Origin of the sequence: Caulobacter sp. S45, from assembly GCF_009765965.1 — a bacterium.
Taxonomy (GTDB): Bacteria; Pseudomonadota; Alphaproteobacteria; order Caulobacterales; family Caulobacteraceae; genus CAHJWH01.
Genome location: NZ_LMUL01000011.1, coordinates 30,542 through 143,172, shown reverse-complemented (window position 1 = coordinate 143,172; position 112,631 = coordinate 30,542). Strand labels below are relative to the sequence as shown.

The 112,631-nt window shown below is 62.1% G+C and carries 85 protein-coding genes and 4 pseudogenes; 68 read left to right on the top strand and 21 right to left on the bottom strand.

The features are described from left to right. Positions 1–321, bottom strand: a pseudogene (locus GSQ87_RS06915) (hypothetical protein); the annotation flags it as partial. Positions 322–648: 327 nt separating this feature from the next. Between GSQ87_RS06915 and GSQ87_RS06910 the strand changes: the two are divergent. Then, the gene (locus GSQ87_RS06910) at positions 649–978 is read left to right on the top strand and encodes a hypothetical protein (RefSeq protein WP_158914648.1); all 330 of its coding nucleotides are present in this window, start codon (positions 649–651) and stop codon (positions 976–978) included. 232 nt (positions 979–1,210) lie between these two features. Here GSQ87_RS06910 and GSQ87_RS06905 read toward each other — a convergent pair whose 3' ends face one another. Beyond that, the gene (locus GSQ87_RS06905) at positions 1,211–1,963 is read right to left on the bottom strand and encodes a metallophosphoesterase family protein (RefSeq protein ID WP_158914646.1); all 753 of its coding nucleotides are present in this window, start codon (positions 1,961–1,963) and stop codon (positions 1,211–1,213) included. A gap of 821 nt (positions 1,964–2,784) precedes the next feature. Continuing rightward, entirely contained in the window at positions 2,785–3,948 is a 1,164-nt protein-coding gene (locus GSQ87_RS06900; RefSeq protein ID WP_158914644.1) for a glycosyltransferase family A protein, read from the bottom strand. Between the two features lie 379 nt (positions 3,949–4,327). Here GSQ87_RS06900 and GSQ87_RS06895 point away from each other — a divergent pair, with 379 nt between their 5' ends. Further along, entirely contained in the window at positions 4,328–5,356 is a 1,029-nt protein-coding gene (locus GSQ87_RS06895; protein WP_158914641.1) for an acyltransferase, read from the top strand. 12 nt (positions 5,357–5,368) lie between these two features. Here GSQ87_RS06895 and GSQ87_RS06890 read toward each other — a convergent pair. Continuing rightward, positions 5,369–6,311 (bottom strand): IS630 family transposase gene (locus tag GSQ87_RS06890; RefSeq protein ID WP_174241409.1). Its coding sequence is split into 2 segments (ribosomal slippage): positions 5,369–5,974 and positions 5,976–6,311, totalling 942 coding nucleotides; the frame shifts between segments, so codons are not numbered across the junction. Positions 6,312–7,677: 1,366 nt separating this feature from the next. On the opposite strand from GSQ87_RS06890, the gene GSQ87_RS06885 reads away from it, so the two are divergent. Next, complete coding sequence (locus tag GSQ87_RS06885) at positions 7,678–9,723, top strand: acyltransferase family protein (RefSeq protein ID WP_158914637.1); 2,046 nt, start codon at positions 7,678–7,680, stop codon at positions 9,721–9,723. Positions 9,724–10,004: 281 nt separating this feature from the next. Here GSQ87_RS06885 and GSQ87_RS06880 read toward each other — a convergent pair whose 3' ends face one another. Further along, a complete protein-coding gene (locus GSQ87_RS06880; RefSeq protein ID WP_158914635.1) occupies positions 10,005–11,081 on the bottom strand; it encodes a glycosyltransferase in 1,077 nt (358 codons plus the stop codon). A 548-nt stretch (positions 11,082–11,629) separates the two neighbouring features. On the opposite strand from GSQ87_RS06880, the gene GSQ87_RS06875 reads away from it, so the two are divergent. Further along, a complete protein-coding gene (locus tag GSQ87_RS06875; RefSeq protein WP_158914633.1) occupies positions 11,630–13,147 on the top strand; it encodes an oligosaccharide flippase family protein in 1,518 nt (505 codons plus the stop codon). Positions 13,148–13,293: 146 nt separating this feature from the next. Here GSQ87_RS06875 and GSQ87_RS06870 read toward each other — a convergent pair whose 3' ends face one another. Further along, on the bottom strand, positions 13,294–14,598 hold the full coding sequence (locus GSQ87_RS06870; RefSeq protein WP_158914631.1) for a UDP-glucose/GDP-mannose dehydrogenase family protein: 1,305 nt from the start codon (positions 14,596–14,598) through the stop codon (positions 13,294–13,296). 183 nt (positions 14,599–14,781) lie between these two features. Beyond that, positions 14,782–15,774 carry a glycosyltransferase family 2 protein gene (locus GSQ87_RS06865; protein ID WP_158914629.1) on the bottom strand — a complete coding sequence of 331 codons (993 nt, stop codon included), beginning with the start codon at positions 15,772–15,774 and terminating at the stop codon, positions 14,782–14,784. 203 nt (positions 15,775–15,977) lie between these two features. Here GSQ87_RS06865 and GSQ87_RS06860 point away from each other — a divergent pair, with 203 nt between their 5' ends. The 6 genes from GSQ87_RS06860 to GSQ87_RS06835 all read left to right on the top strand — a co-directional run bounded on the left by GSQ87_RS06860 (position 15,978) and on the right by GSQ87_RS06835 (position 22,645). Beyond that, a complete protein-coding gene (locus GSQ87_RS06860; RefSeq protein WP_158914627.1) occupies positions 15,978–16,946 on the top strand; it encodes a glycosyltransferase family 2 protein in 969 nt (322 codons plus the stop codon). Positions 16,947–16,960: 14 nt separating this feature from the next. Then, positions 16,961–17,890 carry a glycoside hydrolase family 16 protein gene (locus GSQ87_RS06855; protein ID WP_158914625.1) on the top strand — a complete coding sequence of 310 codons (930 nt, stop codon included), beginning with the start codon at positions 16,961–16,963 and terminating at the stop codon, positions 17,888–17,890. A gap of 96 nt (positions 17,891–17,986) precedes the next feature. Continuing rightward, on the top strand, positions 17,987–18,685 hold the full coding sequence (locus GSQ87_RS06850; RefSeq protein ID WP_254062788.1) for a sugar transferase: 699 nt from the start codon (positions 17,987–17,989) through the stop codon (positions 18,683–18,685). Positions 18,686–19,907: 1,222 nt separating this feature from the next. After that, positions 19,908–20,240: a VanZ family protein gene (locus tag GSQ87_RS06845; RefSeq protein ID WP_158914623.1), complete on the top strand. Its 333-nt coding sequence runs from the start codon at positions 19,908–19,910 to the stop codon at positions 20,238–20,240. Positions 20,241–20,744: 504 nt separating this feature from the next. Further along, positions 20,745–21,593, top strand: coding sequence for a glycosyl transferase family 1 (locus tag GSQ87_RS06840; RefSeq protein WP_158914621.1), 849 nt, complete (start codon positions 20,745–20,747; stop codon positions 21,591–21,593). Then, positions 21,590–22,645: a glycosyltransferase family 2 protein gene (locus GSQ87_RS06835; protein WP_174241408.1), complete on the top strand. Its 1,056-nt coding sequence runs from the start codon at positions 21,590–21,592 to the stop codon at positions 22,643–22,645. Before GSQ87_RS06840 ends, GSQ87_RS06835 begins: the two co-directional genes overlap by 4 nt. Positions 22,646–23,332: 687 nt before the next feature. On the opposite strand, the gene GSQ87_RS06830 is transcribed toward GSQ87_RS06835, so the two are convergent. Next, complete coding sequence (locus tag GSQ87_RS06830; RefSeq protein WP_158914619.1) at positions 23,333–23,899, bottom strand: hypothetical protein; 567 nt, start codon at positions 23,897–23,899, stop codon at positions 23,333–23,335. A gap of 343 nt (positions 23,900–24,242) precedes the next feature. On the opposite strand from GSQ87_RS06830, the gene GSQ87_RS06825 reads away from it, so the two are divergent. Both GSQ87_RS06825 and GSQ87_RS06820 read left to right on the top strand, forming a co-directional pair. Continuing rightward, positions 24,243–25,109 carry a 2OG-Fe(II) oxygenase gene (locus GSQ87_RS06825; RefSeq protein WP_158914617.1) on the top strand — a complete coding sequence of 289 codons (867 nt, stop codon included), beginning with the start codon at positions 24,243–24,245 and terminating at the stop codon, positions 25,107–25,109. Between the two features lie 941 nt (positions 25,110–26,050). Further along, positions 26,051–27,280 (top strand): glycosyltransferase, encoded by a 1,230-nt coding sequence (locus GSQ87_RS06820; protein ID WP_158914615.1) that lies wholly within the window; start codon positions 26,051–26,053, stop codon positions 27,278–27,280. A 46-nt stretch (positions 27,281–27,326) separates the two neighbouring features. Here the strand turns inward: GSQ87_RS06820 and GSQ87_RS06815 are convergent, their stop codons facing one another. Beyond that, on the bottom strand, positions 27,327–28,190 hold the full coding sequence (locus GSQ87_RS06815; RefSeq protein ID WP_158914613.1) for an SPOR domain-containing protein: 864 nt from the start codon (positions 28,188–28,190) through the stop codon (positions 27,327–27,329). A gap of 642 nt (positions 28,191–28,832) precedes the next feature. Between GSQ87_RS06815 and GSQ87_RS06810 the strand changes: the two genes are divergently transcribed. The 7 genes from GSQ87_RS06810 to GSQ87_RS06780 all read left to right on the top strand — a co-directional run bounded on the left by GSQ87_RS06810 (position 28,833) and on the right by GSQ87_RS06780 (position 39,080). Continuing rightward, positions 28,833–29,639 carry a metallophosphoesterase family protein gene (locus GSQ87_RS06810; RefSeq protein ID WP_158914611.1) on the top strand — a complete coding sequence of 269 codons (807 nt, stop codon included), beginning with the start codon at positions 28,833–28,835 and terminating at the stop codon, positions 29,637–29,639. 445 nt (positions 29,640–30,084) lie between these two features. Then, on the top strand, positions 30,085–31,662 hold the full coding sequence (locus tag GSQ87_RS06805; protein WP_158914609.1) for a TolC family outer membrane protein: 1,578 nt from the start codon (positions 30,085–30,087) through the stop codon (positions 31,660–31,662). A 648-nt stretch (positions 31,663–32,310) separates the two neighbouring features. Further along, a complete protein-coding gene (locus tag GSQ87_RS06800) occupies positions 32,311–33,570 on the top strand; it encodes an O-antigen ligase (RefSeq protein WP_158914607.1) in 1,260 nt (419 codons plus the stop codon). Between the two features lie 181 nt (positions 33,571–33,751). Then, positions 33,752–34,324: a polysaccharide biosynthesis/export family protein gene (locus GSQ87_RS06795; RefSeq protein ID WP_158914605.1), complete on the top strand. Its 573-nt coding sequence runs from the start codon at positions 33,752–33,754 to the stop codon at positions 34,322–34,324. A gap of 245 nt (positions 34,325–34,569) precedes the next feature. Then, the gene (locus tag GSQ87_RS06790) at positions 34,570–35,811 is read left to right on the top strand and encodes an outer membrane beta-barrel protein (RefSeq protein ID WP_158914603.1); all 1,242 of its coding nucleotides are present in this window, start codon (positions 34,570–34,572) and stop codon (positions 35,809–35,811) included. A 39-nt stretch (positions 35,812–35,850) separates the two neighbouring features. After that, positions 35,851–38,079 carry a polysaccharide biosynthesis tyrosine autokinase gene (locus tag GSQ87_RS06785; RefSeq protein WP_158914601.1) on the top strand — a complete coding sequence of 743 codons (2,229 nt, stop codon included), beginning with the start codon at positions 35,851–35,853 and terminating at the stop codon, positions 38,077–38,079. A 149-nt stretch (positions 38,080–38,228) separates the two neighbouring features. Further along, positions 38,229–39,080: a glycosyltransferase family 2 protein gene (locus GSQ87_RS06780; RefSeq protein ID WP_158914599.1), complete on the top strand. Its 852-nt coding sequence runs from the start codon at positions 38,229–38,231 to the stop codon at positions 39,078–39,080. Positions 39,081–39,153: 73 nt separating this feature from the next. Here GSQ87_RS06780 and GSQ87_RS06775 read toward each other — a convergent pair whose 3' ends face one another. Next, positions 39,154–41,037 carry an ABC transporter ATP-binding protein gene (locus GSQ87_RS06775; protein WP_158914597.1) on the bottom strand — a complete coding sequence of 628 codons (1,884 nt, stop codon included), beginning with the start codon at positions 41,035–41,037 and terminating at the stop codon, positions 39,154–39,156. A gap of 354 nt (positions 41,038–41,391) precedes the next feature. Here GSQ87_RS06775 and GSQ87_RS06770 point away from each other — a divergent pair, with 354 nt between their 5' ends. The 8 genes from GSQ87_RS06770 (at position 41,392) to GSQ87_RS06735 (ending at position 47,773) form a co-directional block, all read left to right on the top strand. Next, the gene (locus tag GSQ87_RS06770) at positions 41,392–41,553 is read left to right on the top strand and encodes a lasso RiPP family leader peptide-containing protein (protein WP_158914595.1); all 162 of its coding nucleotides are present in this window, start codon (positions 41,392–41,394) and stop codon (positions 41,551–41,553) included. Positions 41,554–41,647: 94 nt separating this feature from the next. Then, complete coding sequence (locus GSQ87_RS06765) at positions 41,648–41,962, top strand: PqqD family protein (RefSeq protein ID WP_158914593.1); 315 nt, start codon at positions 41,648–41,650, stop codon at positions 41,960–41,962. After that, on the top strand, positions 41,946–42,377 hold the full coding sequence (locus GSQ87_RS06760; RefSeq protein WP_256375874.1) for a lasso peptide biosynthesis B2 protein: 432 nt from the start codon (positions 41,946–41,948) through the stop codon (positions 42,375–42,377). The genes GSQ87_RS06765 and GSQ87_RS06760 overlap by 17 nt, the downstream gene beginning before the upstream one ends. Further along, a complete protein-coding gene (asnB, locus tag GSQ87_RS06755; protein ID WP_158914581.1) occupies positions 42,374–44,308 on the top strand; it encodes an asparagine synthase (glutamine-hydrolyzing) in 1,935 nt (644 codons plus the stop codon). The genes GSQ87_RS06760 and asnB overlap by 4 nt, the downstream gene beginning before the upstream one ends. Before the next feature lie 59 nt (positions 44,309–44,367). Beyond that, positions 44,368–45,288 carry a serine kinase gene (locus tag GSQ87_RS06750; RefSeq protein ID WP_158914579.1) on the top strand — a complete coding sequence of 307 codons (921 nt, stop codon included), beginning with the start codon at positions 44,368–44,370 and terminating at the stop codon, positions 45,286–45,288. A 453-nt stretch (positions 45,289–45,741) separates the two neighbouring features. Next, a complete protein-coding gene (locus GSQ87_RS06745) occupies positions 45,742–46,734 on the top strand; it encodes a nucleotidyltransferase family protein (RefSeq protein ID WP_254062796.1) in 993 nt (330 codons plus the stop codon). Between the two features lie 102 nt (positions 46,735–46,836). Continuing rightward, positions 46,837–47,097 carry a PilZ domain-containing protein gene (locus tag GSQ87_RS23070; protein ID WP_158914575.1) on the top strand — a complete coding sequence of 87 codons (261 nt, stop codon included), beginning with the start codon at positions 46,837–46,839 and terminating at the stop codon, positions 47,095–47,097. A 202-nt stretch (positions 47,098–47,299) separates the two neighbouring features. After that, positions 47,300–47,773: a hypothetical protein gene (locus tag GSQ87_RS06735; RefSeq protein WP_158914572.1), complete on the top strand. Its 474-nt coding sequence runs from the start codon at positions 47,300–47,302 to the stop codon at positions 47,771–47,773. Here the strand turns inward: GSQ87_RS06735 and GSQ87_RS06730 are convergent. After that, entirely contained in the window at positions 47,770–48,723 is a 954-nt protein-coding gene (locus tag GSQ87_RS06730) for a glycosyltransferase family 2 protein (RefSeq protein ID WP_158914570.1), read from the bottom strand. The two genes, GSQ87_RS06735 and GSQ87_RS06730, sit on opposite strands and share 4 nt — an antisense overlap. Positions 48,724–48,816: 93 nt before the next feature. On the opposite strand from GSQ87_RS06730, the gene GSQ87_RS06725 reads away from it, so the two are divergent. From GSQ87_RS06725 to GSQ87_RS06665, 13 genes and pseudogenes are all read left to right on the top strand, one after another. Beyond that, positions 48,817–49,716 (top strand): glycosyltransferase, encoded by a 900-nt coding sequence (locus GSQ87_RS06725; protein WP_254062795.1) that lies wholly within the window; start codon positions 48,817–48,819, stop codon positions 49,714–49,716. Positions 49,717–49,925: 209 nt separating this feature from the next. After that, a complete protein-coding gene (locus GSQ87_RS06720; protein WP_158914668.1) occupies positions 49,926–51,686 on the top strand; it encodes a type I secretion system permease/ATPase in 1,761 nt (586 codons plus the stop codon). A gap of 12 nt (positions 51,687–51,698) precedes the next feature. After that, positions 51,699–53,060: an HlyD family type I secretion periplasmic adaptor subunit gene (locus GSQ87_RS06715; protein ID WP_158914566.1), complete on the top strand. Its 1,362-nt coding sequence runs from the start codon at positions 51,699–51,701 to the stop codon at positions 53,058–53,060. A gap of 71 nt (positions 53,061–53,131) precedes the next feature. Then, positions 53,132–54,601, top strand: a complete 1,470-nt coding sequence (locus GSQ87_RS06710) for an MBOAT family protein (RefSeq protein WP_158914564.1) — start codon at positions 53,132–53,134, stop codon at positions 54,599–54,601. A 14-nt stretch (positions 54,602–54,615) separates the two neighbouring features. Next, positions 54,616–55,692 carry a hypothetical protein gene (locus GSQ87_RS06705; protein WP_158914562.1) on the top strand — a complete coding sequence of 359 codons (1,077 nt, stop codon included), beginning with the start codon at positions 54,616–54,618 and terminating at the stop codon, positions 55,690–55,692. A 375-nt stretch (positions 55,693–56,067) separates the two neighbouring features. Then, positions 56,068–56,301, top strand: a complete 234-nt coding sequence (locus tag GSQ87_RS06700; protein WP_158914560.1) for a hypothetical protein — start codon at positions 56,068–56,070, stop codon at positions 56,299–56,301. Positions 56,302–56,457: 156 nt separating this feature from the next. Then, positions 56,458–59,253 (top strand): family 16 glycosylhydrolase, encoded by a 2,796-nt coding sequence (locus GSQ87_RS22990; RefSeq protein ID WP_158914558.1) that lies wholly within the window; start codon positions 56,458–56,460, stop codon positions 59,251–59,253. A 438-nt stretch (positions 59,254–59,691) separates the two neighbouring features. Beyond that, on the top strand, positions 59,692–60,294 hold the full coding sequence (locus tag GSQ87_RS06690; protein WP_158914556.1) for a recombinase family protein: 603 nt from the start codon (positions 59,692–59,694) through the stop codon (positions 60,292–60,294). A gap of 561 nt (positions 60,295–60,855) precedes the next feature. Beyond that, the gene (locus tag GSQ87_RS06685) at positions 60,856–61,590 is read left to right on the top strand and encodes a metallophosphoesterase family protein (RefSeq protein WP_158914554.1); all 735 of its coding nucleotides are present in this window, start codon (positions 60,856–60,858) and stop codon (positions 61,588–61,590) included. Beyond that, complete coding sequence (locus tag GSQ87_RS23065; protein WP_158914552.1) at positions 61,547–61,927, top strand: RICIN domain-containing protein; 381 nt, start codon at positions 61,547–61,549, stop codon at positions 61,925–61,927. Before GSQ87_RS06685 ends, GSQ87_RS23065 begins: the two co-directional genes overlap by 44 nt. A gap of 364 nt (positions 61,928–62,291) precedes the next feature. After that, positions 62,292–62,627 carry a helix-turn-helix domain-containing protein gene (locus GSQ87_RS06675; protein WP_371416655.1) on the top strand — a complete coding sequence of 112 codons (336 nt, stop codon included), beginning with the start codon at positions 62,292–62,294 and terminating at the stop codon, positions 62,625–62,627. 1,528 nt (positions 62,628–64,155) lie between these two features. Beyond that, positions 64,156–65,271 (top strand): acyltransferase, encoded by a 1,116-nt coding sequence (locus tag GSQ87_RS06670; RefSeq protein ID WP_158914548.1) that lies wholly within the window; start codon positions 64,156–64,158, stop codon positions 65,269–65,271. Positions 65,272–65,687: 416 nt separating this feature from the next. Next, positions 65,688–66,872: pseudogene (locus tag GSQ87_RS06665) on the top strand (transposase); the annotation flags it as partial. Between the two features lie 249 nt (positions 66,873–67,121). Here the strand turns inward: GSQ87_RS06665 and GSQ87_RS06660 are convergent. The 7 genes and pseudogenes from GSQ87_RS06660 to GSQ87_RS06630 all read right to left on the bottom strand — a co-directional run bounded on the left by GSQ87_RS06660 (position 67,122) and on the right by GSQ87_RS06630 (position 77,328). After that, positions 67,122–68,561: an IS1182 family transposase gene (locus tag GSQ87_RS06660; protein ID WP_158914533.1), complete on the bottom strand. Its 1,440-nt coding sequence runs from the start codon at positions 68,559–68,561 to the stop codon at positions 67,122–67,124. Between the two features lie 200 nt (positions 68,562–68,761). Continuing rightward, positions 68,762–69,763 carry a HEPN domain-containing protein gene (locus tag GSQ87_RS06655; RefSeq protein ID WP_216839090.1) on the bottom strand — a complete coding sequence of 334 codons (1,002 nt, stop codon included), beginning with the start codon at positions 69,761–69,763 and terminating at the stop codon, positions 68,762–68,764. Between the two features lie 590 nt (positions 69,764–70,353). Next, positions 70,354–70,776, bottom strand: coding sequence for a Rid family hydrolase (locus tag GSQ87_RS06650; protein ID WP_216839088.1), 423 nt, complete (start codon positions 70,774–70,776; stop codon positions 70,354–70,356). A gap of 526 nt (positions 70,777–71,302) precedes the next feature. Further along, complete coding sequence (locus GSQ87_RS06645) at positions 71,303–71,776, bottom strand: GNAT family N-acetyltransferase (protein ID WP_254062786.1); 474 nt, start codon at positions 71,774–71,776, stop codon at positions 71,303–71,305. Positions 71,777–72,035: 259 nt separating this feature from the next. After that, positions 72,036–72,344 (bottom strand): annotated as a pseudogene (locus GSQ87_RS22440) (GNAT family N-acetyltransferase); the annotation flags it as partial. Positions 72,345–72,725: 381 nt separating this feature from the next. After that, positions 72,726–74,717, bottom strand: coding sequence for a tetratricopeptide repeat-containing sulfotransferase family protein (locus tag GSQ87_RS06635; protein ID WP_158914531.1), 1,992 nt, complete (start codon positions 74,715–74,717; stop codon positions 72,726–72,728). A 73-nt stretch (positions 74,718–74,790) separates the two neighbouring features. Then, positions 74,791–77,328: a TonB-dependent siderophore receptor gene (locus tag GSQ87_RS06630; protein WP_158914529.1), complete on the bottom strand. Its 2,538-nt coding sequence runs from the start codon at positions 77,326–77,328 to the stop codon at positions 74,791–74,793. Between the two features lie 886 nt (positions 77,329–78,214). Here GSQ87_RS06630 and GSQ87_RS06625 point away from each other — a divergent pair. From GSQ87_RS06625 to GSQ87_RS06600, 6 genes are all read left to right on the top strand, one after another. Next, positions 78,215–79,813: a flavin monoamine oxidase family protein gene (locus GSQ87_RS06625; RefSeq protein WP_254062783.1), complete on the top strand. Its 1,599-nt coding sequence runs from the start codon at positions 78,215–78,217 to the stop codon at positions 79,811–79,813. A gap of 29 nt (positions 79,814–79,842) precedes the next feature. After that, a complete protein-coding gene (locus GSQ87_RS06620) occupies positions 79,843–80,259 on the top strand; it encodes a cytochrome c (RefSeq protein ID WP_254062781.1) in 417 nt (138 codons plus the stop codon). A gap of 13 nt (positions 80,260–80,272) precedes the next feature. Further along, complete coding sequence (locus GSQ87_RS06615; RefSeq protein WP_158914527.1) at positions 80,273–80,743, top strand: hypothetical protein; 471 nt, start codon at positions 80,273–80,275, stop codon at positions 80,741–80,743. A gap of 55 nt (positions 80,744–80,798) precedes the next feature. Next, positions 80,799–82,904: a penicillin acylase family protein gene (locus tag GSQ87_RS06610; RefSeq protein WP_158914525.1), complete on the top strand. Its 2,106-nt coding sequence runs from the start codon at positions 80,799–80,801 to the stop codon at positions 82,902–82,904. A gap of 35 nt (positions 82,905–82,939) precedes the next feature. After that, positions 82,940–84,532, top strand: coding sequence for a flavin monoamine oxidase family protein (locus GSQ87_RS06605; protein ID WP_158914523.1), 1,593 nt, complete (start codon positions 82,940–82,942; stop codon positions 84,530–84,532). A gap of 125 nt (positions 84,533–84,657) precedes the next feature. Further along, on the top strand, positions 84,658–84,954 hold the full coding sequence (locus tag GSQ87_RS06600; RefSeq protein WP_254062779.1) for a cytochrome c: 297 nt from the start codon (positions 84,658–84,660) through the stop codon (positions 84,952–84,954). Positions 84,955–85,370: 416 nt separating this feature from the next. On the opposite strand, the gene GSQ87_RS06595 is transcribed toward GSQ87_RS06600, so the two are convergent. Continuing rightward, on the bottom strand, positions 85,371–85,538 hold the full coding sequence (locus GSQ87_RS06595; protein WP_158914521.1) for a hypothetical protein: 168 nt from the start codon (positions 85,536–85,538) through the stop codon (positions 85,371–85,373). A 1,271-nt stretch (positions 85,539–86,809) separates the two neighbouring features. Between GSQ87_RS06595 and GSQ87_RS06590 the strand changes: the two genes are divergently transcribed. Then, the gene (locus GSQ87_RS06590; protein WP_158914519.1) at positions 86,810–87,472 is read left to right on the top strand and encodes an HAD family hydrolase; all 663 of its coding nucleotides are present in this window, start codon (positions 86,810–86,812) and stop codon (positions 87,470–87,472) included. Positions 87,473–87,528: 56 nt separating this feature from the next. Here the strand turns inward: GSQ87_RS06590 and GSQ87_RS22320 are convergent, their stop codons facing one another. Beyond that, positions 87,529–87,768, bottom strand: a complete 240-nt coding sequence (locus tag GSQ87_RS22320) for a hypothetical protein (protein ID WP_174241406.1) — start codon at positions 87,766–87,768, stop codon at positions 87,529–87,531. Here GSQ87_RS22320 and GSQ87_RS23060 point away from each other — a divergent pair. From GSQ87_RS23060 to GSQ87_RS06485, 21 genes and pseudogenes are all read left to right on the top strand, one after another. Then, a complete protein-coding gene (locus tag GSQ87_RS23060) occupies positions 87,679–87,918 on the top strand; it encodes a DUF2934 domain-containing protein (protein ID WP_158914517.1) in 240 nt (79 codons plus the stop codon). The genes GSQ87_RS22320 and GSQ87_RS23060 overlap by 90 nt on opposite strands. A gap of 333 nt (positions 87,919–88,251) precedes the next feature. Next, the gene (locus GSQ87_RS06580) at positions 88,252–88,545 is read left to right on the top strand and encodes a hypothetical protein (RefSeq protein ID WP_158914515.1); all 294 of its coding nucleotides are present in this window, start codon (positions 88,252–88,254) and stop codon (positions 88,543–88,545) included. A 131-nt stretch (positions 88,546–88,676) separates the two neighbouring features. Continuing rightward, entirely contained in the window at positions 88,677–88,928 is a 252-nt protein-coding gene (locus GSQ87_RS06575) for a hypothetical protein (RefSeq protein ID WP_158914513.1), read from the top strand. Positions 88,929–89,241: 313 nt separating this feature from the next. Beyond that, a complete protein-coding gene (locus tag GSQ87_RS06570) occupies positions 89,242–89,694 on the top strand; it encodes a MucR family transcriptional regulator (RefSeq protein ID WP_254062789.1) in 453 nt (150 codons plus the stop codon). Between the two features lie 1,210 nt (positions 89,695–90,904). Continuing rightward, a pseudogene (locus GSQ87_RS06565) lies at positions 90,905–91,902 on the top strand (peroxidase family protein); the annotation flags it as partial. Positions 91,903–92,168: 266 nt separating this feature from the next. Beyond that, the gene (locus tag GSQ87_RS06560) at positions 92,169–92,825 is read left to right on the top strand and encodes a cytochrome c3 family protein (RefSeq protein WP_158914509.1); all 657 of its coding nucleotides are present in this window, start codon (positions 92,169–92,171) and stop codon (positions 92,823–92,825) included. Continuing rightward, positions 92,822–95,704, top strand: a complete 2,883-nt coding sequence (locus GSQ87_RS06555) for a 4Fe-4S dicluster domain-containing protein (RefSeq protein ID WP_158914507.1) — start codon at positions 92,822–92,824, stop codon at positions 95,702–95,704. Before GSQ87_RS06560 ends, GSQ87_RS06555 begins: the two co-directional genes overlap by 4 nt. After that, entirely contained in the window at positions 95,701–97,077 is a 1,377-nt protein-coding gene (nrfD, locus tag GSQ87_RS06550) for an NrfD/PsrC family molybdoenzyme membrane anchor subunit (RefSeq protein WP_158914506.1), read from the top strand. Before GSQ87_RS06555 ends, nrfD begins: the two co-directional genes overlap by 4 nt. Then, positions 97,074–97,598, top strand: a complete 525-nt coding sequence (locus GSQ87_RS06545; protein WP_158914504.1) for a DUF3341 domain-containing protein — start codon at positions 97,074–97,076, stop codon at positions 97,596–97,598. The genes nrfD and GSQ87_RS06545 overlap by 4 nt, the downstream gene beginning before the upstream one ends. Next, positions 97,595–98,140, top strand: a complete 546-nt coding sequence (locus GSQ87_RS06540) for a cytochrome c (protein WP_216839084.1) — start codon at positions 97,595–97,597, stop codon at positions 98,138–98,140. Before GSQ87_RS06545 ends, GSQ87_RS06540 begins: the two co-directional genes overlap by 4 nt. Then, a complete protein-coding gene (locus GSQ87_RS06535) occupies positions 98,137–99,165 on the top strand; it encodes a hypothetical protein (protein WP_158914500.1) in 1,029 nt (342 codons plus the stop codon). Before GSQ87_RS06540 ends, GSQ87_RS06535 begins: the two co-directional genes overlap by 4 nt. After that, positions 99,155–99,535, top strand: coding sequence for a hypothetical protein (locus tag GSQ87_RS06530; RefSeq protein ID WP_158914498.1), 381 nt, complete (start codon positions 99,155–99,157; stop codon positions 99,533–99,535). Before GSQ87_RS06535 ends, GSQ87_RS06530 begins: the two co-directional genes overlap by 11 nt. Beyond that, positions 99,532–100,314, top strand: coding sequence for an SCO family protein (locus GSQ87_RS06525; RefSeq protein WP_158914496.1), 783 nt, complete (start codon positions 99,532–99,534; stop codon positions 100,312–100,314). The genes GSQ87_RS06530 and GSQ87_RS06525 overlap by 4 nt, the downstream gene beginning before the upstream one ends. Then, positions 100,311–101,264: a cytochrome c oxidase subunit II gene (coxB, locus tag GSQ87_RS06520; RefSeq protein WP_158914494.1), complete on the top strand. Its 954-nt coding sequence runs from the start codon at positions 100,311–100,313 to the stop codon at positions 101,262–101,264. The genes GSQ87_RS06525 and coxB overlap by 4 nt, the downstream gene beginning before the upstream one ends. Further along, complete coding sequence (ctaD, locus tag GSQ87_RS06515) at positions 101,261–102,997, top strand: cytochrome c oxidase subunit I (RefSeq protein ID WP_216839082.1); 1,737 nt, start codon at positions 101,261–101,263, stop codon at positions 102,995–102,997. The genes coxB and ctaD overlap by 4 nt, the downstream gene beginning before the upstream one ends. Continuing rightward, on the top strand, positions 102,994–103,623 hold the full coding sequence (locus GSQ87_RS06510; protein WP_158914492.1) for a cytochrome c oxidase subunit 3: 630 nt from the start codon (positions 102,994–102,996) through the stop codon (positions 103,621–103,623). Before ctaD ends, GSQ87_RS06510 begins: the two co-directional genes overlap by 4 nt. Next, positions 103,620–103,913: an oxidase gene (locus GSQ87_RS06505; RefSeq protein ID WP_158914490.1), complete on the top strand. Its 294-nt coding sequence runs from the start codon at positions 103,620–103,622 to the stop codon at positions 103,911–103,913. The genes GSQ87_RS06510 and GSQ87_RS06505 overlap by 4 nt, the downstream gene beginning before the upstream one ends. 340 nt (positions 103,914–104,253) lie before the next feature. Further along, positions 104,254–105,084 carry a transglutaminase family protein gene (locus GSQ87_RS06500; protein WP_158914488.1) on the top strand — a complete coding sequence of 277 codons (831 nt, stop codon included), beginning with the start codon at positions 104,254–104,256 and terminating at the stop codon, positions 105,082–105,084. A gap of 89 nt (positions 105,085–105,173) precedes the next feature. Beyond that, positions 105,174–108,467 (top strand): DUF2126 domain-containing protein, encoded by a 3,294-nt coding sequence (locus GSQ87_RS06495; protein WP_158914486.1) that lies wholly within the window; start codon positions 105,174–105,176, stop codon positions 108,465–108,467. Beyond that, positions 108,457–110,988, top strand: coding sequence for a circularly permuted type 2 ATP-grasp protein (locus GSQ87_RS06490; RefSeq protein ID WP_158914484.1), 2,532 nt, complete (start codon positions 108,457–108,459; stop codon positions 110,986–110,988). The genes GSQ87_RS06495 and GSQ87_RS06490 overlap by 11 nt, the downstream gene beginning before the upstream one ends. Continuing rightward, entirely contained in the window at positions 110,985–111,914 is a 930-nt protein-coding gene (locus tag GSQ87_RS06485; RefSeq protein ID WP_158914482.1) for a transglutaminase family protein, read from the top strand. The genes GSQ87_RS06490 and GSQ87_RS06485 overlap by 4 nt, the downstream gene beginning before the upstream one ends. Before the next feature lie 392 nt (positions 111,915–112,306). On the opposite strand, the gene GSQ87_RS22315 is transcribed toward GSQ87_RS06485, so the two are convergent. Beyond that, on the bottom strand, positions 112,307–112,631 hold a 325-nt coding region (locus GSQ87_RS22315), incomplete at its 5' end, for a L,D-transpeptidase (RefSeq protein WP_174241410.1).

Sequence of the window (112,631 nt, the reverse complement as noted above, 5' to 3'; positions counted from 1 at the left end):
GGGAGCGATCACCGCAAAGGCGCCGACCGCGTCTGCAATGATATCGACCAGATGCCACTGCCGCCCCAGTCCCCGGCTGACGATCTGGAAGAGGATGCCGCACAGCAAGGTCGACTCAACAATATCCATACGGCGTGACCTTGGAAACGCAAGAAATAGGCCCATTGTGATGACGTAAAACATCACAGCATGAACCACATGCTCCCAAGGAATGGTCGCGGCGACAACCTCTTGCTTGGAAAGTAAGGCCGCTATCGCGAGCGCGAGAACGCCCGGAAACAGCATCATTCTAACCATAGTCTTGAGATGTGCGGCGCCCATTGTCATCTCTCATTGCTACATTCCCCGTCATAGGGCCCACTGCTTCACAGCAGGTGAAAATTCGTGGTTTCCAACCTCCTAAGCTTTGGCCCATCCGTTGAAGACGCGATAATTGTTATCGCTTTGTTATCCATAGCCGCCTCGGCCTTTGCGCCCCACGCCCTCGGGGATTCACCAGAACGCCTCTCCTATAGTGTACAGACACAGCTTTGGCCCCCACATCTCAGCTATACGAACGACCTCCCGGGTTCACGCTCAGCAGCACGGATGTGGACTCTTGCTCGAAAACAGCCCAAGCTATTTTGATGGAGCTAAAGAGTAGGTTTTTTGGAACAGACCGACCGCCACCAACAGGCTTTTGAGCCGCCCGTTTCGGCGGCGAATGCGATCTGGTCGCAGCGCCTCTTCAACGCAAGGCGGTTTGTTGTGCGCGCCATCATCGTTGTGGCGATCGCGCTTGGCGGCGTCGCGGCCGCCCAGTTCATGACTTCGTTTGTCCAGAAGCCCATGACCCAGTCTTGGCTTTCCCCGGCGAACGATCGCCCGGATGCAGATGATGAGGAGCCAGCCGGACCCCCGCTGCGGCGCATAGCGCCTCGTCGCTTGTCAACCGATGGGGATGAAACGAACGGAGCGGCCAATGCAATGGCGCGTTGACCCCCGGCTGGACCTCAAGCCGCCCCCCGCCTAGCTGATCGGCCTCAACGCCAGATCGCCGTTGGCGTGTCTGTAAAGCGGCTCGTCGGTTGATGCCCATTTTGGAAGTGATAGGCACTAAGCTTGCCCAACGGAGCGCTCAGCGGTCTTTATCGACGAGCCGCAGACCGTAACCGCCAGGCTCGCGCCTTCCTAAGCGGTCCAGTGGGTTCGTGCGCCGGCCGTTTGCCGACTAATCGATCAAGGTTGCAGGCGATGTCGGATCTAGGTGCGTGGCTTGGATCCGCGCGACCAGAAGCTCGGTCGGGCCGCCAGGTCGCTCGAAATCGAAGACGCCAACGGTAAGGGCGCCCGTCGCATATGCGCCCGTGTCGAGGTTGGTCCGATGATCGAGCAGTTCGGGCTGATCGGCGTCGGGCTTTCCTTTCCACTGAGGTGTGTGGCCGTGCACGATGTGCTTCCCATCCGGAAACGCTTTGAGATTTTTAGCCCGAAGAAAGCGCTCACGAATCCAAAGCTTGATTTCGTCATCCTGGTCGATAGCGGGCACCCGTGGCATCAGGCCAGCATGAACATAGATCCGGTTATGATCAGAGATCAGCGTCGGCAAGCTCTCGAACCAGGCTGCGTGCTCTTCCGGAAGGACATCCAAATCGCTTAGGTCGCCCAGTCCGCGTCCACCGTAAGACCTGACCGTCTCGTCCCCTCCACTGTTTATCCAACGATTCAGATCACGGGGGTCACGACCACGGATCGCCACCAGCATCATCTCCTCGTGATTTCCGAGCAGGCAATGAACGTTGGGAGACTGTTCTAGTTCTTTCAGCACGCTGACTACAGCGCGGCTCTCTTCACCGCGGTCGATATAGTCGCCAAGAAAAATTAGCCGAGCAACTTCGCCCCGCGCATGAGCCTCGATCTTTTCGAGAGCCAACATCAGCAGGTCGAGGCGGCCGTGAATGTCGCCAACAGCATAGGTTTTCATCTCGGCACCCTCACCCCAAACGCGATGTCATTGAGGTTAAGGCGGGCGCGCGCCGCGCCCAGTGAACCATAAAGTAAGAAGCCGAGGTATCGCCACTTTGCATCATGATAAACGCTGTGGCCGAGGCATTTCGATCCGATGAGCACCGTTTGACAGAGCACCATACCATACCTTCCGCTTATGGAGAATCCCGGCCGCTGCGGTGCGTGGCGCCGGCGTTGCCGAGGCCATGATCGCAAAGGGGGCATCTATGATATGCACACGTGAAATCGCACGCTTTTCCTTGACTGGGAGGGTGTCGCTCCGCAACTAGGCCGCGCCCGCCGAATTGGGAATTCCGATTGCCAAAACCCCGTGCGGATTTGACCCATCTACGCTTTGAGCGGTTGGTCGCGATCTGCTGCGATGGCCACACGCCTAGTGGCAAGCTGACCTGGCTTTGCATTTGCGACTGCGGCGGCTCGGTTCGCGCGACGGTCAATGAGCTTCGCCGTGGCAGTGTGGGAAGCTGCGGCTGCATGCGTCGGGAGCGCATGGTCGAGATCGGCAAGGCGAATTGGGCGCGCAACCATCCCTACATCGGCCAGCCCCCTCCCTCGGGCCCTGGAGGGGACGTCTGATCGGGTGCCAAAAGCTTAGCTGGCGGCCTCAAGCGGCCTAGGAAGACAGCGAGAGTTAGCGCCGCCCGACCCGTCGCCTTCCCAGGATCCCATCGGGCAAGCCAGCTACCCCCGCCTTTCCAGGCCTGGGACGCCTTTGCCGGCAAGGTTTACCTGTGAGAGCCGGGGTTGTTCTCGGACGACAGCCTAGCGATCTCGCCGTTACAGAGGCTCACCCGATAGACCGACCCAAATCGGGGCGGCCGGCTTCCTTCCCAGCGCGGGGAAGATCTTTTTGATCCCGACGCCCAGCGCGTACTGAGCGACGCGGGGATAGGCGTTTATCGGTGATAGCGCATAGGCCGACGCGAAATCCTTCTTCAGGATCAATCTCAACATCGCAAGCAGGCGTTGATGATAGAGTTGCCGACGATTCAAAGATGGCAGTCTAGCGGCACTATCTTTGATCGCCTTATTGATAAACTGGCAATCAGACAGTTGCAGTTCATAAGGTCGGTAACTGGTAAGTTCTAGCATTTTGCCGGCGACATCGACCATCAATCGCCTCACCTCCTCTGCGTCAAGCTCGCCCGAAACCAGCTCGATCATGCGGCGTAGGTCAGTGGCCGCGTCCATAACGGCCTTTGCGCAGACGTCGAAGGAAAGATCGTTTCGCCCCGCCCGCCGCCGCAGTGCGGAAATTCCAGACAACTGCGATGAGACAGCTGAGACCCGTCCATTTAGGATCGACTTACTCATAATGCTATCTGGATGTATCCGATAGTCGCCAAGTATGTCAGACATATTATGTAAAACGCCGATCTCACTTAGACGCCAGTAAAGATCTGCGTCTTCCGCGTGGCAAACGTACCTGTATCCGCCAACCGCCTCCATCGCCGCCCGGCGGACCATCAAGAAGGGGTGCATAAGATAGGGCTCTCGCACGGGCGCCCAGTTTGGGTCGGCGCGGCTCGGACAACCCATGACGGCTATGGTGCCCAAGGCGTGTCCGTTTTGATCGATGTGGCGGGCCGAGCCGGAGACAGCTAGGCAATCCGGATAAAGGTCGAGATAGGCGAGCTGGAGCGCGAAGCGCTCAGGCCTTGCGATGTCATCTGCATCATGTCGCGCAATGATGGCCGACTCGCAAAACGTCAAACCGATATTCAGCGCCTCCACGATGCCGCCATTCGGCTTGGAGATGACCTGCACGCGCGGGTCGGTCGCGGCAATTTCCGCCAGGATCTGAGGCGTCGAGTCGGTGGAGCCGTCATCCACAACGATGATTTTAATATCTCGCACCGTTTGCTGCTGAATGGAAAGCAGCGATTGCCTGACCGTCGATGCGGCGTTGAAGGCCGGAATTAGAACGTCTGCGACCGGCATCTGTTTACCCCAGAGAGCCGAGGCTCGAATGTATCATCATTGCAATATATTGCTACATTGTGAAATGTTATCGCCCTGCGGTTGAGTCTGTCGCAGACGCACATCCCCGCGCGTCCAAACGAACCGTCCGGGTCGCGCCAGGCGCGTAGGCGGTCATCCAGCAATTGGGTCGGAACCGGGTCGCAGGCGTTCCAGGCCGTCCGAGATTGCTCACGGTCACAAGAACCTGACGAGCTGCCTCCCGGCGCGTTGGTCCCGCCTTCTGGCGTCCCAAACAGGAATCGTCGGCCACCGGGACGTTGATGTTGGGGAGACCCTTGCCGTCGTTAACGACCGATGATCTTTACCGCCTCTCGCAGGTGCGAAATGAACGGTGACGATGACGAAGGCGCTGGGTCATGAACGAAATCCGACCATTGACGCGTTCCGGGGCATCGCGATCTGCAGCGTGCTCGCCTATCATTATACCAGCGAAACTGCCTGGACGGGCTTAACTCATACGCCTGCCGTGGCGCAGGTAGGCCGATTCGGGGTCGAACTATTCTTTATAATATCCGGCATTGCGATTAGCATGACGGCTCGTTCATCCGGAAATGCTATTGAATTTTTTGTTAAACGGGTGGCGCGATTATACCCAGCCTATTTATTTTGGATGAGCTCAACGTGGTTGTTTCTAAACTGGGTGGGCTCTCCAATTTTCCCCCATCGAATTCTTGATTACATCAAAAACATAACGCTGTACAGCGGGCATCACCGTTTAGTGGATCCAAGTTACTGGTCACTAACACCCGAATTGCTGTTTTACGGGTTTACGGCTGTGTCTCTGGCGGTTTTTCGGCGCCATTACTGGCTTGGCTTGGTCGCCGTTACGCTCATAGGAGCAGGAATCGCCGCGGCTGGGCGCACGGCATTTGCAGATGCAGCCGTGGCGGCGAAGTGGATGCCTTTGTTTCTCCTCGGAATGTCGGCTTGGTTACTGATCTACGAGAAAAGGAGGGTGGGGTGGGTTTGCGCCGGCGTGGCGCTTATCACGCTCCCCTTTGGGGCCTTACGCTATGACCCGGCCTTTCACCCCCATTGGGCGATGGTGGCCTATATCGGGGCGCTTGGCGGCGCATTGCTGATGATGCTCGCCTTGCGGATCAAAGTGGTGATGGGACCGCTCGGTTGGATCGGCCTTCGATCCTACTCGCTCTATCTGTTGCACCAAGCGCTGGGTGTCTCGACCCTGAAGATGCTGACGCGATTGGGCGCGCCCGATTGGTTCAGCCTTACCGTCGTCGTGTTGGCGTCCCTTGGACTCGCGCACCTATCGTTCACCTATATTGAAGGTCCTGCTGGAATGGCCATCAATCGGTTTTATAAACAACTGACAACCGCGAGACGTTACCCGGCCGCGTCGCTCTAGAGCGTGACCGTATCAGCTTGGAGCATATCCTGAGTTGACGAGGTAATTTGCGCACTCGGTCGCTGAGAAGTGTTCGAGGAGTTGGCCGATGCGCCGCCAGGTGTTTTCGACGGTTCGCTCAGCGGCTTTGCGCAGGAGGGCCTTGAGCTTGGCGAAGACCTGCTCGATGGGGTTCAGGTCGGGGCTGTAGGGCGGTAGGAAGATCAGGTGGGCGCCGGCCTTTCGGATAGCCTGCCTGACCGCCGCGGCCTTGTGGCTGCCCAGATTGTCCATGACCACGACATCGCCGGGGGGCAGGGTTGGGACCAGCACCTGTTCGACATAAGCCTTGAACCAGTCGCCGTTGATCGGCCCGTCCAGGACGAAGGGGGCGGTGATCCGGTCGCAGCGCAGGGCGGCCAGGAAGGTCAGGGTCTTCCAGTGGCCGTGGGGGACCTTGGCCAGGAGCCGCTGTCCGCGAGCGCAGCGGCCGTGGATGCGGGTCATGTTGGTTTTGGCCCAGGTCTCGTCGATGAACACCAGGCGGCGCGGATCAAGACGCTTCTGGTGGCGTCTCCAGCGGTCCCGCTTCCTGGCCACGTCCGGCCGATCCTGCTCGGCGGCGTGCAGGCTTTTTTTTGAAGGTCATTCCCTCGCGTAGATAGAAGCGCCACACCGCGTCATAGCTGACCACGACGGATCGCGCCGCCAACTCCGCCTGGATCGCCCGCAGCGTCAGATCCGGCTTCTCGGCGATCCGGGCCAGCAGCCACTCCCGCTCGCTGGCCAGCGCGCGCCGCCGGGCTCCGCCCATCGGCTTGGCCGCTGCGCTGCCGGTCGTGCGAAGCCGCTGGGACCAGCGAACCGCCGTCGCCACGCCAACCCCAAATCGCGCCGCCGCCTCACGACACGTGGCGCCAGACACCACCAACGCCGCCACTCGATCTCGCAAATCCTTGGAGTACGGACGCGCCATGCAAGCTGGCCTCCTGCCCAGCCTGCATCTTGAATCACGATCCGCTCAAAAGCGGAATCCAGATTCAATCAGACACGGTCACGCTCTAAAGCGCGCATCAAGGCTACACCACGCCTTGCCCAAGGGTCGGCGCTTGCTCATCGGCGGTCTAGTTAGTGCGGCTTGATAGCTTAAGCAGACAAAGCCCAGGCCTACCCCGACTGCGATGGAAGCCGGTTACCCGCAAGGGCCATACTCCCCGTTGGCTCAAATCTGCTCGTTCCACCACTCGTCGTCGGTTCGCGGTTGGGGGCGATAGGTCAGCGACGCCAACGCCCATCGCGCGAGCCCGGATAGGGTGACGGGCCGAGGCAACCTGGGCCGATTCCGCCTCCAGACGGCAAGCTCGATCTCGTGGCGTGCGTCCATGAATCATCAGGACACACTTGCGGAGACCGGTCTACCCCCGCAAACTCCTCCGCCCCCGCAACGAAGCGGCCGACCGCCGGCCCGAAATTTCGTCGGCGCTGCTAAGCAGGGCGCCAATGCAGCCCATCTCGGCGACGTCGCCTGTGCTCGCGAACCTGTGGCTACCCCACGACCCGCGGCTAAAGATTGGCTGGCCGGCCACACAACTCGGACGATCTCCAATCAGCTTCATGAGCTCCGATAGACCGAACCGGCATGTCGCTTGCTTGACGCTGCGCATGAGGAGCCACCATGCCCCGAATATATGCAGAGTGCCCCGAAACGGGTCAGGTCTCCGTCACCCGAGCCACAATGTCTCAAAAGCGATTCGCGCGATTTGAAGGTCAAATCGTCTATTACTGTCGGCTATGCCGCTCGATCCACGGTCCCAGCAAACCGGACCTGGGGCTCGAAGGGGTTGTCGAAGCGACCAATCTCCTCAGTCGGAAAAATCAAGATCGGACCTCCCCTAAGGCACGCCGGATTAAGGTTGGTTCACGAATGACTAGCCGGTCCATTTCCGATCGGAAGACGATGGCGGCCTCCCTTGGGGTGGTGGTGAGGCGCGCTCCCGGTCGCAGATTGGCGGACGGCGCCGCTGAAATCGAACATCACGGGCGATGGCTTTGGCGTGACACCCGCTCCTGCGAGGAGCCAGAGGCGCGCCTCCGGGGTCGTTCGGCACCCTCCCATTTCGAGCCGTCGAGCTCGTCAGCTATAGCGTGCCAGCCGAAGGGCTATGTCCGCGACGGCAACTGGCGATTCGGACGCTCCAATTTGCAAACCATACGCGATATAGGATGGGAGCGGGGAACGATTTGCAGTTCGCGACGAAGTGTGGGAGCCAACTGGCGCGTTGGCGCTTTCGCCGGGGGTGGAACCCCCGGCGCAGTACCCGACAGGTGACGAGGGTTAAGTGATGGACCAAGCGCTCGATGATGCGCGATCCGTGGACGTAGTCGAACGCGAGGCCTCCCCCCGTTATCGCGCCGACATCGACGGCCTCAGGGCCGTCGCCGTCATTTCAGTCGTTCTCTTTCACGCAGGCCTGCAACCCTTCCATTCCGGCTTTGTCGGTGTCGATATCTTCTTTGTTATTTCTGGATACCTGATCGGTGGGATCGTCTACCGAGAGACCTGGGCACAGACTTTTCGGTTCGTTACATTCTATGCTCGGCGAGCCAGGCGCATACTGCCGGCGTTGATCGCGGTCAGCGTAGTCACCTGCGCGTTGGGATGCGCGCTTCTAAGCCCCGATGAGCTACGCCGCTCCAGCGGAAGCGTGGCTTATGCGTTGCTGGGCGTTTCAAATATTCATTTCTGGCTGCGTACGGATTACTTTTCTCCCGACGCCCATCTCGATACATTTTTGATGACTTGGTCACTCGGAATCGAAGAGCAATTCTACCTTTTTTTTCCGGTTCTTCTGCTACTCATGAGGCGCTTCGTTCCAAAGGCGACACTGCCGGTAATGGCGGGCCTCACCGTCGTCTCCTTCGGGCTTTCGGAGATAATGCTTCTCAAAGCACCCGTCGCTGCATTTTATTTGTTGCCAAGCCGGGCGTGGGAGCTCGGGATCGGAGCCTTGCTGGCCATCTGGCAAATTGACGGTGGACCGCGTTTCAGCGGCGCGCGCGCCGAGGTGATCGGGACGTGCAGCCTGGCGTGCCTGCTGCTGTCTGTGATCATTTTCAACGAACAAACGCCCTTTCCGGGCGTGGCCGCCGCCTTGCCCGCGCTTGGCGCGGCCGGCCTAATCGCGTCGGAGCGTAGCTTCGTCAACCGTCGCGTCTTGTCGGCGCGACCGTTGGTTGGCGTCGGTCTAGTCTCCTACTCGTGGTATCTTTGGCATTGGCCGCTTATGGCTTACGCCTGGATCTGCTCGGCCGGAGCCCCCTCTAGCCTGACGCTGGGTCTTATCGCCCTCCTCTCGTTTGTCCTGGCCTATCTATCCTGGCGGTTCATTGAGCGGCCGTTCCGCATCGCCGCCATGCCTAACCGCAAGGCGCTGGTGCGATATGCATTCGCCCTTGCGGTCAGCCTGCTTGTCCCCTTTGGTTTGAAGCTCACCCACGGCTTACCACACCGCATGACCCCGCAGGTGGCCGCCGTGGAGGATCTGGTCGCCAGAGGCCGCGGAAACTGTCTTGCCGGCTACGGCGACGCTCGGCTGGACCGGTCCGCCGCTTGCGCTTCCGTCGACGCTCGCCCTCGTGTGGCGTTGATCGGCGACAGCCACGCCGCCGCGCTGGGCTCCGGGTTGCGCCAGGCTGCCCAGCACGCAGGTCTTGGCTTCATTGAGTTCACCAAATCATCGTGTCCGCCCCTGCTTGGAGCGACACGCGCGATGCCCAATCATCCTGGCCACGCGCAGCAATGCGCCTCATACAATCGTCAAGCCATCGCCGCTGTCCTCGCCGACCCGTGGATCAAGACCGTTTTCCTTACGGGCTACTGGGCCGCAGCGTCCGAAACGCCAAGCGACGCCTACATCGATGTGGATCCAAACGTACCCCGCCTCGCCAGTGGCGTGGTCCTGACCAACACCCTCGAAACGACCGAACGCGCCTTCCTAAAAGCGGGGAAGTCTGTGGTCGTCTTTGGAGATGTTCCCCGCTTCAAGTTCGACCCGGTGCGACAGACCATTACCGACCTCATGCCACTCCGACAGCAGCTGCAGCACATCATGTCCCCGTCCTTCGCAACGCAAGGTGGGTCTGCGGCTAGCGTTTGGGTCACGCCGGCCACGGCCCCGATGGACCAGATTGTCGAACGCTCCGCGCGGGCGGTGCCTGGAGTAAGATATGTTTCTCTTTCTGAAAAGCTTTGCAACCAGTCGGGTTGCCGCTTTAGCGACGGGAGATTGCCTTTCTATTTTGATCAGCAACATCTCTCTCAGAATGGCGCCCAGTACGTACTTCGAGGAGTCTTGCCGCCGGACCACCAACACCTGGTTCTCAAATGAACGTTTTTCAGCAAGTCTAGTTGCTAACACTGGACGGTACACTGCTGTGCGCTCACGCGCCCACCAGGCGCGAGAAAGCCCTGGTTGCTCGGCTGGGTCATCTGGGGCGCGCGCCCTGCAGCCGACGAGGGGGGAAGAGTGAGGGGTCGATGGAAGTCCCGAGGGGTTCACCGCTACGTTAGGGCTTTCGCCGTCCCAATCGATCAGATACCCCACGGGCGCGCCCGGATCGACCGCGCCGAGGGTGGGATCGACGAGCAGGCGTCAGTCGTCCTTGATCGCTAGTTCAAGCCCGCCCGAGCGACGACCGCCTCTTCGAGCACCCCCAGCACGCCATTGACCTGCTTGTCGCGGTCGATCTCATCTCTGAGCGAGTACTGGATTGCGGCCGCAGAAGCCCTCTTATAGGCTTGAGGGTCATCCCAAAGCCGGCGCAACTCGTTCACCCACGCCTCTATGGGTGCATCCCTTTCAATGAGGACCCCTCCCAATCCCACCGATTCTGGCAATCCGCCTATCCGAGTCGCCAGGGTTGGGATGCCGCTGAAATGCGCCTCCGAGACCACCCTTCCCCACGCCTCCTCCCACTGGCTCGGGGCAAGCAGGATTTTGGTCTCTGCATAGATCTCCGCCATTCGCGGCGTCCGCGGCTTGACCGAGACATTGGGGACTTCTTTGAGCCGCTGCCTAAGCCACCGATCATCAGCCTCAGGCAGTTTCCAACCCTCTACGAAACAAAATGGAATATCGGGACAGCGTTCGGCGAGCTGTAGCGCGATTTCGACCCCTTTATTACGATGGGGATTTACGAACGTGACATAGCGGCCCGAAGTCGACGTCTTATAAAGATCGGCTTTAAAGAAAGGGGGAACAACGGTGGCGTTCACGCCATACTGCTCTCGGTAGCGGCGAGCTGTGAACCCAGAATTGGCTAAGAAGCGCACTCCTCGCAGGTCCGCGAGTTCGCCCCCAAGTTCGTGGAATTCGACGTCTCTCAGATAGATCACGACCGGAACGCCGGCTTCCAGCAACGCGGCTGCCAGCGGTACGCCCTTGAAGGTCGGGACAACAGCGACATCGGGCTGAACCCGCCGGACGACCTCTTTCGCTGCAGTTGACGCGGCCCAGGCTCGGTAAGCCGGATAGCCCATTATGTCGTCGCGCACCGCGCGCCTCCCCCCAATCTTCAGCAGCACCCGGTCTCTTACCCCGAGCCATCCATTTCCCGCGAGGCTGGATATGACAGCCACCTCGTGTCCCCGCTGGATGAGCTCCACCGATAACTCGTGTGTGCTGGACTGCGCACCCCCTGAGGCCTGGGGAAGATAGGCTTGGGCGCTCGCCATCAAGATCTTCAATGGACGTGATCCTCGGAGGCCGAAATTGATTTTGACCAGCTTTTGTCAAACCGGCAAACGGTTGACAAGGCGCTCGCGGTTTGCCCGGTGAGGAAAGCGCCGCAAGATGCCGACGTTAAACGTCAATATGACATATCCTTCCGCGAAAAGAATCAACGCGCTTACGATCACTCCCGTCAACGTCAGAAAAGCGGCCACACCCTGACCTTCGATCAGGGGCCCTAAGGCGCACAGCGGCGCCTGCGGAGGCGTTCGCTTTTGTTCCAGATGACATGTGACAAGCTCAATCCGCTCTCGTCTCGGGTGATGGCCCCAGACTTGCACGCGGTTCATTTGTCTTTTTCGGTCCGCCGAGATCTGCTGTAGAGCTCAGCGTTGGCGCATCGCTTAGGCGCGCGGGCGTGTAAACGTCACTCTGCCTCGGGGTTGGGCCAAAAGACGGGTTTGCACCTTGAACAGGAAAGGCTAAACGGCTCGCGAATCCGGCTCTCATCCTTCCAACTTGGCGACCGCCAGGGCCTGCAACTCGAAAGCCATTTGCGAGTCCCATGGACCTGAACACAAAACGCCCGCCAAACGCTCAACACGGAAACCTCGGCCGCCGCGCGCTTCACGGATTGATCTACGCCCTGGCTCAGAACGGGGTTGCGCGTGCGTTGAGCGTAGTGAGCCAGTTTGCCCTCGCGCTGCTTTTGCAGCCGGCGGATTTCGGCCTTATCGGTTTGGCTAACACCGTGACGGCCCTGACCGCGACACTTGTGAGCTTCGGGGTCGACAACGTCGTCCTGCAGCGCCACGAACGAATGCGCTTTTGGATGGGGGCTGCCTTTGGAATAAGCTTGACCTTATCGCTCATCACCGCGAGCTTGGTGCTCGCGATATCGCCCGCGGCCGCAATCTTATACCGGGCGCCCCAGTTGGTGAGTCTGCTCGCGCTTGTGGCCGTCGCGATGCCGCTTGGGGCGTTGTCCAGCGTCCCCGGGATTATCTTGAGGTCGCGAATGCGCTTCGGCTTTATCGCCGGATACGGTTCCGCAGAGTTGACCTTCCAAACCGCCTTAACGATCTTTCTTGCCTGGCGGGGATATGGCGCATACAGCTTTGTCCTTCCCCCTCCCATAATCGCTATTATCCGAGCCATCGTCTACTGGCGAGTCGCCGGCAGAGGACTTAATCTTAATCCGCGAATAAAGAAGTGGAAGTTTCTCTTCGGGAGGAGCGTGTCGACTTCCCTCACCACGATATTAATTGGATTTATTAACCAGGGCGATTATTTTGTCTTAGGTCTAGTTGTCACCCGAGTGGCGCTCGGTCAGTACTATTTCGCTTTTCGCCTGGCGGCGCAGCCTGTTTGGATTTTGGCGGGCAACTTTAATCAGGTTATCTTTCCTGCTCTCACCCAGTTGAGATCGGACCCCCGGCGGCAGGGAGAAGCCGCGTTGAAGGCGGCCAAGCTTTTATCTTACTGCATTTTTCCGATCGCGCTGCTTGAAGCAGCTACCGCGGATCCGATCCTAAGAGGCATGTTTCACACCAAGTGGCTGCCCGCCATCCCTTTAATCCAAATTTTGAGCATCGGCATCGCACTTGACGGCATGTCATGGATCGCGGGATCGCTGCTTGCTGCTCAGGGGAAGTTTCACCTAACCTTGAAGTACTGCGCCATCCAGGTGCCAATATTCTTTTGCTTAGTAATACCTGCCGCTATTTTCTTTGGTGGATACGGCGTTGCGATTGCGGTCGCGACGTTCTATGGAGTTACACAGCCAGTATTCGTTTATACTGTTTTCTCCAAATCGGGGGTCTCGTTAGCGAAAGTTATGATGCTGTATTTGAAACCGCTCGGTCTGTCTTGCCTAAGCGTGGGAGTCGGCATAATTGCTGCGAAGCTCCCGTTTTTCTCCGGAAATTGGTTTCTGACGGTCGCCGTTATTGGCTTGGTCAGTCCCCCAACCTATGCCGCCTTTGTGCTTTTGGCTGCGCCTGAGGTTGGACAGGAATTCCAGGCCCGATTTGCGGGCGCGCTCCCCGCACCGATACGGCGTTGGTTGCCCAAGAAGACCTGAATCACTCGGCCGTCCTATAAGGGGGCCCCTACTCCGCCCGCGAAACGCAGCCCTCAGGCGCGCTGGCCGTCGTTCGAGGCGAGGCGCGCAGCGAGCGCTCGCCCACAAGCGACGCCTTTGGCGCTGTCGGGGCGACGGAGCCGCTATCAGCTCCGGCCTATGCTCGAATAGGTGAAACCAAGCGAGCGCATGTCCTCCGGACGGTAGATGTTGCGCAAATCCACCATAACTGGCGAGCGCATCACCCCTTTCAGGCGAGTGAAATCCAAGGCTCTGAACTGATCCCACTCGGTGGCGATAACGATCGCGTCCGTGGCTTCCGCAGCATCATAAGCGCCTGACGCAAACCTGACCCCGGTCAAAACTCGCTGCGCCTCCTCGATCCCCTCCGGGTCGAACGCGGAAATCTCTGCGCCCGCGGCCTGGAGCGCGGGAATGATAGTTAGGGACGGGGCATCTCTCATATCATCGGTGTTGGGCTTGAAGGTGAGCCCGAGCACGCAGATACGCTTGCCGCTCACCTCCCCGCCCAGCGCTTGGGTGACCTTCTCCGCCATCGCGGTCTTGCGCCTATCGTTGACGTCGATGGTTGTCTCAATCAGTTTGAACGGCACGCCAGCATCCACCGCCGTCCGGGCCAGCGCCTTGGTGTCTTTGGGAAAGCATGACCCTCCATAGCCAGGGCCGGCATGCAGGAATTTGGACCCTATCCGTCCGTCGAGGCCGATACCTTTCGCAACATGCTGAACATCTGCGCCTACTGCTTCGCAGAGATCTGCGATTTCATTAATAAAAGTAATCTTCATCGCCAAGAAACCGTTGGCCGCATACTTTATCAGCTCTGACGTCCGTCGTGATGTGAAGACAATCGGCGTTTCGTTCAGATAAAGAGGGCGATATAACTCTCTCATGATCGCCTTGGCCTTGTCGTTGTCAGTTCCGACAACGACACGATCCGGCCGCTTGAAGTCGTTGATGGCCGCCCCTTCGCGCAGGAACTCCGGGTTCGACACGACAGCGAACGTTTCTGCAGAGTGGCGTTGGCCGAAAATTGCTTCGACTTCATCGCCTGTGCCTACTGGAACAGTCGACTTCATGACGATGACTGTGAATCCGGAAATAGACTTCGCAATTTCTTCGGCTGCGGCGTAAACATAAGTCAGATCGGCGTGCCCATCTCCTCGGCGCGAGGGGGTCCCGACGGCGACAAAGACTGCATCTGCACTGCTCACCGCCTCGCCGAGGTTAGTGCCAAACACCAGTCGCTGTTCGCGAACATTTGTGGCCACAAGCTGGTCTAACCCCGGTTCGAAAATCGGCATTTGCCCCGCTTTTAGGCGATCAATTTTATGAGGGTCGTTGTCGATGCATGTGACCTCATGGCCAAAATCTGCAAAGCATGCACTAGATACAAGGCCGACATACCCTGCTCCGACGACAGTCACCCGCATCGCTTCACTCGTCCTCAATGGCCGGCCGTGCTCTACATGAGCCGGGCTCGAATTAACAGGTGCATTGTGTCTGTAAGCGGTCCGCGAGCGCAAACCGACATTTTCATGAGCGTTCGCTTGGCTTGGCGCGCTTAAGGTTGTGGCCTAGAGCCGCCCCTCTCTGGGGGCGGGTCAAGCGTCGGCTCAAGGCCGTTTTTCGGCCTCTTCAGTGGGAACGTCGGAACCCGGACGGACCTGGCGCGAACTACGCCACTTTCGCACCGCACTGCGGGTCTTCGTCAGGGCCCGCTTGGAAAGGGGCCGCCACATGTTGGCGTTTAGGAAAGCGCGCGCGAGCTGCCCGGGCTCCCCGCCGCTCACGATGTCGTCCAAGCGCCTTTCGACCGCAAGGCGCCTGACTGCGGAAATCCGCCGTCTTAGCAAGCGCTGCATTCGCGCGTCGCCTCTCACCTCGGCAAGGGAAAGCAATGCGACGCTCTGGTCGACCTGGGCCTGGTAATTCAGTCGCGTGCGGCTCATGCCAGACGTTCGGATCGTGTATAAATATCCAGGGTTACGGAAAAATTGGTAACGCGCGCCCAGGAGCAGCGCCGACACGATAAAGAGAAAATCTTCTCCGTGTCGAGACTCCACCGGGTATCGCAAATTGTGCGTGTTAAGGAACTCTCGGCGAAATATTGGCTTTAATAAGCCCCAGTCGGGTTGGGGGTTATAGGGTCGGGCATGGTCTACAAAGTTGTAGCGATCAATCAAAAAGGTTTCTCGCTCGTCGACTAAGGCAGGACCGCTCGTCCAATCGGAGGCGGGGTCAAAAAAACGGAAATTATCGGCGACGATATCGACGTCCGTGGCCCCCATGTTGCGATTTAGAGTCTCCAGCCGGTTGGCGACAAAGGCGTCGTCCGCATCTAGAATGGCGACCCAGTCGCCCAGCGCGACATCCAATCCGGCGTTGCGCGCCTTTGCGGGGCCGCCATTTTCGCTAAGGGCGACGATGCGTACGCAGGCGTGACGCTGGGCGAGCAGGCGAGCGGTCTCGAGCGTGGCGTCCGTGGAGGCGTCGTCGACGATGATCACCTCTAGCGGAGGATGCGTTTGGCCCACAGCCGACTCCACGGCCCGGTGCAAAAACCCCTCTGCGTTATACGCCGCGATAAGGACGCTGATCGTAGGCAAGTCTGGATCCTTCTGCCTTGGATATGGATTTCACGCTAGCGCGGGAAATCGTGCGCCGGCCGCTAGGTGACTACTCAGCGCAAATGCCTTATGCCACAGCCGGCGTAGAACGGCGAAAGTCAGGATGCATCACGTGATCGATCTCACCGCAAGCTCCAAATGCGCAGCCCTCAGAGCAGCGTCTTATTGTTAGGAGCGTCGCTATGAGCTCTCCGGCTTCGTCCAATCCCGTCTGTGTCATTATTGCGGCTAAAGACGCCAGGGATACTATACAGCGGGCCGTTAGCTCTGCGTTGGCTCAACCGGAAGCCGCAGAGGTCGTCGTGGTTGATGACGGGTCCCAAGACGCCACTGCCCGTCTCGCGCTCGATGTCGCCGACGTCGGTGGTCGTTTGAGCGTTCATCGGTTTGAGCAGAATCAAGGGCCAGCGGCCGCTCGCAACTTTGCCATGTCGAAGAGTCGCTCGCCGGTCGTCTGCGTTCTGGACGCCGACGATTACATGCGAGAGGGCCGTCTCGCAAAAATGCTCGAGCATTGGCATGATTGCGATTTACTGGGTGACGATCTGGCCTTCTCGCTAGCGTCCTCGCCCGACAAAGTTTTCGGCCATCTTTTTGACAATGAAAATCTAGATGTTGCCCTCAGCTTTTCGCATTTTGTAGTCGGCAATATCTCTAAGCCTGGTCGAGAACGTCGCGAATTGGGATTTTTGAAGCCGCTGATGAGCCGATCCTTTTTGGAGGGGCATGGCCTTCGATACGACCCCTCGCTCCGACTTGGGGAAGATTATATCTTATACGCCTCGGCCCTCGCAGCTGGAGCGAGAATGAAGTTGGTCACCGCCTGCGGATATGTCGCTGTGGAGCGCCCCTCCTCGTTGAGCGGACGGCACGGCATAGACGATCTAAAGGCGCTGCTGCAGGCTGATCTTAACCTGGCGAATTTGTCTGGCTTGACGCGGGACGACCGGATTGCTGTGCGCGCGCATGCCGCCAGCATCCGCCAGCGAATCGATCTTCGCGAGGTGCTTTCCACTCGCCAACGGCAAGGGATGACCCGGGCGGTGCTTCACATGCTAAACCGACCCCGCTCCATCTCCTATATCCTCGCTCAGACCGTTCGCGATCGGATGTCGCGACGTGTCGCCCGTTCATCTCACGTCTCCGCATAGCAAGAAGGCCTCCGATGCGCCCATCGACGTCCTTGGTTCGCCCAGCTTGCGCCTTGATTCTGGCCTGCATCGCGGTAATGGTCGCCCGCCCAGCCGCTAGCGCCAAGGACGGCGTCGCTTCGAATTCCCAAGAGCGCACGATCCATCTTCCGTCCGAGCCTGAGTCGCTAACGCTCTCTTTCTCCAGTGATTTTCAGGGATTTGACGCACGCCCCTTTAACCCAGGAAAGTGGCAGACGAACTTCGGGTACGGCGACGCAAATGCGCGAGCAAGCCGCACTCTCCCCTCCAATGGGGAGCAGCAGGTCTACGTCGACCCCAACTTTACCGGAGGTGGAACGACTCCTCTCGGTATAAGCCCATTTTCGGTGCACGGTGGTCAGCTTGACATCACCGCCGACCGAACACCGGAACAGGCTAAGCCTTCGGTATGGGGCCTTCCCTACACCTCTGGCCTCATCACCACCCGTCAGTCATTTCACCAGCTCTATGGCTACTTCGAAATGAAAGCCAAGCTCCCTGCCGGCCGAGGTCTTTGGCCGGCGTTCTGGCTGTTGCCAAGCGGCGGCGGCTGGCCGCCAGAACTCGACGTTATGGAAATGTTGGGAAACGACCCGGGGACGATCTACGCGACGCCGCATTATCGCGAGAATGGCGTTCCCAAGTTCCATAGCTTTCCCGTCAAGGTTCAAGGCGCTGCGAGCGGTTTCCACCTTTATGGGGTGGCCTGGAACCACCAAACCATTCGCTGGTATGTCGACCGGCAGCCAGTCGCGGAATTTCCGACACCGTCGGACATGAATGTGCCGATGTATATGCTCGCCAACCTCGCTGTCGGCGGCTACTGGCCGAAGAATCCCGACGCCACCACGCCATTCCCCTCTGTCATGACAATCGCCTATATCCGCGCCTATAGGTATTCCGATCAGGCCTCTGGGCGATAGCTCGTCCTTAGCGCACGGCTATTTCTTTGTTCGCACATGCGATGTTGCGCTGCAAAAAAGCGTGGTCCGCGCCTCTCCGCCATGCTAGGATTTGGGGTGAGCAAGGGGCAAATCATGGTGGATGCGCTCGATACGGTCGCCCGCTTTACTGTGAATTCGGTTAGCGTCCCAACCGCAAATCCCGGCGGCATCTCGGCGGCGCGCGTAGCGGATTTGATCTTAGCGACCATAGCGCTGCTTTTCCTTGCGCCGCTAATGGTGGCAATCGCGGTGGGGATATGGGTTGAGGATGGAGGGCCGGCCCTCTATTTCCAGGCGCGTATCGGCCGCGGGGGTCGAATGTTCCGCTGCCTCAAGTTTCGCAGCATGGCGATCCATGCAGAGGCTCGACTCAAGATCCTTCTCGCAACGGATCCCGCCGCTCGATGTGAATGGGATCGAGATCATAAGCTGAAGTGCGATCCCAGAATCACACGGCTTGGGTCCTTCCTGAGGAAATCCAGCCTGGATGAGATTCCTCAGCTGATAAATGTTCTTCGCGGCGAAATGACCCTTGTCGGGCCCCGCCCAATCGTCGTCAGCGAGGTATGGCGTTATCGACGCTATTTCAAAGAATATTGCTCCGTACGGCCTGGCATAACTGGGCTCTGGCAGGTCAATGGCCGAAACGACGTATCCTATCGACGCCGCGTTGCTTTGGACGTCGCCTTCTCAAGATCATATAGTTTCAAGGTATATATCGCTATCTTAATAGCAACCGTTCCCGCAGTCTTGCTGCGAAAGGGTTCATATTGATTTTCCCTTCGGGCATGCTGTAGAAATCCTAGACTTCGCTATAGTTTATCTCACGAAATTGGATCGATTCGGGCGGGTCAGCCGCGGGCTGGCCAGCTGGACGATCGGACGAGGCCCTCGCCGGCGGCGCGCTATGACATCGATCCGCTCGCCATTTTTTGGATAAAAATCCGCGTTAACGGCACGATAGCGGTTTGGGCCATAGCCTAAGGTGTAAATGCGACGTTCGCGTTGCTAGCGCACCGTTTTCGGTCGCATCAGCCCGAGGCAGCGCGCGGGCGGCCTGTGGAGTTGAAATACCAAGGTATGTTCTCGATTTTGGCGATCTTTCCCCAGAGCACGTTCAAGCGATTCGCTTATATCGCGTGGCTGGGTGTAGGCGCTTTCATATCTCGATCTGCTGGTGCGCCGGTCAGAACGTTTTTATGCTTCGTCGCGCTTGCTGTTGCCGCTCGAGGATTTGATCTTTATCTGAACTCTGGTGCTGGCCGCCCCCTCCGTAAGCTTCTCCGCCGCGCCCACCTCCTACCTCCAAGGCGGCGCGCCATCTATGACCCGGACAGTGGGATATGTTGGGGAAGTTATTACGAGGAAATACGATCCGATGAGAAGGACGGCGGGCAGGCGAAGTGAAGCGTGGGGTTGTTCTAATCTCTAAGCCCGAACCTCAATGCTGAGGCGAACTCACCACAGGGCTGGACGCGCTGGCGCTGCGCCCTCGACTGGGACGATCGGTGTGCTGCGATGGTCTGGGCACAGCGGGGTGGTCACGGCGATCTATCCCCGAAGTTTTTACGACCAGGCGTGATTGGAATGGGGTCAGGAATGGAGCCGGCGCCGATCCCTCGGGTGCCTCCAGACGTGTCCAACGAAGCAGGCGCGGTCGGACCGCCGCTAACCCCCCGACGCCAGGTGTTGGATCGGGGGCGCTCGTTTGCGCGAAAACCGCCTTCGCCGACGCCGCCATGTTTTCCCCCGAGACCGGTCGAACGGCGGAGACTCGGGCGTTTTGGATTTGCCAACATCTGGCGCTCATCGCAACGCGCGGCGCGTGGCTCTCCCGAGGCGACGTGGTCGATGGATTTAGTGGGCCTGGTCAGCCGTGCGACGACGGACATCGCTAGCAAGCAAACGACGCTGTGAGCTTGACCATCGCCAAGCTTCCAGTCCACAGGGAGTGATGCGGGGTTGGGCTTTGCTCATCGGAGGGATCCTCACGGCCTTGATCGGCTTCGCGACGCTTGGACCTTTGCACTATCGCCCTCACACGGGGCGCCCTGATCTGGAACGATTCGGCGCTTTTTTTCTAGCGGGGGTCTGTTTCGCCATCGGGTTCGCCAAGTCGCCCTACCGCACCGCCGTCGCCATGGTTTTCGCCGCGATCATGCTTGAGGCGGCGCAGGTTTTAGCGCCCGGGCGAGATGCGCATTGGCATGACGCGGTCGTGAAGAGCCTAGGGGCCCTCAGTGGACTATCCGCCACGTACGCCATGCGGCGCGCCTTACCGCCGAAACCCCATCCCAACGATCTTCCAGATGTTTTGAGTGGCGACTAAGGCCGCATGATGCGCTTGCGAAATCCTTCCGGTCTGCGAGACACAGTCCTACGGGCGGGAGACACCGAAAATGCACCGATTTGGCCATAGCTCTCCTACCGGCGCGTACGAACCTTTGATCCGACCGAGGAGCCTGGAAAGCGGTCCATCGCGATGATGGAGTCCGTCGATGGGCGAAGTGCCGACCCGCGGCCAGAAAGCCAGCCCCTGGCCCCGACCAAGCCGGCGCCGATCGCTTATTTCGTTCACGATTTAGCCGATCCTGCGGTGCTCCGGCGCGTGCGAATGCTGAGGGCGGGAGGCGGCCAGGTTGTGGTTTTAGGTTTCCGTCGAACCGCTGAGCCGGTCCTGCTTCTAGACGGTGCAAGCTGCGTCGATCTCGGACGTACCTTCAATTCGAAATTGGGGTCACGTATCATATCGGTCGCCACGCAACTTCTCGGCCTCAGAGGTCGAAGGCGGCACTTTCAATCCGCTAGTATTTTAATGGCTCGAAATCTGGAAATGCTGGCCATCGCACGTCGGGCAATGGCGCTGTCCAGTCCTAGCGTTGAACAACGGTTGATCTATGAGTGTCTCGACATACATCGCGTCATGTTGTCCGGGGGTGTGAAGGGCGGGGCGATCAGGTTATTGGAGCGATACCTTCTTAAGGCATGCAATCTTTTGGTTGTAAGTTCACCTGCTTTTTTAGCTGAATATTTCAGGGCCATTCAACACACAGAACTGCCGGACTACCTCGTTGAGAACAAGGTGCTGTTGTTGGACGGGCGGACACCGGCTCTGACGACGTCCGCCCCTAGGATGCCTTGGCGGATTGGCTGGTTCGGTGTCATACGCTGTCGCAAAAGCCTCGATTTGCTAATCGATTTAGTCAATCGGCTGGAGGGCGACGTCGAGGTGATCATAAGGGGGCGGCCAGCCTACGACATCATCCCCGATTTCGACGAGCGCATCTCTCGAAATGATTATATTAGCTTTTTCGGGCCTTACTCCGCTGGAGATCTTCCGTCCCACTATGGCGATGTCCATTTTAGCTGGCTGCTCGATTACTATGAAGAGGGACAAAATTCCTCCTGGCTATTGCCAAACAGACTGTATGAGGGCGGCGCATTCGGTGCTGTCCCCTTCGCCCTCGCCTCGGTGCAGGTCGCAGCCTGGCTTCGCGAACATGGGATAGGCGTCGTTCTGGAAAACCCAGCGACCGACCTTTTCCAGTTCTTCAAGGATTTGACGCCCTCCGCCTTTGAAGCGTTGAGCCAAGCCGTGCGCGGTTTGCCGGCTGCGTTGTTTGTCGCCGATCGGAGGGATTGCGTTAACTTGGTCGACGCACTGAACGGGAGCACCGATTGACCCTTGCAACGATCGGACTGGGTGGGTCGGACGCGCTCGTCGTCATTCCGTGCCTAAATGAGGAGGCTCATCTCCAATCGCTCCTGAGCAGCCTGTTGAAGGATCCCGCCGCACAGGAGGCGCGGATCGTGGTCGCCGACGGGGGAAGCACCGACGAGAGCCGAGCCATTGTTCGCGCTTTAAGCGTCGAGCATCCCCGCGTGGCGTTGCTCGAAAATCCGCGTAGAACCCAGAGCGCTGGCGTCAACTTAGCGGTCCGGACCCATGGAGCGGGCAAGACCTGGCTTATCCGGATCGACGCCCACGCCGGTTATCCGGAGCGATACATCTCCGCGCTCATCGAGACCGGTCTGGCGACCGATGCAGATTCAGTGGTGGTGCCGATGATCACCCAAGGGCGTGGCGTGTTTCAGGCGGCGGTCGCTGTCGCGCAAAACTCCGTGCTTGGGACAGGGGGAGCCGCCCACAGGCGGCTCAGCGGCGGCGGCTGGGTGGACCACGGTCACCACGCCCTTTTCCGTCTAGACGCGTTTGTCGGCGCTGGCGGGTACGACGAAGGCTTTCCCGCTAACGAAGACGCTGAACTCGATGTCCGGATAATGCAGCGCGGCGGTCGTATCTGGCTCGCCGATCCCCTGGCGATCACCTATCACCCCCGTCAATCTCTGAGGCGGCTATTCAAGCAGTACTATCGCTATGGCCAGGGACGCGCCAAAACCTTACGACGTCACCGTGTAAGGCCGAAACTCCGTCAAATCCTGCCCGTGGCTGTGGCGCCGTCGGTGTGTCTGGCGGCGTTCTCATCGGTGTCAGGGCTCGCGGCGCTTCCTGCAGCCCTCTGGGTCATTGGCTGTCTGGGGTTTGGCGTCGCACTCGCTGTCCGCGAACGTTCGTTCCCCATGGCCCTGTCTGGCGTCGCTGCGATCACCATGCACCTTGGCTGGTCGATGGGATTTTGGACCCGGATCCTTCAGCCGCCAGCGGCCTTCGCTGGTTGGGAGGGACCGTCTTTGCAGGTTGCATCGCGCGAGAGTCGGAAAACCCTTCCCTAAGGGACGAGGTTCTTGTTTTCGGGCTGCCCCCCCGGCCCCGATCGCCGAGTTTGCGCCACCGCACTTCGCGTCGGCCCAAAATCGCCAGCGATTTCGCCAACCCTTTTCAGCTCGGTCATGCATGTCCAAGTCGAGGTCGCGTTAAAAGCCTCCCTCTGGAGCGGCGAGCGAGGGCGGCAGGGCCCAATCGCTAAGCTGGGGCCTTCCTTTGAGGTCGACTCCATCCAACCGATCAGAGCGCCTCCTCTGGAGATGAGAGCTGATGTTGTCGGCGAACCGCATGTCATAAATCGGTATTAACCCTCCGCATCAACATAACCCTTACCCTGCCCTGGTATTCTTAACCTCGAAGAGGGTACAATGAGCGCTCAGCAAAACTGCGTCAGGGCCGAGCCAAAAGCAGATCGGGTCGCTAATCCGCTCGTCCAGCCCTCCCTCGCGGACGTTCAATCGGCGCCGCGGCCCTCGCCGGCGCGGGACTTACAAAGGCAGCTTGACACGGCCTTGGTCCCGGATCCAGTAATCGAACGGTGGTCGCTCGGCCGACGGGTCGTGGTCATTGGGATCTGCGCCAGCGCGCCGTGGGCCTTGATGGGTCTGGGAGCGTGGCTCGTGCTTCGCCGGTGACGCGCGCGCTGCGGCCCTCAACCAGTTCTGTCCGCCAATCAAGACCGCTCTCAGCCCTGCTCAGAGCAGAATGCAGCGCCCTAAACCGATTGCCTTTGGATGGTCGGGGATACGGACGCCATCAGGCTGCGTGGGGTGATCCGTTCGATGCACGTCCAGCGCCTCTTCATCGTACACAACGGAAGAAATGCTTAGCGTGGTCCGGCGGTGACCGGCAGCACGCCATGGCGCATGGCTGCAGGAAAATACCAGCGCCGCTTCGGCAGCCAACCGATAGCGTATGGTGGCGAACTCTGGAAAGGTAAGCTCACCGCCGCTAAAGGCGTCGTCCAGATCGATCGAGATGGCGAACCGTCGGTGCGCTGTCGACGGCCGGCTATCGTCGAGGTGCGGCCAGTAGTGGCCGTGATTTCCGCTGTCTAGCACCCGATAAGAAAATCGCCTGATCCGGATGGGCCGATATTTGAACGCCCGCCACGGCTCCGGCCCAATCTGGCGGCTAATTCGATCGACGATTCCGTCGATCAGCGCCGGGTTCGTTAGCTCGTTGTCTTCCCTCGATTTAAAACTTCTATCCACGCCGCGTTCCAGGCCATTCTCGGGCCGCCGTTCCACAACCAACGGCATGGCCTAGCTACGTTGGTGATCTGCGACACGTCGGGCGCACAGTTCCGGGCCGAGGACATCGGGTATAAAGTGGAGCGGAACTGGAAATCGCAGATCGCCGGGGCGCAATTTGGCGACACGTCTCTCGCCTTTCGCTTCGCCTGTCCGATAGGCCTCCAAAGCCGTCGAGATTGGAAACGGATAGACCGGAAGGCTAAGGCCTCCGTTGTGATCTCGAACAGATCGAAACGACCCAACACTCGGCCCAAGGGCTCGCCCCTAGGATGTATGCGGTGGTGATTGCATCCGACCTCGGCTCGATTAATTGCTAGCTAGGAGAATAGGTGGTCTTGTGGGACGCGCGATGATGACGCTCGACATTTCCTTTGAGGGCGCAGCAAAGCTCGCTCAGTCTGCGCTGAGCAAGCCCGCCGGCCATGCGGTCGCCTTTCGGGAGTTGGCCGAGATCTGCCGGCGCGCAGGCGCCATCGCTGAAGCGAGAGCGGTCCTCGGGCGCTTTCTTGAATTGGATCCTCCGGCGATTCAGAACCCCTATATCGCGGAGTTGGCGACCGTTCTTGGCGGAGAACTCCGGCAGAAACCGACTGGACTTGAGGGCGGCCCGTCGCGTTTTGTGCGCGTGAGCGAGTTTGTCAACGATGCGATCTTGGCGCAAATCATCGCCTTGACGCAAAAGGGACTGTCAGGCGCAGTCTCCTCAGCCATCTACAATCGGGATTATTCCGGCGTAGAAGCCACAAGTCGCATTTCCACTGTCCTCACGGATGTTGAGGAGTTACGCACTCTATTAATGCCCGAGGTGAAAGCGTACTTTAAGCAACACAAGGTGGCGCAAACTCTTGGATTTGACCGCGACGATCTGAAGAAATATGAGTTTCAAGCGACCTGCCACGGAGACGGGGCGTTCTTCAAGCCCCACGTCGATAACAACACCGACGAAATCTATAGGGGCCGAGCTATAAGCTTCGTATATTATTTCCACGTTCCCCCTAAAAGGTTTTCGGGAGGTGCGTTGGTTCTCTACGATCGACAAGACGGCGCAACATTTTCGCACACAGGGTTCACTCGTATTCTACCTCAGCAGAACAGCATCGTTTTCTTTCCCAGCGAAACGCTCCACGAAGTCGAGCCCGTCAAAACCGCGAGCGCCGACCCAGAGACCGCCCGTTTCACCCTGAACGGTTGGTTTCATTATCCGGGCTCAGATTGAGAGCTAATTGCCTAGGCTCGCCCTTGGACCCTCGAAGGGTCATCGAACTCTAAGGGCTGCTTGGCCAGATCCGACATCAACTGGATCAATGCTGAACATTCTAGCGTGTCGCCAGAGACCGTGTCTCGAACAGCCAGCGCGCGTCGCCTCGGCTTGCGTCCAGAGATGCGGATCAGGGCGTCTCCAATCGCGTCAGGAGCCGTGATGCGAATGTTGAAGCCAAAAGAAGCCGAGATCGCCGGCATACGCCAATACGGCTGCGACTCCCATCGCCACCAAGGCTGGACGCATACGGGTCAGGTAATCCACAATGGGACGGGCGGCGCGGGGGTAACTTCCGTAAGACCGGTAACTGCCGCGCCGGCGCTTGCGCCCCGGTGAAGACCCCTCTGAGGACAGTGTTCTGCCCCTCGCCCATCCCAACGCCCGCCACGGCGCGGCGACGCCAAAGAGAGTTCCCGACAGCCAAGCCAGCGCACACAATGCGTAAAGCTGCCACAGTCCAATCACCATCGTCCAATGCACCGACCGACCTGGAAGGTGGAACCATTAACCTTTAGATGTGGCGAGGGCGAGGCTTTTTGCTCAACAAGGCTCGTTGCGACGGCATAGGCAGTCGGGCGCCTCAAAATAGGCAAACCCACATCGGAGATGCCGCGCAGAGCGTGGGGATGGCGTTGGTTCGGGGGCCAACGCCTTATATGGTTTCCACGCTGCTCAGAGACGTGAGGCGGATTTCAAACGCCGGATTTGAAAAAATCTGGTGGCTAGGGAAGGGCCATCCCGAACTAAAGCGCGGCAAGCGCCGGTAAGCCTGCCCTTAGTCGTTCAACACCAAAACGGGTGACTTGGGAAGCGTCAGGCGATTAATCAGACCCATGATTGCTCTGGGTTGAGTTTCGTTCATGGTTTTGCCTCGGCAACCAAATGTGAGCCAGACAATGCTTTTATGTGTGATGCGAATTCCGCCTGCCATTAACGGACATGGCGGCTCACAACGATCCTGGCATCTTCTACAAGCTCTCTGTCAGGTCGATCGCGTGCACTTCGCCCTGATCTATCGGGAGTCGGACCTGGGCGTGGGGGAATGGCCGCTCGCCTCGATCACCCCATTTTGCGAGCGCGTTACAAAGATCGCCCTGCCCGACTACGCGTCGGTCGCACGTCGCGCCCCAATGTTGCCGAACCGGATCGAAAGTGGTTGGCTCGATTACCTCCGCGTCGGATCGCATGGCGCCCCACGCTTGCGTGAGCGGGATTACAAAACGATCGCCGCGCAATTGCCGGTGCGCGATGTCTCAACTGTGTTCGCCGGTCGCTTGCCGTCCGCGTGGGTTGTCGACGCTCTGCTCGCTCGCGGACTTCTGCACGCGGAACGGAAGGTTTGCGACTTCGACGACATCATGTCTCACTTCCGGGCTAGGGAGCTCGAAAGCAGGAAGTTGGAAATGAGCCGACAATGGCGGCTTCTCCAACATTTGGACGTGGGGCGGCTTAAAGCGGCGGAGCGTAAAATCTGCGGGACATGGGATTGCGTCAGCGTCGCCAACGACTCCGATATTGACGCTCTCAAATCCTTCGGATCGCGCCGCGCCATACACGTCCCAAACATCGTCGACCGGCCCTGCCTCAGCGACTCCGTTTCAGAGAAACGATTTAGGGTTCTTTTCGTTGGCAACCTTAACTTCCGAGCCAACCACGACGGCCTCATGCTTTTCCTGGAACACGCCTGGCCTCGCCTGCTTCGAGCCCATCCTGGCTCGGTCCTGCGTGTCGTCGGCCTTTCGCCGCCCCCAAGCCTTCGCAGCGCCTGCGACGCGCCCGGCGTCGAGTTGCACGCCAACGTTCCCGACGTTGAGCCTTACTATGCGGATTGCGACGTTGTCATCTCCCCGGTCTTGTTCGGCAGCGGGACGCGTATCAAAATCCTGGAAGCCATGGCCTATGGTCGAGCTGTGGTCTCTACAACGATTGGCGCCGAAGGGCTCGGCGCACAGCCAGGTAAAGACCTCTTAATCGGCGACACCATGCCCGAATTTGCCGATGCGCTCATCGCTCTCGCGCGCAATCCTGGTTCAGGCCATCAACTTGCGCAAAACGCGCGCAGGCTTCAGCAATCCCGGTTTGGACCCGATGCTATGGCCGCAGCCATAGAGTCGATGATTACCTAGGCTTTAGCTTTATCTGGCTTGGCGCTTTTAAAAAGATGGGATCTCTCTACTGATTAAGGTTCGATCTGACAAAACAGTCAAGCTTATTTTTCTTTAGAGCCTGGCAATATGTTATGGCTGCTTCCGCCGTGGGGAAGCCGGACACGAGTAAGCGCCACACGACGCGGCCGCCAACGTTCGCCCTGGCGCCCAGGTGAACCATAGTGGTCAACGCTGGACGGCGTCCGCTTAAACTAGCCCAAGCCCTGTCGAGCGCCCCTTGCGAGGCGTAGGCTCCGAGCTGAACGTCAAACGGCGCGTCCGCCGCATCTCTGTTCGGATCAGGCGCAGCCTCGTACCGGCCCTGGGCGACGGATGGTTTTTCCCTGGCCGCTGCAACGCCCGCTGGCGCAAGGACGGCAGGTGCGCTTGACGGACGATCGTGTTTACAGACGTAGGTGATCACCGCGCCCAAGTATGGCCCGCTTTCCGCGCGCAACCAGGCCTGGGTCAGGGTCAAATCCCTGGAAGCGCCCGTTTGGCCCTTTCCCTCATAAAGGCGCATCGACTTGGGTCGCGCTTGCACTAGGTCACAGCGAACATCCAAGTCGATTTGAGCCGAGCGGCCGCCAAGACTGGTCGCGAAGGACGGGGCCAACGCCTCCAGCCATAGCTGCACCTCCCAGTGGTGACTCGCCTCAGCGGGCTGGGCGGATGCAACGGCGATGGCGTATCTGTCGCGTAGAGCCGCGATATGAGCGACGGGAAACCTGTCGATGCGATCGATCCAGCGACGCGCGGCGTTTCGATCGTCTATCGGAGGGTAGCTGAGCTCCGACGCTACCGCGGTCGACGATTTCGCCTCGGCTGCCCGCGCGCCGGCCGCCAGCAGGCTGACAGCGATCAGGATCGAGAGGCGTGCTCTATTCATCCGCCGAATCTCCATGGCCAAACACCAGGCTCTCCACCAGTCGCTCATGACTCAAGCTCGTGCGAGTTCCGAGCGACATCTGCAAGCGTGCAGGCGGTCGGATCGTCGACTGGCTCGTCGATCGACGCTCAACCGGCGGCTCCGCCGCGGGGCGCGGCCCGATCCGGGGCCGAAACGACCGTCGCGGTGTCCCTCAGCGAGGCCGCCTTCGGTCCAGGCGCTATTTGGCGCAAAATTTGCCTGGATGGACGCGTGTCGGTACAAGGAGGGGATCATTTGTCTCGTTTTGGTGAGCTCTATCGAGCGGCTCCTTGGCTCTTGTGTTGCGCCTGGTTATCATTCGGCTTGAAAATGGTGCTGACGGATGACCATCCGGTTCGGAATGCAGCCGCCTTCGGTGCGGTCGTCTTGGCCTGTAGGGCGGTCCTATTGCTATGGAGTCGGTTCGGGCCGCCTCTCCCCAAATGGGCCCGTCGGTTTCACAGGCGTATGCGACCGACGCGGGTATACTACGACCATGGAACCGGCGTATGCTGGGGCAGCTATTATCACAGACAGACGGGCGCGTAGCAGGTCGCTGAAGCGTTCGGATCCAACGCGATCTAGGATCGCAATAGGTAAGGAAAGGCCCCAGAGGTCCCAATGATCCTATTGGGTCGGGCGAAACTCAGCCAGGGCGCAGCGCGACCGCCTCGGCACGATTGGCCCAGGAGTAAGCGTCTGGTCTATGCTATCGGCGACATTCACGGGCGGCTGGATCTCCTGCAAGCGATCGTCGAGAAAATCCGCGTCGACGCGACGAGCCTGCAGCGCCGGGGAAAAGCGACGCTGATTTTCCTGGGCGATTATATCGATCGCGGGCCTGATTCCAAGGGTGTGCTCGATTACGTGACGCACCTTCAAGATCGCTCCGAGTTTAAGGTCATCACGCTCAAAGGCAACCATGAACAAGGTCTCAATCAATTTCTTGCCGATCCAGCATTTGGCCCGAAATGGGCCAAGCGAGGGGGCAATGCGACTTTGTTGTCGTATGGCTTAACCAATCCCTCTGAGGAAAGTCCCGCGCAAGAGTGGGTTTCCACGCGGGATTGTTTGGAAAAGAGCATGCCGAGATCGCATCGTTATTTTCTTGAAGATCTCGATCTCAGCGCCACAATCGATGACTATTTCTTCGTTCATGCTGGCGTCCGCTGTAGCGTCGCGTTGAACAAGCAGGTCGAGCGCGACATGTTGTGGATTCGGGGCGATTTCCTCGAGTCCAGTGAGATTCTGGGGAAGGTGATTGTGCATGGTCACACGCCGGCCCCCGACGTCGAACTCATGGGTCGTAGAATCGGCGTCGATACCGGAGCCTATGTGACGGGAAAGCTTTCCGCCGTGCGGCTGCTGGGCCATACGCAGTGTGTGATTCAAGTGCACCTGGACACGCCTGCAAGGACCAGCCTTTAGGCTCATTCGCCTGAGGCCACAGATGCCCGCCGCAATCGGCGATCCATTTCGTCCAGGTTCGATCGCGCAATTTGGACCGGCCGTCGTGACCTCATCACTCGCCTTGGGACCCCGTTTCCTGACGAAACCGCCGGACTGGCAGAGGTCGGATCAGAAGACGGATCGGCGAGCTCCCCACGAACGCTATAGCCTTGCAGGCGGCAAACCGCAGCGGCGACGCGAACGGGGAGGCGCCAGCACGCCTCTCTTGCATACCTACGAGATGCCGCGTCATTGTAACCGATAGGGTAGAAATTGATTCGCTAACATCTCATCCCGCAGCGTCGCCGCGACAGGTCGATGCAAAGTTCGGCCAGATGGTTGTTCCCCTTGGGCAACTCTGCAAAGTGACCTTAGTGGATTCGGCTGATCGGCGGGCCGAGTTATCGGAGGGGATTCGAAGCGAATGCGGTTGGGTTTCACCCACCTTCCAAGGGGCGCTCTGGTTTTTGCGGCCCTGATGCTTGGCGGCGGGCCGAGCCCGGGGTGGGCCGAAACCTTAGCCGATGCGCTCGCCCTGGCTTATCAGTCCAATCCGACGCTCCAAGCGCAACGCGCGCAACTGCGCGCGCTCGACGAAACCTACACTCAGGCGCGATCCGGCTTTGGACCCCAGGCGAGCGCGAACCTCGCCGCTTCGTATACTAAGGAACCAACCAGCAGCTTTACCGGGACCTTCTTTCCTGACGTTCAGCAAGGTCAGGCCAGCGTTACGGTCTCCCAGTCGGTCTACTCGGGTGGTCGCCTATCCGCCAACCTGCGAGCGGCGCGCGCCGGAATCGATAGCGGCCGCGAAAGCCTGCGGTATGCGGAGGCGAACACCCTTTACGCCGTGATCCAGGCCTATGTCGACACCGTGCGCGACTTCGACAGCCTCAAGGTGCGAAGAGGCGCATTTGCTGTCTTTCAGCATCAGCTTGATGAAACCGACGCCCGCTTCAAGGGCGGAGACGCGACCCGCACCGATGTCGCTCAGGCCCGCGCGCAGCTGGAGGCGGAGCGCGCACTCGTGAATTCCGCTGCTGCACAGCTTGAGGCGAGTCGGGCCGAGTATGCGGATGTGGTGGGCCAGAACCCCGGCACACTGATCCAGCCGGCTCCCCTCCCCGGCCTGCCGAAGGCGGTTGACCAAGCGTTCGACCTTGCCGAGCAGGGCAACCCACAACTCCTTCAGGCCATCTACGCCGAAGAGAAGTCACGTGAGCAGATCAGGGCGGCGCGGGCGGCCTACCGACCCAGCGTGTCCGTCCAAGGGACCCTTGGCCTGGTTGGCGGCATTCATCCGTTTCTAGGCAATAGCTATGAGCGGGTCATTTCAGGCCAGCTGGTGCTGACCCAACCGCTTTTCACCTCGGGAATGAACGGCTCGCTAATCCGTCAGGCGCTGGAGCAGAACAACAGCGACCGGGTGAGCATTGAAGCCTCTCGCCGTAGTGTCGTGCAGGCGGTCTCCAACGCCTGGAATGGAATGTTGACGTCCACCGCCAATATCGACGCCGAAAAGGCCCAGGTCGATGCGGCGCAGATAGAGGCCAGCGGGATGCAGGAAGAGTATCTCGCCGGCCTGCGCAGCACGCTGGACGCCCTGGTCGCTGAAGAGACCTTGCGCGATGCTCAGCTCTCACTCATCGCCGCCCGGCACGACGCCTATCTCAATGCGGCGGGCGTGTTGCTCGCCACAGGAGGACTGCAAGCAAACAAGCTGCTGACCAACGTCCCATTGTACAATGCGAGCGCCAATTTCGACGTGGTCAAAAACCGGGGGGCTCTTCCCTGGGAGCCGGTCCTACGCGCGCTGGACAGCACCGGTCAGCCAGGCGCTGGTCAAAGGCCTATTTCAGCGCCGCCCGCGTCCGTCTTGGCGCCGCTCATGGCGCACGCAAGCTCGGAGTCGCCGATCGACGCCTTGGCGACCCAGAGCCGAACAACGCCGATCGCCGGCACGGACGCGAACGATGGCGCAACCGTTCGCCTGCCAAAATGAGAGACAGCTGGCGAAGCCTACGGCGGCATATGGCCTAACGCACTACCTCCGCATCGTGGTTTGCGCTAGAAGCGCCGATATCGTGTGAGGGTGCATGCCTCGGTTCAATCAACTTCTGGCCAGCGGGGTGGCGGTCCTCCTCCTCTCAACTGGGGTGGTCGGCTCTTCGCCGGCGTGGGCGGTCGATCCTGCTTCGCCTACGTCGCTCTCGATTCCGAAGGCCCCAGGTTATGGAGCCATCAGCGTTGCGGGCTATGGTACCTCCGTGCATGGCTATCATGTGCAACCCAAGCCTAAGGCTGACACGGAAGACGAAGACGCCCTGACCGAGGTTGTGGGCGCGTCGCATGCGAAAAAGCTCGCTGCGGTAGCCCCGGCGGCGGTTAGGAAGCGTTCGTTGTATCGGCTTCGCGACGACAGCGGTCTGGTTTGGACCTTCGATCCAGGCACCGGGATGTACCAGAACGAATTGACCGGCCATACCCAATATCAGGCGCCTCCAAGCCATTCGCAAATCGACGGAACCAACTCGTCGCCAGCCAACGGTTCAACCAGTTATGGCTTGAGATCCGGGGCACCTCCGCAATGACGCCAAACCCTGCGCCATCACCGAACTCCTATGCTCGTAGTCCGAGCGATCGCCGGATCGTGGTCCCCTTTTTCGAATGGTGGTTTTGCTTTTTCGCCTTCAATTGCATGCTCTATAGCTACCAGTTACAGACCCTAACCGGATTGGGCCTGCTCGGCTGCCTCGTCTGGCGCGTCGTCGCCGCGCCGAAGGTGAGCGCGCAGACCATTTTTCGCTGCTGGCCGCTTCTCCTGGTCCCGCTCTATGCGATCGCTTCCACTTGCTGGTCCGATGCGCCTGGGCAGACGGCCAAACTCGCCACGGAGTTGATGATTACTGCGCTCCTCGGGTGTTTGATCGGGGGCTTCGTCGACCAACGCAAGGCCGTTTCTGCGCTTATGGCGGCGAGCTTTTTGTTCATGACCGCCTGCGTCTTAGCGGGCGCGCGGCACGCTGGCGACAACGCCCTGATCGGCATTGTCAGATCAAAGAACGCCGTTGCCAGCGTGGCCTGCCTCTTAGTCTTGAGTTCGATCGCCGTTAGCGTCGACGCCCAACAGTCGCGGCGCATGCGCCTTATGGGGCTATGCGGCATCCCACTGGCTGTCGCGACGCTTTTTCTCGCACGCTCCGCTGGCGCAGTCGTCGCCGCGGTGGCCTCGGCGGGCATACTTTTCGCTCTCGCAACTCTTTCCAGGGTTCGCCTTGAATACCGCGTCTTCCTCGTCGCGGGCTTGGCCGTCGCCCTGGCGCCTATCGCATTCGTCGCCAAAACGCTTCCGGCTGCAATTCAGGGCTTCGCGGCCAATGTCCTTCACAAGGACGCTACGCTCACCGGACGAACCTATCTGTGGCGGCGGGCTCACGACTATATCGCCGCCCGGCCCCTTCTAGGTCACGGCTACGGGGCTTTTTGGCGCCAGGGGTCCATCGAAGCCGAGGGATTATGGCGCGCCCTCTATATCAAAAGCCGCATGGGCTTTAATTTCCACAACAGCTTCATAGAAATGTTGGTCAACCTCGGTTGGTCCGGCGAGTGTTTGCTCGTCTTGGCCATTATGGCGGCCCTCGTCGGACTGCTGCGGCAACTCTTTATGAGGCCGCGTCCTTACACCGCCTTTTGGCTGACATTTTTGCTCTATGTCCTCATCCGAGCTCCAACGGAATCGCTCCTGATGGTTCAATTCGATACAGGATCGATGTTATTTTTCGTGGCGGGGGCCACCGCGTTTGGGAAGGTTAGAAACCTCGCCGTCGCCGCGCGCTCGCGCTCGCAAAGCGTTCGCAGGCCATCCGCCGCCCTGCGTCCGGCGACCGCCCTGCACACCCCTTCGCCATAGGTCGAGCCATAAACCGTCCTCGTTCCGGTGAACATGCGTAACGCTTAGCCGCCCCTGGCTCGAGGCGGTCATTCGGGCTAGGGTTTGCTGCGCAACGGCCAGGGGGGCGGGGAGCGCTTCGGAACGATGCATTAAGTCGCGCTAACGTATGCTGTCATGCCAATTTGCGAGTCGCTACGAAATGAAAAACTGGGCCTTGTCCATTGCCGCAACGCTTTGCCTGTTGAGCGTAAGTAGCGTCGCCTACACCGGCGCCGCAAGTGCTGAGCCTCCTGCGGCCGAGGCGGTTGCGACGCCGAACTACACACTCGGGGCGGGCGATAAGGTGCGGATTATCGTCTACGGAGAAGACACCCTGACCGGGGAGTTCTCCATCGCCAGCGACGGCGATCTCTCCTTTCCACTGATCGGCGTCTTGAAAGCAGGCGGACAGACGGTTTCGCAGCTGCAGGTGCAATTGACCAATAAGCTGGCCGCAGGCTATCTCCGCGATCCTCGGGTCAGCATCGAAGTCCTGACCTATCGCCCATATTACATACTCGGAGAAGTCAACAAGCCCGGCGAGTACCCTTACACAGCGGGCCTCACCGTTCTCAACGCTGCGGCCACGGCTTCGGGCTTCACCTATCGGGCGAACATGAAAAACGTCTTCATCAAACATGCCAATGAGTCGGCCGAGCACCGATACAAGCTGACGACCGGTACGCTTGTCGCACCCGGCGACACCATTCGAATCACGGAGCGGTTCTTCTGATCGGATCGCAGACCCAGCACGGCATGAACAGGACGTCCGAGCGCAGCGCTGCAATTCGCAGGGGGGCACGGCAAGGGGGACTATTGGCAAGCTATCGCCATCGGGTGAGACGGGGCGGCTTCAGATGTCGCGAAGCGACAGGCCTCGCGGTCGTCGCGCGAGCGCTTGCGCCGCCGCGCAGGTTTTCGCGGCCGATGCTGACGGGAAATTTTGTTAATCGCCAAGGCTGCCTCCTGGCGATAAATGTGGCGCTGCTCGCCTTGTGCGCCGCCAAGACCGCCCATGCGCAAGATCAGGATATTTTCCGACGCGATCGCAATATCGCCGTCACCGACCGCCCGCAGCCGGAGTATGATCCTCTCGGCCTTCAAGTCGGAAGTTTCTTGGTCTTTCCAAAGTTGACCTCGACCATCACCGATGACGATAATATTTTCGCAACTGCGAATGGGAACAGCGCTGCGGGGATCGTCGACGAACAACTTCAAGTTACAGCACAGTCAAACTGGTCGCGAAACCTTGTCTTGCTAAAAGCGAAGATAGATCGGCAGCAATATCTAAGCTTCAGCGAAGAAAGCACGACCAGCTACGAGCTCCAAGGGTTTGGACGTCTCGACTTGGATCACGCCAGTAAAGTTAGCGGCAATTTGGATTACCAACAAGACGTGGAGCCCCGCTCTGACGAAACGGCTCCGACTTCGGCGCGCACCCCAGTGCAATACAGCGTCATCGCCGGGGACCTGAACGGCTATAGAGATTTTAGCCGATTCCGAGCCACTCTCGACGGTTCGTTTGATCATTACGATTACACAAATTCAACGACGTTTACCGGCGCAACTCTGGAAGAGAATCAGCGAAACGTGCTCGAGCTGAAGCTTCGCGGCCAAGCTGACTATGCGTTAAGCCCAAACACCTCTGTATACGTCGCCCTGACCGGAAACGATCGGGATTATGATATCAAGCCGCCGGTCGCGCCTTACGATCCAGGAAGCTCGGGATACGAACTCCTTGGCGGGGCGAGCTTCGATCTCACCCGGCTTGTAAGGGGAAAGATCGAGGTCGGATATCTAGATCAACATTTCGTCGATCGGGTCACCCCGGATATGTCCGGACCGACCGTGCACGGCAACCTTCAGTACTTCCCTACGGAACTGACAACTGTAAGCCTGAAGCTCTCTCGTGACGTCGACAATAGCGGCCTGATACTGACCCCAGCCTACTTGGCCAACAGCGCGACGCTAAAAGTCGATCACGAGCTGCTTAGAAATGTCATTCTGACTGCGAGCGGGAGTATGGAATACGATACGTTTGGATCCTTAGACCGCCTGGATCGTCGCATCGGCGCGACCGCGGGGGTAGTCTACAAGATGAACCGATCAGTCAATTTCGATCTGACTTATACACTGCTGAAGTTGATTACGACAGGGGCGGCGCGCGGAACGGATTTCAATATCGATACGCTCGCCTTCGCGATAGTTCTGCAAAGATGAATTTTCCTCGACGCACCCTGCAAGTCTGTGAGGACTAAGATGGTTGAGACTAGCGGCCTTTCCCAACAACGCTCGCACCACGCGGCCGCTCAGCACGGCGGCGGAGACCTGCTGCCCTTCGACCCGCGTCGTGTGGTCTCGGCTTTCCTGCGGCACTGGAAGGTGTTCCTCGCCGTCGCCCTCGCCGTGGTCGCATTGACGACCTACATGTCCTCGCGCGCCACTCGAGTTTACTCGGCGATGGCGAGCCTGGAGGTGCAGCCTGCCGTCCAGCAGATCATTAAGGATCAGGACGTTAGCGAAGCGCTTCCCCCAGATTCCTCGGTCGTCGACACCGAGGTTGAGGTGCTTAACTCACCGTCGATCGCGGCTTATGTGGCCGACAAACTGAACCTGTATGCGGATCCCGAGTTCGACTCGGCGATTCTCGTTCGAGATCCGCATAATAAAAAGATCATGAGACTTCCAGCCGTGCTGCCTACGCCGGCCACGATTTCCCCTTTGATTAAGGAGCGGGTGGTCAGCACGTTGCAATCGGCGGTCCGGGTGCAGCGCGCCGGATTGACCTACGTGATCACGATCGTCGCTTCGTCGACCGATCCCGCCAAGGCCGCGAGGATCGCCAATAGCTATGGCCAAGCCTTCATCGACACTCAGTTGAGCACGAAATTCGATGCGACCCGCACCGCCAATCAATGGCTTACCGAGCGGCTGACCAAGCTCCAGAACGATCTGCAGGCGGCTGACGCGCAGGTCCAGCAGTACAAAGTGGCCCACGGCCTCCTAAGCGCGGAAGGCGCGACGTTGGCTGAGCAGGAGGTCTCTACATTAAGCCAGGAGATCGCTCAGGCGCGCGCCGATGTGGCCGAAAAGAAGGCCGCCGAAAGCACCGCCGTGGCGCAATTGAGCACGGGCGGTGGAGGAAGCGACGTCACCGCGGTTGAGGAATCCGACGTCATCCGCAATCTTCGCGCCCAGGAAGCCGACGCAAACCGCAATCTGGCCGAACTGAGCACGCGATACGGCCCGATGCATCCCGATGTGCAAAAGGCGAACAACCGCCTTCGCGCCGTTCAACATAATATCGAGATCGAAACGCAGAGCATTCGCTCCAACCTGCGCGCCCAGGTCGCCGTCGCCGAGCAACGCCTTGCTTCGCTCACTCAAAGCCAAGGCGGCGCCAAGGGGTCGTTAGCGTCCAACACGCAAGCGCAGGTGGAGCTCAACGAACTGCAGCGCAAGGCCGACGCCAATCGCGCCATCTACGAAGCCTTTCTGAACCGGTCGAAGGAGACCGCAGCTGAACAGGGCATTCAGCAGCCGACGGCGCGGCTGTTCTCCCCCGCAACCGTTCCGACCACTCCGTCGTCTCCGAAAATCAAATTGGCGATCGTTTTCGGCGCGGTTTTCGGCGCGATGTGCGGCGTCATCGCCGTCGCTATGCTGGAGATCTTGGACTCAGCGATCAGGACCGGCACCGATGTGACCGAGAAGCTGGGCTTGCCCTATGCGGGGGGGCTGCCGACGCCGGCGTCGACGGGCCGGCTCAAGGGCAAGGAGCGCAAGATGGAGCCTCAGGACTATCTGATCGCTCGCCCGCTCTCGAGCTTTGCAGAAAGTTTCCGAAACCTGCGCGCCTTCCTGCTGTTGTCGAGCGACAGCTCAGCGGCACCGAAGGTGATCGCTGTCACCTCCTCGCTGCCCGCCGAGGGCAAGAGCGTCACTTCGTTCTGCCTGATGCGCACGATGGCCTTGGCGGGGGCCAAAACCGTTCTGATCGACTGCGACCTGCGCCGCCGCGGCGCGACGCAATTTACCGGACGGACGGAGGTCGGAATCGTCGAGGTTCTCGAAGGCAAGGCGAGCCTGAAGGATGCTCTGGTGCATGACGAAGCGAGCGGAGGGTGGGTCCTTCCCGCGTCGAGCGCTCCGGTCGGGCAGAAGGATCTATTCAGCACTCGCGAAATGGCGCAGCTTCTAGCCCAGCTGACCCAGAGCTTCGACCATGTGATTTTGGACACGCCGCCAACCTTGGCCGTGGCTGACGCGCGCGTGCTGTCGGCGCGGGCGGACGCAGTTCTGTTCGTTGTGCAGTGGAGCCGCACGCCCAGCCAAGCTGTCGAGAATGCTCTAACCGCGCTTCACAACGCCGGCGCGCGTATCGCCGGGGTCGCCCTCACCCAGGTGAATTTGCGCGAGCAAAGGCGATCTGGCTACGGCGATAGCGCTTACTATTACGGTGCCGTTCGCAACTATTACGTCAACTAAGCGCCCAAGAGCGACCTGCGATCGATAGCTGATTTCGGCCATGCAGCGGCTCGCTGCGAGCGGTGGCAAGACCCCTCGCATCCGAGCCCTGACCATATCGGAAGCGGTGTCGCGCGCGTTGCGATGGCTTCACAGAGCTGGGGAATAGGATGAGCAATTCCACCTGGGCTCGCGAGGCCGCCTATCGGCTATCGAACGGGGTGCGCGCGCGGGCGGCGGCGATCGCTGTGTCCCGAGCCTCACAGAAATCCGAGACCGCTAGGTTCCCGGATGGTCAGCTGGTGGTCTCACTTACCTCGTATCCGCCTCGGTTCGCGACGTTGGACCTTACTTTGAGGTCGTTGCTGCTGCAGACGGTTCAGCCGGACCACGTGGTTCTGTGGATCGCCAATCAGGATATGGACGCGCTGCCGAAGGAGGTTCGACGCCTCGAGAGTTGGAACCTCGAGATTAAGGCGACAGCTGATTTGCGCAGCTACAAGAAGATCATCCCTGCCTTAGCCGCATTCCCAAGCGCCTATATCGTGACCGCCGACGACGACGTGTACTATCCGCCCAATTGGCTCTCGACCTTGGTGGACGCTGTCGATCCAATAAATCCCCACATCGCCTGTCACCGCGGCCATATGCCTGCCTTCGAGCTAAGCGGAGCCATGTCGCCCTACGCTAAATGGCGCTGGAACGTCTCGTGTGCGGAGGGCTCCCAAATCCTCTTTCCCACGGGGGTCGGGGGGGTGATGTACCCGCCTAACAGCCTGGCCCGCGAGGTTATGGACGAAGAAACCTTCCTCAGCCTTTGTCCCAGCGCAGATGACGTTTGGTTGTACTTCATGGGGCGATTGGCCGACGCACGCTACAGGACGACGGCCGAGCCATTTCGAATTTTGAATTGGCCGCGGTCGCAGAAGGAGAGCCTTCACTCCAAAAACGTCGTCGACAACGCCAATGATGTCCAAATCCGCGCGATGGAGCGGCGCTTCGGCGTCCTGCCGTCACGATAGCCCAGATGGACGCCGGGGGAGATCAGGCGGCTCGTTGGCTCTTGGTTTGCCTTTGCCAGACGTCAGGCAAAGATCACCCCCCGGAGGTGCTCAACTGCCCATCGTCCTCCAAGTCCCCAGCGCCCGGAGCGCTTCCTATGTCGTGCTCGCCGGCAATGAGGCGGCTCAAATAGCTCCCGGGCGTGTCGCGCAATTGATTGTAGGGTCCCGTTTCGACAACTTTCCCATCGTCGATCGACACCACCCAGTCCGCCATGGCGATCATAGACGCACGGTGGGCGATCGTAATCACGGTCATCGAGCCGCGTAGGCTCTCGATTGACCGCGCGATGAGGGTTTGGCTCTCCCAATCCAAAGCGCTCGTCGCTTCGTCGAGGATGAGCAGCTCCGGCTTGCGCAGAAGGCCCCGAGCGAGCGCGATCCGTTGACGCTCTCCACCGGAAAGCCGAATGCCGCGATCGCCGACCACAGCCTCAAGCTCTCCGTCTAGGCGTCGCACGATCGAAGCCGCCTGGGCGGCCTCAAGCGCCTCCCACATCATCGCCGGCGTCGCGTCTGGAACGGCGAGCCTGAGATTTTCGGCGATGGTGTCATGCAAGAGGAAGACATCCTGGGGAACATAAGCGACCTGATCTCGCCAGGCTTCACGGTTGGCCGGACCCAGCCTGCGGGTGTCGGTCCAGATCGTGCCTCCTGTCGGCTGCAAAAGTCCAAGCACCAAGTCTGCGATCGTGCTCTTACCGCTTCCCGACGGTCCGATCAGCGCGGTGATGCAGCTGGCTGGGATCATAAAAGAAACCTTGGCCAAGGTCCCAACGCTGGTCCCGTCGCCAGAGCTGTAATGGAAGGAGACATTGTCGAAACGGACCGCCCCAACCAAACGTCGCTCCCGCCCAGCGCCGCTCGGCGCCTCTTCTCGCTGAGCGTCGCAGCTCAGCTGCAGGGCGTGCATCGCTTGGAAGGCTCCCGCGTTGGACATCGCGTCCTGCATGCTGGACTGGAGCGAGTTGAAGCGGGGCGATATGCGCATGAACAGGAAGATCAGCACGACAATTTTTGCGAGCGGCAACTCGAACACCCGCGTGGCGATAAAGATGAACGCCGCGGCACCGATTGCGCTTGTGACCTGGAAAACAATGTTGCCGGTCGTCGATATGCGGATGAAACGTAATGCGTCTTTGCGCATTCCGGTCAGGGTCGCGTCCAGCCGATGCACGTAGCGGGACTCGGCGTTGAAGCTTCTCGCGATCTTCATCCCAGATAGGAACTCCGATACGATTCGATACTGCTCCTGTCGCTGCCCTGTCAGGGTCGCCCCATAACTGGCCGCACGGTTGCGGATCGGGCGAAGCGCCACCAATCCGACTCCCCCGACGACCGCCGCAAACACGGTCATGCCTGGCGAGATGAGCAGACACACCAACGTATAGACTAATAGAATGACCAGGGCCTGGACGAACGCGAGGATTTGCCCGACAGCCATCTGAACACGGTCGATATCGGCGGTGAGGGCGTGGTTTAAATCGGACGAGCGGGTGTTGAGTAGGTACGTCCACTTTGCGCGAGTTATGCTCTCGAACAAAGACACGCGCATATGATTTACCACGCCATACAGCAAGTCCGCCGTGTATATTGTGCGAAATCGCGAGAAAAATACCTGACCAAAGGTAAGCAGGATAAAAGCGACCAGGACGGGGACCAAGCCTGCCTTTCCCACGGCCAACCGGGGCGCAATGTTGCCGAGAAGGCTCACTCCAACCGCGACGGTATGTTGATGGGGCGCGGCCAGCTGCAGCATTGGGATCAGAAGCAGGACCGACGCCCCTTCCGTAAGGCTCCCTAGCAACAAAAACAGCAGGGCATAGGTAACTTTGCGGCCCGCGAGGCGGACAACGTAACTCGCTAACAGCAGCGCTCCCGATCCCTCCAAACGGCTATTTGTCAGTCCGAGACGCATATCGCCTTGCCCATGCTTGAAAACGTCCCTTCGCGGGCGTCGGTATTGTGACTAGCCGCCTTGCGAACCCATGTTCAGGGCTGCCGGCGACAACGCCCTCTCTTCGGCCCAAGCTACCGCCGAGTCGGTCGGGGCGCCGGTTTGCTGTAACCTAGCCCGAAGGTCCGACCGAACGCTTGGGTGCGACCATTCGATCCGCATTCTCTATAGCATCCCAACACTTAATATTTAATATTCCCGTGTAGAGTGAAAAACTATAGATCCGAGGCCACAACACTTGACTCGGAGCAGCATCTCCGACACAGAGGCTTAACGCTCTCTTAACCGGAGACGTGAACCCACGTGGAGGCTCAAATGCAAGACATCCGTAGCGCTTACCAAGCTCCGTCCTTCGAGAAGGTCGGCACCTTCGAAGCCATCACTCAAGCTGGCGTCAACGGCACGAAGTTCGACGGCAATTTCGCCGCCGGCCAACCCGTGCCCTTCACCGGCGGCAAGCCGGCGATCTTCTCCTAAGGGTCGCTTTGCCGTTGGATAGATCGCGGCGCGGGACATAAGTCCTGCGCCGCTTTTTGCGTTTTTCGAACTATCGGGACGATGAGGCTTCGGTTTGAGCAAGGTTGATATCGACGGCGGCAGCCAACTCTCCGGCCTGATCACGGCTGATCCGGAGGTCGTCTCCTGCGAGTTGGCGGACGGCGCGGCGTTACTGGATCTGCGTTCCAGCACCTACTTCAGCTTGAACGAGGCTGGGGCCTTTATGTGGGCTGCGCTCGCAACGCCCTGCACCACGCACGATCTCATCGACAAGGTCCATCAGCACTACGCTGTGAGCCGTCCGCAATGCGCCAGCGATGTCACCGCTTGGCTGGAGAAGTTGGCCGACGCCAATTTGTTGAGGATCGAGGATGCACCCGCCTCGTAAGCTTCGCATCCCTAGCGTCGGTGACGCCGTTTTTCTGACGGGTTGCCTACTCACCGTCGCAGCCTTCCGCATGGCGCTGTTTCTCGCGCCGTATCGCCACATTCGCAAGCTAATGCCCGCCCGTGCGAGCGCGGCTCCTCCCGCCTGGAAGATGCGGCGCGTTCACTGGGGAGTCTCCGCTGCCGCGCGTTTGGTGCCTCGCGCCACCTGCCTGACCCAGGCTCTAGCCGGACAGTATCTGCTCGCCTGCCGAGGCTACCGCACGGAGATGCGCATCGGCGCGGCCCGCGGCGCATCAGGCGAGTTTTCGGCCCATGCGTGGCTCATCAGCGGTGATGTGGTCATCCTTGGCGGCACGCCCAGCGACCTCGCCCGCTTTTCCCAACTCGCGGATCTGGCGCCGCGATCGACGTGAGTGGCGTCTTTGGTCGGATTGACCTTAGTCGAAGCGGCGACGCCTCGGCCGCGATGGCTCGGCTTCAGTCCGCCTTGAGCCACCGGGGGCCTGACGGAACCGGCCGCTGGACTTCGGGCCGGGCTGAGCTTGGCCATCACCTGTTGGCCACACTTCCTGGGCATCGCTCGGCTCCCCAACCGCTCGTAAAATCCGAGCTCGTGCTGACGGCGGACGTGCGACTAGACAATCGAGCGGAGCTCTCGCAGCGACTCGACGTCGACGAGCTGGCGATGTCCGACGCCGAGCTTATTCTTGCTGCGTATCAGACTTGGAGCGAGGGTTGCACCGACTATCTGCTCGGCGATTTCGCGTTCGCCGTCTGGGACGAGCGTAAAGGGACGCTGTTCTGCGCGCGCGACCATTTCGGCGTTAAACCGTTTTATTACACCGTAACAGAAACCGAGTTTCTGTTTTCCTCTGAAGTGGCCGCACTCGCGCGCGTCGTCGGCGCCGCCAGTGCAGTGGACGAAGCTTGGCTGGCCGACTTCATCACCGGCGCGGCGTGCGACCAGGAATCGACCCTATATAAAACCATCAAACGTCTAGCCCCGGCGCATTGTTTGACGGTGGCGCCGGATGGCGTGTCATTACGGCGATATTGGGGATTAAAGCTCGCCGCCCCCGAGACCCCGGCTGCGCCCTATGCGGAGTTTCGGCGGCTTTTCACCCAGAGTGTCGCCTGTCGCCTTCCGGCTTCCAAAAAGCTTGGAGCGATGTTGAGCGGTGGGCTGGATTCCTCCTCCATCGCCAGGGTGGCGGCTGAATGTCTGAGCCAGTCCCATAGCCCCCCCCTGATCACCTTCTCAGCTGTCTTTGACGAAACGCCTCAGTGGAATGAACGACCGTTCATCGAGGCGGCTCTGGATGGCGGCGCGATAACACCTGTATTCGTCCCATCGGATCATCACGATCCATTCGATGGGTTTGAACAGGTTCTCGGTGAACAGGGATGCCCGTTCTTCGCGCCCAGTTTGATGATCAACCGGCGCATCCACCACGCCGCAGCGATGCAGGGCGTGAACGTCTTATTGGATGGGCACGGCGGCGACGAGGTCGTGTCGTTCGGCTATGGCCGCCTGGTGGAGCTTGCGATCGCTTCCAAGTGGTTGCGGCTCTGGATGGAAGTGAACGGCTTGGCCGCGACCTACGGCGGCAACGCGACCCTGGTCGTTTGGAACTATTTCAAGCGCTACAGTCGCGTCGGCGACGTGGCTCGCCGGATCAAGAGGCGCTTGAAATCATCCAACAGCTCGTCCGACGTTGGAACTCCCCGCCCCGCACCTGTCTTGGCCGCCGGCCGCCTTGCCTCGGCGACCGACAGTGCCACACGGTGGCGGCGGTGGGCGTCGCTTGAGCCCGACATGATGATGTCTGAAGGCGAGCGGCATCTCGCGTTGATGACATCCAACCTGAACGCCTATGCCTTCGAAGTTCTGGACGTGGTTGCGGCGCGGGCCGGCGTGGAGTGCCGCTATCCGTTCTGGGACAAGCGGTTAGTGGAATTTTGCCTTGCCCTGCCTTCGGACGAAAAGCTTCGGCGCGGTTGGGGGCGCTACGTCATGCGTATGGGGTTGGCCGGGGTCTTGCCTGAAGCGATCCGCTGGCGGCGCGACAAGTTCGATTTCGGACCCCACATCGTCAACGGGCTGATCACGTACAATCAGTCATTGCTGGATCTTTTGATCTTAGAAGACAGCGAAGAAATGAGCGGCTGGATTAACCTAGAAGTAGCGCGCGGCGCCTATGATCGCGTTCGAAAAGCAGGGGTGAAGGCCGACGGGGGAGACGTACAAATGGTGTGGCGCACTGCCGCCATAGCCCTATGGCGGCGCAACGAGACATTTCGTTCGGCTGAATCGTCGATGCAGGCGGCGCCTTCCGTGGCTTAGGTGATCGCGCAGGCCGACGTCACTGGTCGTTTGTAACTTCTATCAAGGTCGAATTGCATATGAGCGATCAAGTGACGCCGTTAGCCCGTTATTTCGCCTATGGTATGGTCGTCGCGTCCGAGCTCCCCATGCCCGAATTCGAAATCTACACCGGCGAGAACTCGGCAGATCTTACCATCTCTGTCCTAGAGGGATTTGCATCCTTAGATGCCGAGGCGGGCACGCAATTCACATTCGGTGAGGACGTGCAGCATCTTGCGTGGCCGACAGTGGGCGCGTTCACGATCTATGGCGTCAACCGTATCGACGTCATGCGCGAGGCGGGGGTTGAAGATAGCCTACTGCGCCTACCGCTGATCGGTCCTGTACTTGCTCTTCTCCTTCACCTGCGGGGCTTGGTTGTTTTGCATGCCAGCGCCGTCGGGTTTGGCGACCAAGCGGTGGTCTTCATGGGCGACAAGGGGGCGGGCAAATCCACAACGGCGGCCGCTCTCGTTGCGATGGGCCACCGTCTAATCGCTGACGATATCGTTGCAATCGACGTCTCTCATCCACAGAGTCCAGTCGTCGTCCCCGGCTTTCCCCAGATGAAGGTCGATCGCGCCCTGCCCGCCAGCTTTCGCGTTCAAAACAGTGTTGCGCTGGAGGATCCGGTTCCCGATTTTCCAAAGCAGCTTCGTCGGCTGACAGCGGGCTTTTCCAATGAAACGGCCCATCCAGGCCGTTTTTTTGTCCTGGATCGCGGAGGCGAACCTGCCGTGGCCCCTATGGCGCCGGCGGACGCATTGAAATCGCTCATGCGCTTCTCCTACATGAGCCGCTTCCCCACCCGTCCCCGAGGCCCCGCTGAAGCCACCCGCCAGCTAAAGGCGTTCGCCGGACTTTCTTCATCAGGGTCCGTCCGTCGACTGCGTTTAGCGGATGACCTCGAAAGAATTAGGGAGGCCTCAGCAATCATTAGGTCGGATTTGTTACTTTAAAGGTCTCGACGGCTAGCATGCCGGTCCCGGTCATTTCAGCTATTCCGGTCAGTCGTTTCCCGACCCTGCTGACCTCCGGCGACGAGGCAAGCTAAACGCCAGGTCAGCTTAAACGTTGTCGACGCGGGGTTGACTGGACCTAGACCTCGCCAAAATGGGGCAAGGGGGAGCGCGACGGGCGCGCGCTGCGCGCTGGCATGGATCTTGAAGGTTTCAGACGCGTTCGGATCGTAAGCGGTGCAGCGTTTCTGGAGGTAAGGGGAGAATCAGCTGAGCTCGACATCAGACATCGCCATCTCAGCTTCGCTGTCGCCGCAGCGCCGCATTGCGCGCCCGCTGGTTGTAACCGCGCCGTCGGGCGCTGCGGTATTAGACCTGGACCCTGGGATAAGCCTCGCCCTTGAACTCGTGAGGGCGGCGCTGCTCAAGACGCCTGCGCGCGTTGACTTGGCGGTGGTCGACACCCATGGCCAGGAGGCGCTGGGCGATCTGCTCCGGCATAACCGGTTGGCCGTTTTGATGGCGCGCGGCTTGGCGCGCGACATGACGCTCCCCGACCGGCTGAAGACAATCGTAGCGGAGAGCCGAACCCTCGCGCTTCAATTCAATTCAAGAAACCTGCTGACGATTCGCACGCTGGCGCCGATGCTCAGTGCGGCTTCGATTCCCTTTGTCGTAATTAAAGGCCCGCTCGCTCAGCAACTGGCGTACGGCGACTTCTTCGCCAAGCCCTCGTCGGATGTCGACGTTCTCGTGTCGAACGAGGTCTTCGTCTCGGCCCGAAACTGCGTCCTAGGCGCAGGCTACGAGCTCCCAGAGCCGTGCGCATCGCCCTGGTGGCGCATCTTCCTGGGCGAGCAACACTTGCTGACCGACAATGTCTCGCTCGCCACGGTCGATCTGCACCATCGCACTCAGCAGCCCGGCTGTCCGACTCCGCGTCGGCCAGCGCTCTTCTTGACTGAACCTCATCTTGTGCGGTTGGGCGAAATCGAGGTCCCGATCCTTTCGAAAATAAACGCCATACTCCTCGCCTGTGTCAGTGTCGCCAAGGCGCTGGTGCATCGAGAACCCGCAGGCGGCTACGCCGCCGACATCGCCGCTCAGCTGCTCGCCCTGAGCCCACTGGAATTGCAAGGCCTCTTCGTCGCGGCGATCGAACAACGGCTGTCGAGCACCCTTCACCTCGGGTTGAGAGCCGCTGCGCTCATGTTCGGGATCTGTGTCCAGTTTCCAAAGACGCCGCGCGTCGTCCTAGATGCTATTTCCGATCGCGGCCTGCTTTCGATGCTTCTCACCCCCGCCGCCGACGACGTCGGCTGGCCCAAACGACGGGCGCTGCTGTGGGCGCTGTGCGACGCCAAGTTCCAATATCCGGTGGAGGTGGGTTGGGCGTTGTCTTCGGAGATCTGCCGCCGAATATACAACGCGGGTGAAGGTGAATAGTCCGGGGTGGTCAGTGACCGCGCCGCCGGCCCATGGCGCTCGGTGGAGATCGAGATTTGCGGATCGGGCGGATAAGACTTCCCGGCCCCAGCGAGCGATGATGTGCTGAATTCTGGCCGGGAAAGGCGCAGCTTCCCGCGTAAGCGGTCAAGGGCGAGCGCGCGGATATGGTCGCCCCATGGCTCGCTGGACTGCGTTGTCGTAGACATCAGTTCAGGCGGCGCAGGCCTATTGCTGAGGCGAGAAGACGCCGTACCGGACGCATTCGAGTTGGAGCTTAGCTCTGGGGAACGGATCGCGGCGCGAGTTGTCTGGCGCGCCCTCCCCCACTGTGGGGTGGTCTTGATCCGAGATCCCGAGTAAGCGGCGTTCCAGGGCCCACTCAAAGCGCATTTTCACACGCGCGCTTAGACTTCGGTCTGGCAAGGCGTGCAGGGATACGCAATGATCCCATGGTCGGCCCACGAATAGCGGATCGGGTCGTGCGGGTATGATTGCCCGACGGGGATGTTCACTCAGGCCGTGGGGCGCGGCGCTGCGGAACGCGTCAGACCAGGAAACAACGATGATCTTAGTCACAGCGATCGGTCTGGCCGTATTGAGCCTTCACAGCACTCCGCCCCTACACAGCCTCAAGGTCGAACAATGGATCGTCCAGACCCGGATCGACGGCTTTAACGGCAAGCTGACCTGCAGGCTTGGCGCGCCGGGAATGGCTTATCGCCCGGGCGTCATAGTCTTTCGGCTTGGCCGATTCGGCGACACGGCCGCGGCCGAATTTCGCCTCGACTCCGGCAGCGCCATGAGCGTTCGGACCGTGGACGACGAAGCCGCCTCAGCAAGGTTCCATGCAAGCCTAGGCGAGATCGACTTTCGATCTTGGAACGTGGTGGCGTTGCCGTTGGAGAGCTTGGTCAAGGCTGAGCGCATCGACATCCGGCCCTCGCCGACCCGTTCCGCCAGGTCCTTCAAGCTGAGTGGTCTGTCGCGGGCGATGGATGCGGCCCACAACCTTGGCTGTAAGGATGAGAACTTCTAGAGCGCCGCTTGGCTGACCGGCGGCGGAGCCATCATCGGCCGGCGTAGGCGGTCCAAGATGGGAATAGCGAGTAGACGTATCGCGCTCGGGCGGCTCGCCGCGGTTATAGGAAGTCGCAGCCATCTGCGGGCCTTCATGTCGCTCACCATCGTGATGAAAGCGGCCCCGTCTTTCAGGCTTGCGAGATGGCGTCGCATGACTTGACGCTCCACCGACGTCAGCGTCTTTCCGTATTCAACAATGAATCGCTCATCCGCGTCGATCATTGCTTGAACATCCGCAAGCTTAAGGCGATGGGAGATCGAGCTAGCATGCTTTGAATAAATGTAGCCAGCCGAACGGCGCCGCAGGTATCTAGCTCCCGTCGCCAATGCCTCAATAACAAGATTGAAATCCTCCGCGATGCGGAGTCGCTCGTCGTAACGAATCTTATTCCGTGTCAGGTACTCACGGCGAAACGCCGGCTTGAGATACCCGTAACCTTTGTTTTTTGCGAAAAGATAGCTTTCCTTCAGGAAATTATGCAGGGTGAGGGTTTCGCAGCTCTCATCGAGGTCTTCTTCAATATGGAGGCGCTTCGACCCTGCATGGTCGACCCATAGGTTGTCGGCGACGATGTCGGCGCTGTGCAACTCTCCGAGGCGAACCAGGACGCTCATGCGCCCTTCATCCATTGTGTCGTCGGCGTCCAAGATCGCCACCCACTCGCCCTTGGCCAGGTCCAGGGCTGCGTTGCGTGCGGCTGCAGGCCCACCGTTGGTCGGTAGACGCACGTAGATCAGACGAGGATCGTCTATGGCCTGGACGGCGGCCGCGGTCCCGTCTGTGGAGGCGTCGTCGGCGACAAGGACTTCGACATCGAGGCCTTGCTGGGCGAGCGCGCTGTGGATAGCCTTCTGGATGCTATCTTCCGCATTCCATGCAGCGATGATGATACTGAGGTCAGTCAACGGATGAGCACCCAGTCTACCACCCTCGCGTGAGAACGGTTCAGAGCGCCAATGTCAAGTCCGTTTGATCTAAGTCCCTCCAGTGCGCGCGATTTGGTCGCCCCGCCCAGCCGCGAGATCGACGTCAACGTCTGCGTCTGCACATTCCGTCGACCGTCCCTCGAACAATCGCTCCGCTCCATCGCCGCCCAGCTCGGCGCACCGAGCTTCGACATAACCGTGGCCGACAATGACGACGCGCCGACAGCGGAGGGGCTGGTGCGGCGCGTCGGCGCTGAGCTGGGAATATCGATCCACTACGTTCACGCCCCGGCCCGAAACATCTCCATCGCTCGCAACGCATGTCTTGCAGCAGGATCGGCCGGCTTTGTAGCGTTCCTGGACGACGATGAAACCGCGGACGCAGGATGGCTGGCCGCCCTTTGGGCCACTCTGTCCGAGGCGCAGGCCGATGTCGTGTTCGGGCCGGTCAGAGCCGCCTACCCCCAAGACGCGCCGGCCTGGGCGACCCAGGCCGATCTGCACTCGGTCCAGCCGGTTGTGCGCTCAGACGGCAAGATCGCTACGGGCTATACCTGCAACGTGATGATGCGACGCAAGACGATTGGCGCCCTGCAATTCGACCCCCAGTTCGGCCGCAGCGGCGGCGAGGACACCTGGTTTTTTCACCAGCTTTTCAGTCACGGGGCCACGCTCGCCTTCAGCCCGAACGCGTGGGTGTCTGAGCCGACCTCCGCATCGCGTCTAAGGTTGGGCTGGCTGCTGCAGCGATCGTTCCGGGCGGGCCAGAGCCATGGCCATATCCTTTCCACTCGTGGCGGCGGCCGGCTAAGCCAAATTGTCTCGGCCGCATCGAAGGCGGCCTACTGCGGAGTTGACGCCGCCCTTGGCGTCGCCGCGCCAACCCGTTGGCGTAAGGCCCTGGTGCGTGGCGCACTCCACGCCGGCGTGATCGCTCGGCTCGTGGGAATTCGCGACCTGCAGCTTTACTGACTGAACGCCTTGGCGGCCGACAGCCGCCTACACGCCGCCTTAACCGGTTTCGCGCATGGTCGAACGGTTAACGCTGTGGAGGCTCCAAGGTGATCGTCGCGGTTTCATCGAGCAAAGCGACACCTTGTCTCGCCGAAGCGGTCGGCCTTGCCGAACCCCAGCATCGCGTTCGCATTTCCAATCGGCTCTCGAGATAGCGAGTGGCGTTCATGGCGGCAATATCTGTGGCGGATCGGCGCGCGCCGATCGCATTGTCTCTGAAGGGCGCATTACGAGCCTGTAGATCGCACTTGGTATTTGCCGGATTATTTAGCGCGCTGCTAAATATACTCTATCTGGCGCCGACGCTCTACATGCTGCAGGTGTATGACCGAGTCATACCGACGCGAGGCGTGGCGACGCTCGCCTTCTTGACGGTGATTCTGCTGTTTTCGCTCGCCACCCTCACCCTGCTCGACCTCGTTCGGTCGCGGCTGCTCGTGCGCGCGAGCGCCAAGCTGGACCATGTGCTGGCCGCGCCGGTCATTCGTGCGACCCTCAGGTCGGTCGAGGGGGGAGAGCGGTCGTCTCGCGCTCTGCGCGATTTCGACACCCTGCGCGCCACGCTTACCGGTGCGGGGATCATCGCCCTGTTCGATGCGCCCTGGACGCCCGTCTATATCCTGGTCTGCTTCATGTTGCATTGGGTGCTCGGGTGTCTCGCCATCGCGGGATCTGTAATCGTGATCGGGCTGACGCTGTTAAACGAGCGGGCCACCAAGGCGCGCCTGCAGACCGCCAATGATGCGGCGTCTCGGGCCTACTTCTCCCACGAACAGTCCGTCGCCGCCTCCGACGTCGTGCGGGCTCTGGGTATGCGCGAAGCGATCACCCAACGTCATTTAGACGATCGCTTCACGAGCATCTCCCTTCAGGCCGAGGCTAGCTTCGCCGCTGGAGGATACATGGCCGCCACTCGATTTTTTCGGCTGGCGCTTCAATCTTTGGCCCTCGGCGTCGGCGCCTATCTCGCAGTGGAGCGTCAGCTCTCGGGGGGCGCGATCTTCGCCGCCTCCTTGCTGATCGGCCGTGCGCTAAGTCCGATCGAACAGGTGCTGGGGGCTTGGAAGGGAATTGTCAGCGCCCGGGGGGCGTACAAAGCGCTCGACATCCTTCTTGATCGGGTCGGCGCGCTGGGACGCAAGACCCGCCTGCCGACGCCGCGGGCGCTTTTGGAGGTCGAGCAGGTCACTGTGCTCGATGCAGCCCGGACCGCCCCGATCCTCTCAGGCGCCAGCTTCATCGTCCTGCCTGGCGAGATCGTCGGCGTAGTGGGCCCCAGCGGCGCAGGCAAGTCCACCCTGATGCGTGTGCTCGCCGGCGCCCAGTCGCCAGATCGCGGCCACGTACGGATCGACGGGGCGGACATGAGCGATTGGGATCAGGAGCAGCTCGGCCGCCACATCGGCTTTCTTCCCCAGGACTCGAACCTGTTTCAGGGCACCGTGCGCGAAAACATCGCCCGTTTCCGCGGATATCTTGAGACCGACCAGGACGCGCTGGACGCCATGGTGGTCGCGGCCGCCGAAAGTTGTGGCGCTCACCAGATGATCCTGCGGCTGCCGGAAGGCTACGAGACCATGCTGGGGGCGGCTGGGCGCGGGCTGTCCGCTGGCCAGTTGCAACGCATCGCACTGGCTCGTGCGCTCTTTGATGAGCCGCGAGTGGTGATCCTCGACGAGCCGAATTCGCATATGGATGCAGAGGGCGAGATGTTGCTCGGACAAACCCTTGCGCGGCTGAAAGCCAAAGGCGTGACGGTGTTCGTCGTGGCTCACCGCGCCGGAATCCTAGGCGGCGTAGACAAGCTGATGATCATCAGGGGCGGACAAGTAGCCGCGTTTGGGCCAAGAGAGCAGGTCATGAACGACCTTGCTCCCCAGCCCCCCACTCCCGTCGTCCGGCGTGACCAGCCGGCCCTAACGCCCTGAGGCTGTGAGACGATGACTGAGATATCGTTTGATCCCCACGTCGACGCCGCCTCCGCTGCGCTCGGCGATGTCAAAGACGATCCGGGCGGCGAAATCCGGGCAGGGTTAGGGGTCGCCGTCGCTTTCTTTGTCGTGTTCCTCGGCTGGGCGGCGCTTACGCCGCTCGATGCAGCGGCCATTGCGCAAGGCGAGGTCGCGGTGGCCGGGCATCGCCAGACCGTACAATACAAGGATGGGGGATCGGTCGCCGTCATCAACGTCAAGGAAGGCCAGCACGTCAGGGCCGGCGATATCCTCCTACGGCTTTCCGGAGACGAGGTGCGCGCCACAGAACGCACCCTGTCCTCCCAGGTCATTTCTCTCCAAGCGCAGGACGCCCGTCTGCAGGCCGAGGCGTTGCAGCGACCGATCGTATGGCCCGCCTCCTTCGCGACCTTGACCGGGGACGACAAGCTCGACGCCGATCGCGCCGAAACCCTTCAACTGGCCCAGCATCGCGCCCATGGCGCCAGCATGGCCTCGACGCGTGCGGTTCTTCGGCAGCGACAGGCGGAATTTAGCGCGCAGACGGTCGGCTACCAGGCGCAGATCGCCGCTAACGCGCGTCAGCTAAAGCTGGTCCAAGACCAGCTCTCCGGCACTCAGGCCCTCGCCGCGCGCGGCTTCGCCTCGATCAACACCGTTCGCGCCTTGCAGAGAACCGCAGCCGAGCTCGAGGGGACGAACGGACAGAGCGCGGCGACCCTAGCCGGGGTCAACCAGCAGATTGGCGAGGCGTCGCTGCAAATCGCCGCCGGAGAACGTCAACGCGGCGAAGAGGTCACCAATCAGCTTCGCGACGTCGACTACCAGCTGAGCGAATTGCAGCCCAAGCTCCAGGCGGCTCGCGATCAGGTCGCCCATACAGAGGTGCGCGCGCCAGTCAGCGGGACCGTCGTTGGGCTGTCGGTTTTCACTATCGGCGGCGTGGTCGCACCTGGTCAGAAGCTGCTCGATATCGTGCCCGACCAAGCGCCCCTTGTTATCAACGCCCAAATTATGCCAAACGACGCGGACGACATTCACCAAGGCCAACGCACCGAGGTGAAAATTCAGGCCTTCCATGAGCGGGCGATGCCGATCTTGAATGGAGTTGTGAGTCGGATTTCCGCCGATAGCTTCACCGATGAAAAAACCGGCGCGTCCTACTACACGGCCGAAATCGTGGTGCCCGCCGGAGAACTCGCCGCCATCCAAAAAGTTCGGGGGGCCAACGAGCATCTCAAGCCCGGCCTCCAGACCCAGATCGTGATACCACTTAAGAAGCGCTCAGCCCTGCAATACCTTTTGGATCCGCTGACTGAATCCCTGTGGAAGTCCTTTCGGGAACATTGATTAAGGCCCGCCGACAGCGGCTCGAATTCGCATGATCGATCCAGTGCGCCGCGAGGAAAGGGCGATTTTTAATGCTGTTTGGCTCGCTTGAGTTCCTTTTCGGCTTTCTACCGCCGGTTCTTATTATCTATCACGTGCTGCGACTGAACGATAAAGCCGTTCTAGCCAAATCTTGGCTCGTCGCGGCCTCGCTGGTTTTCTACGGCTGGTGGAAAATCAGCTATGTTCCATTGATGCTGATATCGATCGGCGCAAATTACGCCATTAGTCTGCTTATCGAAAAGAAGCCGCGCCAATCGAGAATCTATTTAATCATCGGACTTATTGGAAATCTCGGTCTTCTCGGATACTATAAATACGCAAATTTTTTCACGAGCACTGTCAGTGCGATTGCCGGCTTGGATTGGAACGCGAGACATATACTCCTTCCGCTGGCCATAAGCTTCTTCACTTTCCAGCAAATCGCCTATCTTGTGGAAGTATATAAAGAAAAGAAGGCCGCCGACAGCCTCCTGGACTACAGCCTTTTTGTCATGTTTTTCCCCCACTTGATTGCGGGGCCCATCACGCACCACAAGGAGATGCTTCCGCAATTTAAAAATGCCGGGCGTGGTAAGCTTTCACCTGCGTTTTTCTCGACCGGCGCCGCAGTTTTGATCCTGGGGTTGGCTAAAAAGGTCGTCGTAGCCGACACCTTCGCGCTTGTCGCAAACCCCATATTCGCAGCTGCGGAACATGGAGTTCACCTAAGCTTCTCCCAAGCATGGCTGGGCGCGTTGGCCTATACCTTGCAGCTATACTACGATTTTTCTGGCTATTCCGATATGGCCATCGGCTTGGGATTACTGTTTGGCATCCGTCTACCCGTAAATTTCGCCTCGCCGTACAAATCCACCAGCATAATCGAGTTTTGGCGGCGGTGGCATATCACGCTATCCCGTTTTCTGCGGCAGTACCTCTACATTCCATTTGGAGGGAACCGGAAGGGGCCGGCTCGCCGCTACCTCAATCTTTTCCTCACCATGTTGTTGGGCGGTCTATGGCATGGCGCGGGTTGGACCTTCATCATTTGGGGTGGGCTGCACGGAGCCTATCTGATCGTCAACCACGGCTGGCGGAACGCCTTTGGCGTCTTAGAGGGCGTGATCGCACGCTGCCTCGGTTGGTGTGTCACCTTTATCGCCGTCGTGCTGGCCTGGGTGCTGTTTCGCGCCGCCACCTTCCACGGCGCGCTTGCGATTCTTGGCGCCATGGTCCCCTGGCCTCAGGCGGCCCACGCCGCGTCCGCGGCGCCTCCGTCATTGGCCGCTTGGGTTGGCGTGATCGTCGCCCTCATCGGTTCGATCGCTCTACCTAACGCTTTGGAGATGGCGCGATATCCCGTGGCCATCGCCGGAGCTGAGGAGGCGGAGGGCGCGCCCCTACGACCGCTCCAGTGGCGGCTGTCCTGGGTTTTCACCGGCGTCTTCCTGGGCTTCATCGGCGCTCTCGCCCTGGCGAAACTGCCCGACCCCGGTATCTTCCTCTACTTCAACTTCTGACGGGCGGTTCACCGATGATGCGCCTTGTACGAACCGTTTGTCTTGGATTGGCCGTCGCCGCGGCCACCCTGTTTGGGATGTCGCTACTGCCGCATGATCGCTATGTGCGGTGGCAGGCGATGCGGACCGAGGCCTACGCCCGGCTCGGGTGGATCTACGAACGGATTCACTTCGACCCGACACCGATCGACATCGCCTTTGTCGGCACCTCTCACACGATGAACGGGGTCGACGCCGCGGAGGTGTCGCGTCGCGTGAGCCTGGCCACAGGTCATTGCGTCAATGCGGTGAACCTAGCCGTCCCCGAGTATGGCCGCAGTCTGCACTGGATTATCGCGCGGGAGCTATTGAAAAACAGGCCCGTCAAGGTGCTTGTTCTGGAGGTGGTGGAAAACGAGTCCCGGAAGCCTCATCCCCTCTTCCCGTATGTCGCTGATCTCCACGACGTCTTGACGGCCCCGATATTCATAAACGTTGGCTATGTCCATGACCTCGTACGTATTCCCTTTCGCCAGCTATCCCTAGGCTTCAAAAGCCTTTTCCCAGGGCAATTTGGTCTCAAGGCTGGTTTCGACGCCCGCAATTATGATGGCTCAAACGTCGACAACACGCGGATCGTAAATGTCGGCGGCGTCGCCATTACCCCGCTTCGAGACCGGGTTTACCCAAGGGATCGGCTGGAACGGGCGGCGCAAGACGCAGCACGGCAAAAGAGCTTGCATATGCTCGGTGCAAAGCTCGACGCTTATGAATATCGTGCACCGCGCTACTATGTCGATCAGATCGTGGCTGAGGCGGCGCGGCGCGGCGTCAAGGTCGTTTTCCTCTATCTGCCCGGATACGGCAAGCCGGCTGGCCCTATCGACGACAGCCTATACCGCGGTCGTGGTCCGATAGTGTCAGCCAACGACGTGTTGGCGCAGCCCAGCTATTGGTTTGACCCCGCACACCTGAATATGTTCGGCGCCGCGGCGCTCACCGCACGCCTTGGCCAAGACTTCGGCGCGCTCTATCCGCGGCTGGCGGGCAAGGATAGCGACAAACCCCTCGCCTGCCCCGCCATGCCCGGCCGTACGCCGCACCAACTTTAGATTCCCTTTAGACGGGTGAGACGCGATACAAGCAGCCCGCGCTGAACTCGCGTCGTTGGAACCGAACCCTTTGATCGAGAGCCTCGATCAGAGCGTCACGGTCCAGCCTGCGGAATATAAAGCCGGAGGAATTGCGACCCGGCCGATCGGGCGGTCGCTCATTTTGGGCGGGACTAGCGTGACTAAATGGCAACTGCGTTTGGGATCGGTCGGCGACGGGGTGTGACGCGATCGCGCCCAATCCGCCTTCCGGCTCTTATGGGACCTAGGCCCGAAGTGCTGCGCGTTCCGGAGCCAGATCGCGGCGCGCCGCGTTATAGCCAAGACCCCGGTCCCGCGACTTGCGAGCAAACGATCGGGAGCGGAGTCAACGCCATGATCTTGATAAAGGTGATGCATACAGAGCAGGCATGGCAGGTGGTGCGCGACGATTCGATTCTCGCCAACTTTGATCAACATACGAACGCGATCAACGACGCCTTGGACCGCGCCAAGGCGTTGTTTGCGGAGGGTTCCGACTCCGCTGTATTTGATTGCTCGCTAAGCCCGTCAGTGCTTGTAAGGCGATTTGGCCACGATCCTGAACATTTCTGGGCCGAACCTCTGTAGGCTGGTTAACAAAACATGAGCCCGGGATTGCAATAGTGTTTTAACATTGGATGTTGTTGTCTGATTAAGTCTATATAATTACGGTGAGTTCATAGCCTTCCGATAGTTACCGTCCCAATCTCTCGAGGGACGTTCATGTCTTCCACGGATCCTTTCTTGGATTTCTACGGGAATCCTCTGCCGTACAGCGCCAATCCAGTTTCCAGCGTCTATGCGACCGCGCCAGGCACGACCGTCACGGGCAGCGCTACCGCCGCCCAAGCGATCTGGTCCGATGGCGGCAACGTCCTGGTCGGGGGGGCGGGCGATAACACCTATTATGTCTACAGCCCGCTTGACCAGATCGTCGAAAAGCCGAACGGCGGCGTCGATACAGTCAAGATCAATGGGATGGACTATCAGCTTCCCGCCAACGTCGAGAACCTGGCGATCGGCGGCAATGGCGTCGCCTACGGCAATTCAGGCGCCAACATCATTTGGGGTCAGGGTTCGGGCACCCAGACGATCGACGGGGGCGCGGGCAACGATCTCATTGAGCTGGGGACCGGCAAAAGCACGGTCATTTTTGACGCCAATTCCGGGCACGATGCTGTCGACGGCTTCATCGCCGGCGCAGGTCATGATGTCGTCTCGCTCGGCGGCTACGTCAACTTCACGTCCTTTGCCCAGGTGCAGGCGGCGATGACGCAGGTCGGCAGTAATGTTGTCCTGCAGCTTGACGCCAATGATGCTGTTTTGTTCAGGAATGAGCAGATATCGGACTTCACAGCGTCGAACTTTCAATTAGCCGTCAATACGGGCGCCATGAAAATGACGTTCGACGACGAGTTTAACTCGTTGAGCCTCAACAACGGCACCTCAGGGACCTGGACCACGAATTTCGGCTACGGGGCGACGTCGAACTCGTTAGGTAGCCGCACGCTCACGTCCAATGGTGAGAAGGAAATCTACGTCGATCCCACGATGACGGGGGCGGGCACGACGGCGCTTGGGCTCAATCCGTTTTCGATCAACAACGGTGTGCTGAGCATTACCGCCAGCGCCACACCTGCCGCCGACAAGACGGCGCTCTATGGTTACAGCTATGTGTCCGGGCTGCTGACCACCAAGGAATCCTTTCAGCAGACCTACGGCTATTTCGACATCGACGCCAAGCTACCTACCGGATCTGGAGCTTGGCCGGCCTTTTGGCTGCTGCCCGCCGACGGGAGCTGGCCGCCGGAGCTTGACGTGCTTGAGGCCTCCAACGGCACCGACACGGTCAGTGAAACGGCCCACTCGGTTGTCAACGGCGTGGCCACCCAGGACGCCATATCCAGCTACGTGCCGGGCAGCACGACGGGCTTTCATGACTACGGGGTCTTATGGACCGCTTCGACCATCACTTGGTATGTCGACGGCGTTCAGGTGGCGCAGGAGGCGACGCCTGCCGACATGAACAAGCCCATGTATATGCTGATCGACCTGGCGATTTCGGGGTCGGCCACCAGCACGCCGAGCTCTTCCTTCACCTCGACGATGCAGGTGAATTATGTGCGGGCCTATAGTTTGGCCGACTCGCCCGTGAGCGTGCCCGCGACGAGCACGACGGGAAGCAGCACACCCGCCACCCCGACCTCAGCGCCCGCCACTTCAGGCACGACGAGCTCGACCTCGACCGGGGCCAGCACAACCTCCACGACGACGCCGGCGACAACGCCCAGCTCGACCCCGACAACGGCTGCTTCCGCCACCTCGGGGACGACGAGCTCGACTTCGACCGGAACCAGCGCGCCCGCCACGACGACCCCAGCCACGACGTCAAGTTCGTCCTCGACGACGTCGACGGCCGCCGCCTCCAGCGCCGCGAGCTCGACTCCAACCGCAACCCAGTCCCCCTCCGCCACGGCCGCCACCTCGGTTCCGACGCACGCTGCGGCAGCTTCCGCTCTCACCGCGATGGCGGCGCCGTCCACGAACGGTTCGCTGCTTGAGACCACGCCGACCCTCGCGACGCTGAAAGGGGGCGCGGGTAACGATGTCTTGGTCGTGAACTCAGGCGCCGCCTATTTGCAAGGCGGCGCCGGAGACGATGTCTTCGTGTTGCATCCCGGCGTCACGATAGGGACCCAGATTGCCGATTTTACGCGCTCGGCAACGGAGCATGATTTCATTCAGTTGAGCGGATTTTCCACCGGATCGTCGCTTGTGTTTGCTTCCTACTCCGGCCAGGGCACCACGAGTCAAAACGACGCCTTGCAGTATTATTCGGTGGAGGACGCAAACCATAAGGTCGAAGCGCAATTCCTTGTCCACACGATCGGCGGCCAGACGCAATTAGTGGCTGGTCAAGACTTCGCCTTCATCGATGCGACTGCGGCTTCCACTTCCGCCGTCCCTTCTTCCACGACGTCCGCCCCCTCAACCCCCACGCCGGCCGCTACCACAGCGTCCACGCCTGCAACGTCGTCGGGGACTCTTGCAGCATCGGCCGCCGCCCAACCTAGCTCTTCGACGACCACCCCCTCCTCGACGACATCGTCCAGCCCCGCGAGCAGCGGAATCCCGTCTCCAACCGCTGGGGGCCAGCTCTTGGAAACGACCACCGTCAATCACACGCTAAAGGGTACGGCGGGCAACGACGTTTTGATCGGCGGCGTCGGGGGAGATTTCCTTCAGGGCGGCGCGGGCGACGACACTTTCGTGTTGGAACCGGGGTTTACCGTCGGCACTCAAATCTCGGATTTCACCCGCACCGCTACGGAGCACGACTTCCTCGATCTTAGCGGATTTGGCTCAGGCGCCACTTTGCAGTTCGCCTCCTACTCGGGCCAGGGGACGACTTCAGAAAACGATAGCCTCCAGTGGTACCAGGTGATGAGCCCGACCCATTCGGTCCTGGGGCAATTTCTTGTGCACGAGATGGGCAGCCAAACCCACCTAGTGGCGGGTCAAGACTACGCCTTCATTTAGCGAGCCAAGCAACCTAGTCCGGCTTGGGCCTGAGGATTGCAACTTGGACGGGGGCTCGGCGGCCCCCCGATCTTTCTGTGGGCCCGGTTCAGGCGAACGGGGACGTTTCATACGATCTCTGCGCATCATGTTGAGGTGGATCCCCCACATTGCGGGCCAGTCGATCAGTGCAGAAGCGAGGCTTGTTTTCGAAGGCGGCGTCAAGGCGGCGCCAGCCAGTCCGCCAGAGGCGCTGTCTGTTGGGGCGGTCGGCGGCCATGACCGCCCGAGCCTCGCCCGTGATCGCAGTGTGGGTTGCGTGACAGAGCATGCCGAAATGGCGCTCAGTCCGCTGCATTTATCTGCGCGAGGGGAAGGCTAAAAGGGCGTGGCTGTCCGGGTGACGGCCAGGGCGCGGAGCTTGGGAATCGGTCTGAGCGCCATTAGGGTGGGGAATCGATGACCTGTTATGGATATGCGCGGGCGAGCAGCACCGATCCCGACGTCGTGGCGCAGCGCGCGAGTTTGCGGGCGGCGGGCTGCACCAAAATCGTCACTGAGATCGCAAGCGCCAAGTCGCGGCGTCGCGGCGCCAAATTGGCCGCCCTCCTTGCCGAGCTGCAAGCGGGCGACAGCGTCGTCGTCACCCGGCTCGACCGCTTTGGCCAGTCGATGAGTGCGCTTCAAGGCGTCCTAAGCCTGCTGAAATCGAAGGATGCATCGCTTAGAGCGATCGAGCAGGGGATCGATACCCGCACGCCCTCTGGGGAGGCCCTTGGCGATATGCTGGTGTTATTCCTCGATTTCGAAGTCAATGCTCGCCGTGAGCGCCAGGTTGAAGGCATCAAGGCTGCGAAGGCGCGAGGCGCTTATATGGGGGGGCGGCCGGCCTCGATCGACGTCGCAAAAGTCAGCGACCTACAGGCTCAGGGTCACGGCGCAGCTGAGATCGCGAGGCGCTTGGGGATTGGAATAGCCTCTGTGTACCGCCTCAGAGCCGAGGGACGGCTGAATGCGGACGCTTCTAGCTCCCGTCGGTCGCCCCTGAGCAGTGACCATTGAGGTGGCGCCAGATTTATCGCTTTGACATCCAGCGGCCTTTGGAATGGTCACTGGGTGGATGTCGGTGAGCCTTTGTTCCGGCGAGCGCGGTCAGCCCAGGGTTTATCCAAAGAGGCGCGACCGCCAAAGCCGAGTGGCGTCGGCGCTGTTGTCGCTCACCGGTCCTGAAACGAGGCGAGCGGCGTAGGCGCCGCGGTGGCGTCGACCGAGTGGGACGCCTTGGAGCGCCGTCGCCGCTGAAATGACGAGATCGCGTCTTCTCGACCATATGGACGAGGCGTCGTTTTCCACCCCGCCTTTCGGGGGGTAGGGCTGACCCTTAAGGAAGACGGCCATCAGCCCCCTCCCCGATGCGAAGCCTCGGCTTGGAGCCTGCTCGTTACAGTGCGAGCCGTTGCGCCCGCGCGAACACGCGATTAAGCGCTCGCGGTTGGCGAGCGTCGTGAGAGCCTTCCAGCCGTTGGACGGGAGACATAGAGCAACGAAGGTAGCTTAGGGGTGGGTAGCGGCGAGCGGCGAGTTACATAAAAGGCCCCATCACGATCCTTGGAGCGTGCAGCAATGACGGTCCGTCCGACTCTCACCTATGTCGTCGGAGACATTCACGGTCGCTACGATCTGCTCTGCCAAGCTGTGGAGAGGATCAATCAGCATGCGGGGGGCAGGTCCGGCCGGGTGGTGTTTTTGGGCGACTACGTCGATCGTGGGCCGCAGAGTTCGAAGGTGATCGATAGCCTCATGGTGGCCCAGCGCCTGAGCGCGGCGGTCTGCCTCAAGGGAAATCATGAGGACATGATGCTCCGGGCGTTTCTAGGGGACGCCGACGAGGCGATTTATTGGATCCACGCGGGGGGTGAGGCCACGCTTCGCTCCTACGGGAGCCAGAGCGGGCTAATGGCGGCGATGCATCTGGTTCCGCCAACTCATCTCGACTGGCTGAGAGCGCTCCCCACGATCTTGGAGGACGAGCACCGGATTTATGTCCATGCCGGCTTGGACCCATCGAAACCTGCGGACGACCAGGATGAGCATACCCTGTTGTGGATTCGAGAACGGTTCCTGCGCGCCGATCCAGCCGATTTCGCTGGCCGAAAACATATCGTCCATGGTCACACGCCCGAATGGGAGGGCAAGCGTGAAGCCGCCGAGCCAGAGTTGCTCGCCCATCGCACGAACCTGGACACGGGCGCATTTTGGACGGGCGTATTGACCGTTGGAGTGTTCGACGCGCTGCAACCGGGCGGGCCGGTGGATGTGCTGCGTGTTTGCGACCCTTCCTCAACAGGCGCGAGGTAGGTGCAAAACCGGCGAGCCCCTGCCTATCGCCCACGTGGCCCGCAGCCGAGCCGCCTTAGCTGAGCATCTCGATCTGCCGTGCGCCGGGTCGGCGAGATCGAACCGGCGACGTTGCGGTGACGATGGTGGCCTATGTCTAGATGTCCGTGGCCGCTCGTCCCGTGCCGACGGCACCCCCGTGCAACTGTGGCAATGCCATTTTGGCGCCAATCAACGGTTCGCCCTCTCCCCTGATGGCCGCATCCATGAGGTGTCGTCGGGCAAATGCCTAATCGCCTCGGCCCCTAAAGACGGAGCCCCCGTGGTTTCTCGATACCTGCACCAACACGCCAGATGAGGTGTTTTCCAACCGTAGGTAAATCAATCCCGCGCGGCCAACGGGCCGCGCGGGGTCTGAGAAGCGGGTCTCCTCTGTTCGTCACCCGGTATCGGTCGTGGCGAGGCGTAGTCGCCCTGTCGTGGGCCTGAGGGGTCGACGACAATAGTCGCCGTGGCCCCATTCCGCTCGCTTGATCCGCCTCTGGACCACTTCCGAGCAGTCCCACGGCGTCGAAGGCGGCGGATCGCTTCCCAGTCTTTTCCTGGAGGAAACGATCCGCCCAGGTTAGCGCTGGAGTCTTAGTTCGAGAAAATGTTTGATTTCGTCGCCTTTGGTTGCTAGCGCCTATCTCGCTCAACTAGGAGGCACGATCCTTGCTCCCATGCGGTCTAAATACCGTTTTGAGATGAGTGAGGGGCCCGTGTCGCCTGACGTCAACCTACACATCGGAAAGCAGATAAGAGCGCGCCGCACTCAATTGAAACTTACCCAAGCGAAAGTGGCGAGTTCCTTGGGTTGCGGCTTCCAGCAAATTCACAATTATGAGTGCGGTATAACGCGCCTATCCGCTGAACGGTTGTGGCACCTTGCCCACGCCCTTGGGGTGCCGGTGGGATATTTCTATGAGCAGCTCGACGCCCCGTCAACTCCAACGCTCGCCGAGTGTTCCTTGAGGTCTCCGCCCCCTCAGTTTGCGGGGGGCGGCCTCAAACCTTAAGCATTCTCGCGATGTGAACGTGTTTTCCCCCGAAGCGCGTTGCCCCAATTCGACCGCTCACTTGTAAGTCAAGCTGGGAAACATAGGTTGCGCCGCCAATCGAGGTGATCGACAGCGGTTTCCCTAATGCCCGGGGTCCCCTCCTCGTCGATGCGACGCCTCTCAAGCGGACATCTCTCAACGCGTGTCTGAAAAGCTACCCCTAAGGCGGCTTTGATACGATGCCGTCCATAAGGATCACGGGAGGATCACGGGGCCCATTGGCTATCACGCACGCAGGAAGATCCAGGCCTGCTGGCGCCGTTCCAATCGGAGCCTACGTCCAGCCGCAACAGCCGCATCCGTGCAACGAGCAGCCTACGTCTTTTCGGCCCCACGGACACGTCCGCGGGCGTCGCAGCCTGCTGGCGTCGGTCCAGCTGTGAGCCGCCGTGTCTGCCGCTGATCCTTCGGGGCGCGCAGAAATCGCTCGCCAATGGTGAAGCTTTATGTAAGGTGCCGGCGTGCCGGTCCCCGAAAGGGAAGCGATGGCGCGGGAAGTCCGGCGCGAACCAGCCTCCACGGGCGACGCGCCGGACCTCCTCCCAGCTCAGACCCCGAGATATCATTAGGCTACGATCGTGAGTTTAGTCGTCGCCTCGCTCTGAAGCCGGGCTTCGTCCTGTGTAACGGTTGGTCTCCTTTGGCCGCAGCGGCGCCTCGATGTGCATCGCCGTCCCTTGGGCGATCTAAAGACGGTCCGCAGGCGAGTTACCGGAACGTCCCCAATATCGATTCCATTCATGTTTTTTGGGCGCTGCGCGCTTACGCATGGCCGGTTCTGAACGTCAGTCGCGGACGACGCTAAGCTAAGCGTTTTACCGAAAACTTGATTTCGGCTTTTGGAACTAAAGAGCCGTAAGACCGACAATGAAGCACGCTGCATTACGGCATGAAACTAAGCTCGTAAATGCGCCAACAGATGATCCATGTTGTATAATGGCGGTTTTGTTTATCTGACGTCATAAGGACGCGACTTGCGCGTGCTTACAAGGCGATGAACATGACCATAACAATCGAAAATGCAAAGATTACTCTACGAACGTGCGTTGAAAAACCCACGCTGGTAAAACAATACTAACGGTGAGATGGAAGATGATGCCTGTCATTGTGTCGGTTAGCGCATCATCGAGTTTCGTTTGCGCCGTGGACCAGGTTTAGATTCTTTGGATCAGCGCTCTGGTGGGCTTATCTAGCGAACGCTGAAGAGCTCGGTTATTTTCCCATTTTTAGGCAACGCGTAGAGATTGCCGTCGTCTTCGATTATCATGGCGCCAGCCACCGGGCGCACCCGCTCACCGTGACATCGTCGCTACCAGCAAATCGGGTGCGGGGCGTCTCTCGAAGTTAAAAGATGGTCGTGGTGGATCTCTGCGTCGTTGAAAATCCAGCGATTACGCCTCGAAGGCGATTCGCCGGATGAGCCAGGGTTGCCAACTGCGAGGCGCCATGCTCAGGCTTGTCGACACCCATGAACACAGGAGTAGGGATGTCGAGCGTCATCGCGGCTGACGATTTCACGCGAAAATTCCATACCTTGGATGGGATGCGCGGTGTGGCGGCGATCGCGGTCGTGTTGCGCCACGTGCGATTTACTGGCCGATGGCCCATTCCAGGATCATATCTAGCCGTCGATCTGTTCTTCGTGCTGAGCGGTTTTGTGCTCGCCCTGTCCAACGATCAGTACCTCGCCGCAACGACGGGCCAGACATGGCAGCGGCGCATGAAGTTCATGTTTGGCAGGCTAGTCCGACTATACCCGCTTTACATCCTCGGGACCGCGGTTGGGGCAGCGTTCCTCATCGCTCACAATGGCGTTCATATGGCGGCACCCGCCATTCTTCTGGCCGCGTTATTCCTGCCAGCTCCCGCTCAACCGATGCCACTTGGCACCTATCGCGGATCCATCTTTCCAGCCAATTTTCCAGCCTGGTCGTTGTTCTATGAGCTCGTGGCCAACGGGGTGTATGCTCTGTTCGCTCGACGGTTGGCCGTCCGCATCTTGCTCGGGCTGCTCACCGTTATGGCCGCACTTCTCATATTTGAAGCCTTCAAACGCGGGAGCTTAGATCTTGGGTCGGCCTGGAACACGAAGGCCGGCGGGATCATACGCGTCCTTTTTTCCTTCTTCGCAGGTGTGACGGTTTACAAGCTGTGGCTCAGTGGAGTACGCGCGCCTCGCCTACCTTCGTGGCTTCTAGCGCTCCTTCCGTTCGCCTTATTCATGATCCCCGGTCCGCGTCCCATTGTTGACCTGCTAGAGGTGTTCATTGTCTTCCCACTGCTCGTGCTCGCGGGCGCCTGTACGGAGCCGACCGGATTACTTCGAAGGCTGATGGTGGAGAGTGGCGAGGTTTCGTACCCGCTCTATGTTTTGCAGGCCGCCTTCTTCTGTGTCGCAGCTCTAGTGGCGCCGGACGCTTTCGGCCATGGCAATGGCCCAAAGGCGCCAGCCATTGCCGCAGCGTTCATGGTTGGGACTCCATGCATTAGCTGGGCCGCTTACAAATTTTATGACGTACCCGTGCGTCGCTGGGTCCGGAAGAGCTTCCCGGCTCTGATGCCGAAGAGCGTCCTCAATCCAGCCTCCCCGCTTGCAGATTGATATGTCTGCTGAGAAAGTTGGAGCTGTCGGCTTTTACCCTTATTCGGGTTAGGTCAGTCAGGGAGCATTTGCACCCTGATTGACATTCGGAGGTATTGGAGCCGGATCCCTTCATCGATTGCCGCGCTTCCTCTGTTGGTTAGCGGGAGACCAGAAATGACAGGGTCAAGCCGAACAGCTGAAATGGACCTCTGAGCGGTTTGGCGACGTGGCGAGGTCCAGCGAAGAACTCAGATTTGACTTTGCCTATCGGCATGCTCACTGCCACATGTGAGTTCGCATCGGCCTTGTTGGCCGTTGCAGCCGAACGACCCGACTTGGACCAGATTGTCGGGCCAAAGCTACATGGTGGGCGCGGCATGCTTCCACGGTTCGATCCGCCGCTCGCTGCTGGCGCTCTCCGCGGACGTCCTGCGCCCGACCTCGACCCAGGCTTCATGCTGGTGGTGGGCTACTGCTTCGGCATCCGCTCTGAACGACGGCTGTGCGAAGAGGTGCACCTCAACCTGGCCTACCGTTGGTTCTGCCGGCTGGGGCTGGAGGGCGATGTACCCGACCATTCCACCTTCTCCAAGAACCGACACGGCCGCTTCCGCGACAGCGATCTCCTGCGCCGCCTGTTCGAGCAGGTGGTGCGCCGCTGCATGGACGAGGGCCTGGTCGGAGGCGAAGGCTTTGCGGTGGACGCCAGCCTGATCGAGGCCGACGCCAGCCGCCAGACCTGCGTTCCAGGCGCCGAGGGCCTGCCGCCGGATGTGACCAATCGAGCGGTCGAAGAGTATCTGGCGGTGCTGGACGAGGCTGCCTTTGGCGCGGCCACGCCGGTGACGCCCAAGATGCTGTCGCCTTCCGACCCCGCTTCGCGCTGGACAGGCGCGGACGGCGGGCTGGCCTACTTCGCCTACTGCACAAACTACCTGATCGACCTCGACCACGCCGTCATCGTCGACGTTGAGCCCTCCACCGCCGTGCGCCAGGCGGAGGTGGCGGCGGCCAAGACGATGATCGAGCGTACCCGCGAGCGCTTCGAGATCTGGCCGGAGCGGCTGGCCGCCGACACCGGATATGGCTCCGCTGAGATGCTGGCGTGGCTGGTCCATGAGCAAGGAATTGAGCCGCATATCCCGGTGTTCGACAAGAGCAGGCGTACGGACGGGACCTTCTCTCGCGCCGACTTCAGCTACGACCATGACAGCGACACCTACCGCTGTCCCGGCGGGAGCGCCTTGACCACGCGCGGCACGGTCGGCGGCGACAACGAGATCCGCTATCGGGCGAGCAAGTACGACTGCACGCCATGCGCCCTGAAGGCCCGGTGCTGCCCAAAGGAGCCGGCCAGGAAGGTCGCCCGCTCGATCCACGAGGGTGCGAGGGACATGGCGCGCGCAATCGCCAAGACCGACGCCTACCTGACCTCCCGGCGTCAGAGGAAGAAGGTGGAGATGCTCTTCGCCCACCTCAAACGCATCCTGAAACTCGGTCGGCTGCGACTGCGAGGTCCCAACGGCGCCCGGGACAAGTTCCTCCTCGCCGCCACCGCCCAGAACCTGCGCAAGCTCGCCAAGCTGGTCGCGCCTCCGGCCGCCGTCCCAGCCACATGAGGGGAGAGCGGCCCCTCGCAGGCTCGAGCCGGCTGCTTCAGCTCGTCTGAAAACCCGACTTCTTCAACGGAATAGGGGTAAACCGGCCACTCAGGGGCAAGGTCGAGGCCGAAGCGACATTTTGGCTGAGCGGCCCCAGGGCGCCTCCAGGAACAGGACTCTCCTAGAGTCGGCTAAGAGCCGAGGCTGTGTAAAAACCCTTTTGGCCTCCGCAGCCCGGTAATGCGCATTGAGGGCGAGCGCGGTTGGTCAGACCTGCATGGCGGCGATGAGCGGCTTGGTCCCGAGGATCGCCATTACCCGCTTCAGGTTGTAGGCGAGGACGTGCAGGCTGATCTCGGTTCTGACGTTCTTTAGCCTCTTCATCAGGAAGTGAGCCGAGCCGGTCCAGGCTTTGATCGTGCCGAACGGATGCTCGACCAGTTTTCGTCGGGTGCGCATGCTGTACGGCGCGAGATCCATGCGTCGCTGCATGGCGTCGATCACCGCCTCATGCTCCCATCGGGTCACCCGTCGCTCAACGCTCGGTGTGCATTGCGGCTTGAGATGGCATGCCTGGCAGCTAGCGCGATCCCAGTAGCGGTGCAGGGTCAGCCCCTTCTCGACCGTCGTCATGTGCTGCGGCAGGAGACTGCCCGCGGGGCAGCGATACACGTTCTGCTCGGCTAGGTAGACGAAGTCCTGTTTGCCGAACCGTCCGTCGGCTCGCGAGCCGGAGGTTTGAGGCCTTGGGACGATGGGCGTAACGCCGATCGCTTCGCAGGCAAGGATCTCTTCGCCAGAGAAGTAGCCGCGGTCCGCCAGTACGTCCAACGCTTGGTCGCCCATTGCGGCCTTCGCCTTCCCGCTCATGGCGGCGAGCTGCTGGCGGTCGCTGCCGGTCATAATCACGTCGTGGGCGACGATGAGGTGGTGCTCGGCCTCTACAGCGGTCTGGACATTGTAGCCGACGATCCCCGTCAGGCGTCCGCTGGTGGCCATCGCCCTGGCATCGGGGTCGCTCAGAGAGATTTGGCCGCCCGGCGTGGCGGCGACCTCCACCTCCAAGGTTTTCAATGCCTGCATCTGGGCGCGAAGCAGAGCGATCTTGTCTCTCAGCCGCACGGCCCGCGCCTGCGCCAGTTCACCTTCATGCCGGTCGGCGGCGTCCAGATCTTGCAAATAACCGGCGATGTTCTCCGCCACCTGCTCCATCCGCTTCTTCAGCTTCGTCGCGGTGAAGTTCCGATCGCGAGAATTGACCGCCTTGAACTTGCTGCCGTCGATCGCCGCGAGGGCTTGGGTGAACAGGCCCAACTCCCGGCACAGCACCACGAATTGGCTGCAGGTGGCCTGGATCCCAGGACCATTGTCTCTTCTGAAGTTGGCGATGGTCTTGTGGTCGGGAGTCAGCCGTCCCGTAAGCCACATCAGCTCGACGTTGCGATGCGTCTCCCGCTCCAACCGGCGGCTCGACTGAACCTTGTTCAGATAGCCGTAGATGTAGAGCTTCAGCAACGTCGCGGGGTGATAAGCTGGCCGCCCCGTCGAGGCTGGCGCCATCCCATCAAAGCCGAGCGATCCAAGATCCAGCTCGCTGACAAACACATCTACAATCCGGACGGGATTGTCTTCTGACACATAGTCTTCGAGGCAGCTGGGCAACAGCGCTTGCTGCTGACGATCTTCACCTTCAACGAAGCGGGACATCTCAGCACCCAACGCTATAGCGTCACGAGCCTACCGTGATTTGCTCTTTTTACTCAGCCTCAGCCATGATTTGCCGTTGCGGATAAGCTGCAAACAGCGAGTAGCGCCAACCATTTGGAGAATCCGCGCCAATGAATGAGCAGGCTCCACATGGCGTTTCGTTCGGGTAACGAGCGCTAAAATTGGAGAAAGGCCCGCGCCTAATCGCGCGAGCTTTCGTCGCGCAAGGCCTGCAACCGCTCCTGGCAGATCTCGCGGACCATGCCCATCAGGATCTCCACCCGCTCCTGCAGCCAAACCAGCTCCTCATCACTGACCTTATAGTGTCGCGAGTAGCGTCCCTTGACGTACGCGGCGCGGAGCAGCTCGAAGCATCGACGTTCGAACTTGCTCTCGGCCGGCCAGACCACAGCCAGGCGGACATCTAGCGCCTCGCTGAGTTTCCGCAGACGGACAAGGTTATGAGATTTGGGGGAATAGAGCGTTAGCACAAGCAAAATTACATTGTAGAGATGCTCAGAAGCCTGATGAAGTTCGAAGGCTGCAGCTTTCCTAAAAGCTCTTCTCTTTGCGAATTTGGCCAATTCAAGCCGCTCGTTGGCGCTTTCTTCGCCGTCGCTATAATAGTGCTCGATCTCTTCCAGGGCATGCGAGGGCACCAGCGGCTGGGGGTCGACGAACGGCAGCTCGGGCGTGTCGAACAGCACGATCCCGTCCCGGACGATGTCGATGAAAAAGTAGCGACCGCGCTCCAGCTGGTGGTTCACATCCTCCAGGGTGTGGACGATGAAGTTCACCGGCGTGCGCAGGCGAACCCCCGCCGACAGCTCGCTGAGCAGCTGCTGCTCGGCCCCCTCCCAGAACTCCAACCCGTCGGTCAGCCGCTCGTGGTCCACCACCACCAGCAGGTCGTAGTCCGAGAAATAGCGCCCCACCGGGTCCTCGACCCAGTCGCCCCGCGCATAGCTGCCGAACAGGATGATCTTGACGATCCGCCCGTTGACCAGGTGCTCGGCCGTCCGGCTCGCCACCGCCTCGGCGAACTGCGCCTGCAGGATCTGCGTCACCAGCCGCAGCTCCTGCCGCTTGCCTTCCGGCAGATGTTTCAGACTGCTCCGCACCCGCCGCTTGTCGCCCCTGCGCCTGAGCTTGGCAAGGTCGCGCTCCGCACGCGCCGTCCGGTCGAAATCTCGCGCCAGCATCGACGATCACTCACGCTCTGGAGCCTAAGAGTCCAGCGGTTCGAGCGCCAATGCAAGCCCTGCGGGCAATCGACAGGATCGCAACACGGCGTGGCGAAGATGCAGTCAAGAGCTAACTCCGAACGCGCCGGATGTCGAGACATGGGCCTGGGCGCCTCGCGCCGATCGGCGCGACCGGGCTCTACTGCGCCAGGCTCGCTGCGCTCTCCACGCTCCGCCGAGCCGCTTTCGCGTCTCGGCCCCTGCGGGTGGCGATCCCTGGCGCGGGCGGAGCGCCGCTCCGCCTATGGCCGTCGCGGGCATTGTCAGCGCGAATGTTCCGGGCATGGCTCCGCCCCTGCTTGCTTCCTGTTCGGAGGCAGCCGTCATCGCATTCTATTGCAGAACAGGAGAGGCGCGGCTGGCGGCTCCGCAGTTCTGCCCCATCCGCCCTAAAAGGCCGTGAACAGTGGCTCCAGGTAGTTTGGTTTGACAGTGCCCCGGCGAGCTGTCGAACCAGCGAAACGGATTGGGCGGGGCTTGACCTCGGCCATGGGGCTGGCCTTAGCCCCCTCTCCTCCCGCCGTCAATTTGCGCTGACAAGGCCCGGATTAGCGGCCGCGTACCGCGATTGCTTCGATCTCCAGCATAGCCCACGGCGCGGCCAAGGCGGCGACCTGAAAGGCGGAGCGCGCCGGTTTGTTGGGCTGCTGGGGGGTGCCGAAATATTTCACATACTCCGACTGCATGCCGGCGAAGTCGAGCTTGCCGGTCTTGGGATCCGGCCCGAGGAAGACAGTCAGCTTGACCACGTCCTTCATGTCGAGCCCTTGGGCCTGCAGCGCCTTCTGGATCTTAGCGAAGACGCTGGCCGCCTGGGTCTTGGTGTCGCCATATACCGCGCTTTCTCCCGTGCCCGAGACCGGGTCGGCGAGTTGGCCGGACAGGTAGAAGGTCTCGCCGGCCCACACACCTTGGGCGATAGCGGCCTTCTCGGTCTGAATGTGTTTTACGGTGACCTGCGCTTGGGTCACGGCTGGCGTTAAGGCCAAAGCCAAAGCCGATATCAAGAAAATACTGCGATTCATTCCAATACTCCTAAGTTTGAATGGACGGATGCTCAATTATCCCGGCGCCAACACTGCTCTACCTATCGTAATTGACAAGACCTTTGTTCGACACTGCGCCATTTACTCTGCTGAGTTGATTTTGCCGGAGCGCTTGCCGCCGACGGCGCGTGGGGCTTTGACCGCTTCCGGATCGATCTCGTCCCCGTGGGCATTGTCGAAACGGCAGGGACGTGGCCGAGGCTCAGCCTCCCCTTCGACTGGTTGGGACATTCGGCGACGAGGCGGGCGTTGATGCGCGCCACCTCGTACTTGCCTCCCAGCCCAACGCAGACGGCCAAGAGGTTGAGGTCGGCGGAGGCGACGATCAGGGCAGCGCGCGGATCGTATGGCCGACGACGCAGCACGCCGAGCCTGCACCGCCCCGTCTCTGCGGAGTCGTCGGCCAGAAGCCCCGCGCCCTCCCCCACCGTGTTCGCCATCCCCATCCCATTCATCTCCCCTCGATGCGCTTGCCCATGCGCACGATCGGCAGGCCGAGCCCGTCGGCGAGCGGCGTCTCAATTCGCTCCACCTCCGCATAGCCGTAGCGGGCGTAGAGGGGCACGCCGGTGAGCGTCGCCCCCATCTCCAGCGCCCTGAAACCGCGAGCGGCGGCCTCGGCCTCGCAATGGGCCAACAGCCGCGCTCCGAGTCCGCGCCGCGCCCAAGCCGGGGCGACGAAGAAGGCGCGGATCTTGGCGGCCTCCCGCCCGGGCTCTAGCTCGGCGTCGTTGCGGCTATGGATGGCGTCGGCGCCGAACAGAGTTCGCCGGAAGCTCCAGCCGCCGCAGGCGACAAGCTCGCCTTCCGCCTCGAAGACGAAATAGGTCTCATCGGCGATCAGGCGGCGATCGACCCCGAAAACCAGGCGTAGAGCGCGTTCGATCTGCTCTGGTGTGTAGTCGCCGGTTTGCAGACTCCGCACGGAGGCCTCGATGAGCGCCTCCAAACGCGGAATGTCGCCCAGCTGAGCTATCCGGAGCGTGGGCTGCGCCACGGCGGCGACTGTCCCGATCCCCATGCGGCTCACGACCTAAGGCCCAGCCGCCAAGTCTCACCACGCTCCGCGATTGAACGACCTGACCGCAGCGTGGCGTCTTCCATGACGAAAGCCTCCCGCGGTCAGTCGACGGCGTCAACTATCTCGTCGAACGGCGTTCCCCCTGCGGCTGTTCGGCGGCCGGTTATAGCGCCGGCGCCGCTTTCCTGGGCAGCCGCTCGCGGGACCCGCGATAGAGCATGGCCACGTCGCACCGTTCATAGTGGGAGCCGAACTCGCGCATGACGCGCTCGTCGTGGCGGAAGCCGAGCTTCTCATAGAGGTGAATGGCCGCTGCCGACTTCCTGTTCGATAGCAGATACAACCGCTTCGCCCCCCTCTGACCGGCGCGCGCGATGACGGCCTTGAGCAGGAATTCCCCAGCCTTGCGGCCGCGAACGGTTTCCAGCACGCCCATCTTGGTCAATTCGTACTGATCTTCGCCAGTCTTCTGAAGGGCGCAGCCCGGACCACGCCCAACCCGTCAGCCTCCACGAACAATACATCGCCGCCCCTGTCGATGATCCGCACGCGGGCTTTCAAGAATATCCAGATCGGTCTGCTCCAGCGATACACAGAGCTGATCCACTGGCTGTTGATCTCGCGAAACGCCGGCGCGAGATTGTCTGCGAATTCGAAGATGGTGAGGCCTGCCTTCGACGTTGGCCTGAGCCCGCCGGCTGAGGGGAAATTCCGCCAATCTCTTTTCGATGGCAATTGGGATGGACGCTGCTCGTGGCCTCTGAGCAAGGAGCCGAGCTGACGGGTCCTTCTGCCCTCACAGCATCGTCCACACATGATCGCCCGAGGGACAATCAGCGCGTCCCAGAAAGCTTCAGTTCGTCCCGCGCCAGTAATCCAGAACATCGCCCAGCGAGGCCTTCAGGGGATCTAAGAAGGCCTCGTGGTTACGCCACTGCTCAAGGCTGTCGCGGAAGATCGGGCGGCGCACCTGTTCCGAACTCACCGTCCTGACCGCCCGATCAGTGTCGTAGAACCGCAGGCATGCCTCTTCGAAGGGAAGGCCGCAATAGTCAAGCAGACGACGGATCTCCGCCTCAGTGTTCTCGATCAAGTCTTCGTAGATCACCCGATGCACGCGGCCGGGCAGCACCCGATCGACATGATCCATGATGTCCACGTAATCGCGATAGTATCGACCGAGATCGCCGAGGTCGTAGGAGAAATCCTGGCCCTGGGCAAAATGCTGCTTGAAGGCGGAAAAGCAGGCCGCCAGCGGGTGGCGCCGCGCATCGATAATTTTGGCGTTGGGCAGGATCAGGTGGATCAGGGCCAGCTGCTGGAAGTTATTGGGCATCTTGTCGACGAAGCGGGGCAGACCGAGCTCGCGATAGACGCGGGTGCGCTGGAGGTAGCACTCGCCCAGCGCCTTCGCCGTCGCCGCGTCCAGATCGGCCACCGCGGCGGTATAGTCCGCGCTCGGCCATCCGAGGTCCTTGGCGATGATGCCGATGTCGGACAACTCCATCGTGCCTTCGACCATCGAGTGGCTGGCCAGGATTTGTTCGATCAGTGTCGATCCAGACCTGGGCAGGCCGACGATGAAGATCGGATCCTCGGCGGGACATCCCCACCCTCGACGTTTCGAAAAGAAGGATCGGCTGAACGCGACTTTGGCTTGCGCAAGCGTTGCCGGCAATTCGCCGGGGTCGTGGCAGGCGATCCGCAAGCGAATCTGGGCGCCCTTGACGTAATGATCGAACGCAGCAGCGTGCCAGCCGCGATCGTCCAACGCCTTGCCTAAGGCGTAGTGCAGGTGGAGCCGATCCTCCTCGCCCAGGTCCGAGCGGCCGAGCTGGCCGCCAATGGCCTTTTCGTCGTCAAGCGAGAGAGGTTCCACCTTGAGATCGGCTAGGCTCCAGTAGGCCTCGCCATAATCCGGCGAAAGAGCGATCGCCTGGCGATAAGCCGCCACGGCGTCCGATCGTTTGCCGACGGTCCGCAGAGCGTGTCCGTAGTTGAGCCAAATCTTCGGCTGCCTGGGATAATCGGTCAGCAAGGTCTCATAGATGGCGATGACCCGCTTGAGATCCCCCAGAAGGGTCAGGCATCCAGCAAGCAGGTTGAGATAGGTCGGCTCGGACGGATGTCTGTCGAGAAGGGGCTGGAGTTCGGCAATAGCCTCGGCGGTCTTCTGTTGCTGGAAAAGGGCGTTGGCGTAGGCGAGCCTTGCGCCGTCATGGGCCGGTTCGAGGCGCAGGGCGTGATCGAGCAGCGTCCCGGCGTCTCGATGACGTCCCAGCCGGCCGAGCGTCTGCGCCATGAGCCACAGTGCAGCCACATCGTTCGGCCGCGCCGTAAGCAGGTTGCGAAGTCGTTGTTCGGCTTCCTGTAGCCGACCTCGATAAAGCGCCTCTGCGGCGGGCGCGAGCGCGGGATCGCGGACCAGGGCCCGATCGCTGGCCGCGAAGGCGGCGTCGGCTGCGGGGTTGTCGCCTTGCGCAAACAGCAGCTGACCAAGGGCTCGCCAAGCTTCGGCGAGATCCGGCTTGAGGGCCGTCGCCTGGCGAAGCGCGGCCATGGCCCGCGCCGGCTGGTTCTGGGCGACGAGCGTGCAGCCGAGCTCGTATTGAGTGTGGGCTGCGCGAGGGTACGCTTTGGCGAGCGGAAGCAGGATCGACAGGGCCGCCGCCGGGTGGCCTTGTCGGCGCTGGGCGGAAGCTAGCACGAGCAAGGCGCGAGGATCGCGTGGGCTGAGCGCAAGGATCGCCTCCGCTTCGCGCTGGGCGGTCGCCGGATCGGACGCCAATACGGCCGACGCGTGCTCGACAGCGGCCGTCAGCGATCCGAAAGGCGCAATGACCATGATGAAACCGCCGCAGCGCGCAACACGAAGGAGCCCCTCCGATGCGGAAAGGGCCCTCCGGCTGGGTCTAGCATCAGAAGGTCAGAGTCACACGGGCGTAGTAGTAGCCGCCGTTCGGATTCCAGGGAGCAAAGCTCAAAGGTAAGTTATAGACGGTGTTTCCATTGATCGGCTGGCCGGTCGAGCCCTGAGGCGTGATCGGCGGCTTCACGTTGAGCAGGTTGTCGGCGCCCACATCGAGCTTGAGATATTTATTTATGCGATAGCCCACGTCCAGATCGGTGATCCCGGTCGTGGGAATCGTCTCCAGAACATTTTTCGAGAGCGTGGGAAAGGTCGCGTATTCGGACATGTCGGCATAGACCGTCTCACGCAGGTTCACGCTGAACGGACCCTTCGTCCAATGGGCCTGGAGAATCGCCTTTTCACGGGGTTGAGCCGTCGTCAGCTGGCTCTGGGAAATCTGCGTCAAGAAATTTTGCTGGCTGATGCCCAGGCCGCTGACCAGCGCGGGATTGGTCACCGCCACGGACGGCGGCAACGGGGCGACGGCCGTCACATAGGTGTGGCTGTAGTTGAATCCGAGGGACCAATCCACATGTCCGAAGTCTCCGAAGTCCGACGCATAGCTGGCGGTCGCATCCAAACCATCAGTATTGGTGTTGACTGCGTTGATGAAGGCCGCAACGCCGACATTGGTCAGGCCGTTGATATCCACGCCCCGACCCGCGATGGCCGAGAGCACGCCCGGAGCCACCACGACATCTTTGGCCGTCGAGCCGGCGGGGCATGTGAGGTTCACAGGGTTGGGCTCGGTCTGAACGGTCAGGGCATTTGAAACGCAGTAGGCGTTCAGACCCACGAAGCTGGCGCTGGTCAGTATCCGGTCTCTCAGGACGATATCATAGGCGTCGAGCGTGATCTGGAGCCTGGGAATGGGATGCAGGACGAGGCCCAAGCTGTAGTTGGTCGACAGCTCAGGCCTCAGGGCCGAGAAGCCGGCCGCTTCGGCGGCGCTGGAATTCGGCGGCAATTGGCCGGACACCGACGTTGGGCCGACGTTCAAGCCGGAATAGAACTCCTCCGCCAGGGTCGGCGCCCGGAAACCGTCACTGATCGTGCCGCGAATGGCGATGGCGTCTGAGAAGTCGTAACGGAGGGTGAGCTTCCCCGTCGGGGCGTTGCCGAAGTCGCTGTAGTGTTCGAAGCGGCCGGCTATGTCCACCTTCAGGTTTTTAAGCGGGCTGGTCGCTAAATCCAGGTAGCCGGCGACGTTTGTGCGCGAATAGTTGCCCGCGTCCGTCGGCGCATAACCGAAGAAGGACTGCGCGCCGGACCCGAAGTAGGCCTCAGGTTCGCCGGCGCCGATGCTGTAAGTGTTGCGGCGTCCTTCGACGCCGAAGGCGACGTTAAGCGGCGCCGCCAGGCCGATCTCGAAGGCCTTGTCTACATCCAGGTTGCCCGTCCATTCCGAGGCGTCGAACGAACCGTCATAGATGGTGTGGGTCGGATAGGCGACCGGCGTGGCCGAGGCGTCCTGCAAGGTGGTGAACGTGGCAGCATTGGCGGTGTTGATGACATAGACCTTGGTGCTGTTATCCCCGTATGTGGTGGACAGGTCCCAATTCCACCCATACTTCGAGCCCTTCGCGCCCGCCGTTATCGAGTAGTCCGTTTCGTCGAACTTCTCGCTGGGACTGAAACCGGTCGGAATCGGGATAGCCGCCGTGCCACCGGTGCACACTCCCGTGGTGGAGTTGTAGGAGCCGATGTTGTCGACACAGGCGCCGACCTTGGCGGGAATGCGGTAGTTCTCGTAGTGCTCGGAGGCATTGTAAGAGTAGTTTCCGAAGCCATAGAGCTGTATATCCGGCGTGAGGTCGTAGGCTCCGTTGACAAAACTGTTATAGATTGCGGATTGTGGGTTGCCCGTGATCTGGTTTTCATGCGGGTAGCCCGAAGCATTTACGACGCCATTGAGGTTCGCCACCGTGGCGTTGGTTCCACCTCCGACCGGAAGCGCAGCGCAATTCGCACTTTGAAGGCGGTCGTCGCCGCAACCCAGAACCGTGTGAGCCTGAGTGCGCTCCTCAAGGGTGATATTGACGAAACCCTTGTCGTTGAGGTTGAAACCCTGGTTGTAGGCCAGTTGACTGGTCACGCCCTGGCCCATGTAGTATTGGCCGCCGCTGGCATCGATCAACCCACCAGAGGCGTTCTTTTTGAGGATGATATTGACCACGCCGGCGATGGCGTCCGAGCCGTACTGGGCGGAAGCGCCGTCCGTCAGCACCTCGATGTGGTCGATCGCATCCTCAGGGATATAATTCAGGTCGGTCGAAGCCGAACCGGAAAACACGCTGCCGCTGTCGACGGCGAGGTTGGATGTCGAGTGTCGGCGCTTACCGTTGACCAGGACCAGGGTGTCATCGGGACTGAGGCCCCGCAGGTTGGCCAGAACGTGCACCGCCGAGGCGTCGGCGCCGTCGGTCTGGATGTTCAGGGAAGGCACCGCGACCGCCAGGGCGCTCGCGATGTCGACAGAGCCCGTTTGCTTCAGTTGTTGGCCGCCCACGACCTCGACCGGCGCGGCGCTGTCGGCCGCCCGCACGCCGGTTTGGCGCGTCCCCGTGACGATGACCTCGGAAACGGCGCTAGCCCCGCTAGCGCTCGCGTTCGGATCTGTATTTTTAGGATTAGATTCTTGGCCATATGCTGCAGTTGCGCAGGACATCAAGGCAAATATGCTTACTCCTACGTATAATCCGCTGCTATTCATAGCATCCCCTCTTTGACAGCCATTGGATTACAACACTCGGAATCGATCCTATTTCAATAATAGCCGAAATATAGACAATATAGAACGAGATCGAGTCGCCATTGCAGCGCTGCTTATGTTGCAATGAATTTCTCTGACTTCGCATTCAGTCAGGTCAGGACTACAGCCAAAAACAAGACAGCCTCGGGCTCGCCCCATGAGAAAAATTTCGATTGCCTAAAACTCGCTCAATCTCCGCCTGTCCGGCCCAGATTTGCACATGTTAAGTACGTACATCCCTCTACGTTCCCGCCACAATCACTTCCAAACAGGTCTGGTGCGCCTGAATTCGCAGTACGCGAATAACCTGTTGCGGAATCAAATGAGTCTATACGGGGAGATTTTTCTCATCGCTGCCTGCGACCATCAGGAAACATATGACAAATATGGCCGCCATTAACTTGTGCACATCTTGTCAATCTTGTGGGCGTCGAGCGCGAGACTCGACTCGCTCTGAATTTCATTATGTTGCAATAGGATAAACTTACCGACGATGATCGGTTTTGTGGCGGAATCAAAAGATTGGCGCCCGGGTCTTAGCCAGAAGCCGACTCAAGCCGCAGGGCGGAGGGCGATTCCGTTTGACGCCAATTGGACTGTGCTAAGCGCTAAGCCTGCAAGAGGTCGATGGCCGGGCGCCAGCGATCCAAACGTGCCCAGATCGAGAGGGGAATTCCGCATGCCTATGGCCGCCAATCCCGAAGGTGCGTCCTTCAGTCGACGCACGTTTCTGGAGAGCCTGGGCGGCGTAGGGGGCACGGCCCTGATCATGGCCGGCATGAGCGCCCTGGGCTTCGGCATCGAAGCGCGGGCGGCGACGCCGCCGGCGTTGTCCGGCGGGGGTAAGGGCAAGAAGGTGATCGTGCTGGGCACTGGGGTGGCCGGCATGACCGCGGCATACGAGCTCAGCAACGCAGGCTATGACGTCACCGTTTTGGAAGGCCGCAATCGCATCGGCGGCCGTTCGTTCACCGCCCGCAAAGGCACGGTCCAGACTGAAATCGGCGGTGAAACCGAGACCTGCGACTTCTCGGACGGCTCCTACATCAACGCCGGGCCCTGGCGGATTCCCTACTTTCACAAAGGCTATCTACACTACACTCGCAAGTTCGGCATGCCGGTGGAGCTGTTCAACAACGACAACGACCACTCCTTCATCAACTTCGAGAAGGGCTCCGGTCCCCTGGCCGGCAAGCCGATCCACAAGGCCGAAGTGGCGGCCGACATGCGCGGCTACGCCACCGAGATGCTGGCGAAGCAGGTCCGTCAGGGCGCGCTCGACGCGGAGTTCGGGCCCGGCGACAAGGAGATGTTTCTCGATTACCTGCGCAGCGAAGGCTACCTCACCAAAGATGACTTCTCATACATTGGTACGGAGGGCCGCGGCCCCCTGATCAACCCGGGCGCCGGCCTCGATCCGGGCCCCGGCAAGGATTCGACCCCCTATCGGCTCACCGACCTTCTGAAGTCGCAGACCTGGCGGACGCTGAAATCCGTCTCGGCGCTCGACATGCAGCGCACCATGTTCGAGCCGGTCGGCGGCATGGACCAGCTTCCTGTCCATTTCTACAGAAACCTCAAGCCGACTGTCCAGCTGCAGCACGCGGTGGAGAAGATCACCCAGACACCGACGAACATCACCGTCTATTACACCGACGGCGCCGGCCAGAAGGGCTCGGTCACCGCCGACTACTGCGTCTGCACCATTCCGCTGTCGGTGCTGAAGGGGCTGGACGTCCAGTGCTCGCCGAAATTCAAGGAGGCCATGGGCGGCGTGTCCTACGCCCTTGTCGGCAAGATCGGCTTGGAGATGAAGCGCCGGTTCTGGGAAGAGGACTACGACATTTACGGCGGCCACGTCTATGTGGACGACCCCATGATCGGCACCATCAGCGTGCCGTCCACCGGATGGATGGGGCAGAAGGGCGTGATCCTGGGTTTCTATCCTCACGGCGCCCCGGCGGCGAGGATCAGCGCCATGAGCCTGGCCGAGCGCAAGGCTTACGCCCTCGCCGCCGGCCAGAAGATCTTCCCGCAGTATACCGAAAACGCCATGGGATCGTTCTCGATCACGTGGCACCGGGTGCCGTTCAACATGGGCGGCTGGGCGCAATGGACCGAGGAGGGCCGCGCCAAATACTACCCGACCCTGCTGGAGCCGGACGGTCGTCTGTATCTGGCTGGGGAGCATCTGAGCTACCTCACCGGCTGGCAGGAGGGCGGCATCGAGTCGGCTTGGCAGCAGATCGCCAAGCTGCACCAGCGGGCCTCGGTCTGATTTTCGGGCGGCGGAGGATGTTGAGGTTCATGTCTTCGAAAGTGCGGGCGCCCCATGGCGCGCTCCTGTGGATGCTGTTCGGCGCGCTGGCCTTAGCCGAGGCCGCCCATGCGGAGCCGCCGGACGGGGCGGCGATCTTCAAGCAGAACTGCGCCGCCTGCCATCAAGCCCGGGCCCAGGGCGTTCCCGGCGCCTTCCCGGCGCTCGCCGGCGACGCCTTCGTGAACGGCGATCCCAAGGCAGTGGCCCAGGTCCTGCTGAACGGACGCGGCGGCATGCCGAATTTTCGCGAGGACCTGACCAACGAGCAAATCGCCTCAGTGCTGAGCTACGTCCGCACCTCCTGGGGCAATCACGCGTCGCCCCTGAGCGCCGCCACAGTGGCCAGCGCGCAGGGCGGCAAGGGTGCGGCCCACCAGGATAGCTCCGTCCTGCCGGGCCACTGAGGTCGGCTCCTTCATGACGAGACCCTTCATCCTGGTCCTTCTGATCGCGGCGCAAGCGTTTCTGCAGGCAGCGCCAGCGTCCACCGCCCGGGCGGCCGGGACCAGCGTCGATCCGGCGGACGTGCGCCGCGGTTTCACCATGGTCGGATCTCGGGCCAGCGACGAACCCGCCCTTCGGCTGGAACGCCAGACCCGTGAGCCTTCGACGAGCTTCATGCTGGGCGCCGCGCTGGGCGCATGGATCAGCGCCGCCTCCACTCTTGATTACGACCTCAAGACTCCCTCCGGCGACGGCGGCGACGAGGAGGCGATCGGCGTCGACTGCTACGACGAGCGCGCGGCCTTCACCCACCTTGAGGCGCACCGCCAGGCCCTCGGCCTCGCGCCGTCGCAGGTGACGGCGGCGGCCGGCGTCGCCGATCCGAAGCTATTGGCCGCCTTGACTGCCCGCGACCGGGCCGGCGCACCGCCCCGCTGCCGCTGATACAAAGGGCTGGGCGGTGGAAGGGGCAGGCGCGAGGTCGGGGAGTGGCCCACGGGTGCGACGGACGGTGGCGGGACTGGCCGTTGTCCTTCAGCTCGGTTTGGCCGGCTCGGTGCTCGCCCACCCCGCCCATTCGGCGGAAGTGCTGTGGGATCGCTACGGCGTCCCACACGTCTACGCCAAGACCACGGCCGATCTGTTCTACGGTTTTGGCTGGGCGCAGATCAAAAGCCACGGCGAGCTGATGCTGAAGCTTTACGCCGAAGGCCGCGGCAAGGCGGCCGAGTACTACGGCGCTTCGGAGCTGGCCGGCGACCGATGGATGGCGATCAACGACGTCTCGGACCGGTCTCGAGCGTGGCTCGCCGCGCAGACGCCCGAGTTCCGGGCCGATCTGGAAGCCTTCGCCGACGGTATGAACGCCTACGCCAAAGCGCATCCCGAGGCGTTATCGGCCAAGGCCAGGCAGGTGGCGCCGATCACCGGCCTGGACGTCGTCAGTTACGCCCACAGGCTATTCCAGTACGTCTACCTCGCGCCCCAAGCCGTCGCCGGGCGCCTGCCCCCCGACACAGTCGGGGCGTCGGGCGCCCAGCGCGACGACAATGGATCCAACGGCTGGGCGATCGCCCCGTCGCGCTCGGCCAGCGGTAAGACCATGATGCTGATGAACCCGCATCTACCCTGGGGGCCGAGCTGGGCGACCTACTACGAGGCGCAACTCATCGCGCCGGGTGTGAACCTCTACGGCGCGACCCAGGTAGGTCTGCCGGTCCTGCGCTTCGTCTTCAGCGACCAGCTCGGCATCACCAACACCGTCGACAACACCAACGGCGTGACCTTTTACAAGATCACGCCCGCGCCAAGCGGCTATATGTTCGATGGCAAGGTCTTGCCGTTCAAAACTCGCCAGGTCGTGCTGAAGGTCCTGCGGCCGGATGGGGGCTTCGACACCGAGACCGTGCAGGTGCGTTCCACCGTGCAGGGGCCGGTGGTCGGGGAGCGTGGCGGCGCGCCGATCGCGATGCGGGTGGCAGGTCTCGATCGGCCTCACGCCCTCGAACAATACTGGAAGATGGAGACCGCTCCAGACTTCGCGCATTATCAGGCGGCCCTGCGAATGATGCAGGTGCCGACGTTCAACATCATCTATGGAGATAAAGATGGGCATATCGAATACCTGTTCAACGGACTCGTGCCGCGCCACGCCTTCGGCGACCTGAAATACTGGAAGTCCACCGTCCCGGGCGACACCTCCAAGACGCTTTGGACCGGCTATCTGAGCTACGACGAACTGCCCAAGGCGATCGATCCGCCAGGCGGGGTCGTCCAGAACTCCAACGACCCGCCGTGGGAAACGGCCTTCCCTTCGATCATCGAGCCCGCGCCCTACAAGGCCTATATCAGCCGCGACGCACTCGAGGTCCGAATGGAGCGCGGCCTGCAACTGCTAAAGGAGCCAGCCAGGATCAGCTTCGACCAGCTCCTCCAGAAACGGTGGTCCACCTACATGCTGGCCGCCGATCGGCTGCTGCCCGATCTGGGCGCGGCGGTGCGGGCGTCCAACGACGATCTCGCCAAGCACGCGATGGACGTGTTGGACAAATGGGACCGCACCGCCGACGCGGACAGCCGCGGCGCCCTGCTGTTCACGACCTGGATGGATAAGCTGAAGCAGCCCGACGGCGTGACAAATGCGGGCTGGAGAGTGGCTTACGATCTGCACGATCCTTTCTCCACGCCTCGGGGGCTCGCAGACCCGCTGGCGGGGGTGCAAGCCCTGGACGTTGCGGCGAAGGAGCTTCTCGCCACGCAAGGCGCGCTCGATGCGCCGTGGTCCAAGCAGATGCGGCTGATCTGGGGCGGCCGGAACCTGCCGGCCAGCGGCGCTTCGGGTCGCTATGGCGTCATCAACGTTATCGACTACGGCCCTGCAAAGGACGGCGTCCGCACGGCCAGCTTCGGCGCCACCTATGTCGCCGTCGTCAGCTTCGACACGCCGGCTAAAGCCAAGGTGTTGATGTCTTATGGCGAGTCTTCGCAACCCGGCTCGGCCCACGCGGGCGATCAGCTGCCTCTGTTGGCGCAGAAGCAGATGCGCGACGCCTGGCGGACGCGCGCAGACATAGAGGCGAATCTGGAAAGCCGGGATGTCTTTTGACGGTGCGCACGCCAGAGAGCGATGGGAGATTCTCTATGACCGGTGACGCTGGAGCGCCGAGCCGACGAGACCTGCTCAGCATGATCGGCGTCGTGGCGGGCAGCACGGCGATGTACATGGCCATGTACGAGCTGGGCTATGCCCAGGCCACCAGCTTCAAGGGCCCGGCCAAGCTGTCCACGCCCCCGACCGGGACGTCGGTGCTGATTCTCGGCGCCGGGGTGGCCGGGATGGTCGCCGCCCTGGAGATGCGCGACGCCGGCTACAAGGTCCAGGTGCTGGAATACCAGGACCGCCCCGGCGGCCGGAATTGGTCGCTCTACGGCGGCGACACCTTTACCGAGCTGGGCGGGGCGACCCAGCACGTCGGGTTCGACCCGGGGCTCTATCTCAACCCCGGACCCTGGCGGATCCCCTATCATCACCAGGGCATCCTGCACTATGCGCAGCGGACCGGCGTGGAGATGGAACCCTTCGTCCAGACCAACTTCAACGCCTACGTCCATTCCATGACCGGCTACGGCGGCAAACCCCGGCGTTACCGCGAGGTGCAGGCCGACTACCAGGGCCATGTGGCTGAGTTGCTCGGCAAGTGCGCCCAGCAGGGCGCCCTGGACCAGAAGGTGAGCAAGGAGGAGCGTGAAATCCTCCTGGAATCCCTGCGGGAGTGGGGCGCGCTCGACAAGAACTACGACTACGTCAAGGGCATGACCTCTTCGAACCGGCGTGGCTTCGACCTGGACCCCGGCGGCGGCCTGACCGGCGCGCCTCGGCCCTCCGAGCCGGACGCCCTGGGCGACGTGCTCTCGGCGCGTCTATGGACGGCCATGAGCCAGATGAGCGACCACATGCACCAGTCTTCGATCTTCCAGCCCAAAGGCGGCATGGGAATGATCGGCAAGGCCATGGGCCGGGAGCTCGGCCCGCTGATCCGGTACAACAGCAAGATCATCGACATTCATCAGGACGACAGGGGCGTCACGGTCACCTATGTCGACACCAAGACCGGCGGCCCGCCGCGCACGGCCACGGCCCAGTGGTGCGTCTGCACCATCCCCCTGCCTGTGCTCGGTCAGATCCCCATGACCGTGGGCGCGCCGCTGAAGGCCGCCATCGACCACATGGCCTATACCCCGTCGCTGAAGGTCGGGCTGCAGTTCAAGCGCCGGTTCTGGGAGCAGGACGAGCAGATCTACGGCGGCATCACCTATACGGACATGCCCAACGTTTCGATCGGCTATCCCAATCACGGCTACTTCTCCAAAGGTAAGGGAGTCGTCCTGGGCGCCTATGTGGGGACGCCCGAGTGCTACACCTGGGCCGCCAAGCCACCCGAGGAGCGGATCAAGGATGCGCTCTACTGGGGCTCCAAGATCCATCCTCAATACATGAGCGAGTACGACTGCGGCGTAGCCGTGGCCTGGCACCGCGTACCCTGGGTGCTCGGCTGCAAGAGCCAGTGGACCGAAGCATCCCGAGCCGAGCACTACGACAATCTGGCCGCCATCGACGGCCGCATCGTCCTGGCCGGCGAGCACGTATCCTATATGGCCGGCTGGCAGGAAGGCTCGGTGACGTCCGCGACCGACGCCATCAAGCGGCTGCACCAGCGGGTGATGAGCGCTTGACCATGAAAAGGAAACACATGGGCGTCCGTCGCCTCGGGCTCGCGGCCCTCTGTTCTGCGGCCCTCCTCGCGGCCCTGCCCGCTTGGGCCCAGACCGCCGCGCCGCAGCCGATGGTCCGGAACGGAATGCTCACGATGCAGGGCGGGGAAGCGGTCTACAACAACCTCTGCGCCGCCTGCCACATGCGCGACGCCAAGGGCGCGGCCGGTGCGGGCGTCTATCCGGCCCTGGCCGGCGACCGCAGGCTGGCGGCGGCCGCCTATCCGATCCGGCTGGTGATCCATGGCCAGAAGGGGATGCCGGCCTTCGGTTCGCTGCTGGCCAACGACCAGATCGCCGCCGTCGTCACCTATGTTCGCACCCATTTCGCCAACGCCTATGCGGCGCCGGTGACGGCAGCCGAAGTCCAGGCCATGCGCTGATGGACCAGCCCTCCCGGACTGCGAGGTGGGGGGATTGGTGGGCTTGGTGAAGGGGGCGCGGGCGTCCTGGCCGCGCGAAGGCGCGGGAGTGGGCTGCCGGTCCAACGCGAACATGTCTTCGGTCAGGCATAGCTCGCCCAAACCCGAGCTAGCCCTATCCGGCGACCTGCCGCCCCTCGGCCAGGGCGGCTGAGCGTCGGTCTTTGTAGGTTGTGCGGCTAACGAGGTTGCGGTGGCTGCCCCCACGGGGTGATCCGAGTGGAATGTTAGATGGGATAACGGTTGAAGCGCTTGGCTTTGGTGGATCACTTCGCAGGGATCAGACCACCGAGCAGCTAATTGAGAGCCGCCTATTGACGCTCTAAAGGCGATGACCTTTTTGACTGCGCCTTTTCGCCGTCCTCGTCTTCACCCGCTCATTCCTCGGACCGATTTGACGCCGGTAGAGGATCGGCCAATGTCCGGCCGTCCAGAATCATCTCGGTCAGGCTGTCGATCAGCCGCTCGTAAAACCCGCGCAGTTTTAGTGGCGCCTTGACATAGGCGCGCTGGGCCTGAGCCAGCAGGGCCAATTCGTCGCTCATCAACTTCGCAGATGGCTGCCCCGGTGGCGAAATTCCATCCCGTCACAGCCTCCACAGCCCGCACGTGCATAATGCAGCATTACCCGTTAAAGATTGACGACTAGGGATGGGACGAGGGCCACGCCCTCCCTTCGGCACGGGGGGACGATCCATGATTATACGGGTCGTCCCTTCCGATTCGGGCGGCGAATGGGTAGGTTTTTGGCTCGCCGTGTACCGCCGTGAATTCGATCAGGTCGCGGCAGGAAGGGACAGCTTTCCGCGAGCCTTGCAGCGGCCAGCGGACCGTCGGTTCCGGAGCCGGTAAAGCTGCGGCCCTGCCCATCGTTTTCCCAAGCCCCTAAGTTTTGGCCTGCGCCGAGCGCTTGGCCGAACTCATCGGGTCATCGCTGGCAAGCCCTATTCCTCGCGATCGTCGGTTCGGCGTCATCCCCGCGTGAACAGATGGCGCCGCAGCGATTTGTATTTTCCCCGTCTTCCAAGCTGATCGGCAAGTCAGGTGTGATGGATTCCTTGCAGGGGATGCCGGCTACCGGTCCGTGCTCGACGGAGCGAGCGAAAGCGCCTCTTCTAATAAACACCAAGTTGTGCAAATGCTCAATCAAGCGACCGGTTCGGTTTACTTCATTTAAGGGGTTGCCTGCCACAGATTTTACGTGTCGCAAATCGAAACCAATCGTACCGACCTTCCGCGAACCGCTCTGCGGCGTACGGCATCCATGTGGTTTGACGGCAAGTACAGGGTTTGCATCCTAGACAATCGCTCGCCTCGGGGGGCGGGACTGCTAATCAGACCCGACCTTCAGGCGCCTAGACGTTTCAAGCTGGAGGTTGAGCCCGGGACATACGTGGCCGTCGAACGGGTCTGGCGCGCGGGAGGCCGAATGGGCGTCCGCGTCCTCGAGGCGGGTCATCCTGCATCGTCATTCGCGCGTCTCGCTGGACAGTTGAAGGGCCTCGCTATCAGGTGCGGCGCGTTTGGAGGGTCGGACTAAAAGGTTCGCGCCCAATCACAGAGCGCCCTCCACCGGCGAGGCGTTCCGCGCTGGCTCGAGCTCACCGCCATTCAGCTACGCTGAGTGGGAACCGACCGCGCCGTCGAGAGCTTCACCTTCTGAATCGGAGACGCCGGTGACGGGCGATTTTGAGCGATAAAAGGCCCGACTGGTTTGGCGCTTCGAATAGCCAGGCGAAGTCAGCTAGATCGCCTCGGCATAAACGGCGCCGGTTGCAAAGCCGCCCGGGCGGCACGCAAGGGCGAAGATAGCCTAATGTCGATCAAGGCGGTTCTCTTCGACATCGACGGGACGCTCGCAGACAGCAACGAGCTCCACGTATCCGCTTGGGATGAAGTGTTTCGCGCCCGAGGTATCAGATTGTCTCGCCGGGCGATTCACGACCAAATCGGCAAAGGCGCCGACCTGCTGGTGCCGGCGCTTGTCCCCGGTGCTGATGAGCAAGAGGTTCAGGCCCTGGGCGACGAGCACGGCGCGGTGTTCAAGAGCAGGTATCTGGCCCGGGTGCAGCCGTTTCCTCATGCGCACAATCTCCTTGGCCGCGCACACCACGCCGGGATGCGTGTCGTGCTGGCGTCCTCGGCGTCTCAGGACGAGCTCGAGCGCTATCTTGACCTTTTTGATGCTCGCGCTTTCGTGCACGCATCCACCAGCATCGACGATGTCCGAAACTCCAAACCAGCGCCCGACATATTCGACGTCGCCCTGAAGCGCGCTCACGTGGCTGCTGACCAAGCGCTCGCCATAGGCGACAGCCCTTACGACGTGCAGGCAGCGGGTCGGTGCGGCGTCGCAACCCTGGCGTTACGCTCGGGCGGGTTCAGCGATGAGGTGCTGCTCTCCGCCGGCGCAGCGGCCTTGTACAACGATGCATCAGACTTACTCGCAGACTTCGACCGCGCGCTGCTGACCCGCTAGACCGAAAGGCGCAGCCGCAGGAAGCTCTTCCTCGGCCGGCCAAAAGTTAATCTACCTCAGCCGCCCATCATCACTCGATATGTGATGGATCGGCTCAGCCTCTCGAACGCTTTGAAGCTTAGGCAGTTGGCGGCGCACCCTGAGGCGGTGTTTCCGGCCACTTCTGGGACAGGTGCGTCTCGGTTTTCATTTTGCAGGAGGCGAGAATGGCCGACGTAGAGCATGAACGCATCCGCAATCGCGCATACGAGATTTGGGAACAGGAAGGCCGGCCTGAGGGCCGCGATGTCGATCATTGGGATAAAGCTACCCGCGATCTAGCCGGGGCGACTTCTGATACGGGCCCATCGGAAGCGTCTTTTATCGAGAGGAACGGGACAGAGTCTACGGATCAATCTTCGCCAAGTCCGAAGAAGGAGTCGAAGGGAGAAGTAGCCCCCTCTTAGCCAAACGTCTTCAACTGGGACCAACACTCCCCACCCGGCCCGGCGGAGCGCGAGGCGCATTAAACAGAGAGTGCGCCTCGTGTAGTGGAGGTCGCGCGCTCGCGCTAGGATCGCAGTGCTCGGAGATTCAGCCGTGGTCCATGACATCGCCACGCATATTCTTACGGTGACCCACCAGCCCCTAGGGCGGACCTAGATTCCCAACACATACAGGATGCGCTCGCTCTGACCGCCGTTGGGTCCACGGTAGTCGCCGCCCTAGGCGTCCTCGTCGGCGGGTGGAACGTGCGCCGCCAGATCAGGGCGACAGTGCTATCAGCCGGCAGAAAGTGGTTGGACAGCCTGCGTGAGCATTTGAGCGACCTGTATCTCCAAGGCCGGTGTCATGGGATCGATCACCGTGAAGATGGCTGTCCGAACGCCGAACTGACGGCTAACGAAAGTCGGGAGTACGCCCAACTTCAGGACGCCGGTCGCGCTTCGCTCTACTGCATGCGTTTGCTGCTTGATGACAAAAGGGCCGAGAAAAACGAGCTTTACCAACGCACCGAGAAGCTGATCCAGGCATGTATCCTTAACCCAGGGCGACGAAATGGACATCGCGACGTTGGCTCAAGCCATCATTGAGCGCGAAACGGCGAAGATGAAACGAGGCGAATAGCGTCAGTGTCATGTCACGCATCAAGAGATGTCCAAATTCTTGACACTATAACGTCCGTGACAAGAGACATGGCATCTCGTCAAAATCGACAAAATGCTTGACGACCATCGCTAGCCATGCGCTAAATTCTCCAACTCGCGAATGGGAGATGACGATGTTTTGTATTGAGTTCCGCACCAATGGCCCGGAATTTGGAGAGACCGCGCCGCAGGTGGAAGCGAAGGTCGTGGAAATCCTCCACCGGATCATCGCTCAGCTTAAGCATGGCAACCGTGGAATGGTAAAAGCGCCCGGCGGCGAGGATATCGGCCATTGGGGCTACAAGCCCGATGGGTTGATGCTCGGCTGACGCATCGCATAAATAATGGCAAGGAGCCGGCGTTAGCTCAGTCTGGTAGAGCGCCCCTTTATCGTACATAGGGGAGGTCTACGGTTCAAATCCTTCTCCCGTCTCCTCCACTGTGGGTAGCTCAGGCGGAGCGCCGGGACCACCCTGCAGGTGGGGAGGGTCAAATCCTCCCCCACAGCCACTTCGTAATCTACGATCATGATGGGCTCGGATTGCCGAATTAATGGATCTGGAACACTCTCTCAGTATTCACCACCTGATTCGAGTAGGAGTATCCCCCGTGACCGAAGAAACCCAGGAAGCCCCCGAAACCATGATCGAACTGACAGCCGATATCGTCGCCGCTTATGTCGGCAACAATAACGTTGCGGTTGCGGACCTGCCCGCACTGATCGCCACCACTTACAAGGCGCTCTCTGCCGCCGGCCAACCTGCCGAGCCGGTAGCGTCCACGCTGACCCCGGCGGTTCCGATCAAGAAGTCCGTCACCCCGGATTTCCTGATCAGCCTGGAAGACGGCAAGTCCTACAAGTCGCTCAAGCGCCATCTCAACACGCGCGGCATGACCCCTGACGAGTATCGCACCAAGTGGGGCCTGCCGAAGGACTATCCGATGGTCGCCGCCGCTTACTCGGCTCAGCGGTCCAGCTTGGCGAAGAGCCTCGGTTTGGGTCGCAAGGCGGCTCCGACCCCGGTTGCCGCTAAGGCTCCCGCAAAGACTGTGGCCAAGGCCAAGCCCGGCGCGAAGACCAAGAAGGCCGCCTAACATGTGAGCGGGCTGGTGCTGATGAAGCGTTAGCCCGCACTCACCATGTCGTCAGGACCATGGCTAGGACGAGCATCAACAAGATTGAGAAGCACGCCGTCTCAAGCCACCACTCTCTTAGCCACGCCATGTCTCCACCTCTGAGAGAGTGGAGACATGTTTCGAGCTGGCAATATAGTTTTTTCGCGATTCGGGGCGATCCGCTCGATCTGGCTTAGTTTCCCACAAAGCCGCCCACGAACGCGGCAGCGACCAGCCAAGCCCCCACTGCGATCACCGACGCCAAAATCCAAACCCATCGGGGCATGTGATGCATCCGGGAATCCGGTTCGTGTCCATTGTTTTGTGGATTGAAGGGCGGCGGCGGAGCAAGGGGGAAAAGCTCGCCGCCGCCCCCCGCCGATTTAATCCAGCTAAAACCAATTGGTTTCCGGAAATCGCCTATGTTGGGTTCCGGCTAAAGTCGTCCGCCTTTCCGATGATAGCATACTATGGACGAGAGCGAGCTTGCCGGCTACCGTTCCGATCTCCATGACCCGACGCTGATCTATCTCCGCGCGCCACAATACGCGCGCCCGTTGCTCGAAGCGTTCATGGATCATCTGGTCCTGCGGCTAATGGAGCAATCCAAAACCGCGAGGATCTCCAGAGCCGCCTCGGGGGCCTTGACTCCCAATCCCCGATAAGAACAATGGGGGAACGTTTTGGGGGCTAGAAACGCGGGACGACGCCGAAGCGCTTTATCTGATCGAGGCGGCAGTCCGGATCCTCCAGTCGAGATATGCCCCCGGAAGACCGGCTTACTACGCGCTTCAGCAAGTCCAGCAGGAGCTCCAACGTGCACGCCGGTCTCTTCCGTCTGTCAGCCTGCCGATCCCATCGAACAGTTGGACGCCGCGCACCGGGCGTAGCCGCTACCCCACGTCTATAGTGCCGGCCGAGGCGCTGCGTTCGTCGGAAAGGGGGGGCGCGGCTAAATTGGTTCGATCAAATGCCGGTGGATCGTGTGAGCGCCGTGTGAAAGTCGCCGAGGATCGCCACCTCCAGGCCGATTGCGATCATGCAACGTAATAGCTCGCTCTATCACAATAAGAACGATCAATTTTACAAAAACGGGTTCCCGCGCATTGTCTGTGCTCACAGCAAGAACAATAGCCGACGCGCGTAAGCGTGACTGGCGGCAAGGCTGAACGTGCAAAGGGAGCCGGACATGGATGCCAAGGTTGACGACCAGATCAAGCGGAAGTGCCCCATGGGGCATGGGCGCGGCGGACACAGGAACCGTGACTGGTGGCCTGAAGGCCTGCGGCTCGAAGGGCTGAACCAGCATTCGCCGCGCTCCAATCCGCTGGGCGAGAGGTTCGATTACGCCGAGGCGTTCAAGAGCCTGGATCTGGATGCGGTGATCGCCGATCTCCACGCCCTGATGACCGACTCCCAGGATTGGTGGCCGGCGGACTTCGGCCACTATGGGGCCTGTTCATCCGCATGGCCTGGCACAGCGCAGGGACCTACCGCATCACCGACGGCCGCGGCGGAGCCGGCGGGGGCCAGCAGCGCTTCGCCCCGCTGAACAGCTGGCCGGATAACGCCAATCTCGACAAGGCGCGCAGGTTGCTCTGGCCGATCAAGCAGAAGTACGGCGCCAAGATCTCCTGGGCCGACCTGTTCGTGCTCACCGGCAACGTCGCCTTGGAATCCATGGGGTTCAAGACCTTCGGTTTCGGCGGCGGCCGGGCCGACACCTGGGAGCCGGAGGAGCTGTTCTGGGGCCCCGAAGGGACTTGGCTCGGCGACGAGCGCTACAGCGGCGAGCGCTACAGCGGCGAGCGCCAGTTGCACAGCACGCTGGGCGCGGTGCAGATGGGCCTGATCTACGTCAATCCCGAAGGGCCGAACGGCACGCCCGACCCGCTGGGCTCGGCCCGCGACATCCGGGCGACCTTCGCGCGCATTGCGATGAACGACGAAGAGACGGTCGCCCTGATCGCTGGCGGCCACCCCTTCGGCAAGACCCGTGGCGCGGGCGACCCGTCGTTCGTGGGGCCGGAACCGGAAGGCGCGGTGATCGAGGACCAGGGCCTGGGCTGGCGCAGCAAGCACGGTACGGGTCATGGGGCGGACGCCATCACCGCGGGCCTGGAAGTCACCTGGAGCCAGACGCCGATCCAGTGGAGCAACCATTACTTCGACAACCTCTTCAAGTGGCTTCCTCCTCACGGGTGTGCCGCAGCAGCCGCAAGATTTTCGGATCGAGTTCTCCTGCACACCAACGCTCCGAGCGCTGCTCGGTATGGACCATCGGCGCAGCCAGCCGGATCACCTCCGGCGATGAATCGCCGTCTGGATGAACCTTTGGCGTTCGAAACGGTTGGCTGGGAGACGACTTCAGGGAGACGGCTTTTGACGCCCGTGGCGCGCCGAGGAAAGGATCCGACCCAGCGTGCAGCGCTTGCGGCGCGCGGCTAGGCTTCGTGGCCCAGCTGTTTCGACCCGGCGCCGACACTATCGCGCGTGTGGTCCTGTTCGCCCTGGCGATCGCGCCGTTCGCCGGCGTCGCGCTGGCCTATGGGCTACGCGTGTCCCCCTACTCCACCGAACAGAATCTCGTCGTCGACCAGCCGGTCCCGTTCAGCCACAAGCACCATGTCGGCGACCTGGGCATCGATTGCCGCTACTGCCACACCTCGGTGGAGAAGGCCGCCTTCGCCAGCCTGCCGCCCAGCTCCACCTGCATGACCTGCCACTCCCAGATCTGGACCAACGCCGCGTTGCTGGCCCCGGTGCGCGACAGCTTCGCCCATCACACGCCGATCCGCTGGAACAAGGTCCACCGAGTGGCCGACTACGTCTACTTCGACCACTCCATCCACGTGGCCAAGGGCGTGCCCTGCTCGACCTGCCACGGGCCGGTGCATGAGATGCCGCTGATGCGCCAGACCAAGCCCATGACCATGCAATGGTGCCTGGACTGCCACCGCAATCCCGGACCCAACCTGGCGCCCAGGGACAAGGAGTTCGATCCGTCCTGGACCCCGGCGCAGGACCCGCTGCACGACGCGCGCGCCTATATCGCCCGCTACCACATCCATCCCGCCCACCTGACCGACTGCACGGTGTGCCACCGATGAGCGGCAAGCGGTTCACCCTGTTCGAGGCCAAGGGGCGTAGCGCGTCCGCGCCCGAACTCCCGCCGCGCGGGCTGGACCGACGCGAGGCGCTGGCCATGTTGTCGGCCGGCATGGCGACAGCGCTCAGCGCCTGCGGCAAACCCCGCGAACAGATCGTACCCTATGTCGAGCAGCCCGAAGGCCTGACCCCCGGCCTACCCCAGCGCTACGCCACCGCCTTGACGCTGGGCGGCTATGGACGCGGGGTGATGGCGATCGCGGTGGACGGCCGGCCGATCAAGATCGAGGGCTCGCCCAACCACCCCTACAGCCTGGGCTCGACCGACGCCTTCGCCGAGGCCGAGATCCTGTCGCTCTACGATCCCGCCCGCGCCCAGGCGGTGTTCAAGGGCGAGGAACCCTCCTCGTGGACTGCTCTGCAGACCGCCCTGCTGTCGCGGCTGGAGCGGCTGAAGGGTCGCCAGGGCGCGGGCTTCACCCTGCTCACCGGCCGCATTGTCTCGCCGACCGAGCTTCGCCTGATCGCGGCCCTGAAGATGGCCTATCCCGCCATGGCCTGGCGGCGCTACGAGCCGGTGAACGACGACAACGCCCGCGCCGGCGCCCGGCTGGCGTTCGGGCGTCCGTTGACCGTGCTGCCCAAACTCGGCCAGGCGCAGGCGGTGCTGTGCCTGGACGCCGACCCGCTAGGCTCGGGACCCGAGCAGATCGTCAACGGGCGCGGCTTCGCCGAGGCGCGCAAGGCCGGCGGCGGCTTCGCCCGCTGGTACGCCGCCGAGCCGGGCTGGTCGCTGACCGGCGCCAACGCCGACCACCGCCTGGCCCTGACGCCAGCCCAGGTCGGGGCGCTTGCCCGTCATGTCGCGGGAAAACTCGGCGCGCCAACGGGCGGCGAGACCCTGCCCGTTCAGGCTGCCCGCTTCGCCGACGCCTGCGCCGCCGACCTGATCGCACATACCGGCCACGCCCTCGTCTTGGCCGGCGAGAGCCAATCGCCGGACATCCATGCGCTTGCGCATTGGATGAACAGTCGGCTGCAAGCACCTGTCTCGGCGCTGGAACCGCTCGACCTCAATCCCGACGACCACTTGGCTTCCATCGCCGCCTTGGCCGCCGACCTGAAGACCGGACGCGTCGACACCCTGATCGTCCTGGGCGCCAATCCCGCATACGACGCGCCCTTAGCGCTCGGCCTGCCCGACGCCATGCGCAAGGCCGGGTTCAGCGTCCACTTCACCGCCTATGACAACGAGACCTCCGCCGCGTGCCAATGGCGCGCGCCGCTCTCGCACGCGCTGGAAGGCTGGGGCGATGCGCGGGCGCTGGACGGGACGGCGAGCCTGGTGCAGCCGCTGATCCGGCCGCTCTACGGGACGAAAACTGTGAGCGAGTGCGTGGCCCTGCTGGCCGGGGACGCCGCCGCCGCGTCACACGACATCACCCGCCAGACCTGGACCGACAAGGCTGGCGGCGACCTCGATGGGTTCTGGAAACGCGCCCTGACCGATGGGGTGATCGCAAGCAGCGCGCAAGCCGCCACGCCCCTGCCGCCCGCGCGCCTGCCCCAGATGGCCCAAGCCGCGCCGCCCCCATCGCTCACGCTGTGCCTGTCCCCCGACCCCAGCCTCTATGACGGCCGCTACGCCGAGAACGCCTGGCTGCAGGAATGTCCCAAGCCCATCACCTCCGAGGTCTGGGGCGCAGCGGTGGCGATCTCGCCCGAGGACGCCGTCAGGCTTGGTCTGAAGGACGCCGACCACGTGCGGCTGAGCGCCGAAGGCCGCTCGGTGATCGCACCGGTGCGGGTCACGCCGGGCCAGGCGCAAGGCGCGCTGTCGGCCTTCCTGGGCGGCGGCCGCACGCGGGCCGGGCCGATCGGGACCGGCGTCGGCCAGGACTTCGGCAAGCTGCGCGGTGTGGGCGGTTCCCGCGCCTTGGCGGTGACGGTGGAGCACGCGCCGGGCCATGGCGGTGCGCCGGCCTTCCAGTCCACCCGCCTGCTGGAGGGCGATGCGCGCAAGCTGTCGCCGACGATCGACCTCGCCACTCTCGCTGGCCTGAAGTCCCACCCGCTCGACCCAGTGAAGACGCCACCATCCATGCTACCGGCCGCGCCGGTGCTCGCGACCGACGCCCGTGAACCGGCCTGGGGCATGGTGATCGACGCCGCCGTCTGTATCGGCTGCAACGCCTGCGTGGTCTCGTGCCAGGCGGAGAACAACGTGCCGGTGGTTGGGCCGGAAGAGATCGCGCGCGGCCGCGACATGCACTGGCTGCGCATCGACGCCTACGACGTGGGCGATCCGCACGACCCGCGCCCGGCCTTCCAGCCCGTGCCCTGCATGCAGTGCGAGCACGCCCCCTGCGAGCCGGTCTGCCCGGTGGAGGCCTCCAGCCACGACCACGAAGGGCTGAACGCCCAGGTCTACAACCGCTGCATCGGCACCCGATTCTGCGAGTCCAACTGCCCCTACAAGGTCCGCCGGTTCAACTTCTACGGCTATGCCGAGGAGCAGGCCTACGCCAACCTGGGCGCGGAGTCGCTCAAGGCGCAGAAGAACCCCGAGGTCACCGTGCGCGACCGCGGCGTGATGGAGAAGTGCACCTACTGCGTCCAGCGCATCAGCGCCGCGCGCAAGCTGGCGGAAAAGGAAGACCGCGAGATCGGGCCGCACGAGGTGGTCACGGCCTGCCAGTCCTCCTGCCCAACCCAGGCGATCCGCTTCGGCGACCTGAACGACCCGGCGTCGGGCCTCGCCGGCCTGCGCGAAGATCCACGCCACTACGCGCTTCTGGGCGAACTCGGCACGCGGCCGCGCACCACCTACCTGGCCCGCCTGCGCAATCCCAACCCGGCGCTGTCGGAGGCCGGCGAATGAGCGCGGCGCCGAATCCCGAGGCCGGCGGCTGGATCGCCCCGGACATCGACAGCTGCGAGGCGGTCAACCGGCTGATCGCAGCGCCCCTGCTCGACCGCCAGGGTTGGGGCCGCCAGCAGTGGCGCGGCTGGTGGATGCTGATGGGGATCGCCATCCCTTTGACCGGCGTCTTCTTCCTTGGCGTCTACATGATCCTGACCAAGGGGATCGGCCTGCTCGGCAACAACACCACCATCGTCTGGGGTTTTCCCATCGCCAACTATGTTTGGTGGATCGGCATCGGCAACGCCGGCACCCTGATCTCGGCCCTGCTCCTGCTCACCCGCCAGACCTGGCGCGCGGCCATCAACAGCTTCGCCGAGGCCATGACCCTGTTCTCGGTCGCCATCGCCGGCATCTTCCCGATCATCCACCTGGGCCGGCCGATGTTCTTCTACTGGCTGGCGCCCTACCCCAACCCGATGACGCTCTGGCCCCAGTGGCGCAGCGCCCTGGTGTGGGACTTCTGGGCCATCGCCTCCTACCTGATCTTCTCCATCGTGTTCTGGTACACCGGCCTGATCCCCGACCTCGCCACCCTGCGCGACCGGGCGACCAAGCCGTTCACCCGCAAGCTCTACGGCGTGTTCGCCCTGGGCTTCCGCAACTCGGCGCGACAGTGGGCGATCCATCAGAGCTTCTACAAGACCATGGCGTGCCTTGCCGTGCCCCTGGTCTGCTCGGTCCACTCCATCGTCGGCATGGACTTCGCCGCCAGTGTGATGCCCGGCTGGCAGGAGAGCATCTTCCCGCCCTACTTCGTGGTCGGCGCCATGTTCTCCGGCTTCGCCATGGTGGTGATCCTGGCCGCCCTGATCCGCAAGGCGCTGCACTTTCAGTCGCTGATCACCGACCGCCACTTCGATGTCATCGGCAAGATCATCGTGGCGAGCGCCTGCATCATGGGCGTCTCCTACGCCACGGAGTGGTTCACCGCCTGGTACAGCGGCGAGCGGGCCCAGCACACCTATCTGGCCTATGTCTTCACCGGGACCTACGCGCCCTTCTACGCCATCATGCTGTTCGGCAACGTGATCGCGCCCCAGGTGCTGTGGTTCAAGCGCGCGCGGGCCAGCCTGCCGACGATGGTGATGGTCGCCGTACTGGTGCTGATCGGCATGTGGTTCGAGCGCATCCTGATCATCTGGAACACGCTGGGCCACGACTACCTGCCGGCCCTGTGGCGGGCGTTCTGGCCGACCATCTGGGACTATCTGGTGCTGGTCGGCTCGCTCGGCGTCTTCCTGCTGGCCTTCCTGCTGTTCGTGCGCCTGCTGCCGTCGGTGTCGATGTTCGAGATGCGCGAACTGGCCCTGCGCGAGCGCCGGCCATGAGCCACGCCCTGCTCGCCGCCTTCGCCGCGCCGGAGCCGCTGATGCGGATGGTCCAGCAGGCGCGCGACAAAAGCCTCGGCTTGATCGACGCCTTCACCCCTTACCCCATCGAGGGCCTGTCGGAAGCGCTGGGGCAGAAGCCGACCCAAATCCCCTGGTGGATGCTCGGCGGCGGCGTGGCGATGGCGGTGCTGTTCTACGCCATGGAGTGGCTGAGCGCGACGCGGCTCTATCCGTTCGACCAGGGCGGCCGGCCGTTGAACAGCTGGCCCACCTTCATCGTGGCGACGGTCGAGATCAGCGTCCTGACCGCAGCCCTGACCGGCTTCGTGGCCATGCTGGTCAAGGCCGGCCTGCCCCGTCTGCACCATCCGCTGTTCGAATGTGGAGCCTTCGAGCGCGCCAGCCAGGACCAGTTCCTGCTGGCCATCGCCGCGCCCGAGGACGCCCAGGCGGCCGGCGCGGCGCGGCAGGCGCTATGGGACGCCGGCGCGGTATGGATCGAGGAGGTGGCGCTGTGAGCCCATGCACCCTGCTCCTGATCGCTTGCCTCGGCGTCGCCTGTCCGACCCTGGCCGGCTGCGACATCTCTATGGAGCGCCAGGGCAAGTACAAGACCGAGGCGCCCGCGCCCCTGTTCGCAGACGGGACCTCGGCCCAGACGCCGCCCGACGACACGGTAGCCCAAGGCGCGCTGGCCGAGGAACAGGCGGCCCAGACGCCGCCGCCCGCCACGCCCGCCCTGCTGGCGCGGGGACGCGAGCGGCACGACATCTTCTGCAAGCCCTGCCATGGCGTGTCCGGCGAAGGCGACGGCATGATCGTCAGCCGGGGCTTTCCCCGCCCACCGTCCTACCAGGACCCGCACGTGCGCCAGGCGACGGCGGCGCACCTGTTCGACGTCATCACCCACGGCTCCGGCGTCATGTTCCCCTATGCCGAGCGCATCCCGGCGCAAGATCGCTGGGCCATCGTCGCCTATATCCGAGCGCTCGAGACCACCCACGATCTGGACATCTCGGGCAGGCCATCCCCCCGTACCGCGGGAGGACGCGGATCGTGAGACGCATCGCCCTCATCGTCGGCCTCGTCGCGCTCGCCGGCTGGGCGCTGGCGGCCTTTGTCGCGCCTGGAGCGGCGCTGCAGGGCTGGCTGGTCGGCTTTGTCGCCGTGAGCTGCCCGATGCTGGGGGCGCTCGCCTCCGTGCTGATCCATCGCCTGACCGGCGGCGCCTGGGGCGAGGCGTTCGCGCCTGAACTCACCGCCGCCGCCCGATCCACGCCGCTGCTCTGCCTCTACGTCTTGCCGGTGCTGTTCGGCGCGCCCCTGATCTATCGCTGGGCGGCCATGCCAGGCGCCCTGGACGCCGAGGTGCATCGCTATTTCCTCAACATGCCGCTGTTCGTGCTCCGCTCGGTTGTCGCGCTGATCGGCTGGAGCGCGATCTCGCTGAGCCTTTCCCGCATCGCCGGCCCGCGCGGGCGGCTGGGCGCGGGATTGGGCCTGGTCTTCCACGGGATCGCGGTCAGCGTGGTCGGAGTGGACTGGGTGCTGTCGGTGCTGCCAGGCTGGACCTCGTCGAACTTCGGCATGGACCTGGCGGTGCAGCAGCTCGCCGCCGCCTTCGCCCTCGCCGGCCTGCTCGGCGCGCGGCGGGTTCAGGCGGGATCGATCGCCGACCTCACCGGCCTGCTGTTCGCCGCCATCCTGGGCCTGACCTATCTGGAGTTCATGAGCTTCCTGGTTGTCTGGTATGGCGACCGCCCGCCCTTGGACGCCTGGTATCTGCTGCGCGCCAAGCCGCCTTGGCAGACGCCGGTCTGGATCGCACTGGCGCTCGGCATCGTAGCGACGGTGGCGCTGATCGTGCGGCGGATGATCGGGCCGCGCAGGGCGTTGCAGATCGCCTCGGCCGCCGTGCTTGCGGGCCTGCTCGGCTATCAGGTCTGGCTGCTCGCGCCCCAGTTCGGACCCGCCTGCCTGCTGCCCGCCGCCCTGGCCCTGACTGGCATGGCCGGGCTAGGGATCGCCGCGATGGGCGGCCTGCCGCGCCTCGCCCGCAGAGGGGAGACGGCCCATGCCGGCTGAAACGCCCCGCCCTGCCGCCGACGAGCTCGAACCCACCGATGTCCGCCCCGGTCCGGCCGGCGTGATCGTGGTCGGCCTGTTCGCCTTCCTGTCGCTCGCCCTGGTCGTACTGGGTCTCTACTTCCACCTGGAAATCCCGTCGCCAAGCTCGGCGCCGCCGAAGCCCTTCCCCGGCCCGCAGCTGGAGACCAGCATCGACCCGCGCAGCCTGCCCGCCGACCTGGCCGGCCCGGCGGCTCCGCAAACGCCTACACCGCCTCGGCTCGACGAGGCCCTAATCGCGCGGGCGATGGCGACGATCGCAGCCAAGGGCGAGCACGCCTACGACCCCCTGCCCGCACCAGCTTCGACGGCGGGAGCTAAGCCATGAGGCTCGCCGCCACGATTTTCGCCGTGCTGTTCGCCCTCGCTCCGCCCGCGATGGCGGAGGTCGCGCGCGCCGATCTGGCCCGCGTCGGAGTACATGCGCCGCCGGGCGCCCGCGCGCCGCTCGACAGCATGTTCCGCGACCAGGACGGGCGCGCGCTCACCCTTGGCGTAGCTAAGGGCGAAGGCCCGGCCTTGCTGGTGTTCACCGACTATCGCTGCACCACGCTGTGCGGGCCGGCGCTCAGCATCGTCGCCGCCCGGATCGCCAAGGCCGGTCTGCACCCCGGCGCGGACTTCCGCCTCATCGCCATCGGCCTGAACCCGAAGGCGACGACGCAGGACGCCAAGGCGATGTGGGCCGCACGCCTGTCGGGCGACCCGGCCCTGCTGAAGGCCTCGAGCTTCCTCAGCGGCTCGCCTCAAGCCATCGCCACCACGACCGCCGCGCTGGGCTACGGCTACGCCTACGATCCCGCGACCGGCCAATACACCCACCCGGTCGCGGCCTTCGCCCTGGCCCCGGACGGGCGGGTGACGCGGGTGCTGTCGGAGGTGGCGCTGAACAGCGTCCAGCTCGACAACGCCATCCGCGACGCCGCCGAGGGCCGCACCGGCGACCTGATCGACCGCATCGCCCTGCTCTGCCACGGCCTGAGCCTGGTCGGCGGGCGCAACAACGCCGCCGTGCTGACCGGATTGAGGATCGGCGGGGCGGCCACCCTCTTCGCCCTGGCCGGCGGGCTGGGCCTGCTGATCACACGACGGAGGCGGGTCGCATGAGGGGCGGCTTGCCGATCTTCCCGGTCGAGGCCGATGCGCGCTCGGTGGTCACCGACCACCTGTTCTTCGGCCTGCTCGGCCTGTCGGTAGCGATCATCCTGCTGGTGGTCAGCCTGGTGGTGGTGTTCTCGGTTCGCTACCGCCGCGGCTCCAGCGCCAAGCGTGGCGAGCTGCCGGAGATCGTCTCGAAGGAATTCGAAATCGGCTGGACGGTCGCCACCTTCTTCCTGTTCCTGTTCGTCTTCTGGTGGGTGTCATCCTCCCAGCTCAGCGGCTTCAAGGCCCCGGCCAATGCGCTGGAAATCCACGTGGTCGCCAAGCAGTGGATGTGGAAGACCCAGCATCCCAGCGGCGTGCGCGAGATCAACGCCCTGCACGCCCCGACTGGCGTGCCGGTCAGGCTGGTGATGACCTCCCAAGACGTGATCCACAGCTTCTATGTCCCGGCCTTCCGCATGAAGCAGGATGTGCTGCCCGGCCGCTATACCGAGACCTGGTTCAAGGCCAACAGGCCTGGGACCTATCCGCTCTACTGCGCCGAATACTGCGGAACCGACCATTCCCAGATGCTGGGCGAGGTGGTGGTGATGCGCCCGGCCGACTATGGCCGCTGGACCGCCGTCCAGCCGCAACCGAACGATCTCGCCGGCCAGGGCGGCGTCCTGTATCGCAGCCTCGGCTGCGGCAGTTGCCACGATGCGGCCGGCCCGAACCACAATGCGCCGTCGCTCGGCGGTCTGTACGGCCAGCAGGTGATGTTGAGCGACGGACGGCGCGCCCTGGTCGACGAGACCTTCCTGCATCAGGCCATCGTCCAGCCCGACCGCAACGCCGTAGCGGGCTATCCGGCCACCATGCCCAGCTACGCCAAGGCGATCGACGAAGAGGGGCTGAATGCGCTGATCGCCTACCTGAAGTCCCTGCCCGCCCACGCCGGAGGGCGATCATGAGCCTCACCACCACCCCCGGCGAATTCCCGACCGCCGATCCAGACGCGAAGGGCGCGCGACCGGCCGACGGCGCGCCGATGCAGCAGAGCTTCTGGACCGACGGCGGCCAGACGGTGTGGTCCTGGCTCGGCACGGTCGACCACAAGCGGATCGCCATCCTCTACGCCATCAGCATCACCGCCTTCTTCTTCCTGGGCGGCGCCGCAGCGGCCCTGATCCGCATCCACCTGTTCACCCCGCACGGCCTGCTGTTCAGCCGCGACACCTACAACAAGCTGTTCACCCTGCACGGGGTGATCATGGTCTGGTTCTTCCTGGTGCCGTCCATCCCCTCCACCCTGGGTAACTTCCTGCTGCCGCTGATGATTGGGGCCAGGGACATGGCCTTTCCCAAGATCAACCTGTTGTCCTGGTACGTCTTCGTCGGTGGGGCGCTGCTGACGGTGATCGCGCTGCTGGCCGGCGGCGTGGACACCGGCTGGACCTTCTACCCACCGTTCTCGACCATCTATTCCAATTCGGCCGTGACGCTGGCGGCGGTCGGCGTGTTCGTGGTCGGCTTTTCCTCGATCCTGACCGGGATCAACTTCATCGCCACCATCCACCTGCTCCGGGCGCCGGGCATGAAGTGGTTCCGCCTGCCGCTGTTCGTCTGGGCCATGTACGCCACCAGCATGGTGATGATCTTGGCGACGCCGGTGCTATCCACCAGCCTGCTTTTGATCATTGCCGAGCGGCTGTTCGGCATGCCGATCTTCGACGCACGGATCGGCGGCGACCCGCTGTTGTTCCAGCACCTGTTCTGGTTCTACAGTCACCCGGCGGTCTACATCATGATCCTGCCGGCCATGGGGGTGATCTCGGAGATCGTCACTGTCGCCGCGCGCCGCAAGGTGTTCGGCTACGCCTTCATGGTCTACGCCATGATCGCGATAGCCGTGGTCGGCTTCATGGTCTGGGGCCACCACATGTTCGTCTCGGGCATGAGCCCCTACGCGGCCCTGGTGTTCTCGTTCCTGAGCTTCGTGGTCGCCGTGCCCTCGGCCATCAAGGTGTTCAACTGGACCGCCACGCTATATCGCGGCCAGATCACCTTCGCCGCGCCGATGATGTACGCGCTGGGCTTTCTCGGCCTGTTCACCATCGGCGGGCTGACCGGGCTGATGCTGGCCTCGGTGCCCATCGACGTCCACGTCACCGACACCTACTTCGTGGTGGCGCACTTCCACTACATCATGGTCGGCGCCTCGGTGTCGGCCTTCTTCGGCGGGCTGCACTACTGGTGGCCCAAGATCACCGGGCGGCTCTATCCCGAGGGCTGGGCGAGGTTCGCCGCCATCCTGATGTTCTTCGGGTTCAACTTCACCTTCTTCCCGCAATTCATCATGGGCTATCTCGGCATGCCGAGGCGGTATGCGGAATACCCGGCGGAGTTCCAACTCTACCACGTGATGTCGTCGACAGGCGCGATGGTGCTGGCCGTGGCCTACCTGCTACCGCTGTTCTACTTCGCCTATTCGCTGCGGTTCGGCGAGGTCGCCCCCGCCAATCCCTGGAACGCCACCGGGCTGGAATGGACCGTCCCCTCCCCGCCGCCCAAGCACAACTTCGACCAGATCCCCCACGTCGAAAACGATCCCTACGAATATCACGCTCAGGGCCACGCGCCCGAGCATGGCAAGTCGATCCATCGCGGCCAGGGCGACGGGCCGGTCAGGACGCCGCCCACATGAGCGAGGCCTCCGCCACTTTGCACGAGCCGTTCGAGTCCGCGACGCGCCAGCGCGAGGCGTTGACCTTCGGCGTGTGGCTGTTCCTGGCCAGCGAGTTGTTGCTGTTCGCCGGCATGTTCCTGGGCTACGCCGTCTACCGCCACGACCACCCGAGCGCCTTCGCCGAGGCCGGACGGCATGTCAACCTGCTGTTCGGCACGATCAACACCGCGCTGCTGATGACCTCCAGCCTGAGCCTGTCGGTGGCCAGCCGGGCCATCGACCGCGACAAACCTGGGCTCAGCGAGATCGGCGTCTGGATCACGCTCGGCCTCGGCCTGCTGTTCCTGATCGTCAAAGGGTTGGAATACCGCGAGGACCTGGACGAGCACCTTTGGCCCGGCGCAACCTTCGCCCTTCATGCGCCCGCCGCGCGCATCTTCTTCGGCTTCTACTGGACCATGACCTTCGTCCACGCCTGCCACATGACCATCGGTCTGGGCCTGCTCTCGCGGCTGGTGTGGCTGGCGCGGCGCGGTCGCCTGCGCGCCAACAACGACTCGGTGGAGGCGACGACCCTCTACTGGCACCTGGTCGACATCATCTGGGCGCTGGTGTTCGCCTGCCTGTATCTGGTCGGCCGATGACACGGCGCGAGCAGACCGAACAGCCCGGTATATGGCTCGGGCCCATCCTGGCCTGGGCTGCGCTGCTGACGCTGCTGGCGTTGAACGTGGTGCTCGCCGGCCTGCCGCTCGGCGTGTTCAAACTGCCAGCGAACCTGGCCGTGGCCGCCCTCCAAGCGATCGTTATGGGGCTGGTGTTCATGCGGCTGAACCGGGCGAGCTGGCTGGTGCGCCTGTGCGCCGTCTCCGCCTTCCTCTGGATATCGCTGATGTTCATCCTGGCCTTCGCCGACACCCTGACCCGTGTCTGAAAGCTGTGGGCTGGGACGCAAACTCAGACGCGCGCCAGCCTCTATGCGACCCTGAGGCATTATCAGCGCAAATGTTCCGGGCCTGGCTCCGCCCCAGCGTGCCTCCTGTTCGGAGGCAGCCGTCATTGCATTGCGTTGCAGAATAAGAAGGGACTCAACCGGCGGCTCCTGCAGTTTTGATCCACTTGCCCTAAAAAGGCGTCAACAGCGGCTCCAGGTACGTTTGGTTTGACAGTGCCAAGCCCCACCTCCAGGCCGGCTTTCGAGCCTCGTCTCTGGAGCCGCTGGACGGTTCGTGCATTAAGCGAGGCGACCACACAGCAGGTATTTAGGAGACCCGATGCTCATACGATTTGGCTACGAGATCGTCATCAACTGCTGGTCTTCGACGCCAATCGTCACAGAGCTGAGCATCGAGGATAAGCGACACCCTGACGTGCGTGTCCCCGAAGTCTTTTTCACCGACCCCGACGTCGAAAACTCCACTTATCGCGACGTGTTCGGCAACCTCTGCCGCCGCTTCATCGCGCCGCCAGGCAACCTGATGATCCGCAGCGACTGCGTTATCGAGGATAGCGGCGAGGTCGATGTCATCTCACCCGACGTCGAACAGATTCAGGTGTCTTCCCTGCCCGACGACACCCTCCTCTATCTCATGGGGAGTCGGTATTGTGAGACCGACCGCTTGAGCCAAACCGCATGGAACCTGTTTGGCCATACAACGCCGGGCTGGGCGCGCGTCCAGGCCATCTGCGACTTCGCCAACCAGCGGATCGCATTCGACTACCAGAATGCACGCGCGACCCGCACGGCCTACGAGGCTTATGAGGACCAGACGGGCGTCTGCCGGGACTTCGCCCACCTCGCCATCGCCCTATGCCGTTGCATGAACATTCCGGCGCGCTATGTGAACGGGTATCTCGGCGACATCGGCGTCCCCATCCGCGATCCCATGGATTTTAGCGCCTGGATGGAGGTCTATCTCGGCGACCGATGGTGGACCTTCGACCCTCGTAACAACATTCCTCGAATTGGTCGCATCGCTCTCGCACGGGGGCGGGACGCAGCCGACGTCGCCATGCTTACCTCCTTCGGATCGCACATCCTGAATCGCTTTACGGTCTGGACTTTCGAGGTCGACACGCCGTCGCTGGACGGCCCAATACGCTGAACCCGGCAAGCGCGACCATATGAAGTCGCAAACCGCATGATTCCTGTGCTAGCCCGCCTTCTGCACGCCTGCGGAGTCATGGAGAAACGATGACGGTAACGGCCGGGCTCCACCATCTGACGCGCTATCGCTACGATCGCTCCGTCAAGCTCGGGCCGCAGACCGTACGCCTGCGCCCTGCGCCCCACTGCCGGACGCTGGTGCCGAGCTACGCCTTGAAAATCACGCCGGCCAACCACTTCATCAACTGGCAGCAGGATCCGTTCGGCAATTGGCTGGCGCGGCTGGTGTTCCCGGACCCCGTAAGGGAGTTCGCCGTCGAGGTGGACCTGACCGCCGAGATGAAGGTGATCAACCCTTTCGACTTCTTCGTAGAGCCCTACGCCGAGGGCTTGCCCTTCGCCTATTCCAGCGATCTCGCGGGAGAGCTGGCGCCTTATCTCATGGTGGAGGGGGATTCGGGGACGCTCGACGCCTTTGTCGACACCCTCGCCCCCACGGCGCCCAGCACGATCAACTTCCTGGTCGACCTGAATGCGCGGATCATGCGCGAGGTCAGCTACCTTGTACGGATGGACCCCGGCGTGCAGACGCCTGAGGAGACGCTGAACCTCGGCTCCGGCTCATGCCGCGATAGCGCCTGGCTTCAGGTGCAGGTGCTGCGGAAACTCGGTTTAGCCGCCCGCTTCGTCTCTGGCTACCTGATCCAGCTGAAGGCCGACGTGGCGGCGCTGGACGGGCCATCGGGCACGACGGAAGACTTCTGCGATCTGCACGCGTGGGCCGAGGTGTTCCTACCGGGCGCGGGCTGGATTGGCCTCGACGCCACCTCCGGGCTCCTCTGCGGCGAGGGCCACTTACCTTTGGCCGCGACCCCGCACCACCGCTCCGCCGCCCCCATCAGCGGCCTCGTCGAGCCCGCCAACGTGGAGTTCGAGTTCGAGATGTCGGTGGTCCGGCTAGTCGATCCGGTCCGCATCACCAAGCCCTTCGAGGACGAGCGCTGGCTGGCCCTGAACGCCCTCGGAAACCTCGTGGACAAGCACCTCTCCGAAGGCGACGTACGCCTGACCATGGGCGGCGAGCCCACCTTCTGCTCCATCGACGACTTCGAATCACCCGAATGGAACACCGACGCCGTCGGCCCCACAAAGCGCGCCTTGGCCGACCAGATGATCCGCCGCCTGCGCGATCGCTTCGCATCCGGCGGCCTCCTGCATCATGGCCAGGGCAAGTGGTATCCCGGCGAACCCCTCCCCCGCTGGGCCTTCGCCCTCTACTGGCGGGGCGACGGCCAGCCGATCTGGCGGGACGCCGACACCATCACCGGCGAACCTGAGCCCGTCGAGCTCGATGCCGAAAAGCCCGTGCCGGCGCCCATCGAGGTTGCCGCTTTCGCCGCCCGTTTCGCCGCCCGGCTGAGCCTCGACCCCGGGTGCATCCAGCCGGCCTATGAAGATCCGCTCCACTGGATCGGGACGGAAGGTAAGCTTCCGGAAAACTTCGACGCGTCCGAGCTGAAGGTCGACGACGCGCAGGAGCGTAAGCGCCTGCTCCGCGCTTTCGACGGCGGGGTCTCCAAGGCGGGCGCCCACGTTCTGCCCATCCGCCGCTGGAGCAGGGGCAAGCGCCGGGGCTGGATGACGGAGGCTTGGGCGCTCCGGCGCGGCCGCCTATTCCTGGTTCCAGGGGACTCCCCCGCCGGTTTCCGCCTGCCGCTCGGCAGCCTGCCCGAGCTTGCGCCCAAGGACTACCCCCACGTCCGCGTTCGCGATCCCTTCGAGCCCCGTGGCCCACTACCGCTCTATGACGAACTGACCGCCCCGCCGGCCGCCTCCAAGCCGCCCAAGAGCGAGCGCCCATACGTTCGGACCGCCATTACCTTCGAGGTGCGCGACGATGTGCTCTACGTCTTCATGCCGCCGGTCGAGACGGTGGAAGACTATCTGGAGCTGGTCGCACAGGTAGAGGCGCTCGCCTCTGAGGCCGGCCAATCTCTCCGCTTCGAAGGCTATGGGCCTCCCGACGACCCTCGCCTGAACGTCATCAAGGTGACCCCCGATCCCGGCGTGTTGGAGATCAACGTCCACCCGGCCAAGACTTGGGCGCAGGCGGTGAGCATCACCTCGGGCGTCTATGAGGAGGCGGCCCAGACCCGCCTCGGCGCCGACAAGTTCATGGTCGACGGCCGCCATACCGGTACCGGCGGCGGCAACCACGTGGTGGTCGGCGGGGCAAGCCCGCTGGATTCGCCCTTCCTGCGTCGGCCCGACCTCCTGAAGAGCATGCTGCTCTATTGGCAGCGCCATCCGTCCCTGTCCTATCTCTTCTCCGGCCTATTCGTCGGCCCCACCAGCCAGGCGCCGCGGGTGGACGAGGCGCGCCACGACAGCCTCTACGAACTGGAGATCGCGCTGTCCGCGGTGCCCGCTCCAGGCGATGGCGAGACGCCGCCGCCGTGGCTGGTGGATCGCCTGTTCCGCAACCTGCTGGCCGATGTCTCGGGCAACACCCACCGCACCGAGATCTGTATCGATAAGCTCTATTCGCCGGACGGACCCGCTGGGCGGCTAGGCCTGCTGGAACTCCGCGGCTTCGAGATGCCGCCGGATGCGCGGATGAGCCTGGCCCAGCAGCTCCTGATCCGCGCCCTCATCGCCTGGTTCTGGCGCGAGCCGCAGGACGGTTCGCTCGTGCGCTGGGGAACCAGCCTGCACGACCGTTTCATGCTGCCCCATTTCGTCTGGGCGGATTTCGAGAGCGTGCTCGCCGACTTGAAGCGGGCGGGTTACGCTTTCGATCCCCTGTGGTTCGAGGCCCAGCGCCAGTTCCGCTTCCCTCAGCATGGGCGTGTGGAATACGCCGGCGTCGGGCTAGAACTCCGCCATGCGCTGGAACCCTGGCATGTGATGGCCGAGGAGAACAGCGGCGGCGGGACGGTGCGGTTTGTGGACGCCTCGGTGGAGCGGCTGCAGGTCGCCGCCTCGGGCTTCGTGCCCGAACGCCATCTGATTACCTGCAACGGCCGTCCCCTGCCCATGACCCCCACGGGGATCGCGGAAGAGGCCGTCGCCGGGGTGCGCTACAAGGCGTGGAAGCCGCATAGCGGTCTCCATCCCAACATCGCGCCCCACGCGCCGCTGACCTTTGACATCGTCGATCGCTGGAATCGGCGGTCGCTCGGCGGTTGCGTCTACTACGCGTCGCACCCAGGCGGGCGGAACTACGACACTTTCCCGGTCAACTCCTACGAGGCGCAGGCTAGGCGGCTGGCGCGGTTCCAGGCGCACGGCCATACGCCGGGGACGATCGATATCCCTGCCGAAAGCCGGAGCGCGGAGTTCCCCCTCACCCTCGACCTGAGGATGCCCGTTGGACGCTGACCCGCAGACCGCAGATCTCGCGCCGTCCCACGACGACGCGGCCTCCGCGCGGCTGAAGGGGTGGTTGGAAGACTACCGCCCATTTACCGACGCCCCCGACGAACTGGCGCCGCCGGACGGATCGACGCCCGAGCCGTGGCTGCGGTTCCTGCGGGCCGTGGCGGCCTATCCGGAGGGGGAGTTTGCAGAACGGTTCGCCCTGGCCACCCGCCACATCCGCGACGCCGGCGTCTCTCACCGTATCTACGGCGAGGACAGCGAGCGGATCTGGCCCCTAAGTCCCATGCCGCTGATCCTGGCGGAGAAGGAGTGGACGGAGATCGCGGCCGGCGTCGAACAGCGCGCGACCTTGCTGGAAGCGGTTCTGAACGATCTCTACGGCGAGGGGCGGCTAGTCTCCGACGGCCACCTCCCCGCCGCCGCCGTCACCGGCAGCGACGACTTCGTCCGCGCCATGCGGGGGGTGAAGCTGCCCGGCGGCAAACCCATGCATCTCTACGCCGCAGATCTTGGGCGGGGGCCGGACGGGCGCTGGTGGGTGCTGGGCGACCGCACCCAGGCCCCGTCCGGCGCCGGCTACGCTCTCGAGAACCGCATGGTGTTGTCGCGGGCGTTTCCGCATCTCTACAACGCCATGAACGTGGAGCGGCTGGCGCCTTTCTTCAGCGACTTCCGCGCCAACCTGACGGCGGCGGCGAGCCGCACGGATCCCCGTATCTGCCTGCTGACTCCCGGCCCGTTCAGCGAGAGTTATTTCGAACAGGCGCATCTGGCCCGTTATCTGGGCTTCCTCCTCGTGGAGGGAGACGATCTCGTGGTGCGGGACGGCGTCGTCTATGTCCGCACGATCGCCGGATTAAAGCGGGCCGATGTGATCTGGCGGCGTGTGGATGCGGACTTCATTGATCCCATGGAGCTGAACAGCTCTTCCCACCTGGGCGTACCGGCTCTCCTGGAAGCGATCCGGGCGGGCGGCGCGGTGGTCTCCAACATGCCGGGCTCCGGCGTCATGGAGTCCAACGCCCTCTTAAGCTTCCTGCCCGCCCTCAGCCGCCGGCTCCTCGGCGAAGCGCTGAAGCTTTCCAACGTCGCCACTTGGTGGTGCGGCCAACCGGCGGAACGGGAACTCGTAGAGCGCAACATCGACACCCTCGCCATCGCCGGCGCCTTTGGCGGCAAGGCGCACCTCGCCGTGGCCCGCGGGCCACGGCTGCTGGCGGATCTTTCGCCGGACGAGCGCTCCGCCCTCCGCGTCGCCATGCACGAGCGCCCGGTGGACTTTGTCGGCCAGGAGGTAGTGCGCCTCTCCACCACCCCGACTATCCGCGACGGAAAGCTGCAGCCCAGCCCGTTCATCCTGCGGGTTTACGCCGCAAGGACGGAGGACGGTTGGCGCATCATGCCGGGCGGTTTCTGCCGCATCTCCGATCAGAAGGACGCCCGCGCGCTTTCCATGGGTGCGGGGGCGCAGGCCTCCGACGTCTGGGTGATCGCCGAAAAGCCTGTGGAGAAGATCTCGCTGCTCGCGCAACGGGACGGGGCGAGGGTTCGTCGGATCACCGGCAACCTGCCCAGCCGCGCCGCCGACAATCTGTTCTGGCTTGGCCGCTACCTTGAGCGCGCGGAAAGCACCCTGCGCGTGGTCCGCAGCCTGTGCACCAGTCTGATGGACCCCGACGCCGCCACTCACAGCGCCGGCGAGACCCTGGACAAGCTGAAGGGCCTCCTGGTGGACTCCGGCGCAGTAGAAGAACAGTCCCTCGGCCACAGGGTGACGGACGTGGCCCAGGCTGCGCTCTACGATGAGGAGGCGTACGGCTCGGTGGTGTCACAGGTCCGCTCGGCCCGCCGGGCGGCCGCCAGCATGCGCGAGCGCCTGTCTGAAGACTTCTGGAAGCGCCTTCTCAGCCTCGAAGCTCGGCTGAAGGAGGAGAAGCAGATCCGCATGTCAGAATCCGCGGGACTCGAGCAAGCGGAAACCGCACTGCAGGATCTGTCGACCCTCTCCGGTCTGACCCAGGAGAATATGAACCGTGTCGCGGGCTGGCGCTTTCTCGACATGGGGCGCCGCATCGAGCGTGGGATCAACACCAGCCGCCTGATGCGCAAACTCGCCGACGAAGACGCCACCATCGACGACCTCGATCTCCTACTGGACCTGATCGACAGCCAGATCACCTATCGCTCGCGCTACCTGGAAGGCATTTCGCTCACGCCCGTCCGCGACCTGGTGATGCTGGACCCCTACAATCCACGCTCTGTCGCCTTCCAAGTTATCACCCTGAAGGCCCACATAGCCGCCCTGCCCGTCCTGCAGGACGACGGCATGCCGGAAGAGCCGACAAGGCTCCTGACTCGCCTGGCCTGCCAGGTGGAGGTGCAGGGCGCCGCCGCGCTGGACGGACCGCAGGCGAGGGCCTTCGAACACATGCTGCTGGATCTCTCCGACAGCATCACGGACCGCTATTTCCTCCAGGGCGCCAACGCCACGCCGACCAAGAAGCTCGGCGGGTTGGCGTGAACTACAAGCTCCGCCACGTGACCACCTACCGCTACAGCAAGGCGGTGACCTTCGCCCGCTGCGCCCTGCGCCTCACGCCGCAACAAGGCCCGGACCAGACCGTGCTCACGAGCTCCATCACCATCACGCCGCCGCCGAGCCGGCTGCAGGAGCGGATCGGCCAATTCGGGGAGCGGGTGGTCACCGCCATCATTGATACACCCCACCGCGAGCTGAGGATCGAAGCCCGCTCCGACGTCGCTGTCCACCGCGCCTCCCTCCTGCCGGGCTTCACGGGGGCCTCGTGGGACTGTGTTCGAGAGGAAGCCGCAGCGTCCGTGTCCCTGGACATGATCTCGCCCGCTCACTTCATCTATCCCACGGCCATGACCAGATTGAATCCGGCCATCACCGCCTACGTGACTGAGTGCTTTCAGCCTGGCCGATCGGTGGTGGAGGCGGCGCACGCTCTGAGCTGCCGCATCAAGGCGGAGTTCACCTATGACCCGGACGCCACCCTGGTCTCCACGCCGGCCATCCACGCCTTCAAAGCGCGGCGGGGGGTGTGCCAGGACTTCGCCCACATCATGATCAGCGGCCTAAGGGGCCTGGGCCTGCCGGCCGCCTACGTCAGCGGCTATCTGCGAACCATTCCGCCTCCCGGAAAGCCGCGGCTGGAGGGGGCCGACGCGACCCACGCCTGGGTCGATCTCTGGTGTGGCAAGGCGCTGGGCTGGGTTGGATTCGATCCCACGAACGCGCTGATCGTAGCTGGGGACCACGTCGTGCTGGCGGTGGGACGCGACTACGCCGATGTGGCGCCCATGGGAGGCGTGGTGCTGGGCCCCGGCGACCAGACCATCGAAGTGGCCGTCGACGTGGTGCCTGGCAACGAGACTCAGACCTTGGAAGACGAGGCTTGGCGTTGGGCTCGATCACGCGCGTGACTTGTAGGTCCCTACCATGTGCGCGATCTAAGCGGCCACGTTCAGCCCGTCCTCATGGATAAGCTCCACATTGGCCGAGACCTTCAGGTCGCACGCCGCCTGGCCATAGATTGACCCATTCATGGGATCTGATGGTGCTGTCATCTGTGGATCTCTAGTAATCGCGGTCGAGCTCTCAAGGGCATTGTCAGCGCAAATGTTCCGGATCTAGCTCCGCCTCGGCTGCTTCCTACTTGGAGACAGCCGTCATCGCATTCCATTGCAGAACACGGAGGTATGCGGACACCGGACCCTGTAATTGATCCATCCGCCCTAAAAAGGCGTGAACAGCTGCTTCAGATATGTTTGCTCTGACAGTGCCGACCTCAGTCGCAGCTGAAGCCTACAACACATCAGCTATGGGGTTTGGCCCGCGTTCCGACGAATTCTACGGTCACGCCGGGCTTTACCCCCTGCGCCAAAGCCACGGCGTCCCAATTCGTCATCCGAACGCAGCCATGCGAGGCGGTCTTACCGATCTTGGAAGGATCAGGGGCGCCGTGGAGGCCGTAATCCGGCGCGTTCAGGGCGATCCACACCACACCGACTGGTCCGTTTGGACCGGGTTTGATGTGCAGCTTGCCGTGGGAGCGCGGCCCCCAGTGCAGTTTAGAGGGATCGTAAGTGTAATCAGCCTGCCAGGAGACTCCATTGACCTTGTGCGTCCCCGAGGGCGAG

Bases quoted from the DNA above. Each gene is read 5' to 3' on its own strand.
- coxB (WP_158914494.1), top strand. From the start codon at position 100,311: ATGAGGGGCGGCTTGCCGATCTTCCCGGTCGAGGCCGATGCGCGCTCG.
- nrfD (WP_158914506.1), top strand. From the start codon at position 95,701: ATGAGCGCGGCGCCGAATCCCGAGGCCGGCGGCTGGATCGCCCCGGAC.
- GSQ87_RS06530 (WP_158914498.1), top strand. From the start codon at position 99,155: ATGCCGGCTGAAACGCCCCGCCCTGCCGCCGACGAGCTCGAACCCACC.
- GSQ87_RS06840 (WP_158914621.1), top strand. From the start codon at position 20,745: ATGCTGGCCATCGCACGTCGGGCAATGGCGCTGTCCAGTCCTAGCGTT.
- GSQ87_RS23060 (WP_158914517.1), top strand. From the start codon at position 87,679: ATGGCCGACGTAGAGCATGAACGCATCCGCAATCGCGCATACGAGATT.
- GSQ87_RS06555 (WP_158914507.1), top strand. From the start codon at position 92,822: ATGAGCGGCAAGCGGTTCACCCTGTTCGAGGCCAAGGGGCGTAGCGCG.
- GSQ87_RS06710 (WP_158914564.1), top strand. From the start codon at position 53,132: ATGCTGTTTGGCTCGCTTGAGTTCCTTTTCGGCTTTCTACCGCCGGTT.
- GSQ87_RS06675 (WP_371416655.1), top strand. From the start codon at position 62,292: ATGCGGTCTAAATACCGTTTTGAGATGAGTGAGGGGCCCGTGTCGCCT.
- GSQ87_RS06525 (WP_158914496.1), top strand. From the start codon at position 99,532: ATGAGGCTCGCCGCCACGATTTTCGCCGTGCTGTTCGCCCTCGCTCCG.
- GSQ87_RS06505 (WP_158914490.1), top strand. From the start codon at position 103,620: ATGACACGGCGCGAGCAGACCGAACAGCCCGGTATATGGCTCGGGCCC.
- GSQ87_RS06690 (WP_158914556.1), top strand. From the start codon at position 59,692: ATGACCTGTTATGGATATGCGCGGGCGAGCAGCACCGATCCCGACGTC.
- GSQ87_RS06670 (WP_158914548.1), top strand. From the start codon at position 64,156: ATGTCGAGCGTCATCGCGGCTGACGATTTCACGCGAAAATTCCATACC.
- GSQ87_RS06570 (WP_254062789.1), top strand. From the start codon at position 89,242: ATGATCGAACTGACAGCCGATATCGTCGCCGCTTATGTCGGCAACAAT.
- GSQ87_RS06595 (WP_158914521.1), bottom strand. From the start codon at position 85,538: ATGAGCGACGAATTGGCCCTGCTGGCTCAGGCCCAGCGCGCCTATGTC.
- GSQ87_RS06905 (WP_158914646.1), bottom strand. From the start codon at position 1,963: ATGAAAACCTATGCTGTTGGCGACATTCACGGCCGCCTCGACCTGCTG.
- GSQ87_RS06590 (WP_158914519.1), top strand. From the start codon at position 86,810: ATGTCGATCAAGGCGGTTCTCTTCGACATCGACGGGACGCTCGCAGAC.
- GSQ87_RS06780 (WP_158914599.1), top strand. From the start codon at position 38,229: ATGAGCAATTCCACCTGGGCTCGCGAGGCCGCCTATCGGCTATCGAAC.
- GSQ87_RS06620 (WP_254062781.1), top strand. From the start codon at position 79,843: ATGTCTTCGAAAGTGCGGGCGCCCCATGGCGCGCTCCTGTGGATGCTG.
- GSQ87_RS22320 (WP_174241406.1), bottom strand. From the start codon at position 87,768: ATGATCGACATCGCGGCCCTCAGGCCGGCCTTCCTGTTCCCAAATCTC.
- GSQ87_RS06705 (WP_158914562.1), top strand. From the start codon at position 54,616: ATGATGCGCCTTGTACGAACCGTTTGTCTTGGATTGGCCGTCGCCGCG.
- GSQ87_RS06720 (WP_158914668.1), top strand. From the start codon at position 49,926: ATGGCGGCAATATCTGTGGCGGATCGGCGCGCGCCGATCGCATTGTCT.
- GSQ87_RS06605 (WP_158914523.1), top strand. From the start codon at position 82,940: ATGACCGGTGACGCTGGAGCGCCGAGCCGACGAGACCTGCTCAGCATG.
- GSQ87_RS06545 (WP_158914504.1), top strand. From the start codon at position 97,074: ATGAGCCACGCCCTGCTCGCCGCCTTCGCCGCGCCGGAGCCGCTGATG.
- GSQ87_RS06870 (WP_158914631.1), bottom strand. From the start codon at position 14,598: ATGCGGGTGACTGTCGTCGGAGCAGGGTATGTCGGCCTTGTATCTAGT.
- GSQ87_RS06885 (WP_158914637.1), top strand. From the start codon at position 7,678: ATGGACCAAGCGCTCGATGATGCGCGATCCGTGGACGTAGTCGAACGC.
- GSQ87_RS06750 (WP_158914579.1), top strand. From the start codon at position 44,368: ATGAGCGATCAAGTGACGCCGTTAGCCCGTTATTTCGCCTATGGTATG.
- GSQ87_RS06830 (WP_158914619.1), bottom strand. From the start codon at position 23,899: ATGCCGTTGGTTGTGGAACGGCGGCCCGAGAATGGCCTGGAACGCGGC.
- GSQ87_RS06820 (WP_158914615.1), top strand. From the start codon at position 26,051: ATGCTTTTATGTGTGATGCGAATTCCGCCTGCCATTAACGGACATGGC.
- GSQ87_RS06715 (WP_158914566.1), top strand. From the start codon at position 51,699: ATGACTGAGATATCGTTTGATCCCCACGTCGACGCCGCCTCCGCTGCG.
- GSQ87_RS06770 (WP_158914595.1), top strand. From the start codon at position 41,392: ATGCAAGACATCCGTAGCGCTTACCAAGCTCCGTCCTTCGAGAAGGTC.
- GSQ87_RS06875 (WP_158914633.1), top strand. From the start codon at position 11,630: ATGGACCTGAACACAAAACGCCCGCCAAACGCTCAACACGGAAACCTC.
- GSQ87_RS06700 (WP_158914560.1), top strand. From the start codon at position 56,068: ATGATCTTGATAAAGGTGATGCATACAGAGCAGGCATGGCAGGTGGTG.
- GSQ87_RS06760 (WP_256375874.1), top strand. From the start codon at position 41,946: ATGCACCCGCCTCGTAAGCTTCGCATCCCTAGCGTCGGTGACGCCGTT.
- GSQ87_RS06795 (WP_158914605.1), top strand. From the start codon at position 33,752: ATGAAAAACTGGGCCTTGTCCATTGCCGCAACGCTTTGCCTGTTGAGC.
- GSQ87_RS06600 (WP_254062779.1), top strand. From the start codon at position 84,658: ATGCTCACGATGCAGGGCGGGGAAGCGGTCTACAACAACCTCTGCGCC.
- GSQ87_RS06495 (WP_158914486.1), top strand. From the start codon at position 105,174: ATGACGGTAACGGCCGGGCTCCACCATCTGACGCGCTATCGCTACGAT.
- GSQ87_RS06615 (WP_158914527.1), top strand. From the start codon at position 80,273: ATGACGAGACCCTTCATCCTGGTCCTTCTGATCGCGGCGCAAGCGTTT.
- GSQ87_RS06510 (WP_158914492.1), top strand. From the start codon at position 102,994: ATGAGCGAGGCCTCCGCCACTTTGCACGAGCCGTTCGAGTCCGCGACG.
- GSQ87_RS23065 (WP_158914552.1), top strand. From the start codon at position 61,547: ATGTGCTGCGTGTTTGCGACCCTTCCTCAACAGGCGCGAGGTAGGTGC.
- GSQ87_RS06775 (WP_158914597.1), bottom strand. From the start codon at position 41,037: ATGCGTCTCGGACTGACAAATAGCCGTTTGGAGGGATCGGGAGCGCTG.
- GSQ87_RS06635 (WP_158914531.1), bottom strand. From the start codon at position 74,717: ATGGTCATTGCGCCTTTCGGATCGCTGACGGCCGCTGTCGAGCACGCG.
- GSQ87_RS06625 (WP_254062783.1), top strand. From the start codon at position 78,215: ATGCCTATGGCCGCCAATCCCGAAGGTGCGTCCTTCAGTCGACGCACG.
- GSQ87_RS06825 (WP_158914617.1), top strand. From the start codon at position 24,243: ATGATGACGCTCGACATTTCCTTTGAGGGCGCAGCAAAGCTCGCTCAG.
- GSQ87_RS06860 (WP_158914627.1), top strand. From the start codon at position 15,978: ATGAGCTCTCCGGCTTCGTCCAATCCCGTCTGTGTCATTATTGCGGCT.
- GSQ87_RS06900 (WP_158914644.1), bottom strand. From the start codon at position 3,948: ATGCCGGTCGCAGACGTTCTAATTCCGGCCTTCAACGCCGCATCGACG.
- ctaD (WP_216839082.1), top strand. From the start codon at position 101,261: ATGAGCCTCACCACCACCCCCGGCGAATTCCCGACCGCCGATCCAGAC.
- GSQ87_RS06810 (WP_158914611.1), top strand. From the start codon at position 28,833: ATGATCCTATTGGGTCGGGCGAAACTCAGCCAGGGCGCAGCGCGACCG.
- GSQ87_RS06895 (WP_158914641.1), top strand. From the start codon at position 4,328: ATGACGAAGGCGCTGGGTCATGAACGAAATCCGACCATTGACGCGTTC.
- GSQ87_RS06785 (WP_158914601.1), top strand. From the start codon at position 35,851: ATGGTTGAGACTAGCGGCCTTTCCCAACAACGCTCGCACCACGCGGCC.
- GSQ87_RS06685 (WP_158914554.1), top strand. From the start codon at position 60,856: ATGACGGTCCGTCCGACTCTCACCTATGTCGTCGGAGACATTCACGGT.
- GSQ87_RS06500 (WP_158914488.1), top strand. From the start codon at position 104,254: ATGCTCATACGATTTGGCTACGAGATCGTCATCAACTGCTGGTCTTCG.
- GSQ87_RS06655 (WP_216839090.1), bottom strand. From the start codon at position 69,763: ATGCTGGCGCGAGATTTCGACCGGACGGCGCGTGCGGAGCGCGACCTT.
- GSQ87_RS06855 (WP_158914625.1), top strand. From the start codon at position 16,961: ATGCGCCCATCGACGTCCTTGGTTCGCCCAGCTTGCGCCTTGATTCTG.
- GSQ87_RS06805 (WP_158914609.1), top strand. From the start codon at position 30,085: ATGCGGTTGGGTTTCACCCACCTTCCAAGGGGCGCTCTGGTTTTTGCG.
- GSQ87_RS06660 (WP_158914533.1), bottom strand. From the start codon at position 68,561: ATGTCCCGCTTCGTTGAAGGTGAAGATCGTCAGCAGCAAGCGCTGTTG.
- GSQ87_RS06815 (WP_158914613.1), bottom strand. From the start codon at position 28,190: ATGAATAGAGCACGCCTCTCGATCCTGATCGCTGTCAGCCTGCTGGCG.
- GSQ87_RS06735 (WP_158914572.1), top strand. From the start codon at position 47,300: ATGATCTTAGTCACAGCGATCGGTCTGGCCGTATTGAGCCTTCACAGC.